This is a genomic window from Paenibacillus taichungensis (assembly GCF_003287275.1).
Lineage (GTDB): Bacteria > Bacillota > Bacilli > Paenibacillales > Paenibacillaceae > Paenibacillus > Paenibacillus taichungensis_A.
The window spans coordinates 346,029-461,371 of sequence record NZ_QEVW01000001.1 but is presented as its reverse complement, the minus strand read 5'-3'; the positions used below and the strand labels follow the sequence as shown (position 1 = coordinate 461,371).

General features: G+C 46.4%; 103 protein-coding genes (2 of these 103 cut by a window edge). 32 read left to right on the top strand and 71 right to left on the bottom strand.

The features are described 5' to 3' along the window. Positions 1-2,521: the 5' portion of a DNA polymerase III subunit alpha gene (locus DC345_RS32065; RefSeq protein WP_258530445.1), read on the bottom strand. It extends 1,574 nt beyond the left edge of the window; only the first 2,521 of its 4,095 coding nucleotides appear in the window; it begins with the start codon at positions 2,519-2,521; its stop codon lies beyond the left edge, outside the window. A 304-nt stretch (positions 2,522-2,825) separates the two neighbouring features. On the opposite strand from DC345_RS32065, the gene DC345_RS02305 reads away from it, so the two are divergent. The 3 genes from DC345_RS02305 to DC345_RS02295 all read left to right on the top strand — a co-directional run bounded on the left by DC345_RS02305 (position 2,826) and on the right by DC345_RS02295 (position 4,104). Then, positions 2,826-3,155 carry a YtrH family sporulation protein gene (locus tag DC345_RS02305; protein WP_024629128.1) on the top strand — a complete coding sequence of 110 codons (330 nt, stop codon included), beginning with the start codon at positions 2,826-2,828 and terminating at the stop codon, positions 3,153-3,155. Between the two features lie 21 nt (positions 3,156-3,176). After that, entirely contained in the window at positions 3,177-3,665 is a 489-nt protein-coding gene (locus tag DC345_RS02300) for a sporulation membrane protein YtrI (RefSeq protein ID WP_063564310.1), read from the top strand. A 97-nt stretch (positions 3,666-3,762) separates the two neighbouring features. Further along, on the top strand, positions 3,763-4,104 hold the full coding sequence (locus DC345_RS02295) for a YtpI family protein (protein WP_181586439.1): 342 nt from the start codon (positions 3,763-3,765) through the stop codon (positions 4,102-4,104). A 164-nt stretch (positions 4,105-4,268) separates the two neighbouring features. On the opposite strand, the gene DC345_RS02290 is transcribed toward DC345_RS02295, so the two are convergent. The 3 genes from DC345_RS02290 to DC345_RS02280 all read right to left on the bottom strand — a co-directional run bounded on the left by DC345_RS02290 (position 4,269) and on the right by DC345_RS02280 (position 6,569). Further along, positions 4,269-5,603 (bottom strand): DRTGG domain-containing protein, encoded by a 1,335-nt coding sequence (locus DC345_RS02290; RefSeq protein ID WP_113051701.1) that lies wholly within the window; start codon positions 5,601-5,603, stop codon positions 4,269-4,271. Between the two features lie 228 nt (positions 5,604-5,831). Beyond that, positions 5,832-6,119 (bottom strand): hypothetical protein, encoded by a 288-nt coding sequence (locus tag DC345_RS02285; protein ID WP_076289792.1) that lies wholly within the window; start codon positions 6,117-6,119, stop codon positions 5,832-5,834. A gap of 102 nt (positions 6,120-6,221) precedes the next feature. Continuing rightward, positions 6,222-6,569 carry a YlbF/YmcA family competence regulator gene (locus DC345_RS02280; RefSeq protein WP_076289793.1) on the bottom strand — a complete coding sequence of 116 codons (348 nt, stop codon included), beginning with the start codon at positions 6,567-6,569 and terminating at the stop codon, positions 6,222-6,224. Positions 6,570-6,849: 280 nt separating this feature from the next. Between DC345_RS02280 and DC345_RS02275 the strand changes: the two genes are divergently transcribed. From DC345_RS02275 to DC345_RS02255, 5 genes are all read left to right on the top strand, one after another. Then, on the top strand, positions 6,850-8,217 hold the full coding sequence (locus DC345_RS02275; protein WP_113051700.1) for a YheC/YheD family endospore coat-associated protein: 1,368 nt from the start codon (positions 6,850-6,852) through the stop codon (positions 8,215-8,217). A gap of 30 nt (positions 8,218-8,247) precedes the next feature. After that, complete coding sequence (locus tag DC345_RS02270; protein WP_113051699.1) at positions 8,248-9,438, top strand: YheC/YheD family endospore coat-associated protein; 1,191 nt, start codon at positions 8,248-8,250, stop codon at positions 9,436-9,438. 61 nt (positions 9,439-9,499) lie between these two features. Further along, positions 9,500-10,873, top strand: a complete 1,374-nt coding sequence (locus DC345_RS02265) for a YheC/YheD family endospore coat-associated protein (RefSeq protein WP_113051698.1) — start codon at positions 9,500-9,502, stop codon at positions 10,871-10,873. Continuing rightward, positions 10,873-11,979, top strand: coding sequence for a YheC/YheD family endospore coat-associated protein (locus tag DC345_RS02260; protein ID WP_113051697.1), 1,107 nt, complete (start codon positions 10,873-10,875; stop codon positions 11,977-11,979). The genes DC345_RS02265 and DC345_RS02260 overlap by 1 nt, the downstream gene beginning before the upstream one ends. Before the next feature lie 35 nt (positions 11,980-12,014). Then, the gene (locus DC345_RS02255) at positions 12,015-13,211 is read left to right on the top strand and encodes a YheC/YheD family endospore coat-associated protein (RefSeq protein WP_258530444.1); all 1,197 of its coding nucleotides are present in this window, start codon (positions 12,015-12,017) and stop codon (positions 13,209-13,211) included. A gap of 93 nt (positions 13,212-13,304) precedes the next feature. Here DC345_RS02255 and DC345_RS02250 read toward each other — a convergent pair whose 3' ends face one another. Next, entirely contained in the window at positions 13,305-13,991 is a 687-nt protein-coding gene (locus DC345_RS02250; RefSeq protein WP_113051746.1) for an HAD hydrolase-like protein, read from the bottom strand. Positions 13,992-14,278: 287 nt separating this feature from the next. Between DC345_RS02250 and DC345_RS02245 the strand changes: the two genes are divergently transcribed. Continuing rightward, a complete protein-coding gene (locus DC345_RS02245; RefSeq protein WP_113051696.1) occupies positions 14,279-15,997 on the top strand; it encodes a methyl-accepting chemotaxis protein in 1,719 nt (572 codons plus the stop codon). A gap of 122 nt (positions 15,998-16,119) precedes the next feature. Here the strand turns inward: DC345_RS02245 and DC345_RS02240 are convergent, their stop codons facing one another. Further along, positions 16,120-17,091, bottom strand: coding sequence for a Gfo/Idh/MocA family protein (locus DC345_RS02240; protein ID WP_113051695.1), 972 nt, complete (start codon positions 17,089-17,091; stop codon positions 16,120-16,122). Positions 17,092-17,498: 407 nt separating this feature from the next. Between DC345_RS02240 and DC345_RS02235 the strand changes: the two genes are divergently transcribed. The 4 genes from DC345_RS02235 (at position 17,499) to DC345_RS02220 (ending at position 21,095) form a co-directional block, all read left to right on the top strand. After that, complete coding sequence (locus DC345_RS02235) at positions 17,499-19,130, top strand: thiamine pyrophosphate-binding protein (protein ID WP_113051694.1); 1,632 nt, start codon at positions 17,499-17,501, stop codon at positions 19,128-19,130. A 13-nt stretch (positions 19,131-19,143) separates the two neighbouring features. After that, positions 19,144-19,512 (top strand): carboxymuconolactone decarboxylase family protein, encoded by a 369-nt coding sequence (locus tag DC345_RS02230; RefSeq protein WP_113051693.1) that lies wholly within the window; start codon positions 19,144-19,146, stop codon positions 19,510-19,512. A 185-nt stretch (positions 19,513-19,697) separates the two neighbouring features. Beyond that, positions 19,698-20,048, top strand: a complete 351-nt coding sequence (locus DC345_RS02225) for a hypothetical protein (RefSeq protein ID WP_113051692.1) — start codon at positions 19,698-19,700, stop codon at positions 20,046-20,048. Positions 20,049-20,102: 54 nt separating this feature from the next. Beyond that, positions 20,103-21,095 carry a 3-oxoacyl-[acyl-carrier-protein] synthase III C-terminal domain-containing protein gene (locus tag DC345_RS02220; RefSeq protein ID WP_113051691.1) on the top strand — a complete coding sequence of 331 codons (993 nt, stop codon included), beginning with the start codon at positions 20,103-20,105 and terminating at the stop codon, positions 21,093-21,095. Positions 21,096-21,310: 215 nt separating this feature from the next. On the opposite strand, the gene DC345_RS02215 is transcribed toward DC345_RS02220, so the two are convergent. From DC345_RS02215 to DC345_RS02185, 7 genes are all read right to left on the bottom strand, one after another. Then, positions 21,311-21,880, bottom strand: a complete 570-nt coding sequence (locus DC345_RS02215) for a manganese catalase family protein (RefSeq protein ID WP_091001593.1) — start codon at positions 21,878-21,880, stop codon at positions 21,311-21,313. A 92-nt stretch (positions 21,881-21,972) separates the two neighbouring features. Continuing rightward, positions 21,973-22,248 (bottom strand): spore coat protein CotJB, encoded by a 276-nt coding sequence (locus DC345_RS02210; protein ID WP_063564297.1) that lies wholly within the window; start codon positions 22,246-22,248, stop codon positions 21,973-21,975. Beyond that, positions 22,238-22,477 (bottom strand): spore coat associated protein CotJA, encoded by a 240-nt coding sequence (locus tag DC345_RS02205; RefSeq protein WP_113051690.1) that lies wholly within the window; start codon positions 22,475-22,477, stop codon positions 22,238-22,240. Before DC345_RS02205 ends, DC345_RS02210 begins: the two co-directional genes overlap by 11 nt. Positions 22,478-22,705: 228 nt before the next feature. Next, positions 22,706-24,094, bottom strand: coding sequence for a hemolysin family protein (locus tag DC345_RS02200; protein WP_397333617.1), 1,389 nt, complete (start codon positions 24,092-24,094; stop codon positions 22,706-22,708). A gap of 52 nt (positions 24,095-24,146) precedes the next feature. Then, positions 24,147-25,283, bottom strand: a complete 1,137-nt coding sequence (gene yfkAB, locus DC345_RS02195; RefSeq protein ID WP_113051688.1) for a radical SAM/CxCxxxxC motif protein YfkAB — start codon at positions 25,281-25,283, stop codon at positions 24,147-24,149. A 220-nt stretch (positions 25,284-25,503) separates the two neighbouring features. Beyond that, a complete protein-coding gene (locus DC345_RS02190) occupies positions 25,504-26,622 on the bottom strand; it encodes an HD-GYP domain-containing protein (protein WP_113051687.1) in 1,119 nt (372 codons plus the stop codon). A gap of 69 nt (positions 26,623-26,691) precedes the next feature. After that, entirely contained in the window at positions 26,692-28,122 is a 1,431-nt protein-coding gene (locus tag DC345_RS02185; RefSeq protein ID WP_113051686.1) for a bifunctional metallophosphatase/5'-nucleotidase, read from the bottom strand. A gap of 120 nt (positions 28,123-28,242) precedes the next feature. Here DC345_RS02185 and DC345_RS32325 point away from each other — a divergent pair, with 120 nt between their 5' ends. Together DC345_RS32325 and DC345_RS02175 are read left to right on the top strand one after the other, a co-directional pair. Beyond that, positions 28,243-28,989, top strand: coding sequence for a molybdenum cofactor biosynthesis protein (locus DC345_RS32325; RefSeq protein ID WP_113051685.1), 747 nt, complete (start codon positions 28,243-28,245; stop codon positions 28,987-28,989). A 124-nt stretch (positions 28,990-29,113) separates the two neighbouring features. Next, a complete protein-coding gene (locus tag DC345_RS02175) occupies positions 29,114-30,163 on the top strand; it encodes an HD-GYP domain-containing protein (RefSeq protein ID WP_113051684.1) in 1,050 nt (349 codons plus the stop codon). Positions 30,164-30,303: 140 nt separating this feature from the next. Here the strand turns inward: DC345_RS02175 and DC345_RS31945 are convergent, their stop codons facing one another. The 9 genes from DC345_RS31945 to DC345_RS02135 form a co-directional block, all read right to left on the bottom strand. Then, positions 30,304-30,435 carry a YjcZ family sporulation protein gene (locus DC345_RS31945; protein ID WP_208642727.1) on the bottom strand — a complete coding sequence of 44 codons (132 nt, stop codon included), beginning with the start codon at positions 30,433-30,435 and terminating at the stop codon, positions 30,304-30,306. A gap of 108 nt (positions 30,436-30,543) precedes the next feature. Then, positions 30,544-31,263: a M23 family metallopeptidase gene (locus tag DC345_RS32320; RefSeq protein WP_113051683.1), complete on the bottom strand. Its 720-nt coding sequence runs from the start codon at positions 31,261-31,263 to the stop codon at positions 30,544-30,546. A 244-nt stretch (positions 31,264-31,507) separates the two neighbouring features. Further along, positions 31,508-32,905 (bottom strand): Fe-S cluster assembly protein SufB, encoded by a 1,398-nt coding sequence (gene sufB, locus DC345_RS02165; protein WP_062319997.1) that lies wholly within the window; start codon positions 32,903-32,905, stop codon positions 31,508-31,510. A gap of 20 nt (positions 32,906-32,925) precedes the next feature. Further along, the gene (sufU, locus tag DC345_RS02160) at positions 32,926-33,357 is read right to left on the bottom strand and encodes a Fe-S cluster assembly sulfur transfer protein SufU (protein WP_063564289.1); all 432 of its coding nucleotides are present in this window, start codon (positions 33,355-33,357) and stop codon (positions 32,926-32,928) included. Next, a complete protein-coding gene (locus DC345_RS02155) occupies positions 33,347-34,567 on the bottom strand; it encodes a cysteine desulfurase (RefSeq protein WP_099854758.1) in 1,221 nt (406 codons plus the stop codon). The genes sufU and DC345_RS02155 overlap by 11 nt, the downstream gene beginning before the upstream one ends. After that, complete coding sequence (gene sufD, locus DC345_RS02150; protein ID WP_113051682.1) at positions 34,564-35,868, bottom strand: Fe-S cluster assembly protein SufD; 1,305 nt, start codon at positions 35,866-35,868, stop codon at positions 34,564-34,566. The genes DC345_RS02155 and sufD overlap by 4 nt, the downstream gene beginning before the upstream one ends. Positions 35,869-35,892: 24 nt before the next feature. Then, positions 35,893-36,675, bottom strand: a complete 783-nt coding sequence (gene sufC / locus DC345_RS02145) for a Fe-S cluster assembly ATPase SufC (protein WP_062833524.1) — start codon at positions 36,673-36,675, stop codon at positions 35,893-35,895. A gap of 371 nt (positions 36,676-37,046) precedes the next feature. Then, the gene (locus DC345_RS02140; RefSeq protein ID WP_079696573.1) at positions 37,047-37,622 is read right to left on the bottom strand and encodes a DUF1802 family protein; all 576 of its coding nucleotides are present in this window, start codon (positions 37,620-37,622) and stop codon (positions 37,047-37,049) included. Between the two features lie 127 nt (positions 37,623-37,749). Then, positions 37,750-38,211, bottom strand: a complete 462-nt coding sequence (locus tag DC345_RS02135) for a Dps family protein (protein ID WP_079345979.1) — start codon at positions 38,209-38,211, stop codon at positions 37,750-37,752. A gap of 300 nt (positions 38,212-38,511) precedes the next feature. Between DC345_RS02135 and mtnK the strand changes: the two genes are divergently transcribed. Together mtnK and mtnA are read left to right on the top strand one after the other, a co-directional pair. Then, on the top strand, positions 38,512-39,729 hold the full coding sequence (gene mtnK, locus DC345_RS02130) for an S-methyl-5-thioribose kinase (RefSeq protein WP_181586438.1): 1,218 nt from the start codon (positions 38,512-38,514) through the stop codon (positions 39,727-39,729). 22 nt (positions 39,730-39,751) lie between these two features. Then, complete coding sequence (mtnA, locus tag DC345_RS02125; protein ID WP_113051680.1) at positions 39,752-40,825, top strand: S-methyl-5-thioribose-1-phosphate isomerase; 1,074 nt, start codon at positions 39,752-39,754, stop codon at positions 40,823-40,825. Between the two features lie 172 nt (positions 40,826-40,997). Here the strand turns inward: mtnA and DC345_RS02120 are convergent, their stop codons facing one another. Continuing rightward, complete coding sequence (locus DC345_RS02120) at positions 40,998-41,300, bottom strand: YunC family protein (RefSeq protein ID WP_017689545.1); 303 nt, start codon at positions 41,298-41,300, stop codon at positions 40,998-41,000. A gap of 231 nt (positions 41,301-41,531) precedes the next feature. Between DC345_RS02120 and DC345_RS02115 the strand changes: the two genes are divergently transcribed. Further along, complete coding sequence (locus tag DC345_RS02115) at positions 41,532-42,110, top strand: hypothetical protein (RefSeq protein ID WP_113051679.1); 579 nt, start codon at positions 41,532-41,534, stop codon at positions 42,108-42,110. Positions 42,111-42,255: 145 nt separating this feature from the next. Here DC345_RS02115 and DC345_RS02110 read toward each other — a convergent pair whose 3' ends face one another. Then, positions 42,256-42,642: a DUF423 domain-containing protein gene (locus DC345_RS02110; protein ID WP_113051678.1), complete on the bottom strand. Its 387-nt coding sequence runs from the start codon at positions 42,640-42,642 to the stop codon at positions 42,256-42,258. Positions 42,643-42,921: 279 nt separating this feature from the next. Between DC345_RS02110 and DC345_RS02105 the strand changes: the two genes are divergently transcribed. Next, positions 42,922-43,398, top strand: coding sequence for a hypothetical protein (locus DC345_RS02105; RefSeq protein ID WP_113051677.1), 477 nt, complete (start codon positions 42,922-42,924; stop codon positions 43,396-43,398). A 119-nt stretch (positions 43,399-43,517) separates the two neighbouring features. After that, positions 43,518-44,366: a DegV family protein gene (locus tag DC345_RS02100; protein ID WP_113051676.1), complete on the top strand. Its 849-nt coding sequence runs from the start codon at positions 43,518-43,520 to the stop codon at positions 44,364-44,366. Positions 44,367-44,501: 135 nt separating this feature from the next. On the opposite strand, the gene pdaA is transcribed toward DC345_RS02100, so the two are convergent. Both pdaA and DC345_RS02090 read right to left on the bottom strand, forming a co-directional pair. Next, positions 44,502-45,281, bottom strand: a complete 780-nt coding sequence (gene pdaA / locus DC345_RS02095) for a delta-lactam-biosynthetic de-N-acetylase (protein WP_076289863.1) — start codon at positions 45,279-45,281, stop codon at positions 44,502-44,504. A 157-nt stretch (positions 45,282-45,438) separates the two neighbouring features. Next, a complete protein-coding gene (locus DC345_RS02090) occupies positions 45,439-45,837 on the bottom strand; it encodes a hypothetical protein (RefSeq protein WP_053780509.1) in 399 nt (132 codons plus the stop codon). A gap of 148 nt (positions 45,838-45,985) precedes the next feature. Here DC345_RS02090 and cysC point away from each other — a divergent pair, with 148 nt between their 5' ends. Further along, positions 45,986-46,624 carry an adenylyl-sulfate kinase gene (cysC, locus tag DC345_RS02085; protein ID WP_113051675.1) on the top strand — a complete coding sequence of 213 codons (639 nt, stop codon included), beginning with the start codon at positions 45,986-45,988 and terminating at the stop codon, positions 46,622-46,624. A 134-nt stretch (positions 46,625-46,758) separates the two neighbouring features. Here the strand turns inward: cysC and DC345_RS02080 are convergent, their stop codons facing one another. The 9 genes from DC345_RS02080 to DC345_RS02040 all read right to left on the bottom strand — a co-directional run bounded on the left by DC345_RS02080 (position 46,759) and on the right by DC345_RS02040 (position 56,853). Beyond that, positions 46,759-48,660, bottom strand: a complete 1,902-nt coding sequence (locus DC345_RS02080) for an ABC transporter ATP-binding protein (RefSeq protein ID WP_181586443.1) — start codon at positions 48,658-48,660, stop codon at positions 46,759-46,761. Positions 48,661-48,666: 6 nt separating this feature from the next. After that, complete coding sequence (locus tag DC345_RS02075; RefSeq protein ID WP_113051673.1) at positions 48,667-49,863, bottom strand: nucleotidyltransferase domain-containing protein; 1,197 nt, start codon at positions 49,861-49,863, stop codon at positions 48,667-48,669. Continuing rightward, the gene (locus DC345_RS02070) at positions 49,847-50,329 is read right to left on the bottom strand and encodes a lasso peptide biosynthesis B2 protein (protein ID WP_113051672.1); all 483 of its coding nucleotides are present in this window, start codon (positions 50,327-50,329) and stop codon (positions 49,847-49,849) included. The genes DC345_RS02075 and DC345_RS02070 overlap by 17 nt, the downstream gene beginning before the upstream one ends. 3 nt (positions 50,330-50,332) lie before the next feature. Further along, positions 50,333-50,632 carry a lasso peptide biosynthesis PqqD family chaperone gene (locus DC345_RS02065; protein ID WP_113051671.1) on the bottom strand — a complete coding sequence of 100 codons (300 nt, stop codon included), beginning with the start codon at positions 50,630-50,632 and terminating at the stop codon, positions 50,333-50,335. Then, entirely contained in the window at positions 50,629-51,576 is a 948-nt protein-coding gene (locus DC345_RS02060; protein ID WP_113051670.1) for an aldolase, read from the bottom strand. Before DC345_RS02060 ends, DC345_RS02065 begins: the two co-directional genes overlap by 4 nt. Positions 51,577-51,721: 145 nt before the next feature. Continuing rightward, positions 51,722-51,853, bottom strand: a complete 132-nt coding sequence (locus tag DC345_RS02055; RefSeq protein ID WP_113051745.1) for a paeninodin family lasso peptide — start codon at positions 51,851-51,853, stop codon at positions 51,722-51,724. 81 nt (positions 51,854-51,934) lie between these two features. Next, entirely contained in the window at positions 51,935-53,866 is a 1,932-nt protein-coding gene (locus tag DC345_RS02050) for an asparagine synthase-related protein (protein WP_113051669.1), read from the bottom strand. After that, the gene (locus DC345_RS02045) at positions 53,863-55,131 is read right to left on the bottom strand and encodes a sulfotransferase family protein (RefSeq protein ID WP_113051668.1); all 1,269 of its coding nucleotides are present in this window, start codon (positions 55,129-55,131) and stop codon (positions 53,863-53,865) included. The genes DC345_RS02050 and DC345_RS02045 overlap by 4 nt, the downstream gene beginning before the upstream one ends. A gap of 381 nt (positions 55,132-55,512) precedes the next feature. Next, on the bottom strand, positions 55,513-56,853 hold the full coding sequence (locus tag DC345_RS02040; protein WP_113051667.1) for an MFS transporter: 1,341 nt from the start codon (positions 56,851-56,853) through the stop codon (positions 55,513-55,515). Between the two features lie 262 nt (positions 56,854-57,115). Here DC345_RS02040 and yhbH point away from each other — a divergent pair, with 262 nt between their 5' ends. Then, complete coding sequence (gene yhbH, locus DC345_RS02035; protein ID WP_053780501.1) at positions 57,116-58,282, top strand: sporulation protein YhbH; 1,167 nt, start codon at positions 57,116-57,118, stop codon at positions 58,280-58,282. Continuing rightward, complete coding sequence (locus DC345_RS02030; RefSeq protein WP_113051666.1) at positions 58,279-59,718, top strand: SpoVR family protein; 1,440 nt, start codon at positions 58,279-58,281, stop codon at positions 59,716-59,718. Before yhbH ends, DC345_RS02030 begins: the two co-directional genes overlap by 4 nt. Before the next feature lie 65 nt (positions 59,719-59,783). Here the strand turns inward: DC345_RS02030 and DC345_RS02025 are convergent, their stop codons facing one another. The 7 genes from DC345_RS02025 to DC345_RS01995 form a co-directional block, all read right to left on the bottom strand. Then, the gene (locus tag DC345_RS02025; RefSeq protein ID WP_113051665.1) at positions 59,784-62,255 is read right to left on the bottom strand and encodes a bifunctional diguanylate cyclase/phosphodiesterase; all 2,472 of its coding nucleotides are present in this window, start codon (positions 62,253-62,255) and stop codon (positions 59,784-59,786) included. 299 nt (positions 62,256-62,554) lie between these two features. After that, on the bottom strand, positions 62,555-64,177 hold the full coding sequence (locus DC345_RS02020) for an ABC transporter substrate-binding protein (RefSeq protein WP_113051744.1): 1,623 nt from the start codon (positions 64,175-64,177) through the stop codon (positions 62,555-62,557). Positions 64,178-64,355: 178 nt separating this feature from the next. Continuing rightward, entirely contained in the window at positions 64,356-66,104 is a 1,749-nt protein-coding gene (locus tag DC345_RS02015) for a sensor histidine kinase (RefSeq protein WP_309304307.1), read from the bottom strand. Positions 66,105-66,115: 11 nt separating this feature from the next. Beyond that, on the bottom strand, positions 66,116-67,738 hold the full coding sequence (locus tag DC345_RS02010) for a response regulator (RefSeq protein WP_113051664.1): 1,623 nt from the start codon (positions 67,736-67,738) through the stop codon (positions 66,116-66,118). Positions 67,739-67,969: 231 nt separating this feature from the next. Beyond that, the gene (locus DC345_RS02005) at positions 67,970-68,974 is read right to left on the bottom strand and encodes a LacI family DNA-binding transcriptional regulator (RefSeq protein ID WP_113051663.1); all 1,005 of its coding nucleotides are present in this window, start codon (positions 68,972-68,974) and stop codon (positions 67,970-67,972) included. A gap of 129 nt (positions 68,975-69,103) precedes the next feature. After that, a complete protein-coding gene (locus tag DC345_RS02000; RefSeq protein ID WP_113051662.1) occupies positions 69,104-70,108 on the bottom strand; it encodes a globin-coupled sensor protein in 1,005 nt (334 codons plus the stop codon). 246 nt (positions 70,109-70,354) lie between these two features. Further along, positions 70,355-72,250: a PrkA family serine protein kinase gene (locus DC345_RS01995; protein WP_090895267.1), complete on the bottom strand. Its 1,896-nt coding sequence runs from the start codon at positions 72,248-72,250 to the stop codon at positions 70,355-70,357. A 361-nt stretch (positions 72,251-72,611) separates the two neighbouring features. Here DC345_RS01995 and DC345_RS01990 point away from each other — a divergent pair, with 361 nt between their 5' ends. Next, on the top strand, positions 72,612-73,457 hold the full coding sequence (locus tag DC345_RS01990; RefSeq protein WP_113051661.1) for a DUF2161 domain-containing phosphodiesterase: 846 nt from the start codon (positions 72,612-72,614) through the stop codon (positions 73,455-73,457). A 100-nt stretch (positions 73,458-73,557) separates the two neighbouring features. On the opposite strand, the gene DC345_RS01985 is transcribed toward DC345_RS01990, so the two are convergent. The 3 genes from DC345_RS01985 to DC345_RS01975 form a co-directional block, all read right to left on the bottom strand. Then, positions 73,558-74,184, bottom strand: a complete 627-nt coding sequence (locus tag DC345_RS01985) for an FMN-dependent NADH-azoreductase (RefSeq protein ID WP_063564259.1) — start codon at positions 74,182-74,184, stop codon at positions 73,558-73,560. A gap of 239 nt (positions 74,185-74,423) precedes the next feature. Then, positions 74,424-75,647, bottom strand: a complete 1,224-nt coding sequence (locus DC345_RS01980; RefSeq protein WP_113051660.1) for an aminotransferase-like domain-containing protein — start codon at positions 75,645-75,647, stop codon at positions 74,424-74,426. Between the two features lie 141 nt (positions 75,648-75,788). After that, positions 75,789-76,445 (bottom strand): response regulator transcription factor, encoded by a 657-nt coding sequence (locus DC345_RS01975; protein WP_063564257.1) that lies wholly within the window; start codon positions 76,443-76,445, stop codon positions 75,789-75,791. A 441-nt stretch (positions 76,446-76,886) separates the two neighbouring features. Between DC345_RS01975 and DC345_RS01970 the strand changes: the two genes are divergently transcribed. After that, positions 76,887-77,297 (top strand): hypothetical protein, encoded by a 411-nt coding sequence (locus DC345_RS01970; RefSeq protein ID WP_063564256.1) that lies wholly within the window; start codon positions 76,887-76,889, stop codon positions 77,295-77,297. Beyond that, the gene (locus DC345_RS01965; RefSeq protein ID WP_113051659.1) at positions 77,294-78,358 is read left to right on the top strand and encodes a phosphodiester glycosidase family protein; all 1,065 of its coding nucleotides are present in this window, start codon (positions 77,294-77,296) and stop codon (positions 78,356-78,358) included. The genes DC345_RS01970 and DC345_RS01965 overlap by 4 nt, the downstream gene beginning before the upstream one ends. 346 nt (positions 78,359-78,704) lie before the next feature. Here DC345_RS01965 and DC345_RS01960 read toward each other — a convergent pair whose 3' ends face one another. The 7 genes from DC345_RS01960 to DC345_RS01930 all read right to left on the bottom strand — a co-directional run bounded on the left by DC345_RS01960 (position 78,705) and on the right by DC345_RS01930 (position 89,885). Further along, entirely contained in the window at positions 78,705-79,721 is a 1,017-nt protein-coding gene (locus DC345_RS01960) for a LacI family DNA-binding transcriptional regulator (RefSeq protein WP_113051658.1), read from the bottom strand. Positions 79,722-79,820: 99 nt separating this feature from the next. Next, positions 79,821-83,192 (bottom strand): GH36-type glycosyl hydrolase domain-containing protein, encoded by a 3,372-nt coding sequence (locus DC345_RS01955; protein ID WP_113051657.1) that lies wholly within the window; start codon positions 83,190-83,192, stop codon positions 79,821-79,823. A 125-nt stretch (positions 83,193-83,317) separates the two neighbouring features. Next, positions 83,318-85,483, bottom strand: a complete 2,166-nt coding sequence (bglX, locus tag DC345_RS01950) for a beta-glucosidase BglX (RefSeq protein ID WP_113051656.1) — start codon at positions 85,481-85,483, stop codon at positions 83,318-83,320. A 96-nt stretch (positions 85,484-85,579) separates the two neighbouring features. Then, entirely contained in the window at positions 85,580-87,175 is a 1,596-nt protein-coding gene (locus DC345_RS01945; RefSeq protein ID WP_113051655.1) for a type 2 periplasmic-binding domain-containing protein, read from the bottom strand. Between the two features lie 53 nt (positions 87,176-87,228). Then, positions 87,229-88,131, bottom strand: a complete 903-nt coding sequence (locus DC345_RS01940; protein WP_113051654.1) for a carbohydrate ABC transporter permease — start codon at positions 88,129-88,131, stop codon at positions 87,229-87,231. An 18-nt stretch (positions 88,132-88,149) separates the two neighbouring features. After that, complete coding sequence (locus tag DC345_RS01935; protein WP_113051653.1) at positions 88,150-89,109, bottom strand: ABC transporter permease; 960 nt, start codon at positions 89,107-89,109, stop codon at positions 88,150-88,152. Positions 89,110-89,120: 11 nt separating this feature from the next. Then, the gene (locus tag DC345_RS01930) at positions 89,121-89,885 is read right to left on the bottom strand and encodes an alpha/beta hydrolase (protein ID WP_113051652.1); all 765 of its coding nucleotides are present in this window, start codon (positions 89,883-89,885) and stop codon (positions 89,121-89,123) included. A gap of 465 nt (positions 89,886-90,350) precedes the next feature. Here DC345_RS01930 and DC345_RS01925 point away from each other — a divergent pair, with 465 nt between their 5' ends. Further along, positions 90,351-91,268, top strand: a complete 918-nt coding sequence (locus tag DC345_RS01925; protein ID WP_113051651.1) for a serine hydrolase domain-containing protein — start codon at positions 90,351-90,353, stop codon at positions 91,266-91,268. After that, complete coding sequence (locus DC345_RS01920; RefSeq protein ID WP_113051650.1) at positions 91,265-91,696, top strand: GNAT family N-acetyltransferase; 432 nt, start codon at positions 91,265-91,267, stop codon at positions 91,694-91,696. Before DC345_RS01925 ends, DC345_RS01920 begins: the two co-directional genes overlap by 4 nt. Positions 91,697-91,788: 92 nt before the next feature. Here DC345_RS01920 and DC345_RS01915 read toward each other — a convergent pair whose 3' ends face one another. The 17 genes from DC345_RS01915 to DC345_RS01840 all read right to left on the bottom strand — a co-directional run bounded on the left by DC345_RS01915 (position 91,789) and on the right by DC345_RS01840 (position 109,978). Further along, complete coding sequence (locus DC345_RS01915; RefSeq protein WP_024629045.1) at positions 91,789-92,043, bottom strand: AbrB/MazE/SpoVT family DNA-binding domain-containing protein; 255 nt, start codon at positions 92,041-92,043, stop codon at positions 91,789-91,791. Positions 92,044-92,213: 170 nt separating this feature from the next. After that, positions 92,214-92,678: a tRNA (uridine(34)/cytosine(34)/5-carboxymethylaminomethyluridine(34)-2'-O)-methyltransferase TrmL gene (trmL, locus tag DC345_RS01910; RefSeq protein WP_113051649.1), complete on the bottom strand. Its 465-nt coding sequence runs from the start codon at positions 92,676-92,678 to the stop codon at positions 92,214-92,216. Between the two features lie 137 nt (positions 92,679-92,815). Beyond that, positions 92,816-93,904, bottom strand: a complete 1,089-nt coding sequence (gene serC / locus DC345_RS01905; RefSeq protein WP_113051648.1) for a 3-phosphoserine/phosphohydroxythreonine transaminase — start codon at positions 93,902-93,904, stop codon at positions 92,816-92,818. A gap of 233 nt (positions 93,905-94,137) precedes the next feature. Next, entirely contained in the window at positions 94,138-95,562 is a 1,425-nt protein-coding gene (glnA, locus tag DC345_RS01900; RefSeq protein ID WP_063564243.1) for a type I glutamate--ammonia ligase, read from the bottom strand. A gap of 414 nt (positions 95,563-95,976) precedes the next feature. Then, positions 95,977-97,041: a 3-deoxy-7-phosphoheptulonate synthase gene (aroF, locus tag DC345_RS01895; protein ID WP_063564242.1), complete on the bottom strand. Its 1,065-nt coding sequence runs from the start codon at positions 97,039-97,041 to the stop codon at positions 95,977-95,979. Positions 97,042-97,274: 233 nt separating this feature from the next. Continuing rightward, positions 97,275-98,228, bottom strand: coding sequence for a 4-hydroxy-3-methylbut-2-enyl diphosphate reductase (locus tag DC345_RS01890; RefSeq protein WP_076289892.1), 954 nt, complete (start codon positions 98,226-98,228; stop codon positions 97,275-97,277). A gap of 68 nt (positions 98,229-98,296) precedes the next feature. After that, on the bottom strand, positions 98,297-99,757 hold the full coding sequence (locus tag DC345_RS01885; protein WP_076289893.1) for a sensor histidine kinase: 1,461 nt from the start codon (positions 99,755-99,757) through the stop codon (positions 98,297-98,299). A 1-nt stretch (position 99,758) separates the two neighbouring features. Further along, positions 99,759-100,448, bottom strand: coding sequence for a response regulator transcription factor (locus tag DC345_RS01880; protein ID WP_076289894.1), 690 nt, complete (start codon positions 100,446-100,448; stop codon positions 99,759-99,761). A 194-nt stretch (positions 100,449-100,642) separates the two neighbouring features. Beyond that, positions 100,643-102,340, bottom strand: a complete 1,698-nt coding sequence (locus DC345_RS01875) for a S1C family serine protease (RefSeq protein ID WP_113051647.1) — start codon at positions 102,338-102,340, stop codon at positions 100,643-100,645. Positions 102,341-102,488: 148 nt separating this feature from the next. Continuing rightward, complete coding sequence (locus tag DC345_RS01870; RefSeq protein ID WP_113051646.1) at positions 102,489-103,151, bottom strand: response regulator; 663 nt, start codon at positions 103,149-103,151, stop codon at positions 102,489-102,491. After that, a complete protein-coding gene (locus DC345_RS01865) occupies positions 103,148-104,185 on the bottom strand; it encodes a HAMP domain-containing sensor histidine kinase (protein WP_076289897.1) in 1,038 nt (345 codons plus the stop codon). Before DC345_RS01865 ends, DC345_RS01870 begins: the two co-directional genes overlap by 4 nt. 3 nt (positions 104,186-104,188) lie before the next feature. Continuing rightward, complete coding sequence (liaF, locus tag DC345_RS01860; RefSeq protein WP_113051645.1) at positions 104,189-105,247, bottom strand: cell wall-active antibiotics response protein LiaF; 1,059 nt, start codon at positions 105,245-105,247, stop codon at positions 104,189-104,191. A 170-nt stretch (positions 105,248-105,417) separates the two neighbouring features. Continuing rightward, complete coding sequence (locus DC345_RS01855; RefSeq protein WP_113051741.1) at positions 105,418-105,603, bottom strand: hypothetical protein; 186 nt, start codon at positions 105,601-105,603, stop codon at positions 105,418-105,420. Positions 105,604-105,715: 112 nt separating this feature from the next. Then, on the bottom strand, positions 105,716-106,489 hold the full coding sequence (locus DC345_RS32315; protein WP_309304306.1) for a 3D domain-containing protein: 774 nt from the start codon (positions 106,487-106,489) through the stop codon (positions 105,716-105,718). Between the two features lie 183 nt (positions 106,490-106,672). After that, a complete protein-coding gene (thrS, locus tag DC345_RS01845) occupies positions 106,673-108,610 on the bottom strand; it encodes a threonine--tRNA ligase (RefSeq protein WP_064639432.1) in 1,938 nt (645 codons plus the stop codon). 57 nt (positions 108,611-108,667) lie between these two features. Then, entirely contained in the window at positions 108,668-108,841 is a 174-nt protein-coding gene (locus tag DC345_RS31575) for a hypothetical protein (RefSeq protein ID WP_181586437.1), read from the bottom strand. 192 nt (positions 108,842-109,033) lie between these two features. Next, positions 109,034-109,978 carry a putative sporulation protein YtxC gene (locus DC345_RS01840; protein WP_113051644.1) on the bottom strand — a complete coding sequence of 315 codons (945 nt, stop codon included), beginning with the start codon at positions 109,976-109,978 and terminating at the stop codon, positions 109,034-109,036. Positions 109,979-110,158: 180 nt separating this feature from the next. Here DC345_RS01840 and DC345_RS01835 point away from each other — a divergent pair, with 180 nt between their 5' ends. The 4 genes from DC345_RS01835 (at position 110,159) to DC345_RS01820 (ending at position 113,631) form a co-directional block, all read left to right on the top strand. Continuing rightward, a complete protein-coding gene (locus DC345_RS01835; RefSeq protein ID WP_076289900.1) occupies positions 110,159-110,563 on the top strand; it encodes a hypothetical protein in 405 nt (134 codons plus the stop codon). 313 nt (positions 110,564-110,876) lie between these two features. Continuing rightward, positions 110,877-111,371 carry a cation:proton antiporter regulatory subunit gene (locus DC345_RS01830; RefSeq protein WP_053780467.1) on the top strand — a complete coding sequence of 165 codons (495 nt, stop codon included), beginning with the start codon at positions 110,877-110,879 and terminating at the stop codon, positions 111,369-111,371. A 4-nt stretch (positions 111,372-111,375) separates the two neighbouring features. Beyond that, the gene (locus tag DC345_RS01825; RefSeq protein ID WP_113051643.1) at positions 111,376-112,614 is read left to right on the top strand and encodes a cation:proton antiporter; all 1,239 of its coding nucleotides are present in this window, start codon (positions 111,376-111,378) and stop codon (positions 112,612-112,614) included. A gap of 111 nt (positions 112,615-112,725) precedes the next feature. Then, complete coding sequence (locus DC345_RS01820) at positions 112,726-113,631, top strand: YitT family protein (RefSeq protein WP_113051642.1); 906 nt, start codon at positions 112,726-112,728, stop codon at positions 113,629-113,631. Between the two features lie 98 nt (positions 113,632-113,729). On the opposite strand, the gene DC345_RS01815 is transcribed toward DC345_RS01820, so the two are convergent. Together DC345_RS01815 and DC345_RS01810 are read right to left on the bottom strand one after the other, a co-directional pair. Next, the gene (locus DC345_RS01815; protein WP_113051641.1) at positions 113,730-114,743 is read right to left on the bottom strand and encodes a zinc-binding alcohol dehydrogenase family protein; all 1,014 of its coding nucleotides are present in this window, start codon (positions 114,741-114,743) and stop codon (positions 113,730-113,732) included. Further along, positions 114,740-115,343 carry the 3' portion of an aldo/keto reductase gene (locus DC345_RS01810; protein WP_113051739.1) on the bottom strand. It continues 374 nt past the right edge of the window, so 604 of the gene's 978 nt are visible here — the last part of the coding sequence; the start codon falls outside the window, past its right edge — the gene reads right to left on this strand; its stop codon occupies positions 114,740-114,742. Before DC345_RS01810 ends, DC345_RS01815 begins: the two co-directional genes overlap by 4 nt.

The window sequence follows — 115,343 nt, the reverse complement described above, 5'->3', positions numbered from 1 at the left end:
CACCCTGCTCTCCCTCTAAACGTTGGGTTTCCGCTGCTTGGTCAGCACTAGTTTTGCTAGATGATGTAAGTACAGGTGTAAACAGAATACCGCTCTCATTCACATCCGGTGGAAGTACTTCAATGTCCATACGTCGGCATTCCACGACATACTCCGCTACCTTGCGGTGACTGCCCATCACGGCAGTTAACATGGATGCCATAAAATGAATGGGATAATGTGCTTTCAGATAAGCCGTCTGGAAAGCAAGCACGCCATACGCAGCGGCATGGGCACGCGGGAAACCGTAGTTGGCGAACTTGACGATCATATCATAGACCAGGTCTGCCTCCGCTTCGCTGTACCCTTGCTTCAGACTGCCCTGAACGAAATGCCCACGTTCGAGATCCAGTACTTCCCGTTTTTTCTTGGATACCGCTCTGCGGAGCAAATCCGCTTCGCCGAGAGAGAAGCCTGCCATCCGGGAAGCAATCTGCATAATTTGTTCCTGATAGACAATGATGCCGTACGTATCCTTAAGGATGGACTCGAGATCCGCATGGGGGTAATCCACTTCGATCTGGCCATGTTTGCCCTGAATGTATTTGGATATGAACTCCATTGGGCCCGGACGATACAGGGCCAACACGGAAATAATATCTTCAAATACACTCGGCTTCAGCTCCTTCAGGACACGACGCACCCCTGCGGATTCAAGCTGGAATATCCCCATCGTGTCGCCTCGGCCAAGCATCTCATACGTGAGTGCATCGTCGTCCGGAATATGACGAAAATCCGGAATTTCGCCATTTTCCCCAATCCAGCGCAGACAGCGTTCAATAATCGAAAGGGTACGCAGACCGAGGAAGTCCATTTTGAGCAGTCCGATAGACTCCAGGTTTTCCATGGAATATTGCGTTAAGGCCGTCCCCTCACTCCCCTCTTGAAGCGGAACGGCATCCGTAAGCGGATCACGGGAGATGACAACCCCCGCCGCATGCGTGGAAGCATGACGAGGCATGCCTTCCACTTTCATCGCCATATCGAGCAGCTCACGTGTTTTGGGCTTGGTCTCATACAGAGCCTTCAGTTCAGGGGTGGCTTCCATTGCCCGCTGAATGTTAATGCCAAGCTGTGCAGGAATCAGCTTCGCTGCCTTGTCCACCTCGCCGTAAGGCACATTCAATGCACGTCCGACGTCCCGAACGGCTGCACGGGCAGCCATCGTACCAAAGGTAATGATTTGGGCTACATGGGCTTTGCCGTATTTTTTCGCAACATATTCAATGACTTCGTCTCGCCGTTCATCGCTGAAGTCGATATCAATATCCGGCATGGAGATCCGTTCCGGATTCAAAAACCGCTCGAAGAGCAGGTTATACTTCATGGGATCAACGTCTGTAATACGCAAGGTATAGGCAACAAGACTACCTGCCGAGGAGCCACGACCCGGTCCGGTGACAATTCCCTGCTGGTGAGAATAGGCGATAAAATCCCATACGATCAGGAAATAATCCGAGAATCCCATACTGTCTATAACCCGGAGTTCATATTCCAGCCGCTGTTCAAGCTCGGCTCTGAGCTCCGTGTCCGTCCAACGCGATGATTCATTATAGCGCTCTTCCATTCCCTCTTCGCACAACTGACGCAGATAGGCAGACGGAGTTTTCCCTTCAGGAAGCGGTCTGTACTCCGGCAAAATGGATTTGCCGAATTCCAGCTGCAACTCACACGATTCCGCGATGCGAACCGTATTCGCCAATGCTTCGGGCACATGGGGGAACAAACGCGCCATTTCTTGTTCATTCTTGAGATAAAGCTGATTGGTTCCGATACGCAGCCGGTTCTCGTCATCTACCGTTTTCCCTGTTCCGATGCAGATCAACACATCCTGAAGCTCCGCGTCCTCTTCGGACAGATAGTGCGCATCGTTGGTCGCCACCAATGGAATATCCAGCTCTGCTGCCAGACGAATCAGTTGGGGATTCACTCTTTTTTGCTCAGATAGCCCGTGGTCCTGCAGCTCCAGATAGAAATCGGCACCAAAAATGTTTTTGTAACGCAGCGCCGCACGCTTCGCCTCTTCCTCACGTCCATGCAGCAAATGCTGGGGAACCTCGCCCCCCAGACAAGCACTTAAACAAATAATACCCTCGTGATGAGCAGCCAGACTCTCCATATCAATACGCGGTTTGTAATGAAACCCTTCCAAATGTCCGATGGAGCATAATTTCATCAGGTTGCGATAACCCGTCATATTTTTGGCCAATAAAATCAGATGATGAATCGGCTGATCCTTCCGGCTCCCCCGCTCTTTGCGAGACCCGGCAGTCATGTAAGCCTCACATCCAATAATCGGCTTAATTCCCCGCTCGACGCATGCTTTATAGAAAGGGATAGCACCATACATTACACCGTGGTCGGTCAATGCCAGCGTAGTCATTCCGAGATCCGCGGCTTTATTCACGAGATCCGGTATACGCGCAGCGCCGTCCAGCAAACTATATTCACTATGAACGTGCAAATGCACAAAAGAACTCATGTTTTTTCTTCCTTTCGCCATGGACAGTCGCAGCAACCTGCTTGAATCAGGTTACTACACTATCTTCTTCTATCCATATTTTTCATCCTTCGGTTCAGACCGAAAGTTGTTTTCTGTATCCATGTAAAATGCTCTATTAATGAAATGAATGAAAATAAGGATCCATCCTAATAAAGAGTGTTTTATTATTCTATTTTATCATAACGTTCGGGGGCACGCCCATACAATAGAAGTACAAGCCGCTCCCCCTGTTACGGACCAAAGACAGGAGGTGTGCTGCTGGGTCTGAAAGGGGTGTTGCCGGATGAGCACATTTTTGTCCAAAGCCATTCTTGATTTCTTCATTGCGTTTGGGATCGTGCTGGGCGGCGCGATGATTGGAGGTATAGGAGCAGTAGTCTCTCTCCAGCCTCCTACACAGACGATGCTTGATGTTGCTGGGAAAATAAAAATTTGGGCGCTCGCAGCGGCCGTTGGCGGTACAATCGATCCGATGCGGGTGATCGAAAGCAACGTGCTGGACGGCAATCTGTCTCCGGCAGTCAAACAAATTTTGTATTTGATATCCGCATTTATGGGCGCCCACATGGGTACCGAACTGGTGAAATGGGTATGCGGTGGAGGACGGGGTTAGCATGACTCCAGGACAGCGCCCATGAGAATCCCGCCATTTTCACGTTACCGCCCGCTTATGCGCATGACTGCTGTCTTTGTTCTCGGAATGATCGCCGGTTGTGTCGTATACAACGGTGTATTTCACCTTAGTTACAACGAGTTGTGGCTCAACAATCAGGAGTTGCAGCTTCAGCTGCATCAGAACGAGGAGGATATTAAAACGCTGAAAAAATACAGTAAACGCCAAACCGTCATCAAGGAAATTAAGGTCCGTGCAGAAGACTCTGACAAAGGTCCGGACGAGGCCTCCCTAAAAGTGATGCTGCAAAAGCTGGGAGATGAACTTGAGGTTCTCCGGGGCCGTGATGTGTTCAACATCGATGAGTACAGCAAAATGACACGAATCATGCTGAACCAAAAAGTGTACACGGTCAGAGAAAAGGAATATACCGTCCAGGTGAAAACGATGCTGGTGATGGAAGGTGTGCTGCAAGTTTGGGTACAGATTCGGATGCACGTTCCGGCTTAGAAATGGATGATAGCCTCGGAAAAAAACTGCCCTTGCCCTCTGCCTGCATGGTACAATAAGGGCAGTAAATGCTTTCCAGAAAAGGAGCTGCGTCTTTGTGTTCATCGATGTACTCAAATATGTACTGATCGCCATCTTTGCCCTGGCCATGGTCTGTTCAGCTCTGAACAGCATTCGTTCGCGCAGAGCCACTGATCCCATCGCCACAGGTCTTTATCGCTCATGGACCAACGTCTGGATGGGTAGCATGCTGATTATTCTTTCCCTCATCCTGATGTTTGTGTTTACCGGTTCTACGCTATCCGTCGTTGTGGAAGCGCTATTTCTAATTATGGGAGCGTACAATCTGTTCGCCGGTTTACGTAACCGCAGTTACTATGCCCGCCTTCAGCAGCATGCAGACGCTGGAACTGGCAAGACATCCGGACAATCTGCCTGATGCATTAGCACGATGTCAATGTGTTTTGCCAAAAAGAGAGATCCTCATCTATCCGAACAAGCCTGAACCACATTGATTTCGGGGTACAGTGCGTTATTTCGATAAGAGGATCTCTCTTTTTTGCTGGAATTATGATATTTTTCGGATCAAAGATCTCTAGATTTCTACGCATGGTCAATCGATTGCAGGGTCATCACCGCTTTGCATACAACATTCCCGTCACGGGTAATGACAATATCCATTTTGCAGGTCCGACGACTTGTCTCCAGAATCATTGGACGCACCAGAATCTGATCTTCAATCTGTACCGGACGAACAAAATACGTTGTTATATTATCCACCATATGGTCGTTTCCTGTAACGTCCCAAGCGGCACGCCTTCCAGCCTGTGTCATCACATTCAGCAGAACGCCTTCCGAGATTGTACCGAGATCTGTTGCCATCTGAGGAATGATGAATCCGTGGAAAAACAGTTCGTTCTGCTCTCCGCGCTCTTCCGCAAACCCGTTCCAGATCAGATGATCAAACGTCTCTCCAAGCTGTGGCTGCTTCTGCGCATCACGCATCGCTTGCAGCACTTCCTTACGGGTGACGGATGCAATCAATTTACGGTTCCGATCCACAATGGGTAGGAAGTCAATGCCCTCCCACGTCATGATCTGTGCAGCCGAAGCCAGTGAGGTTTGCAGCGAAGCTGTGATTGGGCGACGTACGACACACTTCTCAATACTTTGATCCTCTTTTAACTCGCTCACATCTTTGAGACTTACTATACCGATAACCCGGTTCCATTCATCTACTACCGGAAAGCGATGCTCTCCCGTTTCGGAAACCAGCAGATGAAAATCCGCGGCTGAACTGGTCACCTTTAGCACCTGAAGGCGGGGTTTCTGACCAATAATATCCTCTACCAACATAATCTTTTTCTTAATCAGTCGATCGAAGATCGCACGGTTAATCATTGAAGCCACTGTGAACGTATCATGTCGGGAGGAAATGATGGGCAGACCTAACTCATCAGCCATCACCCTCACTTCACGGCTTGTACCAAATCCACCTGTAATTAACACGCCTGCCCCCTGTTCGAGCGCAAGGGAATGTGCATTGTCCCGGTTACCGACAATCAACAGGCTTCCCGCGTCAATGTAACGGGCCATGGCCTGTTCTTTCATCGCACCAATTACGTACTTGTGAAGCGGTTTGGCCAGACCGTCACTTCCACCCAGCACATGACCTTCAACTATGGTCACCACATCGGCAAAAGTCAGCTGCTCGGTCATACCGCGAGGTCTTTTCTCGATCCGCACTGTTCCAATTCGTTCCTTGGTCACGACCAGGCCGAAGTTCTCTGCCTCTTTTACTGCACGATACGCTGTTCCTTCGCTTACGCCCAGCTCTCGCGCCAGTCCACGCACCGATATTTTACTGCCTACCTTCAGCTGTTCAATATGTTGAAGCAATTGTTCATGCTTCGTCACGTTTTCTTCCTGTCCGTCCATCTGTACCACCCCCGAAGATGCATCTGTACTATTCTGTATCTATTATAACACGACCTTAGGAAAATAACCCCATTCTACGCACCATTCTCCTAAAGAACTGCGCAACATCGATCTGAATAATCGGAACAGCAAATTAAGGGTGCAAAAAAGGCCGGTCCCTTCATACCAAAAGGGATCCGGCCTTACAGATAAAGCCATCTCAATCACCATGTCATTTGTGTTCTAACCTTATACAGATTTGCTCTGTTCCTGCTTGTCCACCAGTTTCATCTCCCACTGCCGCAGCTTTGCCCGCCGAACAGCTTCCAGCGCACGCTTCTTCTCTTCATCCACACCAAGAATAAAATGCAGATGTGCACCAATGATTAATAACGAGAACAGCACCCATACGATGCCAAAAATATTAACCCAGTCCATTCCACCAGCAAAGGAAATACGCGGCAGCGCAATGACCAGCATCGACAACGCGATAAGCAGATAGATCACATGTTTTGCTTTCTTCAACCTTTTCACCATTCACAGCTCCTTCGTTCTTGATCGACTCTATATGTCTAGTCTATGAACGACAAGGAGCTAATATGAGAGGTTCAGGCAAAAAAACGGGACAAGGCTTTAGGTTTAGGCTTCAGCACCACCGTACAGATGACCGAGGCTGTCTGCAATAATTTTGTTCACGTCTTCGATAATGACACTCAGGCGACGTTCAGCGTCAAACAGACGACGGATGTTCAGGTTCAAGCTCAGGACCTCGAAAAGTTTCTCCATTTTCTCCATTTCGTCCGGTGCAGGCATATCCCCACTCATCATACGTTGTTGCAATTCCATCTGTTGATCACGGAAATTATCCAGCATAGCCTTCGCTTCAGGGTCTGCTTCAATCAGCTTCATCGCAGAAGTAATTTCTTCAACCTCGCTGCTTTCTCTTAGTGCTTTGGCCAAATCATTGGCTTTGTCATAAATGTTCACTATTATTCCTCCTCAAATTGGGTTGTTCTTCTGTTATCCATTCGTATTCATTCGCATTCTCATCGCAACGCTCACCCGTGTTAATACACGTATTTCACTTCCGTCAAACAAAGCTTGTGGAAACATGCCATTCATTACCTGCCGAGCATCAAATGCATTTAATCCAAATGGGTCAATCACCAAGGGTTATATGTCCTCATATGATGAAGCACATGCCATGTTCAGATGCCGTTCAACTTCGAGATCAGACATCAAGTTGCCGCCCGGAAGGAGATCCGTGATGTCCACTAAAAAAGTAACGATTCAGGTTACCGGCTCGGGCATCCTGCAGGACGACGTCATCATGCTGGGCGAAGGGGTGCTCAAAGCGCTTAAAATCCCTTCTGGCCGACCTCTTCAGCTGCAATTCGGCTCTTTCCGCCGTGAGGTCACTGTCATCCCTGTTCCTAGGTATGACGGTCTGCGCATCAATCAGACGGTAGCCAGCAAGACCGGCCTTGTTCCCCGTTCGGTCCTGAGGATATCTTATCGTTCAGCCAGCCGTACGCTGCGCCTTGGACCCTACATCAGTGTATTGGTCAGCCGGGATTATCCCGATCAACCCGATCGGCCCTTTGGCTCCATCACGATGTTCTGTCAAGAATTGGTGAACGCCTGCCGGAAGCAGGGCGCCTATGTATCCTTTTTCACACCGGAGGATATTGGAGCGGTAACGGGTTATATGAAAGGCTGGGTGTATGATGACGGCTGGAAAAAGACCGTTCTGCCTATAGCAGACGTCGTCAATAACCGGCTGACGTCCCGTAAGCTTGAGAACAAACCTAGCGTACAGCATTTTATTAAAGAAGTAAAATCGCTCTACGGTACACAGACCTTCAATGAAAAGTTTCTGGACAAAAATGAAGTATTTGATGCCTTGAAGTCCATTTCATCACTGAAGAGAGTACTGCCCGAATCCCATTTGCTCAAAGCTTCCGCCACACTTAAAACGATGTGCAATCGGTATCCGGTTGTCTTTTTGAAGCCGGTTCGTGGGTCGCTTGGCAAAGGTATCATCCGGGTCTCCCGTCAAAGCGACGGCAGCTTCCTCACCCTCGCTACAAGCGTTGGGGGGACCCGAAAACAAACGTATACTTCTCTGGATAAACTGTATGCCAGTCTGTCCGGGAAAATGAAAACAACGCGCTACCAGATCCAACAGGGTCTTTCTCTGATTGATAACAGCGGCAGACCCGTAGATTTCCGTGCGCTTGTGCAAAAAAACCGTACGGGCAAATGGAGCGTCACTTCCATCGTCGCACGTATTGCAGGCGGCAGTCACTATGTATCCAACCTGGCACGAGGTGGAAGTCTCAGCACCGTCAAGGAAGCTGTAGCCAAAACTCAATTATCCTCATCAGCCAAAGCCTCTGCATACGCAGGATTGCATACGGCCGCTCTGGATATTGCCAAAGGCATTGAAGGTGCCATCCCCGCCCACTTCGGTGAACTCGGCATTGACCTTGCCTTGGACACCAGCGGAAGGGTCTGGCTGCTTGAAGTGAATTCCAAACCATCCAAGAACGATAATACGCCACTTAGCGAGAGCAAAATCCGGCCTTCTGTCAAAGCGATGCTGGAATACTCCACCTATCTGGGCGGATTCTGAAGAGTCATCCATTAGAGGAGGTGCAGCGGAATGTTCCTGCAACATCAGACAAACACAGTAGCCATCCTGGTTCGGGCAACAGAAGGCTCGCCTCCTTTCGTGGATGAACTCTTCTGTCGTCGTCTCAGTTTGGAAAGCTACCGTTACGGCCTAAATATCATTGTGCTGGCCGTATCGAATAACCCCAGCGTGTCACGCCTCACACAGGGCTATGTATTTGACAGAGGAGAATGGAACATCGTGCCTCTTCCTGCTGTAGACCTGATCATGGACCGCTGTCTACTCCCAATTCCCAGAACATTCAAACAGCAGCTGCAGCAGCTAGCATCGTCAGGAAACGGACACCATGCCCGTTACTGGTCTGCTTCCTTGCCTGGTAAATGGAAGGTATATCGCGCCTTGTCCGCTGATACAAGACTGCGTGCTCTTCTTGCGCCTACGACGCTGCTTCAGTCAGATACCTTATGGGAGCAATGGCTGGAGCGCTGGCCTAAAGGCATTTTCTTCAAACCTGTATCGGGCACCCATGGTAAAGATACGTTTCGCCTTTATCGCGAAGATTACCATACCTCCTGGATTATGGAGGGCAGAAATACTCGCAATGAATTGATTCATCGTTCATTTGAGCGTCGCCAGGATGTCTCTGCCTGGCTGGATTTACACAAGGCCGGTAAAAAGATGATCTTACAGCCGTATCTGGAACTTAGTCATCATGGACGACCGTTCGACATTAGGGCCTTGGTGCAAAAAAATGGGCAAGGACGCTGGTCTCTAACCGGATGTATGGTTCGGGAAGGACCGGCTGGCTCTCTCACTTCCAATTTGCATGGAGGGGGTAAGGCGTACCCTGTGCATTCTTATCTGCTGGAACGATATGGGGAAAATCAATCTAACGCTCTACTGGTGAAGATCAGGCAGGCTGCTGCCCGCATCCCTACGCTATTGGAAAGCCGATTTGGCAGACTTGCCGAACTGGGCCTTGATTTCGGAGCAGATGTGCAAGGCCGCCTTTGGCTGCTTGAAGTGAACTCCAGGCCGGGACGTTCCTCATTCGCAGAGGCGGATGACCCCCGTATGCACAGTCTGACCTACACCCGGCCGCTTGCCTATGCCCGTTATTTGCTGCAACAACATGTTCTCACGGACGTGAACCGTCCAACGAAAATGCCGAATACATCCAGCACAGCTGGCCTGAAACCCATCCCGATTCACGGCGGTTGAGGCACGCAGCGCCCCGCTTGCCATGGAGCCGAAGGATCTTTTCAGGATAGGAGGATAAATCATGAGTTTGACCTTTTGCAATCTGCATTTCACACAGCAACCGGATAAAGTGGTTTATGTATCCAACGCATTAATGAAAAGCCTAAATCTATCCGGCAAAAAAACGATTCATCTGCGGTTTGGCCGTGACCGGGTGCCCGCAACCATCAAACCAATCAAAAAGGCTGGCAAACATCTCTATCTCGCTTCGGGCATACGCAATCTGATGAACGTTCCGAAACGGGGCAGCATCTACCTCCGCAACTTGCAGAACGATGAAGTCCAGTTGGGTCCACTGATCGGCGTGCTGTCTGACGGACCTGCGTCTGGCTCCAACCCGTTTGGTTCCCGTACCGGTTTTATCAAACAACTGCTCCGAGAAGGCAGCCGTAAATCCTATATTTATGCGTTCACTCCAAGAGATATCAACTGGCAGAACGAAACAGTGTCCGGTTTTTTCCTTAACGACAATGGAAGCTTCAGTCGCAAAACCGTACCTCTGCCAGACGTTGTGTATAACCGATTACCCAGCCGCCGCTCTGACTTCTCACCAGCGATCAACCAACTGCGGGAGCGATTCATCCGGCGCAAGATCCCTTTCTTCAATTGGAGTTTCTTCAACAAGTCAGATATTTATAAACTGCTGGAGAATGACCCGGCAGCAGGACGTTATATTCCTGAATCCATCACCAATCCGACGGTAGAACAGATGAAAGAAATGCTGGAACGCCATCAGTTTGTCTATTACAAACCTACAGCAGGAAGTCTGGGTAACGGGATATATCGATTAACCTATTCGCCCAAACGTGGATATTTCGCCCGTTATCGCAAAAAAGGCGGAAACGCCCTGCTTCGTTTTGGTTCATTCAACAGTCTGATGCGCATGCTTCAAGGCAGACATGGCAAACAGCTTCGCGGTTATGTCGTTCAACAGGGTATACGGCTTATTGAGATCGACGAATGCCCGATTGATTTCCGCTTTCACATGCATAAAAATGGAAACAACCAATGGGTAGTCGTCGGCATTGGCGCCAAGAAGGCTGGTCGAGGTAGCGTAACGACACATATCAAAAATGGCGGTTCCTTGATGACCCCTGAGCAGGCGCTCAGCCGCAACTTTGGCGACCGAGCGGGAGAAGTGCTCCAGCATGCCAAATCCGTCGCTATTACACTGGCCCAGGCGATTGAAACCCAGCACCAGCATCTGATTGGTGAGATTGGCTTTGATCTGGGCATTGATCAGGAGGAACATGTATGGATGTTCGAAGCGAACGCCAAACCCGGCCGCTCCATTTTCCGTCACCCTTCTCTCCGACTGGAGGGAAAATCGTCGGTGGAGCACATCCTGGAACATTGCCTGTATTTGAGCAAATTCCGGAAGAGAGACGGCATTTGATGAGCTTGCAGGATGATTTTAGACCCGTTATTGCCATCTTGACCATGCATGATGATCAACGGATGTTCAGAGGAAACCAACAAAACTTCCTGGATATTGTGCAGACGGGCGAAAATATGGGATATGTGGTGTACGTCGTGACTGTAAGAGATTTAAACGTGAGCGGCCCCACTGTGAAAGGATACACGTACAATAAAGGGATTGGGAGATGGACTTCACAGTCCTTCCCCCTCCCCCATGTGCTCTACAATCGGATCCCCAACCGGGAAGATGAACGCAAGCCTTCAGTACAGCGCAAAATTGAGGAATGTATGCATTCCGGAATCGAACTGTATAACCCGTTTTTCTTCAATAAATGGAATTTGTTCGAATGGCTCAAGAAATCCAAGTCTACCCAGCAGCTGATTCCCTATACACGCCGAATGCGAACAGCAACCGCTCTGGGGACGGTGCTGCGATCGTATCCTTACCTGTATCTGAAACCAGAGAGCGGCAAGGCTGGCAAAGGAATCATGATGCTCAAGTTCCAGGAAAAAGAACGGCTTCCTTACCGGCTTAAAATACAGAGCACCCGCAAAAGCACCACGTACAAAGCATCTACCCTTTCCAAGTTGTGGGCAAGAATTCGCAAGGAAACTGGACACACGCCCTATATCATGCAACAGGGTATTGAGCTAGCATCGTCCCATAAGCGTCCATTCGATCTGCGGGTACTTGTGCAGAAAAACGGAAAAGGACAGTGGAGCGTAACCGGTGTTGGCGCCCGTCTCGCCGGGTCTCGAAGCATTACGACCCACGTTCCGCGTGGAGGTACGGTGGAGGACCCTGAGAAGTTGCTAACCGATCTGTTCGGGGAAGAAATGTCGACTTCACTGATGAAGCGGGTAAAGTCCACTTCATTGTTGATCGCAAGACAAGTGGAACGAGGTTCGGGTCATATCCTTGGCGAGATGTCCATGGACCTGGGTGTTGACGATCTTGGAGAGATCTGGTTCTTTGAAGCAAACGCGAAACCAATGAAGTTTGATGAACCGCAGATTCGACGGAGGTCGCTGGAACGCATTTTTCAGTACAGCGCCTACCTTGCCCGTCAATCGAAACGATGATGAACAGGAATAACAGCAAAAGAAGGTGATTGTTTGTGTCCTCACCTGTTCTGGGCATTATGACGTTGTACTTAAATGAACATCGCGCTCTTGAAGAACGGAGCATATACCGCAGAATGATCCTTGAAGGGCGCAAGCGGGGACTCGATATCTATGTGTTCACACCTGCCGATGTACACTCAGGAGGCAAACAGATTGAGGCTATGGTCTTTCATTCGGAAAAAGGCTGGTCCCGGGAATGGCGTTCATTCCCGGACATGATCTTCGATCGCTGCCGGATACAGCGCAATCGCAGATTCCAGCAACTGCTTGCCTTTCGGGAAAAGTATGGCCATCTGCTCTTTCTAAACCGTCCGCTGCGCAATAAATGGACTATTCATCAAACGCTGTCGGCGAAATCAGCCTTTCGTGAACATCTGCCAGATACCGTTCTGTTTCAGGATATGTCCGATGTGAATCGTATGCTGAAAGCCTCCTCGCTCATCTATCTGAAACCCATTAATGGAACCGGAGGGCGCGGAATCCTTCGCATCGAACGCAGTGGCAGTGAGGCCAATACGGTTCTTGTACAGGGACGGGACCAGAAGCGACGGATCATCACCCCACGCAAAGTCCATCTGTCACGCTTGGGTTCACTGCTTCAGCATTGGAATATGAAAGATAAATACCTTGTTCAGCAGGGAATTCAGCTTCAGCTTCCGAATGGCCGGGTTCATGATTATCGAATGCTGGTCCAGAAGAATGGTGAAGGACAGTGGGAATTAACTGGATGCGCAGGACGTATGGGTGCTGAGAAAAGTGTTACCTCTAATTTGCATGGCGGTGGCCAGGCCATTGCGATGCACAAATTGATGAAACAGTGGATTACCGATGAGAAGGAACGGGCTGAGATCAACACCACTGCCGAGAAATTTGGGATTGACGTTGCCTCATTTCTGGAAAACACCTACGGAGCCTTGTGTGAATTGGCTCTGGATTTGGCGATTGACAAAAGTGGGCGTATCTATCTGCTCGAAGTGAATCCGAAGCCTGCACGTGAAGTATTTGCCCGCATTGGAGAGAAAGATACTTATTCCAAGGCAATTACTCAACCACTGGAGTACGCCTTATGGGTGTACAACAACCACCCAAGTGCGAATCGTCCTCCTCATGGCGTGAAGGTAACTAAACCAGTCAAACGGGTAAAAGGTAAGTCTGCCACCCTCAAAAGGACCAGAAGATCCAGGTTATGAACTTTAGACTGCATTGATAGTGAACCAAATTCTCCTTGAACCAAAAAAAATGACCATCCAACATCCGAATGGATGTAGGGTGGTCATTTTTTTCTATTCGGCTTCCCTATACAAACGAAGCAGTTCCGTAAAATCAGAGATCAGTACATCTGATCCTGCAAGTTCTTCGTCCCGTCCAAATCCTGCATAAGCACAGCCGATGACGGTCTGGTTGTTCATTTTGCCTGCTTCCACATCCGAAGAACGATCCCCAACCATCCACGCATCCTGAATCCGATGCTTCTCAAGCAGAATCTGAACCAAATTCACTTTGGAAGGGGTCTTGTACTGTCCTGCACTATACACACCTTCAAAGAGCGGCATGATCTCATGGGCAAAGGCCACACCTTTAACATAGTCCTCCAGCCCGTTACTGGCCACAAACAACCTTACGCCCTGTTCTTTCAACGCTTGCAACGTCTCTTTGACTTGCGGGTACAGCTGCGAGCTACCCCCATCGAGCCCTTCAATCTCCAACTGAAGCAGCAGTTCGTCTGCACGTCGATGGGCCGCAACTGAAGCTTCAGGCATAACCACTTTCCATATATCTTCTAGCAACATCCCCAGGCTTCCCAGCATTCGTTCTTCAGGAGGAGTCTCTCCTTCAAAATGCCCTTCGGCCCGCAATGTATCAAACAGCTGATGATAGGCTGGCAACAACAGAGTTTCCGTCTGAAACAAAGTACCATCCATATCAAAAATCATCGCTTCCGGTTTACGCAATACCGTCTCTTTTGTCATGTCCAATGTTCCTTTCGGATTGGGATATGTATTCGGAATCGTTCCCCTTCCATGATAAACATAAACGTTTGGCAGTGTAAACCGTGCAATGTAAAACATCTGTGTCATTAACGTTATACAACATCTACAAACATTATACATAAATTAAACAAACTATATACAATTTAACTTTCATTAAGTATAATACTGAAAAATAGTTCTTTAGACACCACAACTAAAGAACTAAAACAGCTCTCATCCAAGTTTTTTCGACAAATACATATACCCCAAGGAGAGGCATAACAAACATGAAAAAGCACAGAACCTTCAAAATTTTTTATAAGATTGGTTTGGGCTATTTGCTCGTACTCGCTGTTTTGGCGGGTTGCATTCTTTTGATCCAGAACAGTACCAGCAAACTTCAAAGCGAATTGGATTTTCTCGTAGATCACGATATGAATGTACACGCCCTGACTTATGAGATTGAAAAGAACATGGTGGATATGGAAACAGGCCAACGGGGTTACGTAATTACAGCGCAGGAAAATTACCTTGATCCGTATACCCATGGAAAAGAACAGATGATTGTACTTAAGGATCAACTCGCTACCTTGATCTCGGACAACCCCTCACAGCTGAAGCTGTTGGAAGATATACATAAGACCATGGAACACTGGATTCAAATCGCAGGAGAACCGATTGTTGCGCTACGCCAGGCCGATGATCTACCTTCGATCCGACAATTTTTCACGACAGATCCTGGTAAACAGGATATGGACCAAATTCGGCAATCCCTGAGTACATTCCGAACCAATGAACTGGCTCTGACTGAAACCCGTACAGAAGAACTGAAACAAAAAAACAAGGTGCTCAACTGGGAGTTGTACGGAGCATTGTTCCTTGTTGCCTTAATCTCAGTCATCGCTGCATTAGTCCTGTCCCGGTCTATTGTAAGGAACATCCGTGCAGTGACACATGCACTGAATGATATTGGCTCCTCCAATGGTGATCTGACCTTGCGAATTGCCACTCCGATGAAAGACGAGACACGGGAATTGGCTGAAGCTGCCAATACCATGCTCCTGGGTCTGCAGCAAATGATGCTCGACATTCAAAGTAATGCCACCATTCTGAGTACAGCCTCCGATCGACTGGATAAAGGCGTTTCTGATAATCATATCGCTGGAAAAGAGGTGGCCACGGCCATGGAGCGAGTCGCAGAAGGTGCCGATGAACAAGTTGCCCTCACTCAGACCATGGTCGCTGCGATGGAACAATCGCTCATCGGACTTAATCGGGTAGCGGCTACAACTGCCGACGTGGCTGAACGTGCCGTACGTACCGAATCCATCGCCGTTGATGGACAGCAGCGTATCGATAATGCTGTTGGGAAAATAACGTTCATTGAACAATCCTTCTTGTCTGTACAGGAAGCCATTAACGAAATCTCCGAAATGTCTGATCAAGTTATTAACATTGCCGATTCCATGTCAGGAATTGCAAGACAAACGAACTTACTCGCACTCAATGCTGGAATTGAAGCTGCTCGCGCAGGGGAACATGGACGTGGATTTGCTGTCGTTGCCTCTGAAATCCGCAATCTGGCAGATCAAAGTGCCACGTCAGCGAAAGAAATTACAAGCATATTGGAAACTGTTGTAACCGGAGTCCAAAACACGGCGCAGGTTGTGGACGAAAGTACACTCCATGTCAACGAAGGATTACGGACGATTGAAGATGCAGGGCATGCATTCACAAATATTACCCAGCACATTCATGATCTCAGCGGTGAAGTTCAGGACGTATCCGCTGTAGTGGAACAACTGACATCCGGCAGTGAAACGGTGATGAAGTCCATTAACGAAGTATCCGCCGTAGTTGAGGATACCGCATCAGCCACAGAAGAAGTATCAGCTATGACCGAAGAACAACTTGCTTCACTACAGGAAATGACAGACACCTCCAAGCAGTTAAACGAAATGTCCGATGCACTTGATCAACTGGTTAACCGATTCAAATTGTCTTGATCCTATGGATTAGATCCAGATAACACAAAGAAGCAGATCCCTACTCTATAGAGATCTGCTTCTTTTTTTCAAATGGAAAGAACATTTAACGAATCCTCATCTAGCTCAGTACCTTTTTTAGATCAGAATTGATCCGGATTACGCAATGCTTCAAGGACAAGCTGTGCATGATAGCCATCGTTGAAATCGTATATTTTGGCAGGTTGGCCTTGGATACGGGCTATGACGTGTTTAAGTACAGGCAACTGGCTTAAGGATTCATCAACTTCGACGGGAACAAGAGGTTCTCCGACGCGTCCTCTCCATAGTTGATCCCAGTTTTCCAAGGCAATCGTTCCTTCAGTACCGTAGACCACCATGGATACACGCTCTTCACCCGCAAAATGAGCAATCCCATTCAATTGGATTCGGGTTCCATCCTCCAGCTCCATCGCAGCATGAACTTCATGTTCACATTCATCTTTATTTTCAGGAAATTGAACCTGACTGTTAATCACCCTAATAGCACCAAACACTTTATGGATCATATGAATCCAGTGGATTCCCACTTCAAGAATAAATCCACCCTGCTCACGGCTGGTAATCCATGCATTTTGCTGCCACGCTCGTGGCCACTGAGGAAATTGCAGGATCAGATCAATTTTGCGAATCTCGCCAATCGTTTCCTGACGGATCAGCTCTTGCAGTTTCACTACTGATGATTCATGTGGCATGGAAAAATGGATTGCATGTACTACATCGGCCTTCTCGGCTGCCTCCAGCATTGCTTTGGCTTCCCCCACGCTGTTTGCCAGTGGTTTCTCACAGAATACATGAATCTCGCGCTTTAGTGCCTCCATAACGACGGCATAGTGATATTTAGGCGGAACGGCAATGTACAGCAGATCAACCGTATGTGTGTCTAGTAATCGCTTGAAATCTGTATACGTTTTCGTCTCAGGATGAGAGGATGCAAACGAGGCCAAATTTTCCTCGCTGGCATCGCATACCGCTACAATTTCTACTTTTTTGGATAGTTCTGCCTCTGTCGCCTGATGTATCATATGTAACCCCATTTTACCCAGTCCAATTACGGCCATTTTTATCGTTGTCATTCAATTCACTCCCATCGAATTTCAGTATAACAGAAAGCATAACATTGCCAATCCTTGCACGGATGTGAAATAGAAAGCATACGATCCTCATTGGATCTTCACAAAATAAATCTACAATATTCTATATCATTTTACATTTTATTCTACAAATCTTGTTTATAGGTAATTCGTTGCAGGAATATATAACCAATTTATTTTCTCTTATAGGGCAAGACATTAAGCGTTTCCAACCTTAGAATCAGGAACTTATACTTATAAAATCGGTTGACAAAAAACCACAAAAAAAGCTACTCTTCCTATTAACAAGGATTTATTTCCTTTTACAACCTTAGACAACGACATACATCCCAAAAATGGAACTTGACCTGTGGGTCCAAAAACCTATTTTGTGAAGCGAGGTGTCCCGCATGAGAACAGTTGCGGACTATTTGGCAGAAGCTCTGCGTAATTTAGGCGTTACTCATGTCTTTGGTATTATCGGAAAATCCATATGTCCTGCTGTCCTAAAAATGGTCGATTACGGTTTGGAATTCATTCCAGGCCGCCATGAATCCAGCTCAGGCTTTGCCGCATCGGGCTATGCCCTCCAAACAGGCAAACTGGGTGTGGCCTTCGCCACTTCTGGTCCAGGTGGAACCAACTTGCTCACCGCCGCGGCCCATGCCAAGGCTAACAATCTGCCCGTCCTGTTTATTACGGGTCATCAATCCATTCAGGAATTGGGGCTTCCGCAATGTCAGGACTCCTCTTCCTACTTGGCTGATTTGGCGGAGATGTTCCGTCCTGCCACCCTCTTCAGCAAGCTGGTGGAGCGCGGTGATCATTTCAGCACCATACTGAATCACGCCCTTTCCATTGCACTCGGTCCCAACAAAGGTCCGGTGCATCTCTGTCTTCCTTTTGACGTACAAACCGAACAGCTCGCTGATTTCCGGGTTGTCCTCCCGGAGCCAGAACCCCTGATTAGCGTATCCAACCTGAATCGTATCCTCCCCTTACTTCAACAGTCGAGTCATCCTTTAATTATTGCAGGCAAAGGCGTCAGTCGCGCCAGAGCCCATGATGAATTGCTTCATTTTGCCGAACATTTCAATATTCCTGTCATTACTTCTCCCGGAGGAAAAGGTGCCATTGCTTGGGATCATCCTCTATATCATGGACCCTGCGGTGTCGGTGGATTCCCTCATGCAGATGAACTGCTCAATCAAAGTGATCTCTACATCGTACTCGGTTCACGTCTGAGTGATATGACCATCTGTAATTTGAAGCCTGAAAACCACCCTGCACATCTCATTCAATTCGACGCTGATCCTACATTCGTTGGTAAAATACTTCACGCGCAAACCTTACATATCACCGGCGACTTGAAGGACAACCTGCAGTTCTTGCTCGGTACACTGACAGAACAACCTGTTGTTCCAAGAGAGACGACCACTGTGGATTACACCGTACCTCTCCCGCATCTGCCGCGTCTGTCCTTGGCTTCCATCTTGGAAGAAATGAGTGAACTGCTTCCATATGATCATAAACTGTTTGTGGATGATGGCAGTCATGGTTTTCATGCGGTTCAACGATATAAAGTTAAGAAACCCGGCAGCTTCGTGTTTGACGCCTACTTTGCCTGCATGGGCAATGCCATAGGCATGGCTATTGGGGCCAAGACTGCAGCACCGGAAGAAACCATTGTATGCATTACAGGTGATGGTTGCTTTATGATGCTAGGAACCGAGATTAACACCGCTGTATGCAACAATCTGCCGGTCATCTTCATCGTTGTAAACAATAAACAGCTGGATATGGCACTGAAAGGCATGGAAAAAACAACAGGTCGAATTGATGGCACTTTATTTGAGGTTCCCCTGGATGCGGCAAAGTTTGCCGAGTCGCTCGGTGCTGTTGCTTTTCGGGCAGAAACACGGGCTGAATTCACATCAGCTCTCCAGAGCGCGCAGCAGCTGAACCAAGTTACTGTCATTGAGCTTCTGACCGATCGCGACGAGATCCCACCCACGGCTCACCGTACCGTGACTTTGAATTAGGAGGAGCAATAACATGAGTGAACAAGTGACTCAAGGATTGGAGCGTTTTGCAAAGCTTTCCGGTGAATATGGTGCAAAAGCACTGGCACCGATTAAGGATCAGTTCCCTGAGCTCGCTGAGTTTATTATGGGAACAGCTTACGGGGATATTTTTCAGCGTACAACCATCACCGATCAATGGAAAGAAGTTGCGATTATCTCCTCACTGATCTCACAGGGCCAGTATGAGCAGTTGGGGGTTCATTATGCGATGGCGCTAAGTGTCGGTGTAACCGTGGATCAGCTCAAAGGAATTTTGCTGCATCTGGCACCTTGTGTTGGTGCCCCACGAATCATCAGTGCTTTTAATATATTGCTCGCTACATTGGATGAAATCCAATAATTCACTCTTCTACATTTTTATACACGATTCGACTTTTTTATTGATCTTATTACATCTCTACCTTTATAATATGGTTAAATTATCCTTCGAATCCGCTACATCTCAGAATCAATCAGCGAGGGCCTCAAGGCCTATGTCTTGGTTAGCAGGATAGCCTTAACTCATTTAAAGGAGAGAGAACAATCATGGGAAGTTTTATACTGAAAACTGACGTTCCGAACAAGGTGTTGAACATTGAACTGGAGGGCTCTTTCTCTCAAGAAGACGGTTTGCGTTCCATCTCGGCATATCAGGATACGATCGCTCCGATTAACACCAAGGAGTATGCGCTGAATATTGATTGCAAAAAGTTGAATGTTACCGCTCCGGAAATTGTGCCTCTTCTCGAAGGCTGCCTGCAGATGTTCAAAAAAGATGAATATAAAAAAGTGGTGTTGACACTTGAGAATAATGCCATTCTGAAAATGCAGCTGTCCCGTCTTGGACGGTCTGTCGGATTGGACAATCTTGAGATCATCTCCACGGTTACGACATAATAAACCAGGCGGACAACCTGAGGGTTCACCCATCCGCTCAAGAGGAGAATGAAGATGGCTGGAATTCGTATTGTAGATATCGATATCTATCACCCAACGAACAAGGTGGGCAATGACTTTTATATTGAACATTTTGATGCAAGAGGTGTAGATATTCGGGGATTGTTAAAGGCACTTGGGCGTGATACACGTTACAAAATTGACAACGATGATGAAAACTCACTAAGCATGGCCTTTGAGGCCGCCAGTAATTTGCTCGAAAAGACCGGACTCACAGGTGCCGATATCGATCTGATTGCTTATGCAAGTCAAACGCCGGAATACATCTTTCCTACGAATTCCTTAATGATTCATCGCCTAATTAACGGGGCATCCCATACGATCTGCATTGACAGCAATGCAAACTGTGCGGGCATGACCGCCGCCTTTGAACAAGTTAGTCGTCAGATGCTGGGTAATCCCAGAATTCGTCGTGCTTTGATTATTGGCTCGGATTACATCGCTCCTCACGCCAGTCCAGACGATCCTGTGTACTTCGCGAACTTTGGGGACGCAGCAGCAGCTGTCATTGTTGAACGGGACGAGCAGGCAGTCGGTTTTATTGACTCGATCTATCAGACTGATACCTGTGTGTACGGCAATTCTCTCTTCCCGGCACAAGGTCTTGCAAAACTGGGCCAAACCGGTGTTGACGCAGGTGCCTTCCATGTAAAATTCATACCGTTTGATGATTCCATCTGTGTAGGCGCTGCCTCTGATTCGATTCGAACTTTGCTAAGTCGTAATGAAATCGGAGCAGATGAGATCAAAGCCGCTTGTTTCTCCCAATTATCCATTGGCAATATACGTGCTGTATCCGAGAACATTGGCATTAGCGAAGATATTGCCGTCTACATCGGAGATGAGTTCGGTTACACCTCAACCAGCAGCCCGTTCATTGCATTGCATCGAGCCATAACATCCGGCCAAATTCAGCGTGGTGATAAAGTGCTGTTCTGGACCGTTGGCGCTGGATGGCAAAATGTTGCCATGGTCGTTGAATACTGAGAGCTTGACACTAAACCTCAAAAAGCAGGACAGCCTTTTTTTATAAAAAAGACGGTCCTGTTTTTTATTATTTTATATTTGAAATGATAACTTTTACTGGATACATCCCATTACCATTATCTCAAAACCAATGAAGACATGCTTTGAACGTTCCTACCAACGCAAAAACCGCTCCCTTGACAGAGAACGGCAATGAGAACGATATGTTTTCCTTGTCAGAAAATCTTCTTCGTCTCCCGATCATCCTTCAGAATCTCTACGGCCTCACGAAAACGCAAGGAATGCACAATTTCCCGTTCTCTCAGAAACTTGAGACTGTCCTGCAGATCCACGTCATCCGTAAGATCGATCAACCATTGATATGTAGCCCGTGCCTTCTCTTCCGCTGCAATATCCTCGTACAAATCCGCAATCGGATCTCCCTTCGAGGCAATATAGGCTGCTGTAAATGGCACACCCGAAGAATTCGTATAGAACAAAGCAGAATCACGCTGAGCATAATTCGGCCCAAGCCCCGCTTCCTCCAGCTGCTGCACCGATGCGTCTTTTGTCAATTTATATATCATTGTCGCAATCATTTCCAAGTGGGCGAATTCCTCCGTGCCTATGTCGTTCAACAGCCCGATAATCTTGTCCGGAATCGTATACCGCTGGTTCAAATACCGCAGGGCAGCCGCCAGTTCTCCGTCTGCGCCCCCATACTGTTCCGCCAGCAATTTCGCCATATGAGGATCACATTTGCTGACCCGAACGGGATATTGCAATTTTTTTTCATACACCCACATGCAGACGCCTCCTTTTTAAATCAAACCCAAACTGTTACGATCCCTCGAGCTCCCGGCTTGGAATGACTGCAAGGAAACCCGAGGATGTTATATCACACTTGCCAAGGCCATGGCGTCTGGGACCATTCCCATGGATATTTGGAGAACGCATGCCCAAAGTTCATCAACGGTCCGTACAATTGCTGAAACTCATGTGCCACCCTCATCCGCTCCTGGCTGAATTTGTTGTATTGCTCAATGCTCTGATAATCACCCGGGTGGGTGTCCAGATACAGATTCAGCTCAACTAATACAAAATCCAGTGCCTGAAGTTCCTCCAGCAGCTCATAGTATTTTGCATCACAGGCTTTAGGTGCTTCAGGTTCCATCTGCTTCCACCTTCCTTCCCTTTGAGCTGGCGGGTGTATAAGGACTGTATAAAGCAGGCCACAATGTTCCAATTCTTAAGGCTTCTGCAGGACTGAACTGCGGCCAGCCCATCGGCTGAAATGGGATAAACAGTTGCGGAGGAACTAAGTACGTCCGAATCGTCTTTGGTGGACATGGATCAAACGGCCCCACAAAAGGGGCGTAAGCACGAAGCTGTGGATCTGACACAGAACAACGCCTCCTTCATCACTACTGATTTGATACATTCGACATCGCATCATTCCAAGCTTTCATTTCCCGTCTCTATAACCATATGTCGCTGTCCCCAAGTTAATCCCATATTTAGCTGAACGCAAAAAAAGACCTTCAAACGACTTACCCCGCTGGGCAGTGTCCAAAGGTCTCTTCATTTGATCTAGAGGCTATGCTATGCATCAATGCTTATTTCATCAACACTCAGTCCCTGTTACGTTCACGATCAGCATCCTGCATCGAATCTGGATCCTGTCCTTCCATTTCCGCCTTATCTTCTTCGGGATCCGGTCGCTTATATACCTTCACTCTGGTAATTCGGAGACGGGTGGACTCTTCCACTTCAAAGACATAACCGTTTTGCTCCCGTGTTTTACCTTTGACCGCACTGCCTTCCAATTCCTTGAACAGCCAGCCGCCAATCGTATCGACTTCCTCATCCTCAATGACAGCTCCGGTCCATTCATGGACCTCTTCAATCAGGGAACGACCATCGATGGAAAAAGTTTCTCCACTGCGCTCCATATGCGGACGTTCGTCTTCGAACTCATCATACAGATCACCAACGATCTCTTCCAAAATCTCTTCAGCCGTCAGCAAGCCTGCCGTGCCCCCGTATTCGTCGACCACCAATGTCATCTGGGAGTGCTTTTTCTGCATCAGACGAAGTACATGGCTGATCTCCATCGATTCAGGAACATTCAGAATCGGACGGACAAGCGCAGCCAAATCATGCTGATGGTCAGGTTCAGCAAGTAGCAGATCGGTAATGTGGATAAATCCGATAATCTCATCCTTATCCTCAACAGCTACAGGATAACGGGAATGCTTTGTTGCATTAATAATTTTCAGGTTTTCTTCCAGCGACATATGCGTATACAGACAGTCCATATCCGTACGTGGCAGCATAATTTCGCGTGCCAGCATATCCGAGAAATCAAAAATGTTATCCATCAGTTTGATTTCATCCTTGTCGATGACACCACTCTTCGCACTCTGCTTCATCAAGATTCGAAGCTCATCTTCCGAATGGGCCTCCCCTTCGCTGGCGGGTTCAATGCCTGCCAATCGCAGCAGTGCATTGGCTGACGCGTTCAGTACCCAGATGAATGGGAAGAAAATTTTATAAAATAACAGCAACGGTGCCGATAGCAGCAAAGCCACTCCGTCTGTTTTTTGAATCGCCAGAGATTTGGGCGCAAGCTCACCCAGCACAATGTGCAAAAACGTAATGATACAGAAACCTATAATGACCGATACCGTGGATATAAGTCCTGTATCTGCTACACCAAGCTTGAACATCAGAGGTTCGACCAGTAATTCGGAAATAGCCGGTTCACCGAGCCAACCAAGCCCCAGCGATGTCAACGTGATTCCGAACTGGGTTGCCGATAGATAGGCATCCAATTTACCATTCACCTTCAGTGCATAACCAGCCAACTTATTCCCTTCACTCTGTAATTGAGTGAGGCGTGTTTGTCTAACTTTGACCAGGGAAAATTCCGCTGCGACAAATACGCCATTCAAAAATACGAGCAGAAACACACAGACCAGATTAAATACCAACTGCCCCAGATGAAATTCGGTATGAATACCCAAGTCGAAACTCCCCTTTTCTATCTATTTCAGGAATACACCTGGAATATCAACGTGTAATTGCTTTTCTCGATTTGAAATCCACACCTTTATAATACATATCTGCCACCAACAGATTCGGACCACAGCAAGAAGCAGCATCACAATGACAATTCACTGTCTGATTCAAGGGGTGTTCCGCTGACCACTCATGGAATACATCATCCAGTTTCCGGTCACGAATGTTGCCAAACGCCGGGATGTCGGCAAAATCAGTAACATACACGTTCCCGGTGAACATGTTGACGTTAACGCGGTTACGACCGTCGGGATCATTACGAACCGTCACTTTAGGTTCGCTATACAGGCGGTTAATCAGTTCACGATCCTGATCTGCTGCACTGCATGCGAAGAATGGAAGTGTACCAAACAGCATCCACATATCCTTGTCACGCACATCCAACAAACGATGAATAGCCGCTCTCATATGATCAAGGGAAAGCACCGGCAGCGAAGAAGCAAAATTCGAATTATACATCGGATGCACTTCATGACGGACACAGCCCATCTCACGGATCAATTGATGAATACCCTCCAGCTTGTCATGAGTACGGAAATTAATCATGGACTCCGCAGAAATAAACATGCCCGCTTCACTGAGTTTACGGGAGTTTTCAATCATTTTCTCATACATCTTCACCGCAACTTCCCGCTTTACAGGTCTACCACTGTTGGCAAACCCGACTTGGTGAAAGTCATCGGCATTCAGGTAATTGAATGAGATATGCATAACGTCCAAATATGGCAGAAGTTGCTCGTACCGACGGTAATCCAGTGTCAGATTGGAGTTGATCTGAGAACGAATGCCCCGTTCCTTGGCATATTTGAGGAGCGGAATGATCATCTCATCCACGGTCTTCTGGCTGAAGCTCGGTTCACCACCTGTCAGACTAATCGTCTGGAGGTGCTCAACTTCATCCAACCTTTTAAGCATTAAAGGGAGCGGAAGCGCAGGTGCTTCGCGCATCGTTAACATATCTCCTACCGCACAATGCTCGCAGCGCATATTGCACAGATGAGTCACGGTCATTTCTACACTGGTCAGCACATGGCGTCCATATGTACGCAAAGAGCCGATTGGATCCCAAGGATCATTAGTCGGCGATAAAGGCATCGGTTCTACCGATCCTGAGTTTAGCATGGTCATTGTTCTTCACCTTATTCCTTTTATTAACCTAAAAAGTTTTATTTACAACATACCCCGTCTTCAACTTTTGGAGTTATCTTTAATCATAGCACAATTTCCTGTGCTCTGGCATGAGCATGCTCTGTCCATTACATGACAAAAAACGCCCGTGTAATATCAGGCCAGCGCGGTCCTGATATTACAATATGAGCGTTACCCATTATCCATTGACGTCAGGATATCAAAACAATTCGCCACGTGCTGAAGCTGGCGTAGCGTCTTCCACACCTTCAACACCTGTAATCATAACAGACAACGCTGTGGACAGATCGATCTCGTAGGGTGCACTTAATGTCTGGCCGTAAGCATCCTTAAGAACACGAATACGTGGTCGTTGCGGAACACGCGAATGGATGGCAGCAACAACCCCGACCTCCCCCGTACTTAGCGTGACGGAAATACCTAAGGGATAAATGGCTACACAATCACGGAATTTTTCCAGCATTCGCTGTTCATAAAGTGTCCCTGAACCGGTGTATAATACTTCCACAGCTTGATGTGGCAGCAAAGCTTGTTTATATACCCGATTGGTTGTCATCGCATCATATGAATCGGCAAGGGCCAGCCATTTGGCGTACTCATGAATCTCTTTGTCTTTTAAACCAAAAGGATAGCCGCTGCCATCAATCCGTTCATGGTGTTGTAATGCGCAATGTGCAGCAAGGAGCGGTATACCCGGTTCATCTTTGAGAATACGATGTCCATATGTAGTATGCTGCTGTATGATTTTAAATTCCTCATCGCTCAATTTGGCGGGCTTGTGCAGAATTTCTGGAGCGATCTGCGTTTTACCGATATCATGCAACAGTGCTCCTAGTCCAATCTCCATTAACTGCTGCCGAGTATAGCCTGATGCCACACCAAGAACCAGCGTATACACACATACATTAAGAGAATGATTATACAGATCAAAATCACTGGCGTTCATATCCATCAGCATAATCATCGCTTCCTTTTGACTGCCAATGTCCTCCAGAATCGTATTCATTAACCCGCTAAGTGCTTTTCCGAAGTGTGGGATTCGGCTTTTGGTTTTGAGACCCGACATACTCTGAAACTGCTGTTTGATCTCGACTAGCGCTCTGCGCCTAGTCTCTTCCTGCAGCATATCCGGAATAATGATATCCTCTGTTGCTGCATCCGATATATACACATATCCAATCCCCAGGTCCTTCAGACGTCCAATCAACCGACTGGTCAGCTCTACTCCCTCGCTGAGCAGAACCAAACCCTCTTCACTATAAATTCGTTTCCCCAGCTTCATGCCAGGCTGCAATAGGTTTATATGTACTAAACGCACAGCCTATCCTCTCCCGCTCCGTAGATGTAATTTCCACTAGCCGCCGCTTCAGCAGAAGGCAAGTACTTGTTAGATTTCATGCCAACGGGACCGCAGGCTGTCATCCAGCGCCCCTGGCCTCTTTAGTTCCGACTCGAGCAGATCACGTATGAATTCAGGAAGTCGATACGCTGTATCCTTTCCAAGAGCAAGTGACGTATACCCTACGTTAAACGTAAACATGTCGAGTGTTCCTACCACATATTCTTGTTCATCACGCATCGGCTCGCCCCCCATATATATGGCACGGATTTTCTCGTATGGAGGCGACAGGGGATCATACTCCACATCTATTCCATCCATGCACAATGTTCCTAAAATCTCCCCGCGAAATCCAAATCCGATAATCGGTTTACGTGAAAACTCTGACAACAGGGATTGCTCCAGAGCTTCGCGAATCTGAATTCCATTCAAGCATATTGTACAGGCATTAATGGGAGATGGACATAGGGAATGTAACATCCCCTTTGTGATATTGCCATGCGGAAGATCTCCAAGGAGCTGCCCCGCGTTAACAAGTGATAGCTGCGCTCCAGTGAACTGACGAACTGCTTGGGCGAGCAAAGACGCAAACGGAGACTCGTGATCGTAATCAATGGTCAGCGTTCTGTCCGTAATAACGGCTGTTTGGCCCAGAGTACGCTCAGCTTCCGTCCGGTGTGTATCTATAGCCAGCGAGACGCTTTCTTCGAGCAACATGTTCTGGACCGGAACACAGCCGCTGCTCACCAGTGTAAGTTCATTCGCTTCAAATTGCCGTTCCAGTACCACCTTACCGAGCCACTGACCAAACTTGCCTGCCGCTCCAAGCACCGTCTGACCAATGACTAAAGGTTCTTCCAGTACGTGATGTGTATGTCCGCCCAGAATGACATTGATGCCCTGGATCTGTTCGGCCATTCTGCGATCTGTGGAAAGCCCCAAATGAGACAAGATAACGACTACATCCACCTGATGCCGCAAAGCTTCAACTTGCTCACGCAGCGTCTCTACTGGGTCCAATACATCCCAACCCAACAATTCATAAAAGGCGGTAAAGGGTGCTGTAGCACCAAGCAGACCGATGCGAAATGGCCCCTTCTCCAGTATGAGAGAGGATTTCATCCAGACTGGTGGCTGGCCTGTAGCCTGATCCACAACATTTCCACATACAACAGGACAAAGAAGTCCAGAGTAAGACTGCGCCAGTTGCTCGGGTGTAAATGTTAGTCCTTCGTTGTTCCCGATCGTTATGGCATCATAACCGGTCAGATTAATGATATCCACGTTGGCCGCCCCCAGGGTACCCTCCGTCTCAACTGCCATCCGGTCCATATGATCTCCGATATCCACGACCAGAAATTCTCCAGCCTGTTCCTTCTCGTGTCCGATCATGGCGGCGATGGAGCTCATGGAGCCAAAATGACTATGGATGTCATTGGTGTGTAGAATCGTTAATGTTTGCGTCTTCTTGGTGCTCATCACACCGCCTCCCTCTTATCGTCGATAACGTACATTCCTCTAATGGATAAGCATAACATTTTCCGCGTCGTTATGATATATTTATAGGGTTTAGAGATTAAAAAGAGGTGAGTAATTTCCATGAAATTAACAATTCAACTATTTGCAGGAATCGCTGAACGTCTGGGCACATCCCTGCTTGAATATGAATACCCTGGAACGAATCCAACTCCTGTACAATTAAAAGAAAAACTGGGCCTTGCTTATCCTGAAGCGGCTGATCAAATACGTGTTTCTTTTCTGGCAGTAAACCAGCAGTATGCTTCTGCCGATATTATTATAAAGGCCCAGGATGAACTCGCCTTAATTCCTCCTGTATCGGGAGGTGATGGTACCCACTTGAATGGAGAGGGACATCGTTCATCCCACCCTGAGCATCGCACGGATGATGGATTATTCCTGATCACCCACTCTCCACTGTCCGTGGAAGCTACAACGGAGCTCGTCATCACTGCAAACCATGGAGCAGCCCTTACCTTTGTTGGCACCACCCGTGAAATGACTGGGCAGCAACGAACGGTTCATCTTGAATATGAGGCTTATGTACCCATGGCACTTTCTCAGATGGCAGCTATCGGTAATGAAATCAATGAACGCTGGCCAGGCGTAAAATGTGCGATTAGCCATCGGATTGGGAAGGTAGACGTAGCAGAGATCAGCGTCGTTATTGCCGTTTCCTCCCCTCATCGCAGTGATTGTTACGACGCAAGCCGTTACGCGATTGAAAGACTCAAACAGAATGTACCCATCTGGAAAAAAGAAATATGGGAAGATGGTTCCGAGTGGAAAGGTCATCAAATAGGACCCTGGAACCCCACAGACAATTAATTAACTAGTCATTCGACCTGTTCAACGGGTGATTAAATTAGTAAATAAGTCGTTGTCAACCCATTTTTTTCTTGTTATTATAATCATATGTGTCGATATTAGTCGAGGAAAAGGTGGTTTATACGTGAGAGTGCATGTTACTGATCTTAAAACTGGCGACCTGTTAAAAAATGATGTGTACAACAGTTCGGGTCTCCACATGCTGATGAAAGGTTCCACACTCAGCGACGATGATATTGCCAAGCTGCTGCAGCACGGAATCGATTACGCAGATGTAGAACATACAACATCTGACCTACACTCTGATGCACAAACCTTACCTTCCGATCAAACCCGTCTGTTAACTAATCTGTTTAACGATACGATCAAAGGTACAGAATCTCTATTTGAACAAGCGATGGAGAAGGGTTTTATTGATGAGACTCAGGTCGATGAAATTTTGATAACTTTAACGGGACAGCTTGAAAAACAAAAGGACGTTGTCTCCTTGCTGCTGATGCTTGACGGAGATAACGACTACACCTACAACCATTCCTTACAAGTCGGAATGCTCGCTTTTTATATCGCCGGCTGGATGGGTTACAACCCTGAGGAGTGTCTAACTGTAGCCAAAGCAGGATATCTTCACGATATTGGCAAGTCCAAGATTCCTTCTGAAATTTTACATAAGCCGGGCAAGTTAACGCCCGAAGAATTCGAAGAAATGAAGAAACATACGTTATATGGTTATGAGATTGTTAAAGAGTCCACACAGGACGAGATCCTTGCAACCGTTGCCCTCCAGCATCATGAGCGTGAGGATGGAAGCGGCTACCCTTACGGACTGAAAGGGGACGAGATTCATCCATTTGCCCGTATAACGGCTGTAGCCGATGTTTACAGCGCGATGACGACCACTCGGGTGTATCAGACCAAGCAGGAACTAATCTCCGTGCTATGCGAATTATACAGCCTCAGCTTCGGTCAGTTGAATGCTGAAGTTACGCAGGAACTCATCAAACATATGCTACCCAATTTTATTGGCAAAAGGGTTTTGCTCACGACAGGCGAAACCGGTCTAATTGTCTTGAACAACCCCGCGGATTACTTCCGCCCACTCGTTCAAACCTCTACAACCTTCATTGATTTAGCGAAGGAAAGAGATGTAGCTATCGTTGAAATTTATATCCAGTAAGCATTAGCATTCAGGTATGTGCTGCAGCAGTTAGAGCAATCCAAGTTCAAGAGAACATGTCATACGTGTACATGCTTTACAAGTAAAAAAAGGGAGCCACTAAGGCATCCCTTTTTTTATTCTTATTCGTTTTTATCCAATTAAACGCAGAATGCTTTAGTGATGATAACCAACAGAATGAACAGTACCAAGATCGCACCTGTGTTGGTGAACATATTGTATCCGCCTACGCCGCCTACATTGCCACCACAGCCATATCCAACTTCGCTCATGTGATTGCCTCCTCTTCATCAGGTATACCCTAACATATGACGTTTGCGTTTGGATGAACCGGGCGAACTGGCAACATTCAATAAATGGTTGTCTGCCTGCTTTGCCAGTTAACTTGAGGAGGTGGAAGAGACCTTAATGCCCTTCTCCTTACGATACATGATGACAAGCAATCTCCAAAAGTCATAACTGCCTGTCTCGTTATTTATATACGATTGGTAATAATGATAAGCTTCCTCAGCCCAGGACGGACAAGCCATACTTGAAATGTTTTTCTGCTGCTGAATCCAGGCCGACTGGGATTCCAGCATCTTCTCAATCGCTGTTAACCGCTCTCTCTCCTCCGTCGTCATTGGGGTTCCCTCCTGTCCTTCAACCGTTGAACTATATTCAGATTGCAAGTAGATTCCTGGATCAACAACACCACTTTCACTAGCCGTGTATCCATACGAAGGGGAGCTAGTTTTGCGTACCTCATAATGCACATGCGGACCCGTGCTTTCGCCTGTACTTCCCTGATTACCAAGAAGCTGTCCTTGTTTCACTTGCTGCCCAACTTTTACTGCAATTCGGGAAAGGTGAGCATAACAATGCAAGTAGCCCCTATGATCCTGCACCGCAACCGTAAGCCCGTAGCCACCGAATCCTGAGCCTGTAGCACCTTCTGAAGCAAAGCGTACAGTCCCGTCCATAAATGCATGTATGGGCCCATTCCATGGCTCTGTGACGAGATCGATTCCGCGATGAAATGTCTGACCGCCAGAAATAGGATGGATTCGGTAGCCAAATGAACTTGTAACCCGATATCCCTTAAACGGATTTATGCTCATGTATTCACATCCTTTTCTATCATTAGATGCTTAAATCTAGTAAATGGCTTGTGCTATTGATCATATATTATTACAAATAAACCCGGGATAGAGCATTCAAGTGTGTTTCTACTGCAATAAAAAAAGATCGAGGGATAAACTCCCTCGATCTTTTTTGATTCTCTATATAGGTCGCGTGAAACTGATACAGCATAACTTCGCCACAATCAGAATCGACGTTTTGAAACGTGCAAGGGCAGTTGGATTAACCAATAGACCCTTCCATTTCGAATTTAATCAATCTGTTCATCTCTACCGCATATTCCATCGGCAGTTCCTTCGTGAACGGTTCAATAAAGCCCATGATGATCATCTGTGTTGCTTCTGCATCAGTCAAACCACGGCTCATCAGGTAGAAGAGTTGATCTTCGGACACTTTGGATACCGTAGCTTCATGCTCCAGCATGATGTTATCATTCATGATTTCATTGTAAGGAATGGTATCGGATGTGGACTCATTATCCAGAATGAGTGTATCACATTTGATATTGGATTTTGCACCTTCCGCTTGGCGACCAAAGGAAGCCAGACCACGGTAAGTTACTTTACCACCATGTTTACTGATCGACTTGGATACAATCGTTGATGTTGTATCTGGAGCCAAGTGAATCATTTTCGCGCCTGCATCCTGATGCTGATTTTTACCAGCTACAGCGATGGACAGAACCGAACCTTTAGCTCCGCGGCCTTTCAGAACAACTGCTGGATATTTCATCGTCAGTTTGGAACCGATGTTGCCATCAACCCATTCCATCGTTGCGTTTTCTTCAGCAACAGCACGTTTGGTAACCAGGTTGTAGATGTTTGGTGCCCAGTTTTGAATCGTTGTGTAACGAACACGGGCATTTTTCTTACAGATGATCTCAACAACCGCACTGTGCAGTGAGTTTGTGCTGTAGATTGGAGCTGTACAGCCCTCTACATAGTGAACGAAGCTGTCTTCGTCTGCAATGATGAGTGTACGCTCGAATTGTCCCATATTTTCGGAGTTAATCCGGAAATAGGCTTGTAGAGGTACTTCACATTTTACGCCTTTAGGTACGTAGATGAAGCTTCCTCCGGACCAAACGGCACTATTCAATGCAGCAAATTTGTTGTCTGCTGGTGGAATAACAGTTGCGAAATATTCACGCAAGATTTCTGGATGCTCTCGAAGTGCAGTATCCGTATCCATGAAGATTACGCCCTGATCTTCCAATTCTTTTTGCATGTTGTGGTATACAACCTCGGACTCATATTGAGCCGATACACCTGCGAGGAATTTTTGCTCCGCTTCAGGGATACCCAGTTTATCAAAAGTTTCCTTGATTTCGGAAGGTACCTCTTCCCATGTTTTCCCTTGTTTTTCAGAAGGACGAACATAGTACTGAATATCGTTGAAATCCAATCCGTCGAGATCTCCGCCCCATTTAGGCATCGGCATTTTTTCGAATTGTTTCAGGGATTTCAAACGGAATTCCAACATCCATTCCGGTTCGTTCTTGATTTTGGAAATCTCCGTTACGACTTCTGCAGTCAGACCTTTACCGGTTTGAAAGATGGATTTGTGTTCGTCGCGAAAACCGTATTTATACTCTTCCATTTCTGGTGCTTTTTTAGCCATCTTGCTCTACCTCCCTATCGTTATTGTACATTGTCCTCTTCGTCAATTCCTTTGCGTAGTGCATTCCAGGCCAATGTGGCACATTTGATGCGTGCAGGGAACTTGTTCACACCGGATAGGGCTTCGAGATCTTCATAATCGTCGAAATCGACTTCTTCCCCTTTCATCAGTGAGGAGAAGCGGTTAGCCATGTCGAGTGCCTGATCCATCGTTTTGCCTTTGACTGCCTCGGTCATCATTGATGCCGAGGACATGCTGATGGAACAACCTTCCCCCGTATACTTGGCTTCCTGAACGATTCCGTCTTTCAGCAAAAGTTGCAGTGAAATCCGGTCGCCGCACGTTGGATTGTTCAAATTCACCGTGACAGCTTCATTATCAAACGTTCCGCGGTTACGCGGGTTTTTGTAGTGGTCCATTATGACACGCCGGTACAGATCATCAAGTTGCATCGCCAAAATACTCCTTTGTCTGGATTAAGGCGCTGACAAGCCGGTCCACATCTTGTTCATTATTGTATAGATAGAAACTGGCACGAGCTGTTGAACTGACTTCCAGCCAGCGCATCAGCGGTTGGCAGCAGTGGTGTCCGGCACGAATGGCTACGCCACTCGCATCCAGCACAGTTGCCACATCATGCGGGTGTACATCACCGAGGTTAAATGTAACCACTCCGACATGACGCTTGGCTGGGCCATAAATGGTCAGTCCGTCAATCTCGGCCATACGTTCCGTTGCATAAGCTGCCAGCACACTTTCATGATGAGCAATCTCATCCATGCCAATCTGCTCCAGGAAATCGATAGCAGCGCCCAATCCAACCGCACCTGCGATAATCGGTGTTCCGCCTTCAAATTTCCAAGGAAGCTCTTTCCAATTGGATTCATAGAGACCCACATCATCAATCATTTCACCGCCGAACTCAACCGGCTCCATGGACTCCAGCAGCGCCTTTTTGCCGTAAAGTGCACCGATTCCGGTTGGTCCGCACATTTTATGGCCGGATAATGCGTAGAAATCACAATCCAGATCCTGCACATCCACCTTCATGTGCGGTGTGCTCTGTGCGCCATCCACAACGATGACAGCACCTTTGCGGTGTGCAATTTCAGCGATTTGTTTTACTGGATGAACAACACCCATAACATTGGATACATACGCGATTGCTACAATTTTGGTATTGTTCGTAATCGTCTTCTCCACATCAGCCAAATCAATGTTGCCATCCGGCTGGAGCGGAATGTATTTTAATGTCGCACCCGTTTCCTTGGCTACCTGCTGCCATGGAATCAGATTGCTATGGTGTTCCATCTGCGTAATAACAATTTCGTCGCCTTCTTTGCAAACTGAACGTCCGTAGGACGAAGCCACCAAATTCAGAGCGGTCGTTGTCCCACGGGTGAAAATAATTTCCTGCGTGCGCCGCGCGTTGATAAACTTGGCAACCTTCTCACGTGCGCCTTCATAAGCATCCGTTGCACGGCTTCCAAGCGTATGAACACCACGATGCACATTGGAGTTCTCATATTCATAATAATGTTTAATCGCTTCGATTACAGCCAGCGGCTTCTGGGAAGTCGCTGCGTTATCTAGGTATACGAGCGGGTGTCCGTTGATTTCCTGGTGGAGGATCGGGAACTGCTCGCGGATAGCCGGGTTCATTGTCCCAGTTTCCGTTCAATGAGAGACTGCAATTGGGTACGCAGTGCTTCCAAAGGAATATCCGCCACCACCGGAGCCAGGAAGCCGTAAATGATCAGGCGTTCCGCATCCGTACGGTTAATCCCGCGCGACATCAAGTAATGAATTTGCTCCACATTGACTTGACCTACAGAAGCCGCGTGACCTGCTGTTACATCATCCTCATCAATGAGAAGGATTGGGTTGGCGTCTCCACGTGCTTTCGGGCTCAGCATCAGTACTTTCTCTGTTTGCTGTCCGTCCGCTTTGGTAGCACCTTTCTCAATCTTCGTGATTCCGTTAATGATTGCAGAAGCCTCTTCACGCATAACTGCACGTGTAATCATCTGACTTGGCGTGTTTTTACCAAAGTGACGAGCTTCTGTTGTGTAGTTCAGTTTTTGGGAACCGGAACCTACTGCGATCACTTTGGAATCGGAGCTTGAGCCATTCCCTTTAAGAACCGTCATCGTGTTGCTTGCAGTATCACCGTTGTTCATCTCACCAACGATCCACTCGATCGAACCATCGTTCTCCACCACTGCACGGCGGAAAGAAACATCAGTAACATTCGTGCTCAATTGGTGAACTGAAGCGAAACGGACTTTGGCACCAGCTTTCACGAATACTTCCACAACACCGTTATGGAACACAGGTGAAGACAGTTCGCCAGATACATAGTTATCCACATAAGTAACGGAGCTGTTGGACTCAGCAACGACAAGCACGTGCGGTGCAAATGTTGCAGTAGCATCATCTGTGAGCAGTACCGCTTGCAGCGGAACTTCAATCTCTACGTTTTTCGGAACATAGAGGAATACCCCGCCATTCCAAAGTGCTGCATGCAGAGCGGCAAGAGAATGCTCATCTGCTTTTACAGCCGTATTCAGATATGGTTTTACCAAATCGCTATGATCGCGAACTGCTGTAGCCAGATCTGTGAAGATAACTCCTTTTGCTGCAAGATCAGCAGACAACTTGGAATATACCGTACCGGAATTACGCTGGATAACCAGACTGCCTTCCGCTTGGTCCTTAACCAGATCTTTAATGGAAGCTGGTACTTCCTCAAGGGAAGCAATCGCTTCACTAGCTTTATACGTGCCGTACTCGCTGACATTCCAGCGTTCGATTTTTTGTTTTTCCAGTTTAGGAAGCGCAAGCCCACTTGCTAGCTTAAGGGCTTCGAGACGCTGCTCGGTCAACCAGCCGGGTTCATTGTTGCTTTCCGACAAGGCGCGAAGCGCTTCAGATTCAACCGGAAGAATTGTTTGTGTAGTCATTGATTATCCTCCTCCGTTTTGTCTTTACGCTTCTTGACCTACAGTTTCGTCTGTGATTCCCAGCTCTTCCTTAACCCAGTCATATCCTTCAGCCTCAAGACGGTGTGCCAGTTCAGGTCCACCAGACTTCACGATACGACCTTGCATCATTACGTGTACATAGTCAGGAGTAATGTAGTTCAACAGGCGTTGGTAGTGAGTGATGATCAGGAAGCCGCGATCTTCGCTCTTCATTGCGTTTACACCGTTTGCCACGATTTTCAGAGCATCGATATCCAGACCGGAGTCAATTTCATCGAGTACTACGATTTTTGGATCAAGCAGCATCATTTGCAGAATCTCGTTCCGTTTTTTCTCACCACCGGAGAAACCTTCATTCAGGTAACGGTGAGCAAATTCAGGATTCATGTCGAGTTCTTTCATTTTACCTTCCATTTGGCGAATGAACTTGATCAGAGAGATCTCGTTGCCTTCACCACGACGTGCGTTGATTGCGCTACGCAGGAAGTCGGAATTCGTTACACCAGCAATTTCACTCGGGTATTGCATAGCCAGGAACAGACCAGCACGAGCGCGCTCGTCTACAGCCATATCCAGTACATCCTCACCATCAAGTGTAATCGTACCGTCTGTTACTTCATATTTAGGGTGCCCCATAAGTGCAGAAGCCAGTGTTGATTTACCAGTTCCGTTCGGACCCATGATTGCGTGGATTTCTCCACCTTTCATTTCCAGGTTGATGCCTTTCAGGATTTCCTTACCTTCGATCGTCGCTTTCAGACCTTCAATGACGAAATTCGTAGCCATGTGTATTGTTTCCCTCCATTGATTAAATTGATGTTTACTGTCGAAAACGAAAAAGCACCTATTAATATCTGAACAGGGCTTCCCCTGAATTTCTCCTGTACTCCAATCTCCAAAGCAAGAATCACTTTAGAATAATTCTAAACTGATTCTCAATGATTATCAAGTCATTTCCTAAGAACTCTTGTCCCTTACAGGAAACATTATTCTATCTGATTCTATAATAAAAGCCAGATTGAATCAAATGACAAAACTTCTTCGTCATAAATAGACAGTGAGAAAAATCACAGGAATTCAACCTTTTATCAAATCTGATCCTATCAACCGAAAAAGGACCTATCCATATCATGGACAAGTCCTTCCGATAAATAACATTACATTTTGAGCGTCTCGTTAATCTTCTGTACCTGTTCGTCAAAATCCGCAACGTCCACCACCGGCGTCATTTCGCGCGGCACCGGACCATTCGGAATGGAAATCCAAGAACGGCATCCGTTATATTCAGGTAATACTGGAATCTCCATCGGTTCCTTCAAACGGTACACTCGGAGTATCAATACATGGAGGGGATCTTTGCGTTTCCACTTTAGGCGGTCTTCGGCAAAATCCGCAGTCCACATATGAAAGTCAAGAAGTCGATCCAGCATCTCCTGATCTCTGATCTCCAAATCCTGTGTCACTTCAGCATATGCTGTGAGACGGATCGTCGAAGCTTCAGGCACCCATTCGGCCAGTGATTCCTCAACATAGAAATGATCAGAGGACTTTATCAGTTCTTTACGCTGATGTTCATAAGTCGGATACAGATAGAACGCTGGACTTTTCAACTCAAAACGTCTGGTTTCCTCCACAATCCCACCTTTGCGCATCACCATAACCTGGCGACCCGTTTCCAGTGCTTTGATTGCGGAGGCCCATTCTTTTAATGCCGGTATCGTTGTGCCTATCATAACGTTCTCCTCCCCAAGTCAGTCTTGTCAGCAGTATAGACGCTTGGCGCTATCCTGACAACGTGAAAGTTAGGTTGAAGTAAATGTATGTTTTATAAGGCAGCAAACTCGGTAAGTGAGAGTGGAATTAGCCCAAGAAAGAGCGCAGCATCCACATATGTTTCTCCAGATCAGCCTTGAAGCCTGTCAGCATATCAGATGTCGGTTGGTCTTCCGCAGCTTCTGCTACTTCAATACCTTCTTGGTACTCGTTCGACAATGTAGCAAAATCCTCGATCAGATTCTGTACCATTGTGTTGGCATCTTCGCCACCAGCAGCCTCTTGGATAGAGGACAGCTCAAGATATTCTTTCATTGTAGCCGCAGGGCTGCCTTTGAGCGTAAGAATACGTTCAGCGATTTCATCCATTTGTACAGTTACTTCATTGTAGAATTCTTCGAATTTCACATGCAGTGTGAAAAAGTTAGGTCCTTTTACATACCAGTGATAGTTATGGATTTTAACATACAGGACGTTCAGGTTTGCCACCTGACGATTAAGTACTTGTTCCACCGATTTTGCTTGATTTGTTTTGTTTTTTGTAGCCATCTTAATCCCATCCTTTTATTATAAAATTAGTCTGACATTCACTTGATTCAGGTTGACCTGAATGTGAATGACAGAGATTTAACATTTCGGCACCGCCTTAATGCGGAGAGCCTTGTCGGCGGTATTTCTATCAACCGTCCGGCCTATTTGTTTTTACCCGTACACCCGAAGTTCGAAACAAGTCCGGTATAGGCTGTCTCAAAAAAAGGGTACAAAATCACCGTTATTTCCGATATACTGACATATACCAAGCAAAGAAGTGGGTTTTCCTGTTTCTTCATATATATGGAGGTGGCATTCTTGTCCCAATATCGCCCTTTTACACCCCAGGATGCAATCGAACTGGCCAAAACATTACCGGGTCCGTTTGCGGCAGATGCGAAACTGGAATGTCGTGAGATCGGTGACGGCAATCTGAATTTGGTCTTCCATATCACGGATCAGAACTCCGATAAAAGTATCATTATCAAACAAGCTCTTCCTTATGCGAAAGTGGTCGGAGAATCATGGCCATTGTCTCTGGTACGTGCCAGAATTGAACGGGAAATTCTACAGGAAGAGTATCGTCTATGTCCGGGAATGGTGCCCGAAGTGTACCATTATGATGATGATCTCGCCTTAACCGTGATGGAAGATTTAAGTGATCATGTAATTATGCGTAAAGGCCTCATCGATGGCGGAACATATCCTCTTTTTGCACAACATATTGGGGAATTCATGGCAAGAACATTGTTTTTCACGTCAGATCTTGGCATGAACCAGCAACTGAAGAAAGAGAAACAGGGCAGATTCGTCAATCCGGATCAATGTAAAATAACCGAGGATCTGATCTTTGATGAACCTTATCGCATTGCGGAGAAAAATAATTATGAGGCTGCCATTGAAGACGAAGCAGAAGCACTTCGTACTGATGCAGAACTCCATCTTGAAGTGGCTTTGCTACGCGAGAAATTTCTCACCCATGGTCAAGCGTTACTTCATGGTGATTTGCACACAGGCAGTATTTTTGTCACAGCTGAATCCACAAAAGTTATTGATCCCGAATTTGCCTATTTCGGCCCAATGGGATTTGATGTAGGAGCGGTGCTTGCTAATCTGCTTCTCCACTACGCCTCGCTGCCAGGTCGAATCCATGATCAGATGGCTCTTCATGAGCGTGAAACGATATTGCTGGATATGGTTCGTGACGTATGGACTGAATTCGAATCCCGTTTCCGCAGCCTGTGGGCTTCAGATCTGGTTGATCCTATGGCTAAGGCACCTGGATACGAAGCTCATTACGTACAACAATTATTCAGAGATTCTGTTGGCTTTGCCGGCGCGAAAATGGTCCGTCGTATTGTTGGACTTGCGCATGTCGCAGATATCGATACGATTGAAGATGCAACACAACGTGAACGTGCTCAGCGCAAAGCGCTGGCAATCGGTAAAGCACTCATCAAGCGTAATCGCAATCTGAATACCATTGGTGAACTTCTAGATATAGTAGCTACTGCGGTTACTTCTATTAAAGTTTAACTCAAGGAACGGAGGAACATCCATGACAACCCCTGAACATCAGCCTCTGTCCTCCCTTATATGGAAACAGGACAAGCTTGAAATGCTTGACCAACGTCTGCTGCCTGAAACAATTCTGATGTTGAAACTGTACACGCCCGAAGAGGTATGGGAATCCATCCACTCGATGAAAGTACGCGGTGCTCCGGCGATCGGGATTGCTGCTGCATTTGGTGTAGTGCTCGGTGCCAAGGCATATGACGGACTTGCCGTACAAGGTTGGCTGGATCATGTAAAATCCATCTGTGCTCATCTTGCCACTTCCCGCCCAACGGCTGTAAACCTGTTCTGGGCGTTGGATCGTATGATGCAAAAAGCCAGTGATCTCGCTGAAGCCGGTGCAAACATCGAAGAAAACAATGCTGCTCTTGAAGCAGAAGCTCTCTTAATTCAGAAAGAAGACGAAGAAGTGTGCCGCCTTATCGGTGAAAACGCTCTCCCTTTGTTCGCAGACGGTATGGGTGTACTTACACACTGTAATGCAGGCGGACTTGCGACTGCAAAATACGGAACGGCGACTGCACCGATGTACCTCGCTCACGAGCGCGGCATTAACCTAAAAGTATTCGCAGACGAAACCCGCCCTGTCCTTCAAGGTGCACGCCTCACGGCCTTCGAGCTCCAGCAAGCCGGTATTGACGTTACTCTGATCTGCGACAACATGGCTGGTATGGTGATGTCCAAAGGCTGGATTCAGGCAGTTATCGTGGGTACAGACCGCGTTGCTGCCAATGGGGATGTAGCTAATAAAATCGGAACTTACAGCGTAGCGGTCCTTGCCAAAGCGCACAATATTCCATTCTATGTAGCCAGCCCGCTGTCCACCATTGACCTGTCTACGCCATCCGGCGATCTCATTCCGATTGAGGAACGTGCTGCGGAGGAAGTAACCGAAGGTTTTGGCAAACGTACAGCACCGCAAGGTGTAAAAGTATTCAACCCGGCGTTTGACGTCACTCCTAACGAATATGTAACGGCCATTATTACGGAAAAAGGCGTCGTTCGCGCTCCTTTCAAAGAGAATCTGGCTGCCTTATTCGCCAAAGATGAAGCTTAATTAGTGGAAGCATGTTTTATCGTTTTTTAGGATGGGTTATAAAAAAGGGCTTCCCGATTGGGGAGCCCTTTCTCATTTTTGTAGATGATAATGTATTCGACGTTTAAATGAGTACTGATGTGATCGTAATCGACTTTGAATAGGGATTAATCATCCGTAATCATCCTTGTACTCAGATCATCTTGAGCAATGCTTCTACACCCGTCATGCCAACCGTAATGCCCATGGCTTCGGCTTCCGTTGTCACCGACTCCATAGGCGCATGAAGCAGCTGTTCCAATGTGCGCACACCAACCGCCCGAGCTGCAATAATCTTGCGATCCCCAAGCTTCTCATTAAGTAATCCCACATCGAGTGCTCCGCACATGATATATCCTTTGGATGTATTAATCGTCAGTAATGTCGTTTTCGGCAGCTTAACCTCTACCCCGACCAACACATGCTCTCCAACCACAATCGGCTCCATCGTCACCATAATTTCCAGATACACCTCCTCTTGAACAGGTCACGATAATTGTATGCCTCATTCCGGATAGCCGTGTGGACACCTGCGGAAAAGGATTGGAAATGCATATGGTTGTACTTGAATTAGCCTAAGTGGCTCGCTCATTTTCTATGTCTCCAGCACTATGATTATTGCCATTTTAATGATATAGTGTATTGAAGCATGTTTTTGCTGACATATCTTTTAACGGGGCTGGGATGAATGAAAGAAACCATATCCAACGAAGAAGAAATCGGCTTTTTATTCAATGTCGATATTCTTATTAAGAGCCGCTCGAATGCATTGGCACTGCAGTCCCTGTTGGAGTTCATAAACAAAGAGGAACAAATTGCAGACTTCCGGATTCAATCCGGCATAGAGCTTGGCAAAATTATTGAAGTGACACTGCAGTCCAAAAAGGACTCATTCGCCTTTCTTCATAAAGAAAGAAAAAAATCACAATCCAATGCAAGACAGAAGAACTCTTCATTAAATCAAGCGACGGCTTCAACCGTTCCAGTCAAACCACAAAAAGAAATCGAAACACCTGATTCCCAGAAAGCTCCTTCAACCGAAGCATCCAACACTACCAACGGAAATTCATTCGATGTATGGATTGATACCCTTATCAAAGAAAACCGTCTTACTCGGATCGTTGTGAACAACAAGAACGGACGGCATCAGAGCATTCCATGCCGAATCTTGAATTTTGATCGGGATACCAGCATTGTAAGCGTCTACCATGTGGATGAAAAACAAGTGTATACGTTCCGAACCAATGAAATTGATGAGTTTCTCTAACTCAATGAACATTCAAACAAAAAGCAACTTACGGGGGAATTCGATAACATTTCCCAGGCAAGTTGCTTTTTTAGGTGTTCATTCGTGTAACAATGAACTGGTACATCGTAATTGATCCATAACTACGCCCAAATATTGCAAATCATTATGAGCGATCTTTTCCCCGCTGCCATACGTCTAGTGCTAATAACAACCATCCGACAATAAAGGCTACCCCGCCGATTGGCGTGATGGCTCCCAATATTTTAATACCTGAAATACTCAGTACATACAGACTGCCCGAGAATATGATAATTCCGATAAACAGCAAGCGTGCTGCCCACTTGAGCTTGGTGGACGGTCCAAGTTGACCCGCTGTAAGACCAATAATCAGCAGTCCGATTGCATGTATCATGTGGTACTGCACTCCGGTTTCATACACGGCTATGGCGTCTGCACCAATTTTTTCCTTGAGCATATGTGCACCAAATGCACCAATAGCTACAGAAAGCATTGTCAGCACAGCACCAAGCATCATCCATTTCCGTTGCATTTGCCTTCTCTCCCTTAATTCATCTCTTAACTATTTATTTTAGCGAATCCTTGCAGTGTTTACCAGCCAGTTACGATGCGAAGGCATTTATATGTCTGGTTATATATACTTTACTTCGCTTTTGCCTCAAAATCGACGAAAACTGGCGTTAAACCTTGATTTTTATCGATTTTTATGGAAAAGTAAAAAGGAATGCCTTCATTCTCTTGATGAGAATCATAATACCCTGATTAGGTTAATTACACTCATGAACACGATTAAGGGAGGGATACACCATTTATGGATAATCAAAATAACCAAAATAACCATCATCCGTATCAATCCGATTCCACTACGTATTACTCAGAACCCAATCATGATAATCTATTTACACCTTACCCCTCCGACCTTGAAGATCCATCCATGGGTCGATTGAAACATTCCGGGCCTGGTATTGCAAGTTTTGTGATTGGATTGGTCTCGATCATTGGTTACATGCTGACTTTAGTTATTGCCACAATGGCTATCAACAGTACAATTGGCGTCGTAACTACACCGATCCAAGTGGAAGAGATTGCATTACATCCAGCAGTTGTTCTGGCTTCTCTGGCTGTTCTGGTTTGTCTGATTCTTAATCTGGCTGGACTCATTCTCGGTGTGATCGGGCTCATTCTCAAAAATCGTAAAAAAGTCTTTGCTATCATCGGAACCATTCTCAGTGGAGTCATGATTCTGGCGTTTGCAGGGCTTATAATTGCAGGTATCTATATGATGTAGAAGCGTAAATCCGCTTCACATTCATTCTTTAAAAATGTTAATGGAATAACACTGATCCATCTGAACATGGTTCATTTGATCATTCTATTGCCAAATTCTCGTATCCAAAGGAGATTGACATGTCACGAATCAAAATTTTCACGGACAGCACAAGTGATCTGGCCCCAGCATGGATCCAGCAACACGATATCGGTATCATCCCTCTATATGTCGTGTTCGGTGAGGAATCACTGAAGGACGGTGCTGAAATTAAGCCGGAGCAGCTATATGAACGTGTAAGCAGGGATGGGCGTCTGCCCAAAACGGCTGCACCTTCACCTGCTGATTTCATGACGGCATTTCAACCTTACATAGAACAAGGGTATGATATCTTATATATCAGCTTGTCATCTGAACTTTCGTCAACTTACCAAAATGCAAGATTGGCCAGTTCCGAATTTCCGGAAGGTCGCATCTCTGTCGTGGACTCTCTGAATCTTTCTTCCGGGATTGGTCTCATGGTCATGAAGGCAGTTCATGCAGCAGAAAAAGGGCAAAGCCTGACGGAGATTACACATCTCGTTGAAGCCATCAAACCAAATGTGCGAACTGAATTTGTCATCGATACGTTGGAGTATCTGTACAAAGGTGGACGCTGCTCTGGCATGCAAAACCTGATTGGCAGTCTGCTCAAAATTCGCCCCGTCATTCGGGTAGCCGATGGCAAGATGTCACCTGCATACAAGGTGCGTGGCAAACGCGAAAAGGCTCTTGAACAAATGCTGCAAAACACACTTAACCATAAGGAACAGATCGACAGTGATCTCGTTATCGTCGTGCATACCATGGCCGAAGAAGACGCGCTGGATTTGCAAAAGTCTCTGCAGGAGCAGACTGGAGCACGAGTGGAATTAACTACGGCTGGCTGCGTTATATGTAGTCATTGTGGTCCCAAAACGATCGGTATCATTTATAACACGGTTCTATAAAAGACCCTCTCATCACACAACGTGTTTCCTTAATGATTAAAATTATGTCTGCTGAACCCATCAAAGACCAAACCAGAAAGGGCACCCTAAGCTACCATAGCTCAGGATGCCCTTTTCTATTGTAAACATGTAAAATTAATAACTTTTTGTTTTCAGATCATTCAAACTTTTGAACGCATATCCTTGCTTACGTGCCTCATCAATGATGGAAGCAAGCGCCTCCGTGTTATCCTTCGACACAGAGTGAAGCAGAATGACTGCTCCCGGATGAAGCTGTTTCAGGACTTGCTGACGTGCATACTCTGTCCCACGTTGCACTTTGGTATCCCAATCTTTATAGGCAACGGACCAAAACACATTAACGTAACCTTGAGCGTGGCTCTCTGCAAGCGTCCGGTTGTTAAAAATGCCACGTGGTGGCCGCAAGAAGGTCGCTTGCTGTCCAGTCAACCGATTGACCTCAGATCGTACCTGATCAAGCTCTGTTCTTATTTTTTCATTGGAAACTCGGGTCATATCGGGATGGCTCCAGGAGTGGTTACCCACAATATGGCCTTCTGCCGACATTCGCTTCACCAATTCAGGCTGGTCTTTCAGATAATGTCCGGTGACAAAAAAAGCAGCCGGCACTTTTTTGTCGCGCAGAACATCCAATATAGCTGGCGTAAACCCATTTTCATAACCGTTATCAAACGTAAGATACAGCTCTTTCTGTTTTGTATCCCCCAGGAAAATGGCATCGTTATGCTGTAATATCTCCTTAAATCCTTCCTGATCAATGGAAGGCAACTGGCCATTTTGGCTCTTTTTGAAGCCAAAATGATATGCTCCATTTATTGGCGATGCTTCAGTATGTGCCGGTAATATACCGAACGTCAATACAGCCAGCAGCATGTAAAGAACCATTCGCTTCATTGCTATCCGCTCCTGTTCCTGAAAAATTCGGTTTGTCGTTTCCTATCACGAACACCTTCAGGTAATATGCCACAGGAACAGCTAATGTATGTAAATTCCGATTACAGATCGCATCACATACTTACACACCATGGAGCCCCAGTTCTCATTTCTCCGTTCAAAACCGTTTGTTATCTCGCTCAGGATGATGAAACAATTCAAGTAAGGTCTGAGGTTTTCCACTGGAAGCCAACCATTCTCTAACCATCTCTATGGCACGTGTCTGACCATCACCACTATCCCGCCAGGTTAACAGCTCAATTACTTTAATAATCAGGGCAGACATATTATGATTATCATGTTCAGAGCGATCAGCGCGCAATTTATGATATAGAGCCTCCTGCTCCCAATCAAGTAAAATCTCGTCACCAATGGTAGGCTTCATCAATGTGTATGCTCTACCACACTCTGAACAGCGAACCGCACTGACTTGCTCTTGAGCAAAGATTGCCCGAATATCCTGATCGCAATCCGCGCACTGAAAATATACCTGTATGTTGTGTATGTTATTGTTCATGTTGGTCTTCCTCCTGCTATGTATGTACTAAATCTATACCCGAATTGTCATCGATTCACGCTAAATTCCGTCAAATTCAGAAGGTGCTATAATCTTGTAAATATGTTAAAATATTATACATATCATAAGTAGGAAGAGGCGGATATCCATGTCAAAGGAAGAACGTAACATTACCTGGCAGCAATCCAGCTTAAACAGGCAGGACAGGGAGAAACATAACGGTCATCACAGTCGTGCCTTATGGTTCACCGGCCTATCCGGCGCAGGAAAGTCCTCGCTTGCATTTGCCCTGGAGCAGTATCTGTACGAAAAAGGGGTTCATTGTTACGTACTTGATGGGGATAACGTACGTCATGGACTGAATCGGGATCTTGGGTTCACGGCTGAGGATCGGCAAGAAAATCTGCGCCGGATTGGTGAAGTATCCAAGTTGATGGTAGATGCCGGGTTATTTGTTCTTTCCGCCTTTATCTCGCCAGATGCACAAGACCGGAATATGGTTAAACAGCTCTTTGAGGCTGATGATTTCATTGAAATTTATGTCCGTTGTTCGATCGAAGAATGCGAACGCCGTGATCCGAAGGGGCTTTACAAAAAGGCCCGCAGCGGTGCCATTCCACATTTCACAGGAATCTCTGCCCCTTATGATATTCCAGAAGATCCTACACTGATCATTGATACGGAAGAGCTGTCCATTGAAGAAGCCGTGCATGAAATTGTGCAACATCTGGAACGTGTTGGTGCTTTTCAACTGCCGCAGCCTGTTAGCAATGCCATTGTTCACTAGACGAAAAAGATAACCATGTTGAATTACTATTCCTCTTCCCTTCCTTTTCTTTTGCCCGATACATACAGATCAAAGGCGCTGCCTCTAATGGCGCGCCTTTTTGCTTTGTTTTTTCACGAATTCACGGAGAAGTGTCATTGACCCACGACACCCGCCTGCATGTTCAACAGTTTGCTGAATGTGCCAACCGGATCAGTAGACAACTGTTGATAACCCCCTTGTTGGATCACCCGGCCTTCATCCAATACAATCACTCGATCCGCTGTTCGAATGGTGGATAATCGGTGGGCGATAACAATAACAGTCACATGCCCTTTCAGGTGTTCAAGAGCCTCATGAATATGTTGTTCGTTCTCACTATCCAGCGCACTTGTCGCCTCATCCAATACCAATACAGAAGGGTTCCGGAGCATAGCGCGGGCAAGCACCAAACGCTGACGTTCACCACCGGACAGGCGGATGCCCCGATCACCGATAATGGTATCCAGTCCTTGCGGAAGTTTGCGGACAAACGCTGCAGACGATGAGAACTGTAATGCCTGCCACATCTGTTCCTCACTGGCATTTGGATCAACCAGGCGCAAATTTTCACGAATACTTGTATGGAACAGAAAAGGGTCCTGAGAGACATATCCGATTGAACTTCTCCAGGCTAACAATCGATTCGCGGTTAACGGCACCCCATCCACCAAAATCTGACCACTCTCCGGACGTATGAGTCCCATAATCAAATCAATCATCGTGCTCTTCCCTGCTCCTGACTTGCCTACAATGGCCGTCATGCCTTTTGCAGGGATGGATGCATACGCTTCGTATAACGAGTAGGTATCGCTGCCTTCATAGCGATAATTCACTTGCTGACACTCGATAGACTCCTTTAGCACCAGGGGTTCAATGGGCAGCATATCGCTAGCTGTCTGCTGCTCATTCAGCATGGCCTGGGCCTTCATTCTGACCGAACGAGGACCGGGAACCGATAACTCCTCATCATATGGTTCACCAGTATTAACCGTTTTTTCGCTAATCTCACGGCTTTTCTCGGTTTCTGTCTGTAACTCTCTCACAATCTGAAACGCGGGCAGCATCGAACTCATATACTCCAGATTGGATTGAATAGAAGTGAATCGTGGCCACAACCGTGAAAAGATCAGAATAATGAGCAATAAACTTGCCGGAGGGACAGCGAGTACATGTAGAGATAAATAGATAAAAGCAGCAATAATGACTGCCGCGGATATTCGATGAATCAATTGTGTGCCGCTGTTCAACTGGCTGAACTGAACCACGTTACGTTCAATTCGCCCACACATACGTTCAAACCAGCTAATATGTGATTTTTCGAGCATATTGCTCTTAATATCCTTGATTCCATTAAAGTGCTCTGTAATACCGTTATAATAGCTCTGAGAATATTCCGACGTCTGATCCCCAATTTGTTTTGCCCTTTTCACGAATTTTCTCAAGACAATAAACAATACCAATCCGCAGACCAGGACAAGGGCAGTTAACTTGGCAGACAACCAGAAGGCCAGGCCGATTTGAATGCCGGTGAAGATCAAGGAAGCCGCCATTTGCAGCATAATATTCGTTCCCTGACTGACACGGGCAAGTTCGGTCGTTAATATATGATTAAAATCGGATTTTCGTTTTTGGAGAAAAAAAGACCACTGCGCCATAATGATGGCACGATAGGTTTCCATGCGCAGCGTTCGAACAAATTGCTGCTGAATTCGAGTGTTACGAATCGTCTGAAGACGTTGTAGCCACGCCTGTCCAGAGACAATGAGGACAAAGGTCAGCAGCACCAGCAGCAGCCGGCCATTTTCCGGAAAACGATTTAAAAATTCTGATATCCAGGGTAAGTGCAGACCTGTAGAACCCATTTCAAAAATACCAATAAGACTTAACATCGGAACGAGCATATATATGCCGATCCCTTCCATCAGACTAATGCAGATCATGCCCAACAGATTCCAATATAAGACTGGGCCCGTTACACGATGCAGCTTTCGCATAAAAAATTGCAGTTCCGAAATCATACGTTATCCCCTCTCCGTCATCGTGTTCCTTTTGATTCGCCGCCAGAACCAGAGAAACGGACGTAACGGAAAATACAAAAAATGCAGTGAACGCGGAAGCGGTAGTTGGTCTACATCCCAGGTACTCGGATACAAACGTTCAATAAAGAAAAACAGCTTCTGCCTTGTGCTTCGCAGTGCGAACAGATAGGAACGATAACTCTTTACATCTGCCGGGCTCTCAATCATCTCATTCATGAACACGACGCCGCGTCTGGCTAATTTCTCTCCCACACGTTCATGAGAAGACAACAAAGCAAGATAATTGGCATCCAAAGGGGTGTCCAGTAATACCGAAGCCAGATGAAGAGCTTGTGAACCGATAGATAATCTGCCTTCTGCTTTCAGGCGTCGCTCCACTTTTTTGACATCCAGTGGCATACTGCGAATCATCTGGTCGATATCCAGTAACCAACGCAGTCTGAACCACCCGTGTCTTGCGCCGTGCGTCACCAAATATGCCCACAGATCCTCCCTTTCCAGCATACGGACAGGCGTCTGGGTATAGGTGCTGAATCGACTGCGTTTCCACAGTAATTCAAAATCGGTTTCTCTTCCGGAATCCGGATTAAGCCGCCAATGGATCTCGACTTGGGTTCTTTTGACCGGGTGTTTGTAACAGATATGATGTTCCCGCCATTTCCAGCTAGCAACAGTTGGTGTTCTCTTACCTTCCTTCGATTCATAACCAAGCGATTCAAGAATCTCCTCCGCGAACTCCACATCATCAAAGGGAATAAGAATGTCCAGATCTTTAGAGGTTCGCAAGGAAATATCTCCGTATAAATCATGTGCCAGCGTGGGCCCTTTGAGCGTAATATTCCGAATGCCTCGTTCACGAAAAGCGCCACATACCTGCTCCATCTCGGCTGTTAGATGTAACATGCGGAACGTATTAGTTGTGTATTGCTGCTTCAGGTTCTCCACCACAAAAGCGGGAATAATCGCTGAATTCAACTCTTTTATTTTTAGATAGAGAACAGAGTACAGTCGATGATGATGGGCAAGCTGCAAAAAGAGCTGCCAGTCCATCCCCTTAATTCGTATTTGGGCGTCCTCAGGGGTTATTACTGTTAGATCGCCTTTAATCATGCTCAAAATCAGCTTAAGCTCCTGCGGAAAATCCGCTGTATATTGTTCCCACTCATGTATCGTAGACAATCTCCCCAGCTCCCTTCTCAGGACAACGCTTGCCAAACACGCCGACAACCGTATATTGGTCCATTGTATCTGCTCCAGTCACAATCAATTTCCCACTTCGCAGCCATGCATGAGCCATCATTTGACCTTGTTTATCCCGTGCAGTACCCATATATAGAGTACTCTCCACTTTACGGCGTTCCAGCATCTTCATCGCTGCGATTGCCATGACAAGGCAACGACTTTCCCATAATGTATACCTGCTGGCAATAAGAATAGCTTTAGAAATATTTCGTATTGTCGTCACATCACTACGATTGAGTCCCGTCACCGGCGTTTCGTACATGGGTGTACCGAGACTAGGGGCAATCCTGGCAAAAGGCATCGCCTTAAGTATTCGTGCCCATCCAAGGTGGACATAAGCTTCCCATACCAATCCACGAATTTCACGCGGCAATGAACGATATGCTTTTATTTTTCGCAACATGGTCTACTCTCCGCGGGTAACGTCAATTAATCCTTCATGCGTCAAATGCTCTAGAAATTGCACAACCTGCTCACGGCATATGTCTGGGCCTATCTCATATTCTGAAGCTAACACTTCAACCAATTCGGTCAATGTTCGTTCTTGACTGATCAGATCCCAGATTCGTCCACCCGTGCTGCCCAGATTATAATACTTACCGTTATGGATGCTCATCATGACTTTTTCCCCACCCATGTCACTGACAAGATTGCCTTCCTTCCGCAACACACGGTCTTCCCCATTCATTGGCTTCGTTGCTGTCATTGTCCTGTATACACTCCTTTGCGTGCATGTTCTGTAATCCGGTCAGCCATCTCAAATGCGGTAAAATCAGAGCCTGACCTCGTGATTCTATAAACTTCAATACCGGCGGACAGCCGCGAGACCGTCTCGAACAGCCACTGTGCCAGACCCTGCCTGGAAACAAGTCCACTGCGAAATGTATGAGAGCACAGCATGTGAAGGCGTTCCAATCCCGCAACGTCCTTCAGTTGTACAGGTTTCAGCATCTCTTCCGGCTTCGGATCAAGTTCAAAAATAGCGGCAAGCGGAACAGGTTGATCATGAAAATAATGCTGAACCGGTATCGCGTATTTCGTAATTTCCGCATGAACCGTTGCGTAATCCTGTTCCTTCATGCCGAATCCGTCCAGACTAGGCTGCCATAACTTTTGCTGCGGATAACCCGGTGATACGATTGCTCTTCCTCCTGCATCCCATGTCAGTGCCACGACATCATCCGTTAAGAGTGGAAAGCCGCGTGAAGCAAGTGCAGCTGATAAAGTGGATTTGCCTGCACCCGAGTGTCCAACAAATGCATAAGCCCAACCATCAATGACTACCGCACTTCCGTGGAGTGGAAGAATGCCGCGCTGCATCATAATGACGGCCATACATGTACCCAGCACAAACAATCTGACCTTTTTGGCATCTGCTCCCGTTTGAGGGGATACTACGATACGGCGTCCTTGTTCCATGAGAAACAGGCCCACATCTTCGATACGAAAAAAAAGACTGCCATTTCGGGATACAAAGTTATCGCTCCCCACATCCCACTCTTTCCACTGTGCCGCCAAATCAGCTATTTCAATGTGTACGTCCGTATAGGCAGTTAGAGAATCTGTACCGCTCTGTACGATTTGGAGTTCAGGCATTGGGAATTGGCTCAACCAACGCAAGCCATACGCTTCATACTGCACAGGCAACAATGAAAGACTCCTCCTTCGCAATTCTGCATGTAAGTAAAAAAAGCCCTTATATTCGCACTGCTCAATATAAGGGCGGAGGCGAAAAGTTGGATTATTGCCCTTTCCGCCCTTCTAAGTATGATGGCACATGTTAAAACTAAACAACTTAGGAAGTTGGATCATAAAGATCAGCATCGTGGACAGTAACCCAGTCGATCTGTTTGTAACCTACTCCTGCCATCGTTTGGTTCACTTCCAATACTTCCAGTGCTGGTGTTTGCCATTCCTTTTTTTCCATTTGCATCGTGTTCACCTCCTCTCATGAGTAAACTGATTAATGGATCTTTCCCGGCTCATATCGCTACACCCATTAGCTGCATCAGAACTTTCGGATAAATCGATACACGATCAGACTATGCATCATCAACCGCAAGTCCGGGTGTGAAGCGAGCTCAGGCCGAGGATTCGGAAAATTCGCAAGTGCGGACTTGATTCGCTCTGTGTTCAATATGCCCGCGACCCGGCTGTCAGAACATAACGCACGCAATTCGGCAGTAAAATCGCCCCAATTGGGAATCATGCGATGCAACCAATCCGCGGGCTGAACACCGCGTACTCGCTGGTTTAATCTCACTTTGTCAGGCAACTCAGGTGAGGTAGCCCGCCTTATCAAGGCACGATCCGTACCTTGATTAACATATTGTTCAATCGGTACGGACAGACAGAAACGAATCACTCTGGCATCACTCGTAGGGTCACGCTCCCACGCCCGATAACGAAGAGAGCATTTGGTTGCAACAGCACCATTTTTGTTCGCAATGGCCAGGTTGTTGAATTTCTCTGCCCTTACTTTGAGAGCGTCTGCCTGAGCACCGCCTTGCAGAACGATAATGGATTTGAGCCGTTCCAATACACCTGTTCGGCTAGCAAACTCCGGATGGATTAATTGCACAGATGCGGCTTGTGCAGCGCCCTTTGACATCGATTTGAACAATTCCGGGTACGCTTTACGGCCTGTAATTTTGGCAATTCGTGAGAATTTCATCCCGGTGCGTTCACTGTACTGCTGCATTTCCCGGAGCCACCTGAACCAGCGTCCGCTTTTTAGCAAACTGGCGTAATAATCAAGTGCTGGGCCCCAGGAGACTGTGAAGTTGCCCCGCGCTCCAGTCAATAGAATGCCTGCATCCTGCTGGCTCGCCTTTTCATAAAAACCACGAATCCAGAATGAGTTCTCAAAGTATTTATAAGGCATTTCCATAATATCAAGCCAGGTGTCCACTTCACTAAGTGGGCTTCTACCCTCAAAATCAAGATAATTCTCCTTGATATTGCCGACGTGATTAACCGTAGACTGGATAAACGGTCGCTCATCTGCTAACAGTGTTTTCGATGTGTAATCCGTAAAGTCAGACACCGGGACATAGCTGTACGCATTTAACGTTTTCCCTTGACTTCGCAGTGTTCCTGAGGCATATCCAACCACAGCCCCGGAATCCAGCCCTCCGCTTAAAGCAGCAGCCACCTGTCGATGCGTTCGCAATCGTGATCCAACAGCTTGACCGAACACCTCACGAAATGCTTCTACATATTCCCCGTCGGACTTGAGTTTTAGAGGCTCCACTTCATCCCAGCGATGATATTGTTTCTGTTCCAACCTGCCATCCCTGAAACTAAGCGTATGAGCAGGAGGCAGCTGACTCACTCCGCGATAGACGGTAGAATGGATATCTGCCGAGTCATGCATATCAGGAATGGCAAGAAATTCGGAGAGCCAGATCTCATTCAGTTCTTTATGTACACCCTCCAATTGCAGTAACGGATTCATTAAGGTACAGAAGGCAAACCGCTCACCATCATGCCGAAAATAAAACGATCTCATGCCTGTAATATCTCTGGCAGCAAATAGTCTGCGCTTGCGCTCATCCCAGATTGCAAAGGCGAAATCGCCAAGCAGTTTCTCTGCCATATGTTCATCCCATCGCTGGTAGGCTCGCAGGATCAGTTCACTGTCCGACAATCCGGCTAACTCCGCCCTCGAAATGGACAGTTGATCTGCCAGCTGCTCCCGATTATCCAAAATGGCATCCGCCGTGATGGTCAGACCACTCATTTCATCATATAAGGGCAATTGCTCACTGACTGACTCGGGCGTAATCCACTGGGCATGGCAACTCAGGAAAGCTTCATTACCTTTCCACACCCCCGTTGTATCCGCCGGAACGTGGCCCAGACTGGCATATAAACGCCAACTGTCCTCCCATAACGCTTGCTGACCATCGGTGTGAACAATTCCTGCTATAGCGCTCATGACTTTCCTCCCCGGAGTATCTTGCGCTGTGAAGCCCAGGCGCTTATCTGGTTACCAAACGGAATCAAGGATTTGATACGCTGAATCTTGCTGTGAGCAGACGCAAGCTGTACCTTCAATCGTTCCCGCTCATTGTACCCTCGCTCCAGCCGATTATCGGCTGCACGTAATGCGGCTTCCAACTGCCTGATCGTTGCCAGTGCGGCCAGTGTCGGTTCAATTGCATCGGGTTCATTCGCTGCCTGATTATCCCTGTTTTCATCTGGAGTATTGCTCACTAGGTCTACAGGCTGCATCCGGTAACCTTGCTTCCAGCTGCTGCCCGTTGCTTCGGAGAATTGACGCGTTAGCTTGGATATGACTTCCTCATCCGGGCCAGCTTCGTAACGTACACCCGTCCATTGCTCGGCTTCTTCGAGCTGTTCACTGTATCCCATCCGATGGAACATATCTGCGCCTATCACCCGGCAATAGAATTCAACTTCCTGTGGAACTAGTGTTTTTTTCCAGTTGTTAACAGAATCCTTATGAGCTTCCTGATGTGAAGATAGAAACGGATCACCGACACCCATACTATAGAACATATTGGACTTTGTACTGTCCACAAAGCGTCCATATTGCTCTATTCCCTCTTCATATCCGATGCCAAGAAAACCGCATAACTTTTCCATTTCGTCCCGAGGGTTGGAGACAAGTTGTTCGTACTGAACTTCATAGGCATTCGTGTGTTTGTCCGCAAAATAATCGTTCAAACGGAGCATGCCCAGTGTGAGATCAACTGCTTTCATATTAAGGTTCGGACTCTGCAAGCTGCGAATCAGTTCGAATCCTTCTCCTGTATGGCGATTTACCTTTTTGTAGGAAGCAGCTATGGCAAGGGGGTTACGCTGGAGATGAATGCGCTTGGACTGTGGAAACAGGCGATCAAGCCATTCCAGCATATAATAGTAACGAGGAGATTTATCTACGATGAAGTCTGCCCCGCTCCCCTCCAGAAATCCGTTATAGATTTCAAGAGCAAAGCTTCTGCACGCCTTCTCAAAACCTTCGTCTGATACCATAGCGCTGTAAAACTGACGGATGATTGCACTTCCACCATAGGGGCGGGAATCAGCCTTCTGCAAATCTACAAGATTCATCAGAAACCACATCTCCTGTGTGGCAAATACACGGCTGTGATTTTGCAGCATCACGGTGGATAGCGAACTTCCACTGCGAGGTACACATAGTAGTAAGACAAGTCCGTTACCATGAACATCTACCAATGGCAGCCTCTCCTCTGTAAAATTAAAATAAGCATGCAGTTGGTATAGCTCTTTATATCAATATCCACTAATATTCCCATACAGGAATAGGTAATATGGATGATGTACTTTCGACAATCTTTAGATACGATATGTATTCATACTTTTACTCTATGATACAAAATGTATCATGTCAATCTTTTATTTTCACCTTTTCATAATATCTTTCTATCCACTCTATTCTGTTCTCTGTCGTTTAAGCACTTATACTTCTTTTATCACCCTCACCATCTACTACTGTTGCATAAACATGAAAAAGCTCCAGAGCAGTTTACGAATAAACAGGCCCACGGAGCTACTATTATTAATGACGAACATTAGCTATAGAACGTTAATAACCACTCATCCAGTCGATCTTGCCTCTGAGTTTTTTCCCGAAATGGGATGATGCATCCACCCCTGCCCTTCTTCCTGATCGGCCTGAATCGCATCCGACATCCCCTGCTGCACTTTAACAGTCACCAGCACTGCAATCCCCGCAGCGAAAAAGAAAATTAGAGACAGAATACCCCAACGCGTTGACCCTGTTAATTGGCCCACCCAACCAAATACAAACGGCCCAAAAATGGAAGAAAACTTGCCTGTAATATTCACAAATCCAAAATATTCTCCAGTTCTGCCAGCAGGCATCAAATTACTGAACAAGGAACGCGCTGTCGATTGACTTACGCCCTGCACTACGCCAACCAGCCCTGCGAGCAGGTAAAAATGAATGGCTGACGTCATGAAATACCCTAAGATAACGATGCATATGTAAATGGACAAGCTTACCATCAACACCTGCTTCGCACCCCAACGCTGTGCCCATGCCCCAAGCAACAATGTGCAAGGAAAACCAATAAACTGGGTCAGTAACAAAGCCAGCATCAGATCTGCTGTTCCGATCCCAATGCTTGTTCCATAGATCGTTGCCATCAAGATAATCGTGTTAATGCCATCATTGAAAAACCAGAAAGCAACCAGCATTCGCATCAGCTGCGGAAAACGCCGTATCTGGCGAAAAGTTTGGCCAAGTCTGCGTACACCCACACCTGCATACCCTTTCCACGACTTGGGCATATCTGGTGCAGCAGGTCGACGCGGGGCATGGCGGAATAAAGGAATGGAAAATACCAACCACCACAACGCTACGGAAATAAAAGCAAGTCTTGTTCCCGAAAGTGTACTCGCCATCCCAAACCACCCCGGCTGCTGAATCATTAGCATATTGATCGCAAGCAGCAATCCTCCACCAATATAACCATAAGCATAGCCTTTGGAGGAGATCATATCTCTTCGATCGGCTGACACCAGATCAGGCAGCATTGCATCATAGAATGTATTTCCACCTGCAAACCCGATCGTCGAAATGACCAACAGTGCAGAAGCGAGCAGCCAGTCTCCCTCCCCAATGATGCTGAATCCGAGTGTTGCGACGATGCCAATGATGGAGAATACTCGCAGAAAATCACCTTTGCGCCCAGATAAATCCGCTAATGTCCCCAGCAACGGGGTTAACAGCGCTACACATAACATACCGATGGAATGGGTATACGCCAGATAAGATGCTGCGGTTTCTGTATCCAGTGTGGCTGCTGCCACGGAAGCGTAAAAGACGGGGAGAACGGCTGCAAGTACCGTCGTCGCATAGGCCGAGTTGGCCCAATCATACATAATCCATGCCTTAACTGCCCGTTTATCCAAATGGTATCCTTCCTTTGCACACATCCCTCTGAGGGATGCCAAATAAACACCTGTCCTTATTGTAAAGGAAGTTCGTCACACTTGTTCATCGTTTCTGTAAAAAAGTTCCGGTCAATCTGTACAATTTTAGATGATCCCGGAAGGCAAACTCGCGTAATTGTATCATTTTATCTACTCACGCATCACATATCGTGACTGCCCGTGAATATACTTAATTACCGACAGGCCAAACTGTGCCGCGTAATATATGGGGGGTGCCTACATGTCAAATTCACACCAGCCTTACTCGTTCGTCGTATCCCGGGAAGATTGGTCGCTTCACCGCAAAGGGTACCAGGACCAGCAACGCCATCAGCAAAAGGTTAAAGATGTCATCAAGCAGAATCTGCCTGATTTGATTACTGAAGAAAACATCATTATGTCCGACGGACAACAAATCATTAAGGTACCAATCCGCAGTCTGGATGAGTACCGTTTTGTGTATAACTACCAAAAGCAAAAACATGTGGGGCAGGGAGATGGTGACAGTCAGGTCGGGGATGTCATCGGTCGTGATCCCGCTTCGAAGAAGCCAGGCAAAGGTGAAAAGGCTGGAGATCAGCCCGGGCATGACATTGTTGAAGCTGAGGTGAGCATCGAGGAATTGGAAGATATGCTTTTTGCGGAACTGGAGCTTCCGGATCTGAAGCAAAAAGACAAGGATCAGATTGAGACACATACAGTGGTATTCAACGATATCCGCAAAAAAGGCATGCAATCCAACATTGACAAGAAACGCACCATATTGGAGAACTTGCGTCGCAACGCCACTACCGGCAATCCGGGTATTCACCATATCAGTCCGGATGATCTGCGTTACAAGACGTGGGAAGACAAAATCATTCCGCAGTCCAATGCGGTCATTATCGCCATGATGGACACTTCCGGGTCCATGGGCTCCTTTGAGAAATATTGCGCTCGGAGCTTTTTCTTCTGGATGACCCGCTTCCTCCGCCGTCAGTACGAGAAGGTCGAGATTGTTTTCCTCGCCCATCATACCGAAGCCAAGGAAGTGACCGAGGAAGAATTCTTCACACGAGGCGAAAGTGGAGGCACCATCTGCTCCTCTGTATATATGAAGGCACTGGAAATTATTGATAGCCGTTATCCTCCTTCCAGCTACAATATCTACCCTTTCCATTTCTCGGACGGAGATAACCTGACCTCGGATAATGAGCGGTGTGTCAAACTGATTGGTGAGCTGATGAAGCGCAGCAATATGTTTGGTTATGGCGAGGTGAACCAGTACAACCGCAGCAGCACACTCATGTCTGCCTATCGTCATATCAAGATCGACCAGTTCATGTATTATGTGATCAAAGAAAAAGGCGAAGTGTACAAAGCTTTGCGCAGCTTTTTCCAGAAACGGGAAGGAGGCAGCGTAAGATGACAGATGAAATCCGCGACCTTGAATACGCCATTGCCGAGATTATGGAGATTGCCGATGGATTCGGCCTGGATTATTATCCGATGCGTTATGAAATATGCCCTGCCGATATCATCTATACCTTTGGAGCGTATGGTATGCCGACCCGGTTCAGTCACTGGAGCTTCGGGAAGACTTTTCATAAAATGAAGATGCAATATGATTTTGGACTCAGTAAAATTTATGAGCTCGTCATCAATTCCAACCCTTGTTACGCCTTCCTGCTGGATGGCAACTCGCTGATCCAGAACAAGCTGATCGTCGCACACGTGCTGGCTCACTGCGATTTCTTCAAAAACAACGCCCGCTTCTCCAAGTCGAATCGTAATATGGTGGAGAGCATGGCAGCGACGGCTGATCGGATCAGCAACTATGAGATGGAATATGGTACAGAGGCCGTTGAAGCGTTCATTGATGCCGTTATAGCGATTCAGGAACATGTCGATCCACAGTTGATCAAACCCCGCCACTTGGACAAACAACGTTATATGGAGATGAAAATGCGGGAGCAGCGTGGGGAGAAAACGCCAAGGCCGGAAGGTCGCTATGATGACTTGTGGTCCCTTGATGATACCCAGATCGAGGAAACACCTGCGGAAGGAATACAAGTGCATCACTTTCCACCAGAACCGGAAAAGGATGTAATGTGGTTTATTCAGGAATTTTCTGAAGTGTTGACGGATTGGCAGCGGGATATTATGAGTATGATGCGTGAGGAAATGCTCTATTTCTGGCCGCAGATGGAAACGAAAATTATGAATGAAGGCTGGGCCTCCTACTGGCATCAACGTATTATACGGGAGCTCGACCTGAACAGTGAGGATACGATTGAATTTGCTAAACTGAACTCTTCCGTCGTGCAGCCATCCAAGCAAAGTTTGAATCCCTACTATTTAGGGCTGAAAATATTCGAGGATATTGAACGTCGCTGGGATAACCCGTCCAAAGAAGAACGAGAACGTTTTGGTCGTCAACCTGGGCAAGGTCGTGCCAAAATGTTTGAGGTGCGCGAATTCGATTCCGACACCTCATTTATACGCAATTACATGACCAAACAATTAACCGAAGACCTCGATCTCTATGTATTCGAGAAAAAGGGCCCGGACTGGAAAATTACCGACAAGTCCTGGCAAAACATACGGGATCAGCTTGTATTTTCACGCATCAACGGTGGTTCACCGTATCTCGTCGTTCAGGATGCCGATTACCTGCGCACAGGAGAACTCGTGCTCAAGCATCAATATGAGGGCATCGAACTGGATCTGAAATATATGGAACGAACCCTTCCTTATCTGTACCGTCTCTGGGGTCGTACCGTCCATGTGGAAACACGGGTAGAAGATAAACCGATCTGGTTCACCTATGACGGCAAGAAGCATCACCGCAAGTTTTTATCATAAAAATAAAAAAAAGCGGCAAGTCCCTGGCATATGGCGGGGACTTGCCGCTTGGCATTTCAATGAACTTATAGTATCGTTGGAGCTCCATGCAGCCTTAGTGGCACAAAAAAGTCATGTTCCACTTCGCTTGCTGGCAATGGACGACTGAAATAATATCCCTGAATTTCGCGGCAATCATTCTGCATCAGAATATCCAGCTGTCCTTTCGTCTCGATCCCTTCGGCAATCACTTCCATCTTCAGATTCTGAGCCATTGATATGATCGTGGCCACAATGGCCTGGTCGCTTCGGCTCTCCGTAATATCTGTCACGAAAGAACGGTCAATCTTTAACTTATGAATTGGGAAATGCTTCAAGTAACTCAGCGAGCTATATCCTGTTCCGAAATCATCCAGGCTGATTTTGACTCCAAGCGCTGTAAGTTCATTGAGAATACCTGTGGATACGGATGCATCCATCATCATGCTCTCTGTAATTTCCAATTCAAGATAGCGGGCATCGAGCCCCGTCTCCATGAGTGCATTTTTGACCTGCTCCACCAAGTTGGATTGATGAAACTGCTGACTAGACAAGTTAACGGATACCGGAATAAGCGGTCCGCCACTAGCATGCCAAAGTTTCATCTGTCTGCACGCTTCGCGCAGTGTCCAGTTCCCGATCTCATAGATCAAGCCTGTCTCTTCAGCTAGTGGAATGAACACATTCGGAGACAGAACACCCTTGTCTGGATGATTCCAGCGAATCAAAGCCTCCACGCCGATCATACGGCTGTCCTCTGTACGTATCTGGGGTTGATAATACAAGACCAGTTCATCCCGTTCCAGTGCTTTGCGCAAATACCCTTCCAGTTCAATTCGTTCATACAGCTCCGAATCCAATTGAGCGGTGTAAAACTGAAAACCGTTTTTGCCATTTTTCTTCACTTCATACATCGCAGAGTCTGCATGCTTCAACAACGCATCTGCTCCTGTTCCATGATACGGATACATCGCGATCCCGATGCTGGCTGTAACGTAAAAGTCGTTCTCCTTTAATCGATAAGGCAGCTGAATGGCACGGACAATCCGTTCTGCCAGTTCGGCCACCCGTTCCTCATTCCCCTGCTCATTCGTAACCACCAGTGTGAATTCATCGCCCCCCATTCGAGCAAGCATGACATTATCCGTCGCCTTCGGGTCTGAATCATGGATTGCACTCATAATTCTGCTGCTCACTTCTCGAAGAAACACATCTCCAATGGAATGTCCGAGGGAGTCATTAATCATTTTGAAACGGTCGATATCCATCACCATAACCGCAAATGAACTGCCTATTGCCCCAGAAGTCGCGATCGTGCTCTCCAGCACATCATCCAGCTTACGGCGATTTGGAAGCCCGGTTAGTGGATCATGCAGAGCCTGATGGCGGATGCTCTCCTGAGCCTGTTTCTCCTCAGTGATATCTTTGATCAGAATGTGGCTTCCCTGATGTTTTCCATCAATCAGTACTGGTACTACAGCAATACTTAGATCAAGATGATTTCCCTGAACGTTTTTCATTGTACCCATGAAATGCTGCTGCTCACGAGTATCATCATCCCACACGACATGCTGCATTTCACTTGTCCAATGAATATCAACATACTGTGAAATCTCATCAATAGAACGATGAATAATCTCTCTTTCCTGATACCCTGTAATTCTTGTGACTGCAGCATTAATCCCCTTGATAGCCCCTTGCTTATCCACCGAAATAATGGCATCTGAATGGTTTTCGTACAGGGCCTGATACCACTGTTCATTTTCATGAATCCGGCGATCCTTCTGAGATAGACGCTGATTAATAAAAATGCCGAACAAGGTCAACCCCAATGCAATAAAAGTACCCGCAGCGATCAGATATGCGAGAAGTGAAGGTTCAATCTGGAGCCCTGAACCAGCCATTGCATCATGTGCATGATGAAATTGTGCAGCTGACATTCCCGTATAATGCATTCCTGTGATACCGAGCCCCATAATAAGTCCGCTGCCCATCTTGTACACCCATGTATAACGTGATTGATACTGTCGGAAGAAAAACATGAGCCACAAGGCAGCAAATGAAGCTAAAGCAGCGATCAGGATGGATAACAACACTATGCCTGGTTCATATGTGATGGTAACCGACATGGCAGCCATACCGATATAATGCATGCCGCTAATACCTGCGGTCATGAGCACTCCTGCGATCAGGAGCTTGCTTATTTTACCTGACTGCTGACCTGCAATATTTAACGCAACACCAGATGCAATAATTGCAAGCAGAACGGATAGAAAGACCTCACCTGTGGAATACGACACATGCATAGGAAGAACAAAAGCCAGCATGCCCACAAAATGCATGGACCAGATTCCCAAACCCATTGAAACGGCCCCGCAGGTAAGCCAGACATTTCGGGACATGCCTTTAGCCAGACTTACCCGGCCCGCAAGGTCAAGCGCCGCATAAGAAGCCAACGCTGCAATAATGTAAGATAAAATAACCAGTTCTAAGTTGTACGTTCCATGTAGGTGCTCCACTCAATTTGTCCTTTCAACCGGGGAATGCCTTGTATGTATGCAAAATGTAAAAAAGAAGCGAGTACGCTGTCTGGATGACAGGCACTCCCTCCACATCATTTGTCTGGAGACCACCGACTTGTTATTAAGCCAAAGTCATACATCTCTAACCCGTTAATATTGATGTATATAGTCTAAACGTCCCAGGTGTGAAAATCAACACTTTTTTCCAGATAAAACGAATGTTTAATATCGTCAAATTCCCATCCACCATGCGCCTTACAGGCGTTTATCCCTGCCTGCATCCTTTCCTCGCCACCTTATTCTCCTTGGACCAGTTTTGCCTTCTTGCGAACTTCTTCGGTCATCGTCTGCTCGTAGCCCTTTACATCAAGCTTGTTGAATTCCCTCACATATTCATCCCAGACCTTGTTAAAATCAGCTGGACTGGAGAGAACCAGTTTGGGTACATATTTCTTTTGCAACTCCGTGCGTTTCTGCCCATAGATATGGGCTGGTGAGCCTTGATCAAAAGCAATGCTCCAAGCCGGGTACCATGGACGTTCATCCGGCGCAGCAAACAGCTGGGAGAACGTCTCCACGTCATACTTCTCCAGAATGAGCTTATCTCCATCCGAATAGGAGAACTGGGCAACTTCGGGTTGTCGTTCTACACCGACAGAGTTACCGTCAGGAAGAGTCGAACCATTACCGTAACGCGGCCAGCTGTACTCAAAATATTTGAATCCGAATGATTGACGGAACTCATCTGAATCTGTTTTCCGAATCATTTCTGGTGAGCGAGTAAACCGCCCCTTGTCATCCACTTCGTAGGTCTCTCCTTCGATGCCCCAGTTGGACAGAATCTGATTCTCATCCGTTAACAGGTTATCGAAATATTGAATAATACGAACTGGATCTTCCGCGCTTACGGTAATGCCAATCCCACGGTTATTCACAAAGCTTGGTGGATCAGTATACTGATCCTTAGTATTTGCGTCGTATACAATAGGCAGTGCCATATATCGCAAATCGTCGTTGCCTGCTTCCTTCAGATTGTTCATTTCCTGCCCTACCTGCCAAGCATAATCAAAGAACCCAAGCACTTTCCCACTGGTCACTTTCGCAAGATACTGGTCATAATTATCAACAAAGGAGGACTTATCGAACAGCCCGAATGAATTCATTTCATTCAGCTTCTGCATCCATCGTTTGGTCTCAGCGGTTGCTCCATAGTCCCTCGCTTTCTGTGTCTGCATATCCACCATGATGGCTCCATCATTCGGATAGCCTGCAAGATGCATGGCCGGGTTGGTAATTGTAAAAAATTTATCATCATACGTCAGTGACAGAAACCCAGTTAATCCTTCATTTTTGTGCTTGTCAGCGTATTGTTTAATCAGATCCATGTATTCATCCAGTGTGGTGATCTTTGGATATCCAGCCTCCTTCAATACACGACGCTGTACCCAGAAGGCACCTTGATCCACATTCGGATTAGGCAGATATTCTCCAACCACTGCGCTCATGGGCAAAAAATAAATGTTGCCGTCTTCTTCTTTCATCAGATTATAGTACGGCTCGTACACCCGTTTAATGTTTGGGCCATACTGATCAATCAGATCGTTGAGCGGAATAAATGCACCCGCATCCACGATTTTATCAATAGCCCCATCCGGTACCATCACATCCGGGTACTTGTTGCTCGCAATCATCGTTCCGATTTTGGTATTAATATCACCAACGAGGTATTCAATTTTGAAATTAACCCCGGTTTGTTCTTCCAGTTTTTTGCCTATTGTAGTTTCGTTTGTGTTGATGTCCTTGCCAGAACCTGCTTTAAAATACGTGAATGTCACTTTATCTGTGCTTTCTTTGCCGTCTCCCCCTGCTCCCGCTTCCGGTTTAATCTCACTTCCTCCAAAAGAACACGCCGTTACCATGGTCAAAGCTAATACTGCCGGCAGCCAGCGCTTCAGTATGTGGTTAACCAATAGGTACGCACCCTCTTTCTCCCCACACTAATGTAAGCACTTTCATTATAAGGCTGAAGACAAACTTTGTTTACCGGATAAACTATAGTTTTTTGCATTAGAATGTTTGATGCTTTGCCGATTTTTATTATTCTTCAAGCGGTAAACCAATTTCCACACGTGTACCTTCCCTAGGAGCGCTCTCGATTTGAATATGGAATCGGCTATCGTAGATCAGTTTCAGACGATAGATGACATTCTGCACACCTACACGATCACCCATTGAGTCTTCCGTTTCCACGTATGAGAGCAGCTGCTTTCTTTTGTCATCTGTCATACCTGCCCCGGAATCCTCCACCTCACAGATCAGTTCTGTACCTATTCGCCGAATACGAAGTCGAATCTCTCCACCTTCCTTCAGTGGTTCGATGCCATGAATGCTGGCATTTTCAACAAAAGGCAACAATGTCATCTTGGGAATGGAACAATTCGCAGCCTCTGGGTCCAGATCAATCGTATAATTCAGTTTGTGACCAAAACGGTATTTCTGGATTTCAAGAAAGCAGGTTACGTACTCCAATTCTTCCCGTATGCTGACTTTATCCTGATTCCAGGTTAAGGCATTTCGAAAAATTTTAGCCATATGATAAATAATTCGTGCCGTCTCATCCTCATCTTTCATAAGACTGCGCATGCGGATGGTCTCCAGCGCGTTGAACAAAAAGTGTGGATTAATTTGGCTCTGCAGTGCATTTAATTGGGCATGCCGCCGCTGCAACTCCAAATTTTTATGTTGAATGTCTGCCACGTAGACGTCGTTAATCAAACGATGGATCGTCATCGTCATGCGATTGAATTCGGCTGTCAGCTGCCCAATCTCGTCCGTCGATTCCGGCTGTCTGATCGGTTCAAATCGCTGATGCTTCACTTTTTCCATGTGTTTCAATATTCGTGCCAGCCTCACGTGGATTGTGCGTGTCATCCAGATAATGATCCAGGTAGGCAGAATCAGATTAATACAAGCCAGTACAACGACGAGGTGACTGGATTTGCCCAATTCCTTGTAAATCTCAGATTCATCGAACACCCCATTGATTTTCCATCCCTCCATTTCACCGGACAATGGATAGGCCATTTCAAACTCTTTCTTAGTTAGTTGATTCATGACATCGCTATAATTCACGAGTTGACTCGTCCATGGGATACCAGAATCCGTCGAGTAATCTATTTGTCCAGCCGGATTAATCAGATAGAGGTTACCCTGTACGTTAAGGTTGGTGAAAATCTGGCGAATCGTCGACGGCTTCAGATCCAGTCGTACGAACTTTTCCTTCCATCCGGGCAGAGCTTCATAATAATTGAGTTTGCGTAAAATGCTGAACGTCTGCCGATTCCCTTCAGGGCCGGATCTCATCAGAATGGGTGCGGAGTGTTCACTATTTGTCAGCATCCTGTATGGCTCGGACTGTCGAACCTCTTCGGTCAGAAACTCAACTCCCCCCGAAGGAAGTACACTTTCGTTATCCACATATATCGTCAATCCTTGGAGTGAGCGGTAGCCCGAGTAATAGGTATTCAGGATTTTGCGAAGATAGGAATCGTAGGCTTCGATATATTGAACCGGATTTGTGTAAATCGCATCCAGCATGTTATTTAATATGCTATCCGTATAAAAACTTGAGGAAAAATCGGCCGCATTGCGAATTTCCCCCATAAATTGACTTCGAATCTGTTCCATTCCTTTGGAAAGATCAGCCATTCGCTGGGATTTTACGTTCGCTATAGTCACCTGATAGAAAATAACATTAGTCAGGATAACCGGTACGAGTACAAAGAAGAGATATAAGATGAGCATTTTATCGCGTAAGCGGATATTATTAAAAAAGTTGAGCTTCAAAACATCATCTCCTACCCTTCATCCAGGATACGATTTCGATATTCCGTAGGAGAACATGATTCCGTTTTCTCAAATTGAGTCGCGAAATAGTCACTGCTTCCGAACCCAACCCTCTCGGCAATTTCATATACTCGCATATCCGTCTGACGCAGCAGCTTCTTGGCTTCCTCCGTCCGAAGCTGAAGCAGGAAGTCGTTGAAATACATTCCATACACCTTGCGGAAGCGCTGCCCCAAATAGACCGGATTCATGTAAAATTCGGAGGCAATACTTCTCAAACTGATATTGCTACTGTAGTTGGCTTCAATATAATGTTTGATTTTTGTCATGGCACCCCTGTGATTGTACTGACGTTGTTCCGCCAACTTCCGTGCTGAATCCACCATGAACATCGTCAACAGCTGCCTGGCCTCAGCCAATGTTCCCCGCTCCGCTTGCCATGCCAGAATTGGTTTGAACGAAGGTATCTCTTTTACATTCGCTTCAGCCGATTTCAGAATTGATAGTACAGCTGAGATCAGTTGGTGGATCGCTGACGTCACTGCAACAGGAGCGTAATTGGCCGTTCTCATACCGGTGAACCATTCGCTCACTGCATGCTCCAACGTCTGAACACGTTGCTCCTCCATAAGTGTCAGAAGTTCCTGCTCCTTTTCATGATCGGTATGCACCCACTGTACAGTCTCATGCTGTATGTCATCGTACAGGACGATCCCGCTCTTCTCTGAAATGAATTTATAGGAAACCGCCTTTAGTGCAGTCTGATAGGCATGTCCAATGAGAAAAGGTTCATAACAAACCTTCCCGATATATATACTTACAGAGCTATAGCTCATTTCGGCGAAGCAAGATTGCATTTGCCCGGCCACCGCTTGAAGATTCATGGAATAGGGGCGTAGATGTTCCGCAGTTAACAGAACTCCAACACGTTCACCGTGCTCTTTTACATGCAAATACAGGCGATTTTCATACATCTTCCCAAGAACAGACTGCACAATTCGGACAAAATTCTCCTCCTTTCCGGCTCTTGGCCCCTCCTCTTGAATCGTATCCGAAACCCAGAAATGTGATGTGTTGTTCTCAAACAGCAGATATGCCAGCGCGTCGCCAGTCCGTGTATCCGTCAATTCAGTCCACTGTTCAACCGTTTTCGAATCCGATTCGCCATAAATAAACTGATTAAGTAATCTGCCGTATTCCTGCTCAAGTCTGGTTTGTTCAGCATGTTTGCGCCGATTCAACTCCTCCGCCAGCTTGCGTAAAGTGCCTTCCAGTTCAATCTCATCAATTGGCTTCAAAATATAATCCTGTACCCCGTACCTCACGGCCTGCTGGGCGTAAGCAAAATCATTATATCCGCTCACGATGACAAAATAGGGCTGATTGACCTTGGTTAGAACCTGCCCATCACGCTCAACCGTGCGCCGAATCAATTCCAGTCCATCCGTCTCCGGCATGCGTATGTCCGTAATGACGACGTCAGGATGCAGCTGTTCAATCTGTGCCCAAGCCTCATCCCCATCATTCGCCTCTCCAGCCACTTCGAACCCGCATGCTTCCCAGCGAATCAGTTTTCGAAGTCCTTTGCGTGCGTACACTTCATCATCAACCAACAGTACCCGATGCATGCCCATCACCCGTCCCTCTGAATGATAATTGCCAGTATTCTTATATTCATCAGCAAAAAGAAAGCGATTACATTAAAATTTGTATTATTATGCCTTTTATTGTTAAGGTTAGTGGTGCAAAAAGTCAACAGCTATTCCTGCCAGATATGCACAATAACTTCTGATATCCGTTATTTCTTAAATAGAAATGGCATACCAAAAAAGCACAGCCCCTAGGCTGTGCTGGTTTGAAGACCTTTACGCTTGCGCAGGTGCAGTCGTTTGACGAATCACCAGATTGGATGGCTCTGTTATGACTGGTGGAGTATAAGCAGGATTTTCAATCATGGCGATCAGATATTCAATGGACTTGATCCCAATGGAATGAATATTTTGATTAATCGTGGTCAACCCCGGTTTGAACACTTCTGCATAATATGTGTTATCAAATCCAACTACAGATACATCCTCCGGCACCCGTAAACCATGCTTCTCAATTTCGTGGATCGCACCGAAAGCAGACATATCTGAAGCACAGACAATCCCTGTAGGCTGTTCCTTCAATGCAAGCAATCGGCGAGCTGCCTTACTGCCACCATCGAAAGAATAGTCACAGACCTCCAGGTAAACTGTTGAATACGGAATGCCGCAGACACGCAAGCCTTCCCGATATCCATCCAGTCGAAGATTCGCTACAGCAGGCCCAAGTGTACCTGAAATATAAGCAATTTTCTGGTGACCCAGTTCATGCAAATGCTTCACACTCATGGCAATGGCATTTGCATTATCCGTCGTTATGTATCCTGCCCGCTTGCCAAACAAGTCGGTATCAATGAACATCGTCGGAATCTCCGCAGTAACCAATTCCTGAAGGCTCTTGTTGTCTCTTCCTTCTCCGAATACAACAACACCATCCACATTTCGGCTGCGGCAATGCTTAATAAACGAGTATGTCGGATCATCAAAACGTGTAGATAAGCGAACAAGATCGTATCCGCTGTTTTCCAGCGCTGTTTTGATTCCTTCAAGCAGCTCCGATACAAACGGATTGGTAAAAGGAACCGTCAACAATACACCTACCGTCCAAGAACGGCGTTTAACAAGTCCACGTGCAACCACATTTGGTTGATATTTCAATAGTTCGATGGCTATATTGACTTTTTTGCGAGTTTTGTCACTTACATCGGGATAATCGTTCAGCACTTTGGAAACGGTTGCAACAGATACGCCCGCCTCTTTGGCCACATCATGGATAGAAGCCACCTGATCACCTCAACCTCTTTCAAATCCCCTGTCTCCGGCTGCATTCACTATAACATCGGCAGGTTTGTCTACCCATTATAGCTTAAAACAGCCAGAAACGGTATCACAGCTTCCGGCCGGTATTACCGACTAATCTTGATGATCCAATTTCCTTAGATCAAGTGCCAGTTTCTCCATAGTGGTAGCAAAAACCGCAAGCTCTTCTGAACGGGATGCCTGACGCCTTGCTCCCGAAGCGGTATGCTCCGACTCCTGTTGCACACTGCCCAGCTTCTTCATAATTTGGGCCAGGTTCGACTGGATTTTCCCTTGGGCCTCACGCGAACTAGCTGCAAGCTTGCGAACCTCACTGGCAACCACCTCGAATCCCCGGCCGAATTCTCCTGCATGCGCAGCTTCAATGGCGGCATTCAAGCCCACGAGATGGCTCTGATCCGAGATTTCACGAATGATCTCACCCATTTTGCCAATCTGATGAATCTCCTTGGTCAGCTCTTCCAACAGTCCATTGGCCTGATCCTGAGAGGCAGCCGTTTCCCTAGCTACATCCGAAATAGCCTGAGCATTTTCATTTAATTCACTAATCATGCCTGTCAGCTGCTGGGTAATCTGTGTGATCGCCAGCAACGTGTGCTGCTGATCTTCAGCAAGTTGATTTAATTTCTCCTTTTCCTTCTTCTCGTAAGCCTCCAGTACAAGCTGTGAATCGAGGTTGAACATTTTACTGAGGGCCTGGATGACCAGATGCCAGCGTTCAGGAATGACTTGCTGGAATATGCTTGTCGCAATATCGAGGTACACCATATAAGTGCCCAGATAATAATCTTCCGACAAACCAATGCGAGAATGAACCAGTCCGATCGCAATGCGTTGTTCAATGTATGCATCATCAACTACACCATCGGCCATGGATAACCAGTATAGCTTTTGTGTCTCCTTCAAACGGTCAATGGAAGAGAAGCGGGCAATCAGATCGACCAAATTCGGATAATTGCCCACATGATTGTAGAAGTGATCTACCACTTCGTCCACGACTTTCTCAAAAGCAGATCGATGATCAGCAAGCAATTGCAAATCTTCGGCGGTCAATCCAATATAATCAAGTTGTTGTTGTCTTGCTACAGCAATACTCATAACTAGTTCTGTCAGCTCCTTAATAACCACAAAAAATATTAAATTGTAAATATCTGTTTACCGATTATAGACTAAATGACCTAATTTTACATATACCATTAGAACTAATTTGTCATCAAATTGACCTTCTTTGTCAGTTTAGTAGTCCAAATTGTACATCTGCCAATATAAAAAGACCCCTGACCCTGCTGTGAAGGAGCCTCACAGCAGGCGTCAGGAGCCTGATTCGGAATGGTTCGTTGCAAATCAGCGATTTAACAGACTGCCCACATAACGGAGCAATTCGTTTGCGCTGGCTGCGGTATATCCATGTTCTTCAATCAACCGTTTAATTACTTCATTCATTCGTTTCAGTTGCGTCGCATCCGGTGTCTTGGTTGAAGTTGTAATCTTAACAATATCCTTCAAGTCAGCGAACAATTTCTTTTCAATCGCTTCACGCAAACGATCATGACTGCTGTATTCGAATTTCCGTTCCTTGCGGGAATAAGCCGAGATGCGGATCAATATCTCTTCCCTGAAAGCCTTTTTGGCATTCTCGGAAATACCGATCTGCTCCTCAATTGAACGCATCAAGCGCTCATCCGGGTCCATCTCCTCATCCGTCAGTGGATCACGTATTTTGGACCAGTTGCAGAATGCCTCGATATTATCGAGATAGTTTTCAAACAGTGTTCTGGCCGACTCTTCGAACGAGTAAACAAACGCTTTCTGCACTTCCTTCTTCGCGAGCTCATCATATTCTTTCCGAGCCAGAGCAATAAAGTTCAGATAACGTTCGCGTTCCTCTTTGGAGATCGAAGCATGTTGATCCAGACCATCCTTGATCGCCCGGAGAATATCCAATGCGTTAATGCACTGAAGGTTTTGCTTAATCAAAGCACTGGATATCCGGTTGATGACATAACGTGGATCAATGCCCGACATGCCTTCATCCAGATATTCATTTTGCATCTCACGCAGATCGGCTTCTTTGTACCCTTCAACTTCTTCACCATCATACATCCGCATTTTTTTGACCAGATCCATGCCTTGTTTCTTCGTTTCTTTCAAGCGGGTAAGTATGGAGAAAATGGCTGCAGTCCGCAGTGCATGCGGTGCAATATGGACATGCTTCATATCACTTTGCTGAATGAGCTTGCCGTAAATCTTCTCTTCCTCGGAGACCTTCAGGTTATAGGGAATCGGCATGACGATCATCCGGGATTGCAAGGCTTCATTCTTTTTGTTGGAGATAAATGATTTGTACTCAGATTCATTCGTATGCGCCACAATCATTTCATCCGCACTGATCAAGGCAAATCGGCCTGCTTTAAAATTTCCTTCCTGCGTCAGCGACAACAGGTTCCACAAAAACTTCTCATCACATTTCAGCATCTCCTGAAATTCCATCAATCCACGGTTGGCCTTGTTTAATTCACCGTCAAAACGATAGGCCCGCGGATCGGACTCGGAGCCGAATTCGGTAATGGTTGAGAAGTCGATACTTCCCGTCAGATCGGCAATATCTTGGGATTTAGGATCGGATGGGCTAAATGTTCCAATTCCCACCCGGTTATCCTCGGAAATAATGACCCGTTCTACTCGTACCTTACTGATATCACCGCCATATTCCGTCCGAAGACGCATCTGGCAGGATGGGCAGAGATTGCCCTCAATGCGGACACCGATCTCCTTTTCCACTTCCGGACGAAGCTCCAGCGGAATCAGATGCAGGGGCTCCTCATGCATTGGGCATCCTTCAATAGCGTATACAGCCCCCTTCTCTGTACGGGAGAATTGTTCAAGGCCACGTTTCAGCAGCGTTACCAGTGTGGACTTACCTCCACTTACCGGACCCATAAGCAGCAGAATCCGTTTACGAACATCCAGACGGCGTGCTGCGGAGTGGAAATATTCTTCCACCAGCTTTTCAATGGACCGATCCAACCCAAAGATCTCCTGTTCAAAAAACTTGTACCGTTTGTGCCCCCCAACTTCCTCCACGCCAAACGATTCAATCATCTGGTACACTCGTGCGTGAGCCGTCATTGCCGGAGTCGGATCCTCTCTCAGCAGTGCAATATAATCTTCAAATGTCCCGTTCCATGATAAACGGTCACTCTCTGCCCGATGTTCCGCAACGCGTTCAAAAATATTCATGCTTGGTACCTCCCATGGCTCCTTTAGTGTGATTGTCAACCATTCCGAATGGTATGAAGAAATCAATAGAATTACGGCTTGTGCTTGAATACCAATCTTGCGGTCCGGATTAGTCCCGCCACCCTCTGTCCAAACATCATGTATTGTTGTGAAAAGTGTATTACATACCTATGCGGCAAATCGGATAAGTTGACCTCTTTTTTTCAATCCGCGGGTCTTAATTTGAGGCTTTCCCTGTTCTATCAGACATCTTGTGCACTCAGAAAAAAAAGAACGGATATGATATAATGAAGGTTCTAAATTCAGATAACGGAACAATAGATGGCCAGAGACGAGCCACTTCAGGGAAGGAGCAGAAACGATGGCAGTAAAGTACGAAACCGAGTTATATTCGCCTGTAAAGGCTTTTTTCGAACAACGCGGCTACGACGTGAAGGCTGAAGTCAAATATTGTGACCTGGTTGGGGTCAGATCGGATCAGAATGAACCACTCATTGTGGAGATGAAAAAAACATTTAATCTGTCTCTGCTGCTGCAGGGAATGCAGCGCCTGAAGCTCAGCCCCTTCGTGTATCTGGCTGTTGAGCGGAATCGCAGCAAGCGTGGTGCTGTGAACCAGCGCTGGGGCGAATTGACCGCCCTGTGCAGACAACTTGGATTGGGGCTTATCACCGTCACGTTCTACAAAACCAAATCACCTCTGATTGATGTGCTGTGCGAACCTGCTGTCCAGGGTCATATGTCTGGTAACGGCAACGGTGTCCGTAAAGGCGGGATCCGGCGGCAACGACTGCTGAAGGAATTTGACGAGCGCAGTGGTGACTACAACACGGGAGGAAGCACACGCAGGCAGCTGGTCACCGCTTACAGAGAAAAGGCATTACGTGTGGCTTCCGCCCTTCGCGTTCATGGAGAAGCCTCCCCCGCCTTGATCAGTAAACAGACAAGTGTGGGTTCCGCTGCGGCCATTTTGCAAAAAAACTATTATGGTTGGTTTGAGCGGCTATCCCGTGGACGATATGTGCTGACGGTTAAAGGTGTGCAGGCACTGACCGAGCATGCTCACATGCTTGAGGATAATGATATGATTGAACGGAGTATAAATGAACTAGAAATGGCTTTTTCCTTAAATCAACATGATGACAGTGAGCTGGAGCATATTGCGGAAGCAGCTGAGCCCTACCTGATCCATGGAAGGGATGACTAAGGCAAGTGGCAGTGTAGCTTCCATGCAAAATGTAGATGCAGAAAAGCCCATTATCTCCGTTGGAGATAATGGGCTTTTCTGTGTTTCTATATATAGGCTATTAGAAGCTTGCTGCTACTTCGGAAGCCAATTTCAGACCTGCTGCTACGATCTCTTGGGAACGGTCAGGTGAAGCATTGTGACCTTCAACGATAACCAGTTCAGGGTTTTGGATACCCCAGAAGTTCAGTACATTTGTTACATATTTCACGGACATTTCAGCAGATGCCATTGGCTCTACGGAGTAAACTCCGCCACGTGCGTTCAACAATGCCACTTTTTTGTCGCCTACCAGACCTACAGGGCCTTCAGCAGTGTATTTGAACATTTTGCCAGCTTGGCTCAGGTAGGAAATGTAGTTCACCAGTGGTGCTGGAACAGTGAAGTTCCACAGTGGGAATGCAAATACTACTTTGTCTGCTGCCAAGAATTGATCTTGCAATTGTGCTGCCAGTGCAGCTGCTTTTTGCTCTTCTGCAGTTGCTTCGATACCATTAGCCGCTTTGTATCCACCTGTAATTACAGTGTTGCCGTAGTAAGGAATATCTGTATTGTAGAGATCCAGTTCGGTAACTGTGTCACCTGGGTGGGATTCTTTGTATGCGCTCAAAAATGCATCGTACAATTGTACGCTGACTGCTTGATCTGCAGGACGGTCGTTTGCTTTGACAAATAAAATGTTAGACATGTTTGTTCCCCCGTTAGTTAAAATATATGAGTGCTTCTCCTGAACTTGCAATGAATGCAGCTTATATAAAGAAAACAACAACTCATTAATACATATTATATATAAAAATGTTAGTGGATGCAATAACGTAATTACTTTGGGGGTAACTTATTTGCTTCCAAATCCAATGCCTGGAATTTCTGCTGTCACAGGTTCCAGGCAAGAATTTGACCAAACATTCTTTCTTTTCTATATCCGGTTTAACTCCGGGCTGTAAACTCTGTTATGGACTCACTGATCAGATTCATGCCAAGGAGCAACTCATCCCGGCCGGGATGGCTGAAGTTTAATCGGATGTACCGATGATCCTGTTCACCCGTGGAGCAGAGGGAGCCTGGTAGAAAGGATACTCCTTTTAACAGCGCTGCCTTGAGCAGGGCTCCACTGTCCAATCCATCCGGAAGCTGTACCCACAGATACATCCCCCCTTCTGGAATGCTGTACTGGCTGCCTTTCCATCCCGGACGCTTCAATAATTCGAGCATAAGCTTGAGTCTGGTCTTATACTCCCGATTCAGCATGGAGAGATGATCACTCCACTTAAAAGGAGAATGGGCAAGCAGTTGATACAACAACCGTTGATTCATGGGACTGGACTGTCCGTCTGCTATCCGTTTCACAGAAGCCATAGCCTGGATCAAGGCCGGATGTCCAGCAGCCCAGCCTGTACGCAGGGCAGGTGCTACAGTTTTGCTAAACGAACCAATGTATAGAACATGTCCACCCTGATCTGCTGTATCCAGCGCAAAGAGGGAAGGATACTTCCGGTAGAAGTCTCCAGGCTCCAATCCATCGAAATGAAGTTCGCCATAGGAATCATCCTCCACGAGCAGCACACCGTAACGTGAGCACAGATCTAGCACAGCCTCACGCCGTTCCATACTCCACAGCACGCCGGTTGGATTGGAAAAACTGGGTGCAGCAAAAAGCAGCTTCGGTCTCACCTGCTGCATGTGATGCTCCAAAAGGTCAGGCAAAATGCCATCCCCATCGCCTGTGACGGGCACAATTTTGGCACCTTGCATCTCCAAAACCTCGAGACAGCCTGGAGAAGTAGGATGCTCAACCAATACGGAATCTCCAGGCTCAAGCAGCAGACGCATCACAAGATCGATGGCCTGCTGGGTCCCTGTGGTCAATAGAATCTGCTCTGGGACTGTCCGTATGCCCTTGCGAGCATTCCAATCGTTGTCCAGCCATTCTCTCAACGGTCTGTACCCTGCTGGCTCGCCATACTGTAATGCGGAGGGTCCGGAACTAAATACAGACACCGCTGCTTCTTCCAGCAATTTGAATGGAAACAGCTCCTCCGCAGGCAGTTCTTCTGCCAGAGAAATGAAATAATCCCGACCAGACATCTCACGTATGTCCCTCAGCGGTGATGTCAAAAGCCTGTTTGTACGGGAGGCGAAGAAATATTTCATTGGTCCGTTCCCCTTTCATCCCTAATCCGAACTGTGCTCGCAGTCCGTAGCCCCTACAACCTATTCTTGTTGGACACTGAATATGACCAGACCGGACACTTGACGAGCCATCGTACATAGGGATTCATGGAGCCATGCTCGTCAGGATACGGTCTTGGTCTGCCTCGCATATAAAGCATAACGTTCAATCGCCTGTGCCCTGCTGCTTACATCCAGCTTGACGTAAATTTTACGCAGGTAATTATCAATTGAACGTCTGCTAACGTTAATCTCACTGGCTATTTTATCATAGGTTACGCCCTGAACAATTCTTTCCATAATAAAAGTTTCGGTTTCTGTTAATTCAACAATAAGTTCTTCTGCCGGAGATTCGACGGGCTGGGCCCATTCCGAACTGGCTAACCAGGATAATGGGATGGATACACATCCCTCACGCAAACCGGAAATCAGATGAATCAGCTGGCTAGGGGAAGCCTGTTTGGACAGCATGCCACTTGCACCAAGACTGATCAGATGACGAAATAATTTTACATTGTCCTCGTCCGTTAGAATAATGATGTGACTATGAGCCGACAGATTTTTCATTTGGGATATATACTGATCCGCCTGACCCTCAGGAAGCCGATAATCCATCAAAATCAGATCGGGCTGGTGAATGTTCACTAGGTCAAGGCCTTCGGACCCAGTCGAAGTCATCCCCCTTACCAACAGATCCTGCTGTTCTTCCAAAATCAATTTCGTACCCAGCATGCTGGTGGGGTGGATATCTACGATGACCACCTGCCATACTTTTTTCATTGTTGTTCCCCCTGTTATGTATTGGACAAATTCCTTTTCCACCATCAGCCAAGATGATGCCTCTATCCTTGCGACAGTCCGTGTATAGAAGAAGTAAAAGTCGGATAATGTCGAAAAATAGAAAAACACTTGATACAGCTGTAAGAACAGCTCTATTTCTACTGTATTTTGCTGTCGTCACATCAGGACTTTTGTCTTCCCGAGTGAAGAAAGATCAAAATATAGTATAAATTTCCTGCATTTCTATCTAAAAAAGTCGAAAAACTTGCCCAAAGTTCCTACTTATTGCATCTATAAGAAATTGTATCCTAGGACTTCCTTCCGATGCAATCTCTTTTTATCCTATTACTCAAAGAATTTCATTTTTGCGTAATCAATAGTGGCGTGATAGAATGAGGACTGGAAAATTTTTTGTACCTATAAATAACCAGGAGTGATGATATGAAACCTTCTGTCCAACCCTCTGACATCCATCACACCCGGAGCGCCAAAGGTAAGGCCGGATCTTCAGTCAAGCTGTTTCTGGTCATGTGGATTGTTCTCATTGCACTTGGAGTACTCGGAACCTACTATTATAGTAACCACCTCCAGCAACAGATGATTAATCAGCTTCAGACCCATAATCAACAGCAGATTGCAGCGCTCAAAGCCGACTACGAAAAGCAGCTAACAACGATATCCAAGGAAGTAGCAGACCTGCAGGGCCAGGTGCAGTCCTTTAATGAATTGCTTACTTTCACCAAGGATAATGCAAACGATAAAACCGACAACAGCAACAAATTGTATACCCAGCTGAGCGAAGTCAAAAAACAACTGGAGACACTCCAGAAAAAGATGGACCTGCTCAAATGATTACACCCATAAAAAAGGTTAATCGTTTATTTATGCTTGCACTTGCTCCTTTTGTTGGGTTGATATTATGCATGCTGCTGATTCGACCTCCGCTTGACCCCGGAGATTTCATTCATTCCGGTCTGGCTGAAGAGAATGTTACACCCCTGACCCAGGCAATGAGACAGGAGCTTGCAGGGGCAAAAGAAGCTGCTGTTCAGACTTCTTCTTCTATTAAAAGAACAACACAGTTGTACAATCAGACAACGAGTACAATGTCGACGCTTGTACAGAAGGCTACAGTTCAAGCTGCTCGCCCGGAAACGATCTATAATCAACGGATCTCATCCAAGCTGGGCGTTCCGTTTGAACGGATTGACAGTGATCGACTTACGATTGAACTCTACAGGGTCAATCCAGGCCCCTATAAGGGATATGCGATGAAAATCAAGCTAAAAGATCCCACGGCCATGAAGATGGCTCTGGATAGCGAGCCAGGCCGATCTGAGACAACCATGCAGGCGGTTAAGCGCAGCGGTGCCATTGCCGGAATTAATGCCGGCGGATTTGCCGACAGTGGCGGTAAACGATATCCGCTGAGTACAACGGTTATGGATGGCAAGTATGTGAATGGTTTTCAGGCCAGTTTTAAGGATCTTTTTTTTGTAGGTCTTGATGATGCCGGTAAGCTGGTAGGTGGTAAATTTTTCGACAAAAGTTCCCTGGATCGCCTACAACCACAATTCGGTGCCACATTTGTACCCGTGCTTTTGCAGAATGGACAAAAAACGGTCATTCCCGCAAAATGGAAAGTTTCACCCAAGCGGGCTCCACGCACCGTAATCGGCAACTATAAGGACGATCAATTGTTGATTATCGTTGTTGACGGGTATAACGAAGGGGGCAGCTCAGGAGCCACCCTGGAAGAGCTGCAAGGACGTTTGTACAAGCTTGGCGTCGTGGACGCCTATAATCTGGATGGCGGAGGATCGTCCTCACTCATCGTGAACAATCGGGTTGTGAATAACCCTTCGGATGGGAGCCTCCGACCAGTACCTACTCATTTTTTATTTTACAAATGATGGAGTGAAGCATTTCTTTTCTTCCTATAATGGTTATAATAGAAGTAAAGATTTTGCAGGAGGTGCTATGGTATGTCATTTTCACTGACATTTTGGATTATTGCAATTGTATTGGCTCTCTTCCTTACAGGCATTCTCACTTCATCCTACAACAATGACAAAACCAAGGGCCTTTAAGGGCCAAGCCTCTCCTGGTGAGAGGTTTTTTCATTTTATAATGGGTCAAATAAAGAAGCTAAACAAGAGACAAGGCTTAAAAGAATGATTCAATTCTTCTAAGCCTTGTCTCTTGCTGTACCGTCATCGTTTGACACAACATGCATGGAATGAAGAGGGGGCAACATCGTCAATAGCTAACCGCCTTTTCACTTTGGGCTTGCGCAAGATATGCTGACTGAACCTTGCTGTTTACCGACCCGCCCTCCACCAGTGTCACGTAGATGCGTTCATGATCCACAGGCTCTCCGGCAATAATTTTGATTAATTGTTCGGCTGCCAGTGCGCCCCATTTTCGTTTGGAATAATCAATAGTGACCAGTCTTGGCTGCACATATTTGCTGAGTTCAATATTATCGAATCCAATAATATCAATTTCCTGACCAATGTTTAACTCGCTATCAGCGAGCCGGTCACACATCCCAATCGCCATCTCGTCATTGAGACAAAATACCCCAACTGGTTGAGTATATTCCTGAATAATACGTTCGGCTGCCCGTTCTCCGCCACTCTTCTCAAAATCTCCTGTGATCTCAATCCATTCCACATTCGCTTCCCGCTCCGATACTTGCCTCACAGCCTTCAACCGCTGAGCCGAGTCAAATGAACCTTCCGGACCTGTCACGACATAGATCTTCGTGTGTCCCTGTTCAATCAAATGCTCCATCGCAAGGGTTGCTCCTGCCTTGTTATCCAGCAGAACCTGATTAATATTGGGGTGATCCAGTTCCCGGTCAAGAACGACAATCTTGTGCCCTCTATCTGCATATTGCATTAGTTCCTTGCTCGCAAATGTATGATCCAGAATGACAGCACCATCAATCATTCGCTCCGGAAGCATTCGATGAGATTGCTTTCCGCTGCACACAATCAGGTCGTACCCTTGCGCGTTACATACAGATTTCATACCACTAAGCAAGTCTCCATATACATCCCCGCTAAAATCCGTCAGAAATACACCCAGAATTTTGGATTCTCTCTTCTTCAATGTTCTGGCAGCAGCATTGGGAACATAGTTCAGCTCTTTGGCGATAGCCAAAATTTTGGAACGGGTCTCATCTGTCACTTTGTTGCTACCATTCAGAGCATATGACACGGTAGAGATCGAAACTCCCGCCTGTTTGGCGATATCCTTGATACTGACCACATTCTTCGCTCCCCTGTTATGTTCATCAGGCCCTTCGAAATCGAAGGACCTGACATCTAAAATATTTATACCTGATAAAATGGACTAACGTTTACACGATTAACTGTAAATCTCAATCACGTTATTTTCGCTCAGGCTCTGTTCAAGCTCCTTACGCGAAATACGCAGTCCACCAAGACGATAAGGTTGTTGCAGCCTAGTTGTATCCAGTTCCTTGCCATTCAGCACAATACGTTGTACGGCCTCTCCGCTGAGATGATAGACGAAGGTAACTTTTTTGCCGGCAAATTGGAAATCAAAATGCAAACCATCCAAGCTGACAGGTAACACAGGGTCCAGAATCAGATCTTCTTCCTCCTGACGAATACCCAGAGCGTTCGAAATGAGCTGATTCATGTAGATTCCCGGTCCACTGGAGTAGATTCTCCAGCCGCCCTTCACCTGCACATCTCCGGTGCGAAGTTTATCAAACTGTTCCTGCGCTGCGTAACGGTTATTGAATTTCCCGTCAGAGCTGCTGAAGTAGGCATTACTTTGACGCAAATCTGCGTTAGGAACAGCTTCCTGAATACCCACTGGATTGATAATACCCAGGCCATTCCAGACCTCATCCGGGTTGCCTAGCTTCGCCATGGCTTCAATATAGCGGATGTGAGCATGAACATATTGCAAGCCCACTTCACGTCCGAAGTTGGACGCCTGCTCTGCACGTTTGAAATGAGTGCTGACGCCGCCATCATACTGTGCTGGACGATTCATCAATCTGACACCATCCGGACAGTACAGCTTGTCCTTAATCAATTCATAATGAGATTGCGCTTGCTCAGGCTCCAGCAACTCGGCAATCATGCTGCGTGTCATCGGCAGCAAACGGTATTGAATACCTGTCTCACTGTCATCCGGATGCAGCATGCGCTTCGCTTGTGCCGGATCTTCCATATATACAAAGCCGGGAATCACATCGGTATCCAGCATATACTTGCTGAAGTCCCTTTTCACACCCGCTGCCATGTCATTTAACTCGGATGAGAGCTCCGGTTTCACTGGCGCAAGCGCTCTGGATAGCTGCTTCAACGTTTGATAAGTGAGCGCCACAGTCCAGCTGCTGACCATATATTGCTTCAATTGAGCATTGGCAGGCTGTAATGTATCGTCCCAGTCCCCGTCACCATATGAAGAGAGGAATGTATCATGCAGGAAATGGCTGCGGATATACTCCAGCTCTTTCTGGGCATGCTCCAGCACGCTGGCTGTCTGATCCGTAAAATCAAAACCATGTTTTACGGTATAAGGTACTTCCTCATTCAGAATCGAATAATCCTTGGTAGCAATCAGATAATCACTTAACACTTTAAGAGGCCAAACAATAATGTCACCATGGCTTTCTTCCTGTTGAACTTTGAAATAACGATCGAACATAAACCATTGCGGCCAGTTGCCGTCATCCTCATACTGATGCGAGTAAACTGTCTTCAGAATATCGCGAACCTGCTCATACTTTTGTGTAGCCATAAAGTATTCGACCGGACCCTGGCAGACATCGCGTGTTCCCCAAGCTGCACCGCCATATTGTTCCAATCCGTGAGGAACAGAGTAATGCACCAGCATATTGTGAGTGTACCACCATGCTAGAGCATTCACTTTGAACAACTCGTCTGCTCCTTGCTTCTGAGGTTGGGACAAATGGAAACCATTCATCACTTCTGCATAGAAGGCGCGATAAGCGGCCACTTCCTCTTCAAAGCTGCGTGTCGATGATGCAGCCTGTCCACCTTCCAACAGACCTTGAATGGTCAATGTCCATTCAGCGCTGCTGTCCAGCCGTAAAGTCGTGAGTGAGTCGTCGCCTGCGTTTACTCCACTAGCCAGTTCAGTCTCATCACCAACCTTCACTCCTGCTCCGCTTACCCGCATGCGGTACTCCAGATTCGGATACACTTTGGCACTAAGGGAACTGTGATCTGCCTTGAAGCTCAGTTCACCATTCTGCTCGGAAACATGAACAGGCAGTTCATATTCATTCACATTCATCGTAATCTGATTGGTAATTAGGTATCTATAAGCTTTTCCTTTTTCCGACTTCACATGAAGATGTACTTCAGGCGTATCCAGAGTTGTATAATTTGTGATGATCAGCGTATCCTCAGCTGTTTTGTAATACCAGCGAACATAGTTGAAGCCCATTTCAAACAGGGAAGGCATCGTGAGTAGGTGGAAGATTCCCTCAACCTCGACGTAGATCCGCTGACCGGATGATTTGGGTATGTTGAGTGCACTACGTGCGTTGCTCATCATTTTATTGAAGTTCGTATTTCCAACAACCACATGGGAATTGAAAATACCATACATATAGGAAGACGTAGTGATTACGTTCTGACCCAGCTTCACATTGTTGCCACTCATCAGAATGTGTCCATGCGGACGTTCCACGCGCATTTCCTTTTCCTTCAGCACAATATGCTCATAGGTATCTGTAAAGAACGCCAGCAATTCGCCATCCGCGCGCTCTTCCTGATGTCTCTTCGAAGCCGGGAAGCGGGAGTTCACTTCTTCTTCGGTCATCGATAAAGTAGGCAAGGGTTCACCGATTACCCGATGGAGAGATACTTTTGGAAATACGTTGGATACTGCCTGTACCGTGTGTGCATCCTCTTGACGCTTCGCTTCGTACTCGTCCCAAGCCTGTTTGACAACATTCTGGTATTCGAGTTCCTTCACCGCTTCAGGGTGGTTAGCCTGAAAGAGTCCATAGAACACAAAACGAGCTTCACCACTCAACACCACTTTTTCGGACTGCAGAGCTGTGTATGCAAATTCGTACTGGTACACTTCATTCGCAAGTGTTGGCTTGCTCAGACTTTCAGGGACATTCGTTTCCTTGTAACTCAAACCAAAGAACTGAAATCCATCTGTGGAATAGCCTGCTGCACGGGTTAATGAACCCTGTTGAAGATAAGGAAAAGCCCCGCCCTGCGGTTGATTCTGTCGTGAAGCTACGATATATCCCAGCTTCGCATCCTCAAATACAGCATGGTCGATGTATTGCGACAAGTAAGCCTCATTGCTACGTACCGCACCTGGATCCGCATTGCCGACATCCTGACCATAGACCACGTCGACCTCTTCTCCATTACCGTTTACGGTTACATCCCAGAACCATACACCTGGTGCTGTTGGAGCAAATACAACCTGATAGCCTACGCCCTCAGCGGTACCTGTCCATACCATACGACTGCCGTCGGTGCTCACCTGGCTGTCGGAGTGAATGCCAAGCATTGGCACAAAACGAATACCAGAATCACTATGAAAACGCAAGTACAGATTGTTCATTGAGCCGTCCACTGGACTAGCCATCCACTGATTAATCATCGTTGTTCCACTTACAGCCTTGAACAAATCACCGCTTTCCCAGAACGTAAAGCACAGATCGCCGGATTGCACGTTGATTTGAGATTTATTCATGGTCTTCATATATCTATTCATATCCTCCTATCCTGCCTTGTTCCCCGCTGCTGAACAGAAGAGAACAAGGCAGTGCAGATTTGCTGCTTTTATATGATGAGTTCAATCCATTCATCGATATGAGGTGTATCCCTTTACACCAGCTTGAACGTGCTTTCCAATGTATCGCGGCTATTCGGCCCTACGAAGATGTGGAACGTTCCTTTATCACTGCGATGACTCAAATCGGAATGATGATAACGAAGCTGTTCTTCGTTTAATGTAAATGTAGCCGTACCACTTTCACCCGGTGCGAGTGACAGCTTAACATAACCTTTCAGCTCACGCATTGGACGCACAACTTCACCAGTGACATCACGTACATACAACTGAACCGTCTCCACGCCAGCACGCTCGCCAGCATTGGTTACACGCACTTGGACCGTCAGAGGTTGATCAGCTGTCATTTCATTGCTTGATACTTCCAGGTCACCATACTCAAACGAGGTGTATGACAAGCCGTAGCCAAACGGAAGCAGCGGATCATTCGGACTATCAATATATTTGGAAACATAACGCTCTTCCGTCTTTTGCGGATTGAGTGGACGTCCTGTATTAAAATGATTGTAATATACCGGTATCTGACCTACAGATTGAGGGAAGGACATCGTTAGACGCGCAGATGGATTCACCACACCTGTCAATACATCAGCAATAGCCGCTCCACCCTCACTGCCCGGGAACCACGCTTCAAGCACAGCATCGGATTCTTCAAATACACCATGTAAGTCCAGAGGGCGACCGTTGAAAATAACGCTGGCGATTGGTTTACCCGCTGCTTTGAGCTGTTTGACCAATTCCAGTTGAGCTGCCGGCAAACGAATATCTGTACGCGATCCACCTTCACCACTCATTTCGGAATCTTCACCAAGTGCAAGCACGATCAGATCAGCTTTGCTTGCTACTTCAAGCGCTTCAGCAATCTGTTCAGCGGTGATTGTGTGAACGTTGCTACCTTGAGCCACATGAACTTTCCCGGCAGTAAGACGTTCCTGCAAAGCAGTTCCGAGTTTAACGGCATCTTCTTTAACACCTTCACAGGACCACCATCCGAGAATGTCTTCACTTTGAGCAAAAGGTCCAATTAACGCTACATTGGAATCTGGCTTCAGCGGAAGAACGTCATTATCGTTTTTCAACAATACAGCCGATTTGGTTGCAAGCTCATACGATACCTGACGATGCTCTTTCGAGAACACAATCTCACGCTCACGCTCCGGATCAGCTGCACGCAGAGGATTGTCGAACAATCCCAGCTTTTCTTTCAGTTGCAAAATACGCAAAACGGCTTCATCAATGAGCTCCTCTTCCACTTCACCACTCTCAATCAGCTCAGGCAAATGATTCACATAACAAGGGGTCATCATCTCCATGTCTACTCCTGCGCGAATAGCACGATATGCCGCTTCACGATCATCTTCCGCAGCGCCGTGCGCAATCATTTCGCGAATGGAAGCCCAATCCGAGATCAACACACCATCAAAGCCCCACTCGTCACGCAAAATGCCACGCATTAACTTCTCATTGCCACTTGCCGGAATACCGTCAACCGTATTGAACGAAGTCATGACCATCTCCACGCCCGCATCCAACGCTGCTTTGTACGCTGGCAAATAGTACTCACGCAGATTACGTTCGGACATGTCCACCGTATTATAATCCCGACCACCCTCAGCCGCTCCATACGCCGCAAAGTGTTTGACACAGGCTGCAAGACGATCTGGCTCATCCTTCAAGCTATTGCCCTGATATCCACGAACAAACGCAGCCGCGAACAAGCTGTTCAGATAAGGATCTTCTCCTGTCGTTTCCATCACACGCCCCCAGCGCGGGTCACGAACCAGATCCACCATAGGTGCAAAAGTTACATGCAGACCAGACACAGCTGATTCACGTGCTGCAATTTCAGCACTTTTTTCGGCCAGTTCTGTGTCCCATGAACAACCGATTGCCAGTGGAATCGGGAAAATGGTTTTGAATCCATGAACGACGTCAGCCATGAACAAGAGCGGAATGCCCAGACGGCTTTTTTTCATATAAGCTTGCTGTACATCAATGATGGCTTGCGCACCGGACAGCCCCAGAATGGACCCACTGGCATCCACAGACTGCTCCGTAATTCCCATCTCTTCCATCGGCCCTGTGATCTGACCTTCGACATTCGTTCCTTCATAAAAGTTGGCAGTCAGCTGAAGAAGCTGAGCTGTTTTTTCCTTCAACGTCATCTGTTTTACCAGGTCTAGCAACTGCTCGTTATTCATCCATGTACCCTCCACTACAAGTTGTTGAAATAAAGAACCCGGCTGCGTTCGGGGAGAGACCGCGCACCGGGTTCAAAATTAATGACTGAACGATTACTAGAATTTCTCGTTTAGCTCATCCAGATAAGGTTGAACCAGGGACATTTTGCTGTTTACCCATTCTTTCCAGTTCGCCTCTAGATCTCCACTTTTGAGGATCAAGTTGGCATATTCGTTCTGGTAGTCGAATGAAGCCTGACTCTTCGCTTTGGAATCGTACAGGTTGACATCCCAATCGTATGTTGCAAGCGAGTTGCCTTCTGTACCGAGTTTTGCTTTTTCTTGGAACAATTTCACGGCTCTGTCACGGTAATCCTTTTTGATTGCAGGGTTTACAACACTGAAGTCGTCACCGAGCAGGTACAGACCTTCGAAACGTGCTGGATATTTATCTTCCAATACCGTTCCTTCTGGCAACAAGCTAACGAGTTCGTTGTTTTCATCATATTTCCAATCCGTTCCTTCAAAGCCCATGTTGATGAGCAACTGTCCTTCTTTTGTTGCGGAGTAATCGATCAGATCCATGATCCGTTCGAATTTCTCGTCACTGATGTCCGGATTGAAGATCAATGCCGACCAGAAGTTGGCTTGCTCCATGTTACGGTATTTCCCGTCATCGCCCACTACGATCGCTGTGTGTACCAGTTCATCACTATCTACACCCAGATTTTTTCTCATATCGGAATCCAGACCTTGTCTGTACGAAGCCAGTCCGCCCAGACTTGTTACTGCAGCTGTACCAGTTACTTTGAAGTTGTTTTGACCTTCATTGTTTTTCCATGTGTAGAACTCAGGATTGAGCAATCCATCTTTATAGGCTTTTTGCATCAATTTAAGTCCTGTCAGCGTTTCAGGATCTGCTGGTCCCCAGTGGAACTTGCCATCTTCACCTTTGTAGAACGGCGTGTCGGTCATGGCATGTACACTGTTAGGCATAATCATGTTTGTCATAGCGTCAGCAGCATTGTAGGACAGAGGTACAAGTTTGTTACCCACTTTGCCTGGATCTTTTTCTTTCACAAGCGCAGCATATTCATTCAATTCGGTTGTTGTATAAGCATCTTTCAGTTCAAAACCAACCGCTTCAGCCCAGTCTTTACGAAGCGCAATGACACCAATTTGGTTCGTCAGCGGGTCAGCCGGTTTGTTTTCGAAATAGATTGGTCTAGGCAGGACATATGTTCCACCCGTCAATTCTTCCAACTTGTCTCCAAGACCTGTCAAGTTGTAAGCTGCTGCTACGTTAGGCCAGCGTTCTTTCCAGTCATCCGGGAATTTGTAGAACAAACCTTGTTCAATGCTGTTAATGGCATCACCATGTACGTAGTTCCATACCGCTACATCCGGCAGGTCGCCAGAGTTGATCCACAGACGAAGCTTCTCGCCCCATGAATCCCAATCGATATAGTTGTAGTCCCATGTTACATTGAATTTGTCTGTCCAGAACTTGTGGAAGTCATTATCCAGGTTCCCGTTTTTGATTTCTGTCAGGTTAGCTACAGAGATGGTCAGGTTATCTTTGTAATTTCCCTCTGCATCTTTTTCGTTACCACCTGAAGCTCCTTGGCTGGAACAAGCGGTCACCATCAGCATAACTACACTAAGCGTGATGGCAAAGAGAGCTCTTACTGACAACTTTTTGTTCGTTTTCATGTTTTACCCCCATGTTTTTTAGTAGAATTTATTGCAAAATCCTATACGTATAATCAGGTCTTGATTGCCCCTGTTAATACCCCTTTGGCAAAGTGTTTTTGCAGCATTGGGAAGAAACACATAATTGGTACCATGGTGACAAATACGGCTGCCATCTTCATGCCCATGGAGAAGTTGCTTGCCTGGGCAGCATCCACACTGGATGCATTGGATGCATTCGTCGTAGATGTCACGATAATGTTTCGGAGTACATTCTGGAGCGGTAACTGATCCGCTTTTCGAAGGAATATCATCGCATCGTACCAACTGTTCCAGTAAGCCACCCCGTAGAACAACGTGATTGTAGCCATAATGGGTGTAGCCAGCGGAAGAACAACAGAGAACAGAATTCTCCACTCTCCTGCTCCATCCAGTCTCGCCGATTCCATCAGCGATTCAGGCAAGGTGTAGAAGTAGTTCATCATCAGAATCATGTTAAACGCGCTGAAACTTCCCGCCAGGATAACGGACCACAACGTACCTGTAAGATGAAGGGATTTCATGATCAGGTACAGCGGTACGATACCACCATTGAAGATCATGGTGAACAGTACCAAGAAAAAGATAATTTTCTTAAACGGGAATTTGTTGCGGCTAAGGCCATATGCCATGCTTGTTGTCAGGAACAAGCTGAGTGGCAAGCCGATGACCAGCAATATAATTGTATTTTTGTACCCCGACAGAATCGTTCCGTCAGCGAACAACGCCTTGTAGGAATCCAATGTCCATTCTTTAGGGAACATCAAAAATGGATTGTCAGCATATTCTTTTTGTGTTGCAAAGGAGATCATGATCACATTCCAGAACGGAATCAGGATCATCAGGGCAAGCACAAGTAATACGGCGAAAATAATATAATCGAGAAGTGTCATTTTTTCTGTACCAATTCTCGGTTTTTTGTTAGCTTTCTTGCTCATCTCATTTTCCCTCCTCTCTTATCGGAACAAACCGTCTCCGCCAAGCCACTTGGCAAATCTGTCAGCAAGAAGCAGCAAGGCCATATTCACCAGGGAACGGAACAAGCTGACCGCTGTCGAGAATGAGAAATCGGTTGATGACTGGAACGTAATCCGATAGATGTATACATCGAGTACTTCCGATACATTTTTAGTTGCGGCATTTGCCAAGTTGAAGATCTGGTCGAAACCGGAAGACATCAATCCACCAACCGACAGGATGAACATGACGGTGATTGTAGGAAGAATGTTTGGCAATGTGATGCGGAACATCTGCTGCATACGGGATGCTCCGTCAATCTGTGCTGATTCATACTGATCCTGATCGATACCGGAAATGGCAGCCAGGAAGATAATTGCACCCCATCCGCTTGATTTCCAAATATCCGTCAACAGCAGCATCGGTACAAAGTTGGACTCGGAACCCAGGAAGTTAATGGTTGGCAACCCAAGCAAACCAAGTGCGCTGTTTACCAGTCCGTCATAAGCCAGAACGTTAATGACTACCCCGGATACGATGATCCATGAAAGGAAGTGAGGGAACGTAAGAACCGTCTGGAACCACTTTTTCCCTCTGCGCATCCGCAACTCATTCAGCAACAAGGCCAGAATGATTGGGAACGGGAACTGAATAATCAGTTTTAGAATATTGATGTACAGCGTCCGCCATACCGCGTCAATAAAGGTTGGATCCCGGAAAACGTATTTGAAATTTTCAAATCCGCTCCATGGGCTTCCCCAGATCCCCAGGTTTGCCTTGTAGTCTTTAAACGCAAGAGACAGGCCACCCATTGGCATGTAGGCAAACAGAATCAGCCAGACGAGTCCTGGAATAAGCAGGGTGTACGTCATTCTGTGCTTCCAGATTTCACTCCAGAGCGAATTGCCTTTCAAGTTTCCCTTCAGCTTTTTGCTAGGTCCTTCGGCTGCAGGTTTCAAATTGCATCTCCTCACTCTACTTTGGTCTTGTCGTTATACAGAAAATCAAACATTGTTCTCAGGTGTTGCTCCCAGAATCTCCATTCATGGGTACCCGGTGTTTCCACATACTGAAACTTAAAATCCGTTTCCTGCATGTATTCCGCGAATTTGCGATTCATATCCACAAACGGATCAATATCACCACAACAACTCAGAATATCGGGTAAATCTGCACCCTGCTTCAACAGCTTGGCAGACAGTGCGTACAGGTCCTGATCAGGTTTTACCTGTAACCGTTCTCCAAAAACCGCTTTCATTTCCTTGATCATGCCTGATGGCATCTCCGGATCTTGAAGCCGGGTTTGAATATCAGTTACACCTGATAAGGACACCACCTTGCGGTACCTGTCGGGATATGTTAGTGCACATTTCAATGCACCGTACCCACCCATGGATAGACCAGCGACGAAAGTCTTTGCCGGGTCTGTATTGAGATTGAGCTGACGCCTGCAGAATTCAGGCAGCTCCTGAGTGATGTAATGGAAGTAATTCAGGCCGTATTCCATATCGGTGTAATAGCTTCGGTTCGCTTCCGGCATAATGATGGTACAGCCATATTGTTGCGCGTACATTTCAATTGTAGTCAATCGTTGCCATGTACTTGCATTATCGCCTGCCCCATGCAGCAAATATAGCGTACCGCCTGAAGTGTCTCCGGAGTCACTGGACACTACATGTATGCTTGTATTCATGCATAATGTAGGCGATCCGGTTTCGATCGTTATATGCGCCATATGTAACCCCTTTCATCGTCGGCTGCTGTCTGTATACTTCTGTTTCTCTGCCCTTTTGTTGCAACTTCCAGTGATTCCCCCGTATTTCGCTTGGTTATCGAAACGATTTTCTCGAATCGTTTCAAAACATAGCCAACGTTGATTTACTTGGACTTGATTACAACACATTTTACGTGGAAGCGATTTCTTCGAATCGTTTCGAATAAATCATAATCCCGAAGTACAAACCCTGTCAATAACCTTTTTACAAATTTCGCGCTTTTTTCTTAAAAAACTGATTTTTCGTAATAAAATTTGCGTCAAAAGGCACTTTTAATATAAAAAATTTTCCTTTAAGTAACCGTTTGCACCTATTCATTGACATTGAACCTCGTTTGTAATAACATAAGTTCTAATTTTTGATCCAGATTGCGGAAACGTTTCACCAAAAGTTAAAATTCTTCTTTTTTTAGAAAGGATGTTAAGATGTCGAGTATTATTAATTCTTTTGTTCATCATATAAATGAGCAGCAGTTAAACGTTCATTCTGTTCGGGTATTGCAGAAAGGGGTTACAATCGGAGCGTGGGATCGCAACAGTGATGTACGCCGCTTGCAACATTCAGTAAGCAAATCGTTTACTTGCATGGCGATTGGATTGGCTTTGGATGAGGGCACACTTACACTTGAAGCCAAACTCGGGGATTATTTCACATCACCAGCACCTGCTTCACATTTAACAGCTTTCCCTCCTGCGGACCTCACCCTGTACGATTTGCTGCGAATGTCCTCGGGGCATGACGTACCTGTGTTGTGGGCAGAAGAGCGAGCCACCCTGCCTGAGAAAGATTGGGCGAAATATTACATGTCTCTTCCTTTGGACAGGGTTCCTGGTGAAACGTTTACATATAGTAGTGCAGATACGTTTATGATCTCCGCCATGTTCCAGGCTGCTTCTGGGCAGACCGTGAAGGACTACTTGATTCCGCGGCTATTCGAGCCACTGGGCATTTCGAATGTTGAGTGGGAAACTTCTCCCTTGGGCATTACATTGGGCTGTGCGGGCCTGCAGCTCACCAACGAGGAATTAGCCAGATTCGGCCAACTGTTGCTTCAGGAGGGCCACTGGAACGGCAGACAGCTCATTCCTGCGGAATGGATCCGGTTAGCGACAACACAACAGATCCCTACACCAGGAGACGGCGACTGGGGACAAGGTTATGGATATCAATTCTGGAGATGTTCCCATAACGCTTACCGTGCTGATGGCGCCAATGGCCAACTATGCGTTGTCCTCCCGGAGCTGGAGTCTGTCGTTGCCATCAATAGCGATGAACAAAATATGCAAGCCATTCTTGACCATGTATGGTCGGATATACGACCTATTCTGGAGGGGAACATTTGAATATACGAGCAGCCACCCAAGCAGATTATACGGAGTTGAGAAACATTTATCTCGAGTCGCGACGTGCCCGATTCCACTGGGCCAAGCCGGAAGAACTGTACCTGCAAGATTTTGACGCGGATACTGTGGATGAGCATATCATCGTGGCTGAAAATGAGGATGGACAGCTTCTCGGCTTCGCTTCGCTGTACCTTCCCGAGAACTTTATCCACCTTCTGTTTATGCATCCCGATTTTATCGGTGGAGGTACAGGCTCACGCTTACTTGATGCGTCAATTTCACTCATGCAGCAGCCTGTTCGATTGAAATGTGTATCTGATAATCATAAAGCAATTGGCTTTTACGAACGGCAGGGCTGGAAAAAAATTATTGAAGAAGGTACACCCGGGGAGAAATATTGGGTGATGGAGTACGACACTAATAACTGACTCCATTCATTTGAAACGGTAAACGAGGAGTGGACATGTTTTACCACACAAAAAAAGTATCATGACCTCTAGAGGCCATGATACTTTTTATTTTACCCGTGCTGTGGAAGCTGGGTCATTTCATCTAAACATTGTGCGCATATGTAACGCTCTTTGAACTCATTGACTTCTTCCATCGATCCACAAAAAATACATTTTGGACGGTATCTCTCCAGAATGATATGGTCCCCTTGTACTAAGATCTCTACAGGATCTCCCTCATTCATTTGATACCTTTTACGCAAAGATTTAGGCAATACGATCCTACCCAATTGGTCAACTTTGCGAACGACTCCAGCTGGCTTCATAGCTACGGCACACCTCTCCTATCTTACTCTAAATTTCTAGGTACATTTGTACTATGTTTATTAATTCGCCAACATTTTGTCGAATCCTGCTGGAAATAAACATTTTTTGTCCTTTTTTTTGAAAAATGTTTTTTTAGCGAATTCTAACCGTCACTTATACGAGAACTGAATTAATCCAGACCCGGGAAATTAAGTTGACGCAATGCCTCATACACAATGATGGCTGCTGAGTTTGACAAGTTCAATGATCTGACATCACCTGTCATTGGCATCTTCATACAAGTAGCAGGATTAGCAGCAATTAATTCTGGAGGAAGGCCTTTTGTCTCCTTACCGAATACCAGAAAATCTCCATCCTGAAAATTAAAATCGCTATAACGGTTCTTCGCCTTCGTGGTTGCGTAGAAGAAACGCCCTTCAGGATACTGTTCCTGAACCTCGGCAAAAGAATCATGATATTCAATATGAACGGCATGCCAGTAATCCAGACCCGCACGTTTCAGTGTGGCATCATCCGTACGGAATCCGAGTGGACGCACGAGATGCAAATGTGTGCCGGTAGCCGCGCATGTACGAGAAATATTGCCCGTATTTGCCGGAATCTCCGGTTCAACCAGAACGATATGTAAAGCCATATGTGTTCAATCTCCTTTTCATTTCATGTAAATGACAATTCTCTAATCTTAAAGAAAAGCCCTCCACACGTCAATGTGGAAGGCTCTGGTAAAGCACAAGTGTGAATGCTTGAATTCACAACTCGCTGCCAGTTTGTTTATCCATTTCTCTTCTGGAAGTGGCTCATGAAGTCCGTAAGTGCTTTAACACTTTCATATGGAGCAGCATTGTAAATGGAAGCACGCAGGCCACCAACACTCCGATGCCCCTTCAGACCAACAAAACCTTCTTGCTCTGAAGCCTTGATAAACTGTTTCTCCAACTCCTCGTTAGCCAAGCGGAAGGTCACATTCATCAGGGAACGATCTGCCGGATCTACACAACCACGGTAGAAGTCTCCGGAGGAATCGATCGCATTATAGAGCAAATCTGCTTTCTTCACGTTCTTCTGTTCAATTCCAGCCAATCCACCTTGTTCCTCGATCCATTTCAGAACCTCATTCACCATGTATACGGAGAAGGACGGTGGTGTATTATAGAGAGAATTGTTCTCTACATGTGTACTATACCGAAGCATCGTCGGAATCGTTTTAGGAGATTCACTAACCAGTTCTTCGCGAGCAATAACAACCGTAATCCCTGATGGGCCCAGGTTCTTCTGTGCACCTGCATAGATCATGCCGAATTGATTAAGATCAAACGGTTTGCAAAAGATGTCACTCGACATGTCGGCAATAAGTGGAACTGAACCGGTATCTGGGAATGACTTGAATTGAGTTCCCTCAATTGTTTCATTAGACGTCAAATGAACATAAGCTGTGCGATCCGGGAAGCTAAGATTCGACACATCCGGCAACTTCATATATTTATCCGCTTCGGAAGATGCAGCGACCTGCGTCTCCCCAATCAGTTTCGCCTCAGACAGTGCCTTCTTGGCCCAGCTGCCTGTCATGACATAACTGGCTGTCTGCCCTTCCCCGAGCAGGTTCATCGGCAGCATGGCGAACTGAGTGCTGGCTCCTCCCTGCAGGAAGAGGACCTTGTACCCCTTGGGATTGCCTAGCAGAGACAACAAACGCTCCTGAGCCTCATTATGTACAGATTCGTACACCGCTCCACGGTGAGACATCTCCATAATCGACATTCCTGTATTCCGAAAATCAACAAATTCTGCCTGAGCACGCTCCAGAACCTCAAGTGGCAACGCCGCAGGTCCTGCATTAAAATTATACGCTCTCTTTGTCACAAAATCCCCCGCCCTTTCCATCCGTAGCTGACATATGAAGTGAATATTATCGCTATGATATCAGTATTCCCTATCTGCTTCAAGGGCAATAAGCACCGAAGCTGCGAATCAGGGTTATCAAATTCCTTTATCACCCTGCAAAGTTAATGCACTACATCGTTCAATTCAAGGAAAAGCCTCCGAGAGCGAGTCCCGGAGGCTTTACATTGGGAACAGTTTCTGTTCCGACTGAATTAGCAGTCGAAGTAGAGGCTGTACTCATGCGGATGAATGCGAATTGCTACTGCTTTCGCTTCGTCACGTTTGAGGTTGATATAGTTTTCGATGAATTCTTTTGTGAATACGCCGCCTTCAGTCAAGAATTCGTTGTCCGCTGCCAGAGCGTCAAGCGCTTCTTCCAAAGAAGCTGGCACACTGCGGATATTTTCTTTGTCTGCATCAGACAAATCATAGATGTTTTTGTCGAGTGGACCATATCCAAGCTCAGTTGGGTTGATTTTGCGTTTGATACCATCCAGACCCGCCATCAGCATTGCAGCGAATGCCAGGTAAGGGTTAGCTGTGGAGTCCGGTGTACGGAACTCGATACGACAACCTTTTGGTGTCACAGCTGCAACCGGAATACGTACTGCTGCCGAACGGTTACCTTTGGAGTAAACCAGGTTAACCGGTGCTTCATAACCAGGCACAAGACGTTTGAATGAGTTCGTACTCGGGTTAGTCAAAGCAATCAAAGCTGGAGCGTGGTACAAAATTCCTCCGATGTAGTGCAGAGCCATTTCGCTCAGGTTTGCATATCCCGCCTTGTCATAGAACAATGGGGAATCACCATCGAAGATGGATTGGTGAACGTGCATTCCGCTACCATTATCACCAAACAGTGGTTTTGGCATGAATGTTGCTACTTTACCATATTGACGTGCAGTGTTATGCACGATGTATTTGTATACAAGCAGGTTATCTGCTGTTTTCTTCAACGTATCAAAACGGAAGTTGATTTCGGCTTGCCCAGCTGTCGCCACTTCGTGGTGGTGACGTTCGATCGACAGGCCCGCTTCTTCCAAAATGCGACACATTTCACTACGAATGTCTTGTTGCGTATCCACTGGAGCTACAGGAACATATCCGCCTTTAGTGCGAACTTTGAAGCCCAGGTTACCGCCATCTTCCTTACGGTTAGTGTTCCAAGAAGCTTCTTCGGAATCTACGAAATAGGAAGAGCTGTTTGTGCCGCTCTCATAACGTACATCGTCGAAGATAAAAAATTCGGATTCAGGTGCAAAAAATGCTGCTGTACCTACTCCGCTTTCTTTCAGGAATTCTTCCGCTTTGACTGCAATACCGCGTGGGTCACGCTCATAACGCTCGCCATCTGGAGTGAAGATGTCACACATAACATTCAATGTAGGGTGTGCTGTGAACGGATCGACAAAAGTCGCTTCAGGATCTGGAATCATAACCATATCGGACTCTTCAATTCCGCGGAAACCTTGAATAGAAGAACCATCAAAGGCTACTCCATTTACAAAAGTGTCTGCGTCAACTGCCGAAGCTGGTAACGAGATGTGGTGCGCACGACCGGATAAATCTACAAAACGAAAATCTACCCACTCGATGTTGTTCTCTTGAATTGATTTCAATACGTTTTCAACCGACATGTATTCGTCCTCCCAAATATTCCGAACATTAAACAACCCCGCTAAGAAAATGTCCATATTCGAATTTTTTTCTGTCGTCATTATAAAATCTCAAATGTGACATCGTCAATACTTATGTAAGGTATTTTTTGCGACTATGTAAGCTATGCTCACATTTTATAAACCTACAAATTTCATTTAACAACGTATATTCACTACATTTAATCAGTTTAATGCGGTAAAGCAGGGCTATATTTAGCCTAAATTATGGAAAAAACATTACATCATAAATGTTTCTTATCACCTATGATTAATAAATGCGTTCAAAGCTCCAAATAACACAAAAACCGGACATTTTGTCCTAGCCCCATTCTCATTGAACGGAGCCAGGGCAGATGCCCGGATGATATATATTACCTATACTATGAAGATCAGTTATACGCCAACTCGTGCCGGAAAGAACTCCGCCGGTTGTTTGGCTGTATTGAATGTTTTACCGACGATTGGTGCCAATTTCTCCAGATCCTGAAGCAGGTTGGCAAATTGGTCAGGGAACAGAGATTGCACGCCGTCACCCGTCATGGAGTTATCAGGGTCTGTATGCATTTCGATAATTAGGCCGTTAGCACCAGCAGCAACAGAAGCCTTTGTCATTGGTTCAACCAGTTCACGGCGACCCGTACCATGGCTTGGGTCCGAAATGACTGGCAGATGACTGAGAGACTGTAGAACAGGGATGGCCGAGAGGTCGAGCGTATTACGTGTGTAGGATTCGAATGTACGAATACCACGTTCACACAGCATTACATTCGGGTTGCCACCCGCAAGAATGTATTCAGCCGCATTCAACAGTTCATCATAAGTTGCACTGAAGCCGCGTTTCAGCAATACCGGTTTGCCACACTCACCCAATTTGCGCAGCAAATCGAAGTTCTGCATGTTCCGTGTACCAACTTGCAGAATGTCAGCGTACTCGGCACAGATATCCACATATTCAGGCGTCATAACTTCTGTAATGGTCAACAGGTCATGTTTCTTGCCTGCTTCAGCCATCATGATCAGCCCTTCAACACCCGTTCCCTGGAAGCTGTACGGACCTGTACGTGGCTTAAATGCACCACCGCGAAGCACCTGTCCACCGGCAGCCTTAACCAGTCCGGCAATCTCATCAATCTGTGCAGCTGATTCAACCGCACACGGTCCACCCATAACGACGAGTTCTTTCCCGCCAATATCTACACCTTTGATGGAGATCACGGTATCTTGAGGATGGAAGTCACGGCTTGCCAATTTGTAGGACTTCGAAATCTTGACGACATTCTCTACACCTTTCATTTGACGGAGATGTTCAGCCATTTTCGGTTCCACTTTACCAATCAAACCAATAATGGTGCGGTCTTCTCCACGCGAGATGTGAACCTGAAGCCCTTCCTTTTCAATTGTAGCGACGATATCCTGAATATGTTCCTCCGGAGTAGCTTTACCTGCGATAACGATCATTATATTTCCCATCCTTCCTTGTATGAGAGCGCCTTAAGCGCGTCTATTTAACCTTCAAAACTCTTCTCCACTTAAACGCTTGTTCGCTTTTAAGCTTTTATCCACTAAAGTAAATATAACATATTCACCCTTTTCAGTCAAGCCGGCTCTTTATTTCCTTCAAAAAAAAGAATCCTGCAGTCAGTCACCGGATTCCGGCTCTTTACTGCAAGATTCTTATATTCATGTTTTGTTTACGTCGTACGAGTCTTTTCCCTTACAGGAGGTAACAGCTTGCTCATATTAACCGTACGCTTGATCTCCCATGTTTCCGGCTTGTCATGTTCATATTGCTCCAGATACAAGATGACTTCCTTCGTGATCGGTGTTGGCGTAGAAGCACCTGAAGTCACCGCCACCTTATTCACACCTTTCAGCCATTCCTGCTGAATCTCAGCCACATCTGATACACGATATGCCGTTACACCCGCAATTTCCTCTGATACTTGTGCAAGTCGGTTGGAGTTATTGCTGCGAGGATCACCTACAACAATGACCAGATCTGCTTGCCCTGCCTGTTCCGCAACAGCTTCCTGACGAACTTGAGTAGCCAAGCATATCTCATTATGAATCTCTGCGCCTGGATACTTCTCCAGAAGACGGCTCATAATGTGTTTAATGTCCCATTGACTCATCGTCGTCTGATTTGTAATAAGGATTTTGCCAGGAGGTACGTTCAGACCGTCAATCTCCTCTTCCTTCTCGATCAGATGAACATGATCGGGTGCAACACCAACCGCACCTTCCGGCTCTGGATGATTCTTTTTCCCGATATAGATAATGTCGTATCCTTCTGCCGTCTTCTCCCGAATAAGGTCATGGGTTTTGGTTACATCCGGACAAGTTGCATCCACTGTAGTCAAACCTTTATCACGTGCCATCTTGCGCACTTCCGGAGATACACCATGAGCCGTAAAGATCACTGTTCCACTCTCTACTTGGCTCAAAATATCAATCCGGTTCGGTCCGTCCAGTGTAATAATTCCCTCATCTTCAAAAGAGTCCGTCACATGTTGGTTATGCACAATCATACCCAATATATAAATAGGCCGTGGTAGGTCCAGATTGCGTGCCGCCTGGCGCGCGAGCACCATCGCATCCACAACTCCATAACAATATCCCCGCGGCGAAATTCGCAGTACTTCCACTTGGTTGCCACCCGCTTTCTTTCTCGGCAAAGATAGCCGATGTAATTGCAGTCCTGTCTATTATAACCTTATTCGATAGGCGGAGCAAAGACAACCGGCAACCAAATGATAAAGGTCGTCCCTTCTCCACGTCTGGTTACAACCTCGACAGATCCCTGGTGTTCCTCAATGATCCACTTGGCAATCGACAGTCCCAGACCTATACCTGGTGTGGCACCGCGCGACTCATCCGCCCGATAGAACCGGTCAAAGATAAACGGAACTTCATCCCGATCCATTCCAATTCCCGTATCACTGATGCGTAGTCCTACCTGACCTTTATAAAGTATTGCATCAAGCGTAACCGAGCCATCTGGCGTGTACTTGAAAGCATTCTCGATAAAAATAAACAACATCTGCTGCAAATAGTCCTTGCTGCCGTTCACATATATGCCATTCAGAATCGATAGATCTCCTGGACGCCAGTCTGCCTGATGATCAAGGAATTGCGATCTGCGAGCCACTTCCTGTACCAGAATCTGCAACGGGATCGGATTCAGTTCGATTTTCTGTCCTGTATCGGCTCTGGCCAAAGACAGCATATCACTGATCAGTCTACTCATACGTTTGCCTTCATCCGCCATGTCCTCTATCGCTTCGAGCGACATTTGTTTAACCGTTTCTTCGTCCAGATTCGGTCGGTCCGTGCTCTCTTGATCCCACAGCTTCTTAAGGAAGTCCACATTGCCACGAATCGTGGTCAGCGGTGTACGCAGCTCATGCGAGGCATCAGATACAAATCTGCGCTGAGCTTTATTCGTCTCCTCGAGCCCTCTGAATGACAGCTCTGTTCGTTCAAGCATATTATTGACGGTTTCAATCAGACGTCCAATCTCATCCATGGGACCCGTGTATTGAATACGCACACTAAGGTCATCCCCAGACTGAATCTGATTGGCCGCATCAATCACATTGACGAGCGGACGCATGGATTTGCGAGCCAGAATCAGACCCGAAGTAATTGCAAGTGCCATAGCGACAAGCCAGCCAAAGACCAGAATATTTCGCAGAGCTTCCAGCAATCGTTCTTGGGAACTTACATTGGCACCGACTTGAAGGAGCCCCCTTATTTCATTGGTTCCCTGAAGAGACAGGGGCTGCTGATTCACCAAGAAAGGGGTCCCATTCACATAGATCTTGGATATTCCACGTTTTTTCTGAATCTCATTGGATTTCACAACGGGAAATTGAATCTGAAGTTTCTCCATATTGCCTGAGATTTTACCAGATCTGCTCTGGTAGTCCCACAACTGGATGTAGATCTGAGCTTCCTGCAGCTGACTTTCCGTAAAAGGGTCCAGATCCAGTGACTGTGAAAGCGGATTGACACCTATCTGATTCGTAATTCGTTCACTTTTATCTTTCAGCTGCTGTTCCACTTCTTGATAGGTATTAAAATAAACAAAAGCGTAGATTACAACTCCCCAAAAAATGAGCACGGCTGCCAAGATGCCTGAATACCACGCGGTTAATCTTAACCGAATGGACATGTCAGGAGTCACCTCTCAAAATATAGCCGGCTCCCCGGATGGTCTGGATCAAACGTTTGCCGCCGTATTCTTCGGTTTTTTGTCTGAGCATGGCAATATACACTTCGAGCACATTGGACTCACCACTGTAATCATAACCCCAGATTTTATCCATAATCAGATCACGGGACAGCACACGTTTCGGATTTTGCATGAACAGATTCAGCAATTCGAACTCCTTGGCAGTTAGTTCCAGACGCTGACCGTCACGCAACACCTCACGAGAATCATTATCCAGAATAATATCCTCATACATAAGACGATTATCAGGCGTGTCAGCTATATCTGCTTTACGACGCAATAAGGCACGAACACGAGCCAACAGTTCTTCTAGTGCAAACGGCTTCACGAGATAATCATCTGCACCTGTATCCAGCCCGATTACCCGACTCTGTACTTCATCTTTGGCAGTGAGCATCAGCACGGGAACCTTGCTCCCCGCCTCTCTGAGTCTGCGGCATACTTCAAACCCGTCAATTTGCGGCATCATGACATCAAGAACCACGATATCGGGCTCTTTATCCATCAGCTTACTGAGGCCCTCAGCCCCATTCGAAGCTGTCTGTACATCATATCCTTCAAAAGCAAGTCCCCGCCGAAGCATGGACACAATTTTTTCATCATCATCAACAATCAGAATAGTTGAGCGCATGGTCTTTCTCCTTTATCCCTTAGCGTTTTAATCTCATTGTAACAGCCAGAAGAGCAATCTGCATCTCTCCATGTACCTTGTTGCTTTTCAAGTCCACCTTGATGGATTACAACCGTATATAGTGCAAAAAAAGCGAAAGGGCCCTCGAACCCTTCCGCTCTTCTAAACCTTATTCTATAACCTATGATTTGGCATTATGGTTGTTGTTGCTGTTGTTGATCCGTCGTTTGTGTAGTATCGTAATCATTTTTGTTGCCGATTTTGATTTTCACATCCATTTTTTTGCCGTCCCGAACAACATTTAGTGTCACTTCACTGCCGATTTCCTGTTTCTTGATGAAATCAATCAAATCCTGACTTGTGTTGTACGCTGTACCATTGGCACCTGTGATGATGTCATAAGCACGCAGGTCTGCTTGGTAAGCAGGGGATTGATAGATCGTGCTGGCTACAACTGAACCTTCAGTGATATCCGTACCCATCTGTTTAGCCACTTCAGGCGTGAGGGCCATCAGAGATGCACCAATGAATGGTACAGGCTCTTTGGGAACTTCTTTGTTTTCTTTCAGATATTTAACCGCATCCGAGATTACACTCGAAGGAATAGCAAATCCAATACCCTGTGCATCCGCGCTAACCGCAACGTTCATGCCAATGACTTCACCATTCAGGTTAAGTAATGGGCCACCGGAGTTACCAGGATTGATGGAAGCATCCGTTTGTAACAAGTGGCTGTACTCACGGGTTTTGCCTGTTTCTTCGTCCGGAATGCTGATCGTACGTTCTTTCGCACTCAATACACCTGCAGTAACTGTGTGTTCAAATCCTTCCGGGTTACCAATAGCTACAAGCCATTCACCCACTTGTGTGCTGTTGGAATCGCCCAGTGGAGCGACAGGGAAAGAATCATCGCCGCTGTTTTTCTCGATTTTCAATACGGCAAGGTCAAGGTCGAAGCTGCTTCCCAGCAATTTCGCTTCATACGGTTTGCTGTTATTCTCCAGCGTTACCTGAATCACATCTGCACCCTGAACCACGTGTTGGTTTGTCAGGATGTAGCCTTCTTTGTCAAAAATAAATCCGGAGCCAATACCGAGTGGAACCAACTGATTGCTGCTTTGTTGCTGTTGCTGCTGATTATTTTGGCCTTGGTAGCTATCTGTTCCGCCATTGCCTCCATTACCAAAGAAGTATTGGTACAATGGATCACTCATCGTAGAACCACCTTGGCTGCTGCTGCGTGAAGACTGCTTCGCTAGTGTTTCAATTTTTACGACAGCCGGACTTGTACTCGTTACTACAGAGGATACATCCTCTTTACCCGTTGGCAGTAATGACGCTGTCACGTTATTGCTGCTGCCTGAGTTGGTAGGAGTGGATGACTGACTGGAGCTTTCATTTTCTGCACTTGTCAGCGCTTCCTGTGGTGTAAACATGTTTGTTCTGTCCGCTGTGTACATCAGCACTGTGATGACCAGCATCCCGGCGATAAAAGAGAACAGAAGCGATCTTACAGAAGAACGTGGCCGACGGTTATTATAATTCCAATTGCCATTGTTCTTGCCGCCGTTCCCCTGATCTCCTCCGTTGCCACCTGAACCATTGCCGCCTCTGGAGGACGTATTGGCTTGATCAGATGATTCGTTACTGTAATTACTGTAGTAAGTAGGTACGGGCTTCACGGGGTCAGGTCTAGTAATCTCTACATTTCCTTCTTCACGTTGATTATGTTCCCCATTATGACTTGCTGTATCTTCCTGATTCACGGACTGAAAAGGTCCATAAGAATAATAATAGGAGGAATCGTCCGTCCCGGATGAATTGCGATTCTCCGCTTGTTTAGTTTCATTTTCCTCGTCTTGACGGTTCGCTCTGTAATTACGTTCGTCCATGCCTCTCTACCTCCCAATCTCTTCTTCGCAAGAGATATTCTTTAACTGTCCTTATTTTGTACTTTAAACCTTAACCGTACCTTAAAAACAATTAAAAAGGAGATAAAAGCACGCTGTTATAGAACATTTTTCCCGCCAAATCTGCATTCTAACCCTTATTCTTCACCCAGCCCTGACGATGAGCGTAGATTGCCAACTGTGTCCGATCGTCCATTTCACATTTCATCAGCAGATTGCTCACATGAGTTTTGACGGTTTTGATACTAATATGTAGTTCTTCCCCGATGTCCTTATTGGTCTTGCCCTCTGCAATCAGCAAAAGCACTTCTTTTTCCCGTTCCGTCAGGCCGGATTCGTTCTCTCTTGCAGTTCGCTGCCTGATGCCACGGGTCAATGCCTGCGATACGTCGCCTGTCATTACCGGCATACCCCGGTATGCTCCTTGCAGAGCATAGATTAACTCTTCAGCAGATACCGTCTTCAGTACATAACTGACCGCTCCGGCTTCAATCGCTTGTACCACAAGGTCATCCTCCAGAAAACTGGTCAGCATTACAATCTTCATGCCCGGAAATTCGGTCATGATCGCTTGTGTCGCTTCCGCACCATTCATCACCGGCATCATCAGGTCCATCAGGATGAGGTCAGGCAGATCGTTATCTCCCAGCTTGCGTAGCTGATTCAATGCATCCTGTCCGTTGCCGGCTTCCCCCATTACATGAAAAGTGGGTTCCAACATAAGATACGTTTTTAACCCCATTCGCACCATATCATGATCATCTACAATCATTACATTCACTTTTTCGCTCATTCCGTTTCCCCCTCTGGTTCTTTCGGGAATTTCGGGATGAATACCCGCACCGTCGTCCCCGCTCCCGGCTTCGATATAATCTGAACCTGACCTCCAAGTTTCTCTGCCCGTTCACGCATCGTTGATAATCCGTATGAACCAGGCCGTTCCGCTTGCTGCAAAAAACCTTGACCATCATCGCTAATGCTCATGCTGATCTGATGTTCACTCTCTCGTATGGATAGACTGACCAGTCCCGCTTCTGCATGTTTGACCACATTAGCGACCGCTTCCTGAATAACAAGAAACAGCTGGTGCTCGATGGCATCGGAAATTCCGCCATCCAGTTCCAGCTCTTTCACTCCTTTTAAACCATTCTGCCTGCAATAATCCGGGAACCAGCTATCCAGCGCTTCTCCAAGATTCCTTCCCTCCAACTCCACTGGGCGAAGCTGAGCAATAAGACCTCGCATCTGCCGCTGTGCGATATGTGACATCTGAATAAGTTGATCCAGCACTTTGCTGCCATGCTCGGGATTCATCTCCAGCAGACGTGGTAAGGAGGAAGCCGACATATGCATGGCGAAAAGCTGTTGGCTGACCGTATCATGCAAATCCCTTGCCATCCGTTTGCGTTCTTCAATTACAGCGCGTTCAGATGCCTGTTCCTTTTCAATGACTTCCTGCTCACCAAGCCGCTGAAGCAATCTCATTTTTTTCTCAATCGAATCCATCATGACATTGAATTCCTGATATACCCGTCCGAAGGAGGCATCATCTGCCTCAGGCATACGCACAGCGAGATTGCCCTTGGACACTTTCAGCATGTTAAGATCCAGCAGATCAATCTTGCGTTGAAGCCGTAAGGCGGCAATGTAGCCCGTGATTACGGTAGCCAGGAGCACAACAGCAACATAGGTCCATGCACGCTGACGCCCTGTTCCCATGAGCACTTCCCCGTACAGCAAGTAAAAACCGCCCAAAGTAATGAGTCCGGTCAGCGCAAAATACATCATCAGTTCCCACTTATTTGCTTTGAGAATCGTTCGAATCATGCGTTAACCCACCTTGTTCACTTTGACATCTCCAATAAACACACTAACGACAATCCGTACTTTTTTTCCTGCTTCGCGATAATGCGCTGTTTCAGCCTGAGCACTGCTTAAGAATCCGCCCCGTTTTTGATTTAACAGGGACATGTCCCCAATAAACGAGTTCGTCGTCACAGTCACACCGAGATCCATATCTTCCGGAACAAATACCTTCACATCCCCGATAAAAGAGGAAATGTTAATCTTCGTCTCACCATAAGGTATTTGCGCCTTCGTCAAATCGATCACCGTATCGCCAATAAATGCTGAAATATTCATCGGTTTCAGGGAGAACACTTCCTGTCCCATATACATATCACCGATAAATGCCGATTTGTTAATCGTATTCCCATGGCCACCATAATAATTCGGATCATCATCATAGTGGTCATCGTCATCAAATGTTCCGTATGCTTTTTTATTTGAACCGTAACCTTTATGCTTGTGATGATGATGCTGATGTTTATGATGGTGTTGATGTCCGTGTGAATTAGGTTCTTCTTCCTTATCTGTATAAAATGAGCCATGTGCATCATTTTTTTGTTCCTGTATTGGTTTGCCAAATGTTTTCTCAAACTGTTCGTCAAACGAAGACGGCATTTCCAGATCCTCAGGGGACAATGGTTTATATGGTGGCTCCGGCGGCGGAGGCGGTTGTACTTGGTCATGATGTTTCCTGTCACGACGACGAGGACCGATCAGAACGAACAATCCCCCACCAATGAGCATTACTGGAATTAGGTAGCGTATAAACTCTCCCATGGAGTAATCAATCCATCCCAGATTACGGGCCAAGAAATATCCACCAATCGCCAGTACAATGGCCGGCCCAATCAATGCATGACTTCCATTACGCCGAATTTCGGTTATACCTTTTACACCCCACCAAATCAAAAATAACGGCCAATATGTTCTGAACATGTATCCGATATCTATGTCATAGCCCACTTGCCTGAACAATATTATTGCTCCAATCGCAATAAGAGGAATGCCAACCCACCAGCGGTCCCGCGTAGATCGTTTCATCGCTCATGTCTCCTTTGTCTGTATTCTGTATCCAGTTTACCTCAGACAAGGATTGGTTAACAGCGGCGGCAGATGGAATTCATCTCAGTCTCGAGACCGAGGCGGAAGGGTATTTATGTAAAATATTAAAAACACCCTGGAGAAATTCTCCAAGGTGTCTGTGCATTGATTTACTTTTGTGTTTTGCCTGTGTTCTCGGTACCGAACTCAGCATTGTATTTTTCATCAGGTGTTTGGAAGTTATCCTTCACTTTGTTTTGGTGCGATTGTTTCACCTTGCTTGCTGCACTCTCTTCTCCAAACTCTGCATTGTACTTCTCGTTTGGCGTTTGTGAACCTTGAGATTTCTTAGCCACGACGATCACCTCTCTCTTCATATTTACATTGCATGTCTGCAACGCGGGGTTCGTCCCCAGAGAGTATTATGTGAAGAGTGCACGTCCGTTATTCATGTATTAAAATTCATCATTATACGGCCTTGTCCAGCCAAGAATCCGGAACGGATTTGTACACATCAATGGCTTCCGATAACTCTTCCAGCATTTTTTCAGTGCATTTTCCAGCACCTTGTTTGATCAACTGTACTTCGACGTCCTTTTTGCCCCATTCTTTATACACTTGCTTTGTTGTAGGGAAATAAAGATCAATTTTATTGCCCTTAATTGCGGAGCCTGTGTCTGCAACGATGCCGTAACCGTAACCGGGAATATATAAAATGGAACCCAGCGGGAACAGCTTTGGATCAGCTGCAATCGTAGAGACCGTTTCTTTATCGCGGCGTACCTTTACACCCGAATACGTAATTCCGTATTGAGGATGTTTTGGACCTTTTCCGGTTGATTCCACACCCGCAGTGTAACCGGTAGCCGTCACCTTATGTGTGTCCAATATCTGTTCTGTACGCGGAGCGAGCACCGGCATCGACGGGTCAACTGCAATGTGCTTCTCCGGAATTTCCGTTCGCGGAATGACAATAGGCTGCGGAGACCATAAAAATCCCATATAGACCAAGGTTGTGAGTTGAGCCTGATCACTGTATTCATAAACTGCCGTTTCTGAATGTACGCCTTCAAGGTCTCCTGAAGTTTCGCTGTGTCGATTCTCCACATACATGACTTCATTTTCCTCTTCAAAGGTATATGCCTTTGCCTGATTCCACCCCAAGACTACTCCAATGAGCACTACACTGCATGAGATGATGAACCTTATGTTTTTCTTTTGAAATAAGAATTGCTTTTTCATATAGAACCTCCCCCTTACTGCAAAGGTTTTCCATAATGAAAAAATTCTATACTTTTCACCTATTAAGGCTTTTAAACCCGATGTCCAGAAAACCTTAAAAACTACAAAAAAAACCGTGTGAACCATTGGATTTACTCCAATATGGTTCACACGGTTTTTTATTATAGAGCCCACAATTCAGGATTACACCAGTCTTGTTGCAATCTCTTCTTTGAGCTGGGCTACAATTTCGTCCACTGGTTTCATGCCGAGATCGCCTTCTCCACGTTTCCGAACAGATACACCCTCTGCATTACGTTCATTTTCACCAACGACGAACATGTATGGCATTTTCTCAAGCTGTGCTTCACGGATTTTATACCCGAGCTTCTCGTTACGCAGATCCGCTTCAGCAGAGATGCCTGCACGTTTCAGCTTCGCTTCCACTTCACGTGCATAGTCGTCGAAGTTTCCGGATACCGGAATAACCTTCGCCTGTACAGGAGACAACCACAGTGGCAGAGCCCCTGCAAAGTTCTCCAGCAAGAATGCAGTGAAACGCTCCATCGTACTGATTACACCGCGGTGGATAACGACCGGACGATGTTTCTGCCCATCATCTCCCACATATTCAAGCTCAAACCGCTCTGGCAAGAGGAAGTCCAATTGGACAGTAGACAATGTCTCTTCTTTGCCCAGTGCTGTCTTGATCTGAACGTCCAGTTTCGGACCATAGAATGCCGCTTCGCCTTCTGCTTCATAGAATGGAAGGTTAAGTTCTTCCACAACTTCACGCAGCATGCGTTGGGACATTTCCCACATCTCGTCATTCTGGAAGTATTTCTCCGTATCCTGAGGATCGCGATAGGACAAACGGAAACGATATTCGTGAATGCCGAAATCTTTATAAACCGTTTGAATCAGCTCAATAACACGAGCAAACTCTTCTTTGATCTGATCCGGGCGTGCGAATATGTGAGAGTCGTTCAGCGTCATCGCACGTACACGGTGCAGACCTGTTAACGCGCCCGACATTTCGTAACGATGCATCATGCCAAGCTCGGCAATCCGGATCGGCAGATCACGGTAGCTGTGCATGCTGGACTTGTACACCATCATGTGGTGAGGACAGTTCATTGGACGAAGAACGAGTTCCTCATTGTCCATAACCATTTTAGGGAACATGTCTTCCTGATAGTGCTCCCAGTGTCCGGATGTTTTGTACAACTCAACATTACCAAGCACCGGTGTGTATACATGCTGATATCCGAGGCTCTCTTCCAAATCTACGATATAACGCTCCAACGTCCGGCGCAGCTTCGCACCATTAGGCAACCAGATTGGCAGGCCTTGTCCAACCAGTTGGGAGAATGTGAAGATTTCGAGTTCCTTACCCAATTTACGGTGATCCCGTTTACGTGCTTCTTCCAGGAAGTGCAAATGCTCATCAAGCTGTGCTTTTTTCACAAAAGCAGTACCGTAAATACGTTGCAGCATTTTGTTTTTACTATCTCCACGCCAGTAAGCACCGGCAACATTCATCAGTTTGAATACTTTGATTTTGCTGGTGGATGGCACGTGTGGCCCACGACACAAGTCGAAGAATTCACCTTGCTCATAAATAGTGATAACACTGTCTTCTGGCAAGTCACGAATCAATTCGAGCTTGTAAGGATCGCCCACTTCTTCGAAGATTTTGATCGCTTCCTCGCGGCTAACTTCCTTACGTACAATTGGCAGATTCTCATTAACAATACGTTCCATTTCCTTCTCGATCTTTTGCAGATCTTCGGGATTGAGCGGTTGTTCCAGATCCATATCATAGTAGAAACCATCTTCAATGACAGGACCAACGCCGAGATGCACCTCTTTGTTTCCATATAAACGCTTCACAGCTTGAGCAAGCAAGTGAGCTGTACTGTGACGCATCACTTCCAGACCTTCTGGTGAATCCAGTGTTACGATCTCCACCAATGCTCCCTCGTGAAGTGTTGTGGACAAGTCCACTACGATTCCATCCAGTTTGCCGGCTACGGCATTTTTGCGAAGTCCGCTACTGATCGAAGCGGCCACATCTTCAATGCTGCTTCCGTCGGCATACTCACGAACCGAACCATCGGGTAGTTTAATGTTAACTGCCATTTGTCTCATTCCTCCTGTAAATTCAACCTCTGTCCATATATTTCATGGATGGATAATCTATTGCTGTTCCTGCAATTTTGCAATGGAACGCAAAAAACACCCGTCCCGGCAAAGGGACGAGTGTTGTATACTCTCGTGGTTCCACCCTAATTCAGCTGCTTCATCCATATTGGAAGTACAGCCCTCATTGGCATGACGGTAACGGGCATGACCCGGCATATCCTTACTCATGGATGACTACCTGTATTATGAGGCAATATTTATATCCATTTTCAAAACTGCAGCTCCAAAGGGGTAAACCAAACGTGGCATCCGGAGGAAATTTCAGCCTGGTTCCCTCTCTCTGCACCGACCGTGCGCATGGCTCTTGTCTTTGTCAACGCTTTTGTTTATTGTTCCATAACAACTCAAATAAATCATGGATCAACAGTTATTATAATTGCCGATATCACTTGCGTCAAGACCTGTCAACAATCCGGAGCGCAGTACTTCACACTCAGGACAATGATGGCATAACTGCACCTTGTCTTCAAAGATCTGACGGATCGTAGAGATGATAGGCAGATCTGGAGTGCGTGTATGCAGCATGACCTTTTCAGGTGAGATGGAAATCAGCGTACTCACGATCATATCTTCGATATCCATTTCCAATTCAAGCCCTGGCATCTCCACGACGACCTGTTCATCCTTTTGTACGGGTAGGACATTAAGCGCAGCATCCAGTACTTGAAATTCATGTAATCCTTTGTGTATCAAATGCACAAGAGGTACTTTCGCCTCCTGAAAGAATACAAAATATTTGAGTAACCCCATAAACTCTTCATATTGACGATCCATCCAGAACTCATCCAGTGCATATTCTACCAGCTCATGAAGCTCCTGTTTATACTGCCGAATCCGAAAATTAAGAATGCCTTCAAGATGAAAAAAATGAACCTCCTCCAAATCCTGCTTCAATCCATTGGCCAAAGTGGTACGGCGACGCTCCCGTAGGCCTGGCTGATCCAAGTCACCATTAAATAACAATGGCATGCATATCCGGTTTACCTTCTCCACCTCATGTTCATCCATAACTGAGCAGGCTTTCGAAATCATCTCTTCTACCATACTACGTTCACGCGTATCCATGATGTAATCTGCAAGCCCCGACGCAAGCAAATCACTGATCTGAGGCAGCCACTGCTGGAAGTCAGCGTGATTCTCATTGCCTCTGCATACCCAGGCCGCTCTGCCATCATTATGTTTGAAGGTGAGCCGAAATCCTCTTTTGCTTATATGTAAACCTTTGGTTTTTTCCTTCACACAACGATAAAATTGATCCGCTTCTTCCTGCCCTGATACATCGGTCCATACGGCGAACAGTTCCATAAGAATCACTCCTTTCCTTCCTGTTCAAAGTATATGGCAAGGCCGATAGGGATATACGAAGCGGATTGATGGAAAGCGTGTCATGATTTCTCAGTATATTATCAAACCGTTTGGAGTTAAGACAAAAATGTGTTATTATTTTTATAACAGTATGTTTCACGGAAAAGGGGGGAAGCCAAAATGAGACAACAACCAAGAATACTCCGTTACGCTTTTATTATCATTTTGTGCGTATTCCAAGCGTTGTCCTTCCCTATTCCGATGCAGTCGGAATCCGCTGTCGAGGTAACCGTTGAGACGACTTCCAACAAGGAAGTGCTTGTCCACACATTGGAGTCTCAGCAGAAACCTGCCATTCGCAAATACCCACAAGTCATGTCGAAGTTGATTGCGGTCACGCATAACAAACCTGTCTTTCTTGTGCTCGCTTTGTTGCTAATGCTGCGAATTCCAACACCGCGTCTACCCTTTAAACCGTTGATTTGTCTGTTTAAACGCAGATTATTTCTGCTACCTATCAAATTCACCAGTATGTATGTATCTCCCACCCCTATAGCACCAATTTACGTGAACGCTCTTAGCTAGCCGTTACATCGTAATTTAGGTTGCTTTGCATGGAGACACCTCTGTCTGAAAGACGGTGTGCTTGTGCATAACTATTAACCCTTTTAGCAAATGTTAGATATCGATCAGTTTTATTTGGCAACACCTATTTGTTAACGTCTATTTTGTTATCCCCGTTTACATTAAAAATTTACAACACAAGGCTGTGTGTCAGGAGTCCCTGGCTCTGTTTACCCGCATCATTTAATGTTCCTAAGCGCAACAGTTCATTCTATTTTCGGGAAATAAGCCTGTCTTCTGTGGCCAGCCCTCAATTTAAGGAGGCATACTATCCATGGATGTACGCGAAACAGATTTGCCGGGAATCGGCAAGAAATTTCAGATTGAAACGAGCAGTGGAGATAAAATCATTGTCATTATTCACGATGACGGTCGACGGGAAATGTACCATTTTGAGTACGATGACCCAGACCAAAGTATCTCCATGATTACGCTGGATGACTATGAAGCAAGACAGATTGCTGCCATCGTTGGTGGATTGACCTATAAACCAAAGCAGCTTGAAAATATCGAAGTAACGTTTGACGATCTGATCATTGAATGGTACAAAATCGAGCCATCCTACGGATGTATCGGTAAATCTATTGGTGAACTGGACGTTCGTCAAAACTCAGGGGCAACGGTTATTGCCGTTGTAGAGAAGAATCACAAAAAACATATCAGCCCCGGTCCGGAGGTCGTGATTAGTGCAGAGTCCACGGTAGTAGCCGTTGGCGAACGCAATCAGCAAAAGCTATTCAAATCCCTCCTCCTGACCGGAAGGGGGTGAGTCGATGGATCATCTGATATTCGAAGTGGGTCTGGCACTTGTGCTCATTGCAGCAGCCGGACTCTTATCCGCAAAACTGAGATTTTCGGTCGTTCCATTTTACATTCTGATCGGGATGGCCGTCGGACCTCATGCCATGAAGATCTGGCATCTGGACTTCCGTTTCATTGAAAGTCAGCCGTTTATTGAGTTTATGGGCCGCATTGGTATCCTCTTCCTGCTCTTCTATCTTGGGCTGGAATTCTCGGTTGGTCGTTTGATCAAATCAGGTAAATCCATTGCAGTCGGCGGATCCATCTATATTGGGATTAACTTCACGCTGGGATTGATTTTTGGTTTTGCTTCCGGTTTCCCAGCCGCCGAAGCTCTTGTCATTGCAGGGATTACCACCATTTCATCCAGTGCCATCGTCGCCAAAGTACTCGTTGATCTGAAACGAACAGCGAATCCGGAGACGGAAATGATTCTCGGAATTATCATGTTTGAAGATGTATTTCTCGCTGTATATATCTCCATCTTGTCTGGACTTGTGCTCAGTGATTCATCCTCCATCGGAGGAGTCATTGTATCGGCACTCATCGCACTTGGATTCATGCTCATTGTCATTATTCTTGGACGTAAAGCAACACCTCTGCTCAACAAGGTGCTTAAGATTCGCTCCAATGAGTTGTTCTCCCTTGTGATTTTCGGTGCATTGTTCCTCGTTGCCGGATTCTCCGAAACCATTCATGTCGCTGAAGCCATTGGCGCCTTGCTTGTTGGTTTGGTACTGGCTGAAACGGAACATGCAAAACGGATTGAGCACTTGATTCTGCCATTCCGTGATTTCTTTGGAGCTGTTTTCTTCTTCAGCTTTGGATTGTCCATCGATCCGTTGTCTCTTGGAGGGGAAGCTGTGTGGCTTGCGTTGATCGCAGTTGTGCTCACACTATTCGGAAACTTCCTTGCAGGCATGCTAGCTGGGCGCAGTGCAGGACTATCACCGAAAGCATCAGCCAATATCGGTTTGACCATTGTGTCACGTGGTGAATTTTCAATCATTATGGCCAACATGGGTAAAGCCGGGGGACTTCTCCCGCTGCTGCAACCGTTCGCCGCATTATATGTACTCATTCTGGCAATCCTTGGACCGTTATTAACAAAAGAGTCCAAACATGTGTTCAGATTATTGGATAAAATATTTAAGTTCAAAGATCCTCGGAAGAAGAAAGAAGAACCGAAGGTTCTGCAGAAAGAAGGGTAACCCCCTTGTCTGTTCAGACAGACAACGTATCGTAATCGCGGCTCTACCGCCGATCTTTCTGTGATTAACCCAGGGAGAATTGCACGAAAGCCGCACAAAGGAGGATGACCTATGAAAGCACCTCTGATATCGGCTAATCCGGTGCCACAAACCGCCAAGACCAGATTATCATCTGCCCGTCGCCTGTTGAATTTATTGTTTGTAATAGCGGGTGGAATTCTGGCCTCCGTGGGACTTGAATTGTTTCTACATCCCAATAAGATCATTATTGGAGGCATTACAGGCATCTCTTCGTTGTTCGCCCACTGGACCGAAATGAGGATTGGTTTGTTCCTGTTTTTGTTCAACGTTCCGTTCATTTTTCTGTCCTATAGACTCGTGCAAAAGAAATTTGTACTGGTCACTGTTCTGGGTTTGGTTGTCTTTTCGATTGGTGCCATTGTGCTTCATCCCATGCCGCCGCTTGTCGAGCACCCGCTGGCTGCTGCCATGTTTGGCGGATTATGTCTCGGTCTAGGAATCGGTCTAGTCGTGCGGTATGGTGGGACACTGGATACGCTGGAAATCGGTGATCCGTCCTCCCGTCCACCTGAACGTGTATTTAGCGGGAAACGGATGCTTATCGAAAAAATAATCATGCTGCTCAACTTGTTGATTCTAACCGCCGCTGGTGTTGTCTTCGGTTGGGATCAAGCGATGTACTCGGTAATTGCTTATCTCATTGCATATGAAATGGTGTATATTGCATTCCGCGGATTCACAGCTAAGCGCAAAATATGTATTTTAACCACACAAAGCGCTCAAGTTGAAAAAGCCATCCGTAAACGGCTGCGCCGTGAGCCTGGAATATTGGATGCTTCAACGGATTCAGGGCACCCTGCTGTCGCTGAAGGTTGGATCCAACACGTTCCGGGAGCACTCTACTATGAGATTCATTTCCTTGAAATGATCTGGCTCAAATCCATTGTGCGTCATATTGATCCACATGCAGGTATTGTGACGAACCCGGAAAAATAATCTAGATTCCTATAGGTTGGACAAATAAAAACTCTCTCTGATTCCTATGAATGTTAACCATTCATTAAGGTCAGAGAGAGTTTTTTCATTGATTCTTTTTATAATTCCACTATTGCTTTCACTACATACGAATCCGGTTGTAACCAGGTGTCGATCGATTCAGGCAATTGATCCAAACTCGACCGGTGTGTAATGTAGCCATCCATGTTCAATTTCTTCTCCCGCAAGATCGACATGACCTGTTCAAAATCTTCCCGTGTGGCGTTTCGGCTGCCCAGAATGCTCATCTCCCGCTTATGAAAGTCTGGATCATGAAAGGAAATATCGGCTTTGACCAGTCCAACAAAGATTAATTGTCCACCATGAGCCACATATTGGATGGCATTATTCATCGATTGCATGTTTCCTGTTGCATCAAAGACAGCCGTCGCATAGTCCCCATTCGTGATTTCAGCAACTTGTTGTGCCGCTTGTTCATTGGCCTTAACCATAGCATCCACTCCAGCCCATATGCGGCTAAGTTCCAACCTATCCACATTCCGGTCAATGGCAATGACCCTAGCACCCGCAAGTTTAGCAAAAGCCATCACCCCCAGGCCAATGGGTCCAGCTCCAATGACCACAACCTGGTCACCAGGCTTTATGGCTGCTCTTCTGACCGCATGAGCACCAATACTCAGCGGTTCTACCATCGCAGTTTCATCCAGCGTAAGTCCTTCGGCTTGGATCAGATGGGAGACAGGAACAGCAATCCTCTCTCGCATGCCGCCGTCCACATGTACACCCATCACCTGCATGGACACACAACAATTCGTTTTCCCTGATCGACAAGCGATACAATGACCACAATGTAAATATGGAATAATACTTACCTGATCTCCTGCTTTCAAGCCCGCTTCATTGGGGCCAATCTCTTCAATAATCCCTGAAAGCTCATGCCCAAGTACTCGGGGATAGGTGAAAAATGGCTGATTACCTTTGTAGGCGTGCAAATCTGTGCCACAAATTCCAATTCGGCGGATGGTTACCAGCGCCTGATTCTCGGTTCTTTCAGGTTCAGCTATGTCTCGTAACGCTAAACGATTTATTTCTTCACATATAACAGCTCTCACTCCTGTTCCCCCTTCGATGATGCTTGTGACTTCATGTTATGTTCAATGTTATATTCAGGGCGTCCGCTTGCCCAGCTCTCGTTATGAATTGGAGCCAGAATACGCAGTACCTCTGTTAACAGGTCCTGATCCAGTGGTTCATCAATCCAAGCTGCATTGTGACGGATATTATGTTCACTTGCACTGCTGACCAGTGTTGTTGGAATCCGTTCATTGGCTGTTGCAAACTGTACGGCAAGCTTCGCAATATTAGTGCCCTGTTCCGCACAGAACCGCGCCGCTTGCAGGCAAACCTGCTTCACTTGATCATCTGCCGGGTGCCAGGCAGGAGTGCCTCTTGTGCTTAATAAACCCATGGAAAGAGGCGAAGCATTCACAAGGCCAACTTCTTTCTTTTCCAAAAGGGGCAGCAAGGACAGCAGTGAAGTATCATTCAATGCATAATGGCAGTAGGAAATGATAGCGTCGGCATCAATCTGTGGCAGCACCTTTTCGAATAACCGCAGCGGTAAGCCACAAATCCCTGCATGGCGAATGACTCCCTGCTCTTTTAGGCGGAGTAAGGTTGGAAAAGCTTCTTCAATAATAATATCTGCAGAG

Bases quoted from the DNA above. Each gene is read 5' to 3' on its own strand.
- DC345_RS02305 (WP_024629128.1), top strand. From the start codon at position 2,826: ATGAGCACATTTTTGTCCAAAGCCATTCTTGATTTCTTCATTGCGTTT.
- DC345_RS02300 (WP_063564310.1), top strand. From the start codon at position 3,177: ATGAGAATCCCGCCATTTTCACGTTACCGCCCGCTTATGCGCATGACT.
- DC345_RS02290 (WP_113051701.1), bottom strand. From the start codon at position 5,603: ATGGACGGACAGGAAGAAAACGTGACGAAGCATGAACAATTGCTTCAA.
- DC345_RS02285 (WP_076289792.1), bottom strand. From the start codon at position 6,119: ATGGTGAAAAGGTTGAAGAAAGCAAAACATGTGATCTATCTGCTTATC.
- DC345_RS02275 (WP_113051700.1), top strand. From the start codon at position 6,850: ATGTCCACTAAAAAAGTAACGATTCAGGTTACCGGCTCGGGCATCCTG.
- DC345_RS02270 (WP_113051699.1), top strand. From the start codon at position 8,248: ATGTTCCTGCAACATCAGACAAACACAGTAGCCATCCTGGTTCGGGCA.
- DC345_RS02265 (WP_113051698.1), top strand. From the start codon at position 9,500: ATGAGTTTGACCTTTTGCAATCTGCATTTCACACAGCAACCGGATAAA.
- DC345_RS02260 (WP_113051697.1), top strand. From the start codon at position 10,873: ATGAGCTTGCAGGATGATTTTAGACCCGTTATTGCCATCTTGACCATG.
- DC345_RS02250 (WP_113051746.1), bottom strand. From the start codon at position 13,991: ATGACAAAAGAGACGGTATTGCGTAAACCGGAAGCGATGATTTTTGAT.
- DC345_RS02245 (WP_113051696.1), top strand. From the start codon at position 14,279: ATGAAAAAGCACAGAACCTTCAAAATTTTTTATAAGATTGGTTTGGGC.
- DC345_RS02240 (WP_113051695.1), bottom strand. From the start codon at position 17,091: ATGACAACGATAAAAATGGCCGTAATTGGACTGGGTAAAATGGGGTTA.
- DC345_RS02235 (WP_113051694.1), top strand. From the start codon at position 17,499: ATGAGAACAGTTGCGGACTATTTGGCAGAAGCTCTGCGTAATTTAGGC.
- DC345_RS02230 (WP_113051693.1), top strand. From the start codon at position 19,144: ATGAGTGAACAAGTGACTCAAGGATTGGAGCGTTTTGCAAAGCTTTCC.
- DC345_RS02225 (WP_113051692.1), top strand. From the start codon at position 19,698: ATGGGAAGTTTTATACTGAAAACTGACGTTCCGAACAAGGTGTTGAAC.
- DC345_RS02220 (WP_113051691.1), top strand. From the start codon at position 20,103: ATGGCTGGAATTCGTATTGTAGATATCGATATCTATCACCCAACGAAC.
- DC345_RS02215 (WP_091001593.1), bottom strand. From the start codon at position 21,880: ATGTGGGTGTATGAAAAAAAATTGCAATATCCCGTTCGGGTCAGCAAA.
- DC345_RS02210 (WP_063564297.1), bottom strand. From the start codon at position 22,248: ATGGAACCTGAAGCACCTAAAGCCTGTGATGCAAAATACTATGAGCTG.
- yfkAB (WP_113051688.1), bottom strand. From the start codon at position 25,283: ATGACCATGCTAAACTCAGGATCGGTAGAACCGATGCCTTTATCGCCG.
- DC345_RS02185 (WP_113051686.1), bottom strand. From the start codon at position 28,122: ATGAGCACCAAGAAGACGCAAACATTAACGATTCTACACACCAATGAC.
- DC345_RS32325 (WP_113051685.1), top strand. From the start codon at position 28,243: ATGAAATTAACAATTCAACTATTTGCAGGAATCGCTGAACGTCTGGGC.
- DC345_RS31945 (WP_208642727.1), bottom strand. From the start codon at position 30,435: ATGAGCGAAGTTGGATATGGCTGTGGTGGCAATGTAGGCGGCGTAGGC.
- DC345_RS32320 (WP_113051683.1), bottom strand. From the start codon at position 31,263: ATGAGCATAAATCCGTTTAAGGGATATCGGGTTACAAGTTCATTTGGC.
- sufB (WP_062319997.1), bottom strand. From the start codon at position 32,905: ATGGCTAAAAAAGCACCAGAAATGGAAGAGTATAAATACGGTTTTCGC.
- sufU (WP_063564289.1), bottom strand. From the start codon at position 33,357: ATGCAACTTGATGATCTGTACCGGCGTGTCATAATGGACCACTACAAA.
- DC345_RS02155 (WP_099854758.1), bottom strand. From the start codon at position 34,567: ATGAACCCGGCTATCCGCGAGCAGTTCCCGATCCTCCACCAGGAAATC.
- sufD (WP_113051682.1), bottom strand. From the start codon at position 35,868: ATGACTACACAAACAATTCTTCCGGTTGAATCTGAAGCGCTTCGCGCC.
- sufC (WP_062833524.1), bottom strand. From the start codon at position 36,675: ATGGCTACGAATTTCGTCATTGAAGGTCTGAAAGCGACGATCGAAGGT.
- DC345_RS02140 (WP_079696573.1), bottom strand. From the start codon at position 37,622: ATGATAGGCACAACGATACCGGCATTAAAAGAATGGGCCTCCGCAATC.
- DC345_RS02135 (WP_079345979.1), bottom strand. From the start codon at position 38,211: ATGGCTACAAAAAACAAAACAAATCAAGCAAAATCGGTGGAACAAGTA.
- mtnA (WP_113051680.1), top strand. From the start codon at position 39,752: ATGACAACCCCTGAACATCAGCCTCTGTCCTCCCTTATATGGAAACAG.
- DC345_RS02120 (WP_017689545.1), bottom strand. From the start codon at position 41,300: ATGGTGACGATGGAGCCGATTGTGGTTGGAGAGCATGTGTTGGTCGGG.
- DC345_RS02115 (WP_113051679.1), top strand. From the start codon at position 41,532: ATGAAAGAAACCATATCCAACGAAGAAGAAATCGGCTTTTTATTCAAT.
- DC345_RS02110 (WP_113051678.1), bottom strand. From the start codon at position 42,642: ATGCAACGGAAATGGATGATGCTTGGTGCTGTGCTGACAATGCTTTCT.
- DC345_RS02105 (WP_113051677.1), top strand. From the start codon at position 42,922: ATGGATAATCAAAATAACCAAAATAACCATCATCCGTATCAATCCGAT.
- DC345_RS02100 (WP_113051676.1), top strand. From the start codon at position 43,518: ATGTCACGAATCAAAATTTTCACGGACAGCACAAGTGATCTGGCCCCA.
- pdaA (WP_076289863.1), bottom strand. From the start codon at position 45,281: ATGAAGCGAATGGTTCTTTACATGCTGCTGGCTGTATTGACGTTCGGT.
- DC345_RS02090 (WP_053780509.1), bottom strand. From the start codon at position 45,837: ATGAACAATAACATACACAACATACAGGTATATTTTCAGTGCGCGGAT.
- cysC (WP_113051675.1), top strand. From the start codon at position 45,986: ATGTCAAAGGAAGAACGTAACATTACCTGGCAGCAATCCAGCTTAAAC.
- DC345_RS02070 (WP_113051672.1), bottom strand. From the start codon at position 50,329: ATGTTGCGAAAAATAAAAGCATATCGTTCATTGCCGCGTGAAATTCGT.
- DC345_RS02065 (WP_113051671.1), bottom strand. From the start codon at position 50,632: ATGACAGCAACGAAGCCAATGAATGGGGAAGACCGTGTGTTGCGGAAG.
- DC345_RS02055 (WP_113051745.1), bottom strand. From the start codon at position 51,853: ATGGAAAAAAAGGAATGGCAAACACCAGCACTGGAAGTATTGGAAGTG.
- DC345_RS02050 (WP_113051669.1), bottom strand. From the start codon at position 53,866: ATGAGCGCTATAGCAGGAATTGTTCACACCGATGGTCAGCAAGCGTTA.
- yhbH (WP_053780501.1), top strand. From the start codon at position 57,116: ATGTCAAATTCACACCAGCCTTACTCGTTCGTCGTATCCCGGGAAGAT.
- DC345_RS02030 (WP_113051666.1), top strand. From the start codon at position 58,279: ATGACAGATGAAATCCGCGACCTTGAATACGCCATTGCCGAGATTATG.
- DC345_RS02020 (WP_113051744.1), bottom strand. From the start codon at position 64,177: ATGGTAACGGCGTGTTCTTTTGGAGGAAGTGAGATTAAACCGGAAGCG.
- DC345_RS02010 (WP_113051664.1), bottom strand. From the start codon at position 67,738: ATGGGCATGCATCGGGTACTGTTGGTTGATGATGAAGTGTACGCACGC.
- DC345_RS02000 (WP_113051662.1), bottom strand. From the start codon at position 70,108: ATGAGTATTGCTGTAGCAAGACAACAACAACTTGATTATATTGGATTG.
- DC345_RS01995 (WP_090895267.1), bottom strand. From the start codon at position 72,250: ATGAATATTTTTGAACGCGTTGCGGAACATCGGGCAGAGAGTGACCGT.
- DC345_RS01990 (WP_113051661.1), top strand. From the start codon at position 72,612: ATGGCAGTAAAGTACGAAACCGAGTTATATTCGCCTGTAAAGGCTTTT.
- DC345_RS01985 (WP_063564259.1), bottom strand. From the start codon at position 74,184: ATGTCTAACATTTTATTTGTCAAAGCAAACGACCGTCCTGCAGATCAA.
- DC345_RS01980 (WP_113051660.1), bottom strand. From the start codon at position 75,647: ATGAAATATTTCTTCGCCTCCCGTACAAACAGGCTTTTGACATCACCG.
- DC345_RS01975 (WP_063564257.1), bottom strand. From the start codon at position 76,445: ATGAAAAAAGTATGGCAGGTGGTCATCGTAGATATCCACCCCACCAGC.
- DC345_RS01970 (WP_063564256.1), top strand. From the start codon at position 76,887: ATGAAACCTTCTGTCCAACCCTCTGACATCCATCACACCCGGAGCGCC.
- DC345_RS01965 (WP_113051659.1), top strand. From the start codon at position 77,294: ATGATTACACCCATAAAAAAGGTTAATCGTTTATTTATGCTTGCACTT.
- DC345_RS01955 (WP_113051657.1), bottom strand. From the start codon at position 83,192: ATGAAGACCATGAATAAATCTCAAATCAACGTGCAATCCGGCGATCTG.
- bglX (WP_113051656.1), bottom strand. From the start codon at position 85,483: ATGAATAACGAGCAGTTGCTAGACCTGGTAAAACAGATGACGTTGAAG.
- DC345_RS01945 (WP_113051655.1), bottom strand. From the start codon at position 87,175: ATGAAAACGAACAAAAAGTTGTCAGTAAGAGCTCTCTTTGCCATCACG.
- DC345_RS01940 (WP_113051654.1), bottom strand. From the start codon at position 88,131: ATGAGCAAGAAAGCTAACAAAAAACCGAGAATTGGTACAGAAAAAATG.
- DC345_RS01930 (WP_113051652.1), bottom strand. From the start codon at position 89,885: ATGGCGCATATAACGATCGAAACCGGATCGCCTACATTATGCATGAAT.
- DC345_RS01925 (WP_113051651.1), top strand. From the start codon at position 90,351: ATGTCGAGTATTATTAATTCTTTTGTTCATCATATAAATGAGCAGCAG.
- DC345_RS01915 (WP_024629045.1), bottom strand. From the start codon at position 92,043: ATGAAGCCAGCTGGAGTCGTTCGCAAAGTTGACCAATTGGGTAGGATC.
- trmL (WP_113051649.1), bottom strand. From the start codon at position 92,678: ATGGCTTTACATATCGTTCTGGTTGAACCGGAGATTCCGGCAAATACG.
- glnA (WP_063564243.1), bottom strand. From the start codon at position 95,562: ATGTCGGTTGAAAACGTATTGAAATCAATTCAAGAGAACAACATCGAG.
- aroF (WP_063564242.1), bottom strand. From the start codon at position 97,041: ATGATCGTTATCGCAGGTAAAGCTACTCCGGAGGAACATATTCAGGAT.
- DC345_RS01885 (WP_076289893.1), bottom strand. From the start codon at position 99,757: ATGTCCATTCGGTTAAGATTAACCGCGTGGTATTCAGGCATCTTGGCA.
- DC345_RS01880 (WP_076289894.1), bottom strand. From the start codon at position 100,448: ATGCGCTCAACTATTCTGATTGTTGATGATGATGAAAAAATTGTGTCC.
- DC345_RS01875 (WP_113051647.1), bottom strand. From the start codon at position 102,340: ATGGACGAACGTAATTACAGAGCGAACCGTCAAGACGAGGAAAATGAA.
- DC345_RS01870 (WP_113051646.1), bottom strand. From the start codon at position 103,151: ATGAGCGAAAAAGTGAATGTAATGATTGTAGATGATCATGATATGGTG.
- DC345_RS01865 (WP_076289897.1), bottom strand. From the start codon at position 104,185: ATGATTCGAACGATTCTCAAAGCAAATAAGTGGGAACTGATGATGTAT.
- liaF (WP_113051645.1), bottom strand. From the start codon at position 105,247: ATGAAACGATCTACGCGGGACCGCTGGTGGGTTGGCATTCCTCTTATT.
- DC345_RS32315 (WP_309304306.1), bottom strand. From the start codon at position 106,489: ATGAAAAAGCAATTCTTATTTCAAAAGAAAAACATAAGGTTCATCATC.
- thrS (WP_064639432.1), bottom strand. From the start codon at position 108,610: ATGGCAGTTAACATTAAACTACCCGATGGTTCGGTTCGTGAGTATGCC.
- DC345_RS31575 (WP_181586437.1), bottom strand. From the start codon at position 108,841: ATGAGTAAGGATATGCCGGGTCATGCCCGTTACCGTCATGCCAATGAG.
- DC345_RS01840 (WP_113051644.1), bottom strand. From the start codon at position 109,978: ATGGAACTGTTCGCCGTATGGACCGATGTATCAGGGCAGGAAGAAGCG.
- DC345_RS01835 (WP_076289900.1), top strand. From the start codon at position 110,159: ATGAGACAACAACCAAGAATACTCCGTTACGCTTTTATTATCATTTTG.
- DC345_RS01830 (WP_053780467.1), top strand. From the start codon at position 110,877: ATGGATGTACGCGAAACAGATTTGCCGGGAATCGGCAAGAAATTTCAG.
- DC345_RS01825 (WP_113051643.1), top strand. From the start codon at position 111,376: ATGGATCATCTGATATTCGAAGTGGGTCTGGCACTTGTGCTCATTGCA.
- DC345_RS01820 (WP_113051642.1), top strand. From the start codon at position 112,726: ATGAAAGCACCTCTGATATCGGCTAATCCGGTGCCACAAACCGCCAAG.